This is a genomic window from Photorhabdus aegyptia (assembly GCF_000612035.1).
GTDB classification, from domain to species: Bacteria; Pseudomonadota; Gammaproteobacteria; order Enterobacterales; family Enterobacteriaceae; genus Photorhabdus; species Photorhabdus akhurstii.
Genome location: NZ_JFGV01000001.1, coordinates 1 through 115343, shown reverse-complemented (window position 1 = coordinate 115343; position 115343 = coordinate 1). Strand labels below are relative to the sequence as shown.

Below are 115343 nucleotides of genomic sequence, written 5' to 3'. Positions count from 1 at the left end.
TAATTTCATTTATTTTTTCCTATTTGTTTCTCTCCCTTATCCTAAATTTCGACCTTAACCAATATTGCAATAGCTTTACCATAGCCATAACTAACTAATTATAAAAAGTTTTTATCCAAAAATCCCATTTGCCGAGATTACGGCACTGATTTGAATTTACAAATTTCCCCCAACGCCCTAATCAGGCTACAATACCGTAGCCTAAAATTAGTGAAAATAAAGTTAACATCTTCCCATCTTTAAACGACCATTGCAGTTCATGATCTCTGATACCTTAAAATACGGAAAATACTCAGTACCGTTATCGATAAATCCTCCATTATCAGTACGACATTGTGATGTAATAGCGCAAGTCTCATCTCCTTGCTTCCAAATGAATACATCACAAGACTGGGAAGCACGAGACATATTCCACTGCGCCATACACTCTTGATCAGTTAGTTCAATAGGCTTATCGGCTCCACTGCCTGCGTTTGCGGCAGACGCAATCCCGAGAAGCAATGCTCCTAACATAAATTTCTTCATATTTATATATCCTTTAAGAATCATTCAATTATCGTATAATAGTATTAACTAATTGAAATTAATTTTCATAGCTATTTTAGGTATGTAAATATCTTTCTTAAATAATATTTAATTTCTGAATAAAACAATCAATATTCTTTAGTGAATCGGAGAGCTTCATATATCCACATTAAAAAAGTAGTCCATCTTCCACATTATTACAAGTTAACTGGGATATAATATGAAAAAACCGTATATTGATTTCAAATGGTTATCATTAGAATGATATTATTTACCCTACAAGATTCCAGTGAATTAAATATGGTTTTTTATTCATCAAGCATTAAGTAATTTCAGGTTATTCATCTGTAATGTAATTATCCTAATAACAAAGTAATAATTAACTCCAGCGTTAAACAGTAACCGAATTACAATAAAATATATTTTCAGGCAAACTTAATGACGGAAAGAACATTGATCTATGCACTGTAATTTTCGGCTTTACCATAGCCATAACTAATTAATTATAAAAAATTTCATCCATAATCCCTATTTGCCGAGATTACGGCACTGATTTTAATTTACAATTTTCCCCTAACGCCCTAATCAGGCTACAATCCGTAGCCTGAAATTAATGAAAATAAAATTAACATCCATCAGTCTTTAAATAACCACCGCAGTTCGCGATCTGTGATACCTGAGAATACGGGAAAAACCGAGTACCATTCTCGACAACGGGTCCATGAACAGCACGACATTGTGCTGTAATAGCACAAGTATCATTTCCGAGTTTCCAAATTGATAATATATCACAAGACTGGGAAGCACTAGACATATACCACTGCGCAATACACTCTTGATCAGTTAGTTCAATAGACCTATCGGCTCCATTGCCTGCGTTTGCGGCAGACGCAATCCCGAGAAGCAATACTCCTAACATAAATTTCTTCATATTTATATATCCTTTAAGAATCATTCAATTATCGTATAATGGTATTAACTAATTGAAATTAATTTTCATAGCTATTTTAGGTATGTAAATATCTTTCTTAAATAATATTTAATTTCTGAATAAAATTATATAATCAATATTCTTTAGTGAATCGGAGAGCTTCATATATCCACATTAAAAAAGTAGTCCATCTTTCACATTATTACAAGTCAATTGGAATATAATATGAAAAAACCATATATTGATTTCAAATGGTCATCATTAAAATGATATTATTTACCCTACAAAATTCCAGTGAGTTAAATATTATTTTTTATTCATCAAGCATTAATTAGACAGAGCAACATGAATAAATTCCGGGCAAACAGCACTTAAATTAAAACTGAGACAAATCAATTCACTATAATATTTATATGCTTTAAATAATGCAAATCGCTATGGAAAAATACTGACAAAAAGAAATATTATGACCATACATTATAAGTTATATCTATGATATTACTTTAAAACTGGATAAATATTTCAATTATCCCCACAAGCGTTAGATAATTCCAGGGCTATTCATCTGTAATGTAACCATCCTAATAACAAAGTAATAATTAAAGAGACGCTATAAGAGAAATATGGAATAATGTTAATAATTAATTCCAGTGTTAAACAATAACCGAATTACAATAAAATATATTTTTAGGTAAAATTATTGACATAAAGGGCATTATGCTATGCACTGTAATTGAATTTATTTCTAGCAAGAAAATTTGAGTAAATATACAATAATCTCATTCAATACCTTGAAACTCTCTCACTTTGAACTATATTTATTTTAACTATGTTTAATTATGAAAAAAAATATTCATCCTTATGAGGGGTTAAAAATGAGCACAGTCTTTGAATGGGACCCAAATAATTCTCAGGTATATACCAAAGATTATGGAACTGGATCTATTACTCTTTCATCTACTCAGTCAGATTCATTCGATAAGTTAGGTGGTGCCAATTTCACAATGAACGCTGAAAGTGAAATATTAACACTACAAAATGATTCTGATAATATACCTATCTATTGGCCAAAATTTAATCGTCACAATGATGGAACAATGACTGATAGCGGCAAAGGATTAGATATAAATGTATCTGCTGGAACACTATTAGTAGACTATCGGCTAAATGATCAAAACCATACAGTTGATAGAAGCCATACAGTTGCTTATTTAGGGTGTTCTGAAAGCGCTAATTTTATTCTTAAAAATTCAGGCTCCTTAAGCATCAAAAATCCAGGAACTGTATTTATGTTTATAGATTATGTCGTTTCCAATAAACCGCCAAAACTCATAATGTCAGGGAACAGTGAATTTGAAATAAAACAAACAACAAAAATAGAAGATGATGTTCCGGCTTTTATATTTCTAGCTAGTGAAATTTCTTTAAGTGAATCATCTAAGCTCACTTTTGAAAGTAGTAATCTCTACCTTGGAGATGGAAACTTTAATTACTGCAATATAAGCATACAAGATAAATCGACAGTGACCTTGATTAATAATGGCATAATGCAAAAAAATGACATAGAAAAAAACAAGACATGGTTCAAGCTTAAAGCAGGTTCTCCTTTACTAAACTTAGAATCTTTCGATGGTATCAATTTCCCACTCTACCTTGACAACGTAGAATATCCAGAAGGTCTATTTAATTTCATTACTACAGAAGGCAAGAATGAAGGAAAAATTATGATTGAATTCTCACAACAAAATCCTAATAATATAAAAGACAATATAAATAAGATATTTGACAAAAAACTAATAGCTATCAATAATAAAATAATTACAAAAGAAAAACACGAAGATTATTTTAATATTGGTTATAAACCAGACCAATTAAAAAATGATCATAAATTTATGATTATAACAATATCACTTAAAGATCAATACCAATCATATCAAAAAGTAAATGTTTAGCAGTTCAAAATTAATTTTACTCTTTGTGGTACGATATCAAATAAGGTAATGTACCACTTAACATCGATATAAATCAGCTATTATTTAATCATGGTAAACTATAAAACACATACTTTATAAATGATATCTAATGTGTAAATTTACTCATAAAACCCAGAATTAAACAATTTTATACTTCAACAATATATTTAACATGAATTAACAAAACCGAAAAAGATCGAGTTATCACTTCACAAACAGTCATCACAAATACTCTGTGTTATTATATTCAGTAATTTCTTAAAATGGTAAGAATATCATTCTATGCTCATGAAAATACAAACACAGTAATATTACACATATTTAGCAAGCCACACATTATTTCTCTAAATATCAAACAAAATATACAATACCTTATATTAAAATAAAAAGATAAGGCTACATCGGAGTGTAGCCTTAAATCCAGAATTAAAAACCAGAGAACTCGTCAAGCAATCATGTCTCTTTTCATTTATAACCTTAAAAAAGCTTATTCGAGTTTACAACCAGTTTATAATATATCAAGAACACAATTAATCTGTAAAAACTCTACTTTAAAAACCGAACTATCTTGTGTTAGTACAATATCATTTGAGCAGTATTCAAATCTCCCGGAACCCTACACACAACTTTCAGATTTTTACTTCCCCCACTATTATTATTACCTTGCGCTTCTCTTGAAGCTAAGTAATTAAAATTATCACCTACACAATATTTAATAACACCATTAATAGCTCTTGCTTCCTGGAATAACCAAATCTTTCCAACATTTTCCCAATACTTTGTCATAACATGGAAATCAAGTGGCTTAATAATTTTAATATCCGTATTAGGACCTATAATTGGAACGCTTGCATATATGCCCCACACTGTCTCCATTGGCATAATCGTATATGTTCTCGTCAGACTGCCTCCAGTCAAATGTACATCATTATCGTTACCTACGAAATTACTAACACTATAAATAGATGAAGTTAATTGTGAATCGATAATCTTTTCTAATTCTGCAATACGCTCTGTTTTTTCTATCATTTCATTCACCTATATTATTAGAAAATTATAAAAAACGTCATAGAATCTTGAATAACATTCATCTTCACATTAAAAATTAAATATAAACCCTGACTTAATTAAATTGATGAACTAATCTCTGAGCACCTCCTTAAGCTTGAAATGGATTGTTGACGTAAAACTTGCCCTTCTATTCCAAGAAGGCATTACTATTTTTATTTATCATGTTACGTTGTTAATTAAATATAGCCAAAGTTCTACTCCTTGCCACTAAATTCCAAAATTATTTCATGATATTTTATCCATCTTCATATTGAGATATTGAAAACCACAGAATCATTTATCTAAAAAAATAAAATCAGATAATTACTCCTCTCTAAATACCGACAAACAATATAAAACAGAATAATATCATCTCATGCTTATTATTATTTCACAATAAAATTAGCCATCCTAAAAATCATCACACTTAGATGTATTCGCAATTAATTTTATGATTATTGTAGTATTTACAATGCATTATAGTATTTTTCACATATTTCCCCAACCAGCTCCTCGTCAGAGAATCACTTCATTTAACAATCGACAATAAAGTGTACAGAAATTAGAAATTTTCTTTTTTGAGATTTAAATCACATATAGGCAAACCGATGATTTCAATCCGGCGCCTTAATTTTCTATACGACAAGAAATAAGATAATAACAACCTATTAAAATGCGTTGATAAGCTTACCTAACATCAACTTATCCAGCAAAACAGACACAACAAATAGATTAAATTCCCAACAAAGATATCTGTAAGAAGATAACAAAACAATATAAGTCCTCTATCCCCTACAGTGACAAAAAATTACTTAGATAGAGTAAAATTCTCAGCTTGAAAATAATATCGTCTTCGAATTATACATAATATGTATTGATTACATCAGTGCCCCACCAAACATAACTATCCTGACACAGGATTTTCACCTATCGTTATTTTTTCAATCACAAAGAATTTTTTATAAACTTAAACAACTCTCTTCACCAATTATGCTCAATAAAATTTGCATTTAAACCACATTATTCAGTTAGCAAGTAGTAATAAACTATTCTCCTATAATACCATTCCTTACATAAATAAACCGTTGAAAAAGCTCTATCAAAAACAGGAAAAAGTGCTGATATCAAGCTCCATTGATCAGCAACAAAATCACAATAAAATAGGCTAAAGTATCTTGAAACTTACTTATTTTGAACTATATTTATATTAATCTACATTTAATAATGAAATAATATTAACTCAAAAAAGGGTAAAATTAATGAGCGAAAAATTTATCTGGGTCCCTGATGAAGATCAATTATACGGTCATCAACACGGCAGTCAAACTATTACTCCATCAAGCTCTTTCGATAAAAACATTGGTTTCACCTTCAAAATGGACGCTGGAGAAAATACATTAACACTGAATACGGATAATACAAATAGCATTAAAGCACACGATATTCATTGGCCCAGGCCATCTGAGCTTAAAGAGCAATATGAGATAGAACATAAGGCAGAAAATACAGATAAAACTTTAGGAGAAACAATAAACATCTCCTCAGGCAATCTTATAATATCAGGAAGTAAAGAAAAACCTGTTAATTTCCATCTTAATTCTCAAGTTCAAAATAGATATAGAATAAAATTACAAAACTCAAGTACCCTCGCAATAACAAAGGCAAACACAGTAAGAATTAGCGGTCCTAAAAATAAAACACCGAAACCAGAAGAATCAGCAGTCGCTATATCAGGGTCAAGCCACCTTACTGTAGAGGCTTCGGTAGAAATACAGCAAGAAAATGAAATGATAAAAGGTAATATTTCACTGGAATGTGATTTCTCTATCACTGAATCGTCTAAGGCTATGCTTAAAAGCCATCTGGTCAATATATACAATAGCAATATTATCTTACAAGATAATGCTCAGATGTTAATAAATTCTCAAATATTAAACATAAGAGCTGATTTAGATGAACAAGGTCAACCTTTATTCGACACAAATTTCACTCTAAAAGCCGGAACGACTTTATTAAATCTCAATTCTCTGGATGGTATCCATTTTCCATTAGATATTCACAGAGAAGATTACCCTAAAGGTGTATTCAACTTCATGGCCGAAGGAAAAGAAAACACAGGAAAAGTCGTCATTGATGTTGCACCAAAAGATGCTAATGCCTATGGACTTAACACAATGCTCCGCAAAAATTTCACAGCGATTAATGGAACGGTAGTAGAAACCGGAGACCAAATGAAATATTTTGATTTCAGTTATGGAAAAGATACCCGTAATGGTAATCAGGTCGGAACAATAACTATTTCTCTTAGAAACCCTCACCTAAAATTATCTTAGCAAATAGATTCAAGGTACGGTGTTGAATACAATACCGTACTTCTCAGTACCAATAGCTCATCCCTACGCCATACACCTATAAGACTAAAGTGAACCAAACCCATTAGAAGCCCCTCACACTTACCCATTTTCCCCCTTGCTCCCATTCGGCAACGCTTTCTATACTCCCAATTACCACCTTTCCCCCTATTCTGAACAGCGAGGTTTCTCGGAGGCTAATTGATGAAGCAGGAAGTCAACCAACGATATCGTACCCTATCCGGCAGCTACCATTGGGATCGAATCTTGACTAACAGCCCAAAAATGATGACGTTGTGCTGCGATACAGTGAAAGTTGGAGAAATGCCCCTTACCCTACAGGCCAAACTGTACCGCCTTAACGCTATTCATCTTTCTCCCCTCCGGGGACGTTCTGAAGATATTGCTTTACTGGCATATTCATTGCCTTACGGACATTCGCCTATGTCCAACATATCCTATATAGGGAATCAATATGAAAAATAAACTTATTAGCACACAACAAGCTATGGAGCATTTTTATGACGGCATGACTATTATGGCTGGCGGTTTTATGGGCGTAGGTACACCCCCTCACTTAATCACCGCATTGCTGAACTCCGGCGTCAAAGATTTGACCATCATTGCTAACGATACCGCCGGGATTGACGTTGGTATCGGCCCCCTTGTGGTTAATAACCGAGTGAAAAAAGTCATCACCTCACATATTGGCACTAATCCAGAAACCGGACGCAAAATGCTTGCTGGAGAAATAGAAGTGGAACTGGTTCCTTTGGGTACGTTGATCGAACGTATTCGCTGCGGCGGAGCCGGTCTGGGCGGATTCCTGACCCCAACCGGGGTAGGTACTGTTGTAGAAGAGGGAAAACAAAAAATCACCGTCAATGGAACAGACTATTTGCTGGAGCTCCCGCTACGCGCCGATCTCGCGTTGATTCAAGCTCATCTTGCTGACTATCACGGTAATCTGACCTACCAGTTAAGCGCCCGAAATTTTAACCCAGTGATCGCTCTGGCAGCGGACATCACGCTTGCTGAACCCGATAGGCTGGTTGAAGTCGGCGAGATTACACCAGACTGCGTGATAACACCCGGCGCATTGATCGACTACATCGTTTATCCTGGAGAAAATTAATCATGAATGCTCAACAAGTTATTGCCCACCGTGCAGCTCTCGAACTACAAGACGGCGACGTTGTTAATCTTGGCATCGGCATTCCTACACAAGTCCCGAACTATCTGCCTGATCACATTCATATTACTCTCCAATCAGAAAACGGCATACTGGGCCTTGGACCTATTACAGAAGTACATCCCAATTTGGTCAACGCTGGCGGAAAACCCTGTGGCATCTTGCCCGGTGCTGCTATATTTGACAGCGCCCTCTCCTTTGCCTTAATCCGCGGTGGTCACATAGATACCTGCATTCTGGGAGGTCTGCAAGTTGATCAGCACGCCAATCTAGCCAGTTGGATGATACCGGGGAAAATGGTCCTTGGTATGGGAGGAGCAATGGATCTTGTCACTGGCGCACGTAAAGTCATCATTGCAATGGAACATTGCACCAAAGACGGTTCAGCAAAAATCCTCAAGCAGTGTACTCTGCCACTCACCGCCATCAATAAAGTCAGCATGATTATCACTGAATTAGCGGTCTTCTGCTTTGAACAGGGCCAGTTAATCCTGAAAGAACATTCCCCAAATGTCACATTAGAGACTCTGCGAGAAAAAACGGAAGCAGAATTTAGTATCGCACATGATTTCAAAATCATGCCTATTCCGATACAGGCGAAATGAGCATAATTAGCAGTATCATTAGCTGGTTTTATCAGTACTATCCTACCGTCCCACCAATCTAGACAGTTCAGATGTGAGACAATGGCGGCTGGAGTCTGATCATTATTATCACTGCTCATAATCCCGATAACTCATCATCATTATCAATAATCACATCAAGAAATTTGAAGATATTGGAATTACTGTAATTAAAATAAATAGCCACTCAAATATTAATAAAATGAAGTAATAACCCTTCAAGAACTGTCTCTTTATTCTAGATAAAGCATAGAGTAATTATAATAAATGCTCATTGAATTCTCATAAAATTATATAGTTATTTTTACAAGAAGAATCTTAGTATTCTTATTTAACGAAACAGTTAACATATAACTGTAATCATGCCAGCCTATTTAATATAGGCGTATTCATGCAACCACATAACTTTTATCGTTTTTTGTCAATTGTAGGGCTACAGATAAATCAATTTATTTTTCCATTAATACATCCTACTTAATCTTTAGACTATCTAGCTACAGTGATCATTACCTATTAAAAAAATGATTTTTATCACACCTTAAGATTTAAAAAAATCAAATATAATCATTTTATTTTTGGTGATTAAAATCACACTATCTGTTAATTTTGGTTTTAAAGAAAAATAATATATGTAATATACTCCTACTTTTAGGGTTAACTAACATTATTATTTTTCAAAGAGAATATAAATGGATTACCAAAATATATTTCAATTAACCATGCAAGAAAAACAGGACCTCTTTTTAGCATTAAATAAAATTGATTACGATCATACCGGTAGTGATTTATATATTCATTTAGTTAAATCCGCCATGATGTCTTTTCTACTTATCAGAGTAATATCAGCCCTAAATAAACAACGAACATCTATAAACCCCAAGGAAATATACCCTCTTAGAAAAATCATAAAACATCAATATATACCCTACGGATTTCAAGATGCCTCGCGACGACAAGGGAGAGAATCCCCGGGAGCTTTAAACCAAATAGAACATAGAGTTTTCTCTATCTAAAAGGGCTATCAGATGTTAAATGTTTTCTTTTCAATTTTACCTATATTCTTGCTAATTACTCTTGGCTTCCTATCTAAAATATATATAAAGGACGTTTCTAGTTTCTGGAATTTTTCAGATAAGTTTGTTTACTATCTTTTCTTTCCTTGCTTATTAATATTAGATATTAGTGAGGCTAATTTCTCTGGTTCTGACAACTTCTATCCAATCGTATCAACCATAAGTTCAACAATAATAATCGCTATTATTATTTTCATCGGTAGATTTTTCTTTAACACTACACCAAATCTATTTACATCCATTTTCCAAGGAGGAGTTAGATATAATTCATATGTTTTTATAGCACTTTCACAATCACTATTCGGTAGTGAAGGAGTCGCATTATCCGGATTTTTTGTGGCCTATATGATAATTATTACCAATATTATGAGCGTACTCGTAATGAATCATTATGGTCACGGAAGTAAGAAAAGTCTCGGTGGCGCTATCCTTGCTTTAGCTAAAAACCCGCTAATCATTGGTGCAATTATTGGAGTATTGCTAAACTACTTTAACATTCATATTACCGGCCCAATCAGGCAACTTTTTATTTACTTATCGAACGCAGCTACACCATTAAGCTTAATGTCCGTAGGAGCTGGGTTGATCATCAGCATGCATATAAAAAAGATACTTTCGATTTCCTATGCGACTATACTTAAGTTGGTTTTAATGCCACTTATCACCATATTGATAATAAAATATTTAGGTGTATCAGGCGTTCCCGCAAACATTGCTATTCTATATTCCGCAGTGCCTTGTGCAGGCAATGCTTATATATTAGCTAAACAAATGGGTGGTGATCATGAGGCAATGGCATCTATTATTACATGGACAACGTTATTATCCATTATTACTGTGACTTTAATTCTTGGTAATATGAAGTTATAGAAACAGGCATAAAACAGAGCGTCATGATATAGAAAACATATTATTCAGAACAAATGTAATATGTTTTCTATTACTAAATAACCCCGTCAAATAGTAGATCATTTAATATAACTCAATCCGTTTTGAACAAACTGGTCAATCGCTAAAAACAAAAAATATACCGTACGTCTGACAGACGCCGCAGGAAGAAATATAAATATAAATTTCATATATTAAATACAAATAGCTTTGATATGTTTCTGGTTTCAAAATTTACAGTTATTTATTGCCACCAACCATACAAAAATAATTAATCTTATAAGATATAAGAATATTCCATTATTCTCATTCCTAACTAGACTATGATCAGCGGGAGTTGGCGGGAGTTATTTTTACAATAATTCAATATGTTAATTATAAAATAGTATTATTTAATTTGAGGAAAGTATATGAGTCCCAAGAATGATTTTAAAGCTTTTTCTATTAGTAATAATGCTAACGTAGTAAGCCAAGAAGGATATGAAGCAAGCCCAGCTTTAAAGACTGGATTTCCACCAGAAAATATTACCACTCATTTGCTCAATAAGGTATTACGTCAATCTTCAGCAATATCGTCTACAATAGCTAATTTTATCGCGACACAATATGGTGATGATGTTCTGGATGATGGGGATATAGTCAAACTCACTACTCAGTTAAATAAAGCCTTAGAAAAAAAGATCGCGACAGAAATTCCAAATGCTTCACTAACTCAGAAAGGAATTGTTCAACTCACAGATAAAACAGGCAACAGTAATTCACTTGCAGCCACTCAAAAACTTGTTTCTGATGTAAATGATAATGCTAACAACAGATTAGCAAAAAACCAAAATGGCGCAGACATTCCTGATAAAAACGCATTTGTGAAGAATCTCGGCTTAGCCGAAACCGGCAATTTAGCTAAAAACGCGGTGCCGAATAGTAGAAAAATTAATGGGAAAGCGTTAACCGGGGATATCAACCTGAATGCCGGAGATGTGGGGGCATTTAAGCTCGGATTAACAGGAAACAACACTGTTAGTAATCCAGTCCCCTGGAACGCAAATACAGGGTTATATGATTTACTGAACCCTGGAATAGACTCTTCACATATCGCTCATTTCAATAATGGCACAGGAAGCTGCCCAGCTTTTCAGTTGAAAGTACTGTACAAAAACCGAGGGATTGCTTATCGCTCCGCCCGTGATAACTATGGTTTTGAGGAAGATTGGACTGATATTTATACAACAAAAAATAAACCAACAGCAGCGGATGTTGGGGCATTTAAGCTCGGATTAGCAGGCGGATACTCTGTTAATAATCCAGTCCCCTGGAACGCAAACACCGGGTTATATGACTTGCTGAGACCTGGGATAGATTCTTCGCATATTGCTCATTTCAATAACGGCGCTGGAAGCTGCCCAGCTTTTCAATTGAAAGTGCAGTACAGAAACGGTGGGATTGCTTATCGTTCCGCCCGTGATAATTACGGCTTTGAGGAAGATTGGACTGATATTTATACAACAAAAAATAAACCAACGGCGGCAGATATTGGAGCATATGCAAAATCCGAAGGAGCTGAATTTATCCAGCCAAAGTATATTAATCAAGCGAATATAAGTGATCTTACCGCATGGATAAAATCATTGCCGCAGGGTGGTCATTCATTCAGATTTTCAGGGAATGATAGTGGTATTGGATATCCGTGGTCAGGCGGCTATATAACAAGAATGCATGACATATGGGCAGGATTTATCGCGCATTATGACTATGCCGGTATTAGCTTTATTCACGGAAATGATGGAGGTGGAAATACAAAAGTTAGCCGACTTTGGACAGATAAAAACGCCCGCTCCGACGCTAACGGCATTCTCAGAGTATCCAGCCCAGTTGTAGATATTCATCCAGACGGAGCTTACGAGTTAACCAGCGAAGCTGAGGGAGTGACGGTTAAGCGTATAGATACAGGGAAATATCGTATCAGCGGCTGCAACGGTTTTGCTAAAGATGGTGCCTGGGGAATTCACGGCGGTACTATCATTCCGGCAGACAGTAACGGGTTAAATCTCATTTGGGTTCGTGAATCGGTAGACACAACCAACGGTGATATAACCATCGAATGTTACCATCGTCAAAATAAAGACGCTCCTGAATTTGCTCAAAATAAGCGTGTCAAAAGCGTAACTGCAACAGGAGAAGTCGTTTATTACCATGATGCTGAACCATGCGATATTCCAGACGGAAGAGTAATTAATATTCGTGTGCAACTACCTGAGAAGTCATAATAATGTAATCAGAGCTACTTAGCTCTCCTGCATTATTACAATTCGTTGGAACACAGAAAATCGGTTAACAAACCTCGTTCAAAATAGCGAGGTTTGTTTTTTTCATCTATAAAACATTCTGATATAGGAAAGATAACCGATTAAATACATTTAATAACAAATGATTTAAAGAAATCAATCCAATTTGCATTACGAATGATTATTAACGCAAAAAACTATTGTCATGGGTTTCCATATTAAAATCCCCAAGCAAACCAGACACATCTTGACCCAGGTATCGGCCCAAATTCTTTAACACCTCGGCTTAACATGCCAAGATTTGACGCAGTGAAGCCTGACAACTGAATATTATTTATTTGCCAAACTGCTTTATTAACACCACCTCCATAGTCATGTTCACTAACTACAACAACCTTTTCTGGGAATGGAATTGGGAAATTAACATGTCTATCAGGATTATCATACGCAGTAACATCTGAAATTCCCCATTGAAATATCATCCCAGTATTGCCACATTTCCACCAACCATTTACCGCTTTTAAGGATGTATTTTTATTACCATAACGAGAATCAGATTCAGATTTATCGTAACTTCCCACATCCCCGGCATTCAGATTGATGTCACTCGACAACGCCTTCCCATTCACTTTTCGGGTATTAAGTACTCTACTATTAATATTTTCACGCAATGAATTTATTATTTCCTGGGCAAGCTTTTGCGTTACTGCCAATGAGTCACTATTACCAATCACATCAGTAAGCTGAACAACCCCTTTTTGTGTTAACGAAGCATCTGGTGCTGTTGTAGTGATTTTTTGTTCTAACGCCCTGTTTAATTGAGCAGAGAGCTTGGCAATATTACCGTCATCTAAAACATTATCGCCAGATTGTGTCGCGATAAAATTAGCAACCACGGATGCTATTGTTGACGATTGACGTAATACCTTATTTAATAAGTGAGTGGTAATATTCTCAGGTGGAAATCCAGTACTCAAACTTCGGCTTTCTTCATATCCTTCTTGGCTCACCACGTTTGCATTATTACTAATAGAAAAAGCTTTAAAATCATTTTTTGGGCTCATATATTCTCCTTAGATTAAATAATATCATTTTGCAATTAACATATTAAATTATTGTGTCAATAACTCATTATAATTCACAATAATCACAGTCTGGCTCAAAAACAATAACAATTACATTCACTACCTCATCATTTATTAATTAGATGGTTAATCGTTATTATTTTACAAGTTATAAATTATTCAATAAAAGTAAAAAAACTTTATCAACAATATCATTATTATCAATTAATTACCCAAACGGATATTACTAAAATTATTATTAAAGAAAATAGTCGTTTGAAATATTATGACTATAAATTATTGGGTGTATCCATGCAGAAATTACAATCAATATATTTTTATAGATATCCAGCCCGGAGAAATTAAAAGATTCCAATCTGTTTAAATAGAAATTTTATAAGCCAGAGAATTTTTTTAAATTTATTCAAAAAATCATAAACATTTTTTTCAGACTTGCCTTATCTGTTAATCAGGAGATCTCACCAAGCAACAAATGGAACAATAGAGATTAACCCTCAATCTTAGACTCCCTCAGCAGGGAGCCTAAATGATAAATTAACACCAAAAACACATCGAACTTATTTACGACGCCAGCTTGTTCCTTGCGGCCCATCTTCTAGTTCAATACCCATCTCATTTAATTGATTACGAGCAGAATCTGCCAGCGGCCAATCTTTATTTTTACGGGCATCGTTACGCTGCTTAATCAGCGCTTCAATTTTCGCAGTCTCTTCATCGTCAGCCTGAACACCTCGGTGCAGGAATTGCTCCGGTTCTTGTTGCAATAAACCTAAAATACCCGCCAACTTGCGTAATTCAGCCGCTAAGCCATTCGCTGCGTCCATATCTTCTGATTTCAGGCGGTTGATTTCACGTGTCATATCAAACAGTACCGAATAAGCCTCTGGCGTATTGAAGTCATCATTCATCGCTTCAATGAAACGCGCCTCGAATACTTCACCACCGGCTGGCCGTACAGAAGCATCTGTACCTCGCAGAGCTGTATAAAATCGTTCAAGTGCGGTACGGGCCTGCTTTAGGTTATCTTCTGTATAGTTAAGTTGACTGCGGTAATGGCCTGACAACAAGAAATAACGCACCGTCTCTGCATCGTAATATTCCAATACATCGCGGATAGTAAAGAAATTGTCCAGCGATTTGGACATCTTCTCTTTATCCACCATCACCATCCCTGAATGCATCCAGTAATTCACATACGGACCATCATGAGCGCAGGTAGATTGTGCAATTTCGTTTTCATGATGGGGAAACATCAGATCAGCGCCACCACCATGAATATCAAAATGATTACCTAGCTGTTTACTGTTCATGGCAGAACATTCAATATGCCAACCCGGACGGCCCGCTCCCCACGGCGATTCCCAACTTGGTTCACCGGGTTTGGACATTTTCCACAACACAAAATCCATCGGGTTACGCTTAACATCAGCCACTTCCACTCGCGCCCCCGCTTGTAACTGGCTGAGATCCTGACGGGAAAGTGATCCGTAATCCTGATCACTCTCGACGGAAAACATGACATCGCCATTATCCGCAACATAAGCATGACCACGTTTTATCAACGATTCGGTCAGTGTAATAATCTCCGGGATATGCCGGGTCGCACGTGGTTCCAGATCAGGGCGTAAGATATTCAGCGCGTCAAAATCTTTGTACATTTCTACCAACATACGACCGGTCAGATCATCACAACTCTCGCTGTTTTCTGTCGCCCGTTTGATGATTTTGTCATCAACATCGGTCACATTGCGTACATAAGTTAAATCGTATCCCAGATAGCGCAGATAACGAGCAACCACATCAAAGGAAACAAAGGTTCTGCCGTGACCAATATGACACAGGTCATAAATCGTGATACCACACACGTACATCCCTACTTTCCCTGGATGGATTGGCTTAAATTCTTCTTTCTGACGGCTGAGGGTATTGAAAATTTTTAGCATCGAGATTTTCCGTAAATTCACTGTACGTGTGTTAAAAATAACGAATTGATAATTCTGGATTTATGTCCCTATCTCATCAATAACGGCTCGATATGGCATAGTCCAATAGGATATTGAAACCTGATATCAAGCGCTTTGCAAGGCTAGCGATCAATATAGCTTACTGAAACTAATAGGTACTGACTCATTATGGTATATGTGATATAAAAGCCGCCTGGTCCGAATGCCCTAACTGGGTTAGTCAAAACTATTATTAGGATTTCAATTATGGTGACTTTCCATACCAATTTTGGCGATATCGTAATTAATACTTTCGCCGACAAAGCTCCTGTAACTGTTGAGAATTTCTTGAACTACTGCCGCAATAGCTTCTACGATAATACTATTTTCCACCGTGTTATTAACGGTTTCATGATTCAGGGTGGTGGATTTGAACCTGGTATGAAACAAAAGCCGACAGATGCAGCTATCAAAAACGAAGCCAATAACGGTCTGAAAAACAACCGTGGTACTTTGGCAATGGCCCGCACCAACGATCCACACTCAGCAACTGCGCAGTTCTTCATTAACGTTGTTGATAATGATTTCCTGAACTTCCGTTCTGAGCGCCCTGATGGCTGGGGTTACTGCGTCTTTGCCGAAGTGATCGAAGGTATGGACGTTGTTGATAAGATCAAAGGCGTTTCTACCGGTCGCAGCGGTATGCACCAAGATGTACCACTCGAAGATGTTATCATCGAAAAAGTAACTGTCAGCGAATAACTCACTGAATATGTGCACACTTTTTATCGCAGATTTACATCTCAGCGAACATGAACCGGCAATCACTGCCGGTTTTCTGCGTTTTTTGCATGAGGATGCCATTCAGGCCGATAGCCTCTATATTCTCGGTGATCTGTTCGATTACTGGATCGGCGATGATGATAACAATCCTCTCCACCGTGAAATCGCTAGCGCATTAAAAACTGTGCAACAACAAGGTGTTACCTGTTACTTTATTCACGGCAACCGTGACTTTCTGCTCGGTTCGCGCTTTGCTAAAGAGAGCGGCGTCATATTGCTTCCACAGGAAAAAGTACTGGAACTGTACGGTAAGCGAGTGCTTATTCTGCACGGCGATACCTTGTGTACTGATGACAAAGATTATCAACGATATCGTAAGCGGGTTCATACCCCGTGGGTCCAACGTCTGTTTCTACTGCTACCTCTGTCTATCCGCCAAAAAATTGCCGTAAAAATGCGAGCCAACAGCCAATCGGTCAACAGCAGAAAATCCGAAGCCATTATGGATGTAAACCAGCAAGCTGTTATTGATACTTTTGAGCGGCATCAAGCTGACTGGATGATTCATGGACATACCCACCGCCCTTTGGTACATGAAGTTCCTCTGCATGATAAAACCCTTTACCGCGGTGTACTTGGCTCATGGCATCATCAGGGATCAATGTTCAAAGTAACGGATAAATCAATCGATCTTATCTCTTTCCCATTCTGAATTAATCAGAAACACCCACACATTCAGGTATCACAATGGAAGTATAAAGTAACGCAATCGTTTTCCTTAGCTTGTGAGCATGATATGATCCGCAGCCTCAAAGCGTTATTTTCATTCTGGTGGACGTTAAAACACAGGAGCATTTGATTTATGACTGCCCAGCCTGATTTAGCAGGAACAACTCAACACAATGCCAAAATCGCCATTGTCATGGGTTCTAAAAGCGATTGGACGACTATGCAGCACGCGGCTGATATTCTCACTTCTCTTAATGTACCTTTTCATGTTGAAATTGTTTCTGCTCATCGTACACCCGATAAACTATTCAGTTTTGCCGAGCAAGCTGAACAAAATGGTTTTGATGTCATTATCGCCGGTGCCGGCGGCGCCGCTCATTTACCCGGCATGCTAGCAGCTAAAACGCTAGTGCCAGTTCTTGGCGTCCCCGTACAAAGCGCTACACTGAATGGCGTAGATAGTCTTTACTCTATCGTACAGATGCCAAAAGGGATTCCTGTCGGCACACTTGCGATTGGGAAAGCCGGAGCGGCAAACGCAGCCCTATTGGCCGCACAGATTCTGGCTCGTCATGATAAAGATTTACTGCAACGCCTCAGCCACTGGCGTGAAACACAAACTCAGGATGTACTCGATAATCCCGATCCGCGGGAGGAAGCATGAAGCCAGTTTGTGTATTAGGCAATGGTCAGCTCGGCCGCATGTTGCGTCAAGCTGGTGAGCCTTTAGGTATCACGGTTTATCCTGTTGGCCTGGATGCAGAACCCGAAGCGGTTCCTTATCAGAATAGCGTGATTACCGCTGAAATTGAGCGCTGGCCGGAAACGGCTCTTACTCAGGAACTTGCCCGTCATAAGGCTTTCGCTAATCGAGATATCTTTCCCCGTCTGGCCGATCGTCTGCCGCAAAAACAGTTAATGGATAGCCTTGGGCTGGCAACGGCTCCGTGGCAATTACTCTCTGATGCCAACCAATGGCCGCAATTATTCTCTGAACTCGGTAATTTCATTATCGTTAAGCGCCGTACTGGTGGTTATGATGGCCGAGGGCAATGGCGTATTCGTCCCGGAGATGAAACAGCATTACCCGCTGATATTTATGGTGAATGTATTGCTGAGCAAGCCATTCCTTTCTCTGGCGAAGTTTCACTGGTCGGCGCCCGCAATAAAAATGGCGATTGTGTGTTCTACCCCTTAGCGCACAATTTGCATCAAGATGGTATTCTCCGCGCCAGTATTGTTTCTCCTCAGGAAAATAACCAGTTACAACATTACCATTTACAACAGCAGGCTGAGAGTATGCTGTCAGCGATTATGCACGAGTTGAAATATATCGGCGTGATGGCGATGGAATGTTTTATTGTCGGTGATAATTTATTAATTAACGAACTGGCACCACGTGTTCACAACAGCGGTCATTGGACTCAAAACGGCGCATCTATCAGCCAGTTTGAATTACATCTTCGCGCTATTCTGGATTTGCCCATGCCTCGACCAGAAGTCACTGCGCCGTCAGTTATGATCAATTTGATTGGTACAGATATCAATACCCAATGGTTAAGCTTGCCATTAGTACATTTACATTGGTATGAAAAAGAAGTTCGCCCTGCACGTAAAGTTGGTCATCTTAATCTTTCTCACTTTGATAAAAATGAATTAAAAGATACATTGCAGAAACTTGTTCCTATGCTGCCTCCTGAATATCAGAGTGGCCTTGAATGGGCGCAGGAAAAATTAATTTAACTAAACCTCAGTTCTGTTTAAGAATCATCAGCCCAAAGGTACATAGGTGAACTCTGCTCATACTTTAGCCCCTTCTTGAGCAAAGCTGAAGTTAAGTCTAACACTAACATTGTTTATTTATTGATCTTTCCATCTTGATTTGTGTCCACAATAGTCCTACAGTAAGGATACAAAATAGTAAGATACGTAGAGGCACATATGAATACAGCCATGTTGAAAGTTCGTGTTTCTGAAGAACTGAAAAATGCGGTAGCACAAGCCGCTAGGGATAATAGTTTGGATATGTCTAGCTTTGTCCGTTTGGTATTAACTAGAGCGACAAAAGAACACCATGTTCCTAATGCTACAACGCAGGCAGCAATCCATGAGCTGGAAAGTGGCGGCGGTACAAGCGTAGGTACCATAGATGAATTTTGGGACAAAATTTTCCAATAAAATATGCTCAGAATTCGCTATTCATCCGCGTTTAAAAAGGATTTAAAACCTTATCAATATGATAGAGCAACCCTCTTCGTTATTGATACCGTATTAAAATTGCTCGCTACAGGAAAACCCCTTCCTCCCGAATATAAAGAACATTCATTGAAAGGGAATTATATTGGGTATCTGGAATGTCATGGAAAACCAGATCTCCTATTGATTTATAAGAGAACTGACCAAGAAGTTTTTTTATATCGGGTTGGAAGTCATGCAAAACTATTCAAGATGTAAGACTTATCCTTAATAGCCCAATTTCTGGGCTATTTTTCTCCATAAAGGTATTCAAAACTAACTTGCATCAGCAAATCTAGATGATATGAGACTCCTTGCAATCAATCTGAGGATTTCTACCTCTTTGGTTATCATCAGAAATTCAGATAGTATCTAAGTACTTTAATTCACTATCTCAAGCGAAACTCAAGTTAACTATTTATTATGGAATATATGACAATCGTCCATCAAAATAGTCAAACGTTTGTCATTTAATAGCCTTAGATTAATTGTAGAAGCGGAAGTAAAGTAACTTACCGCTTCGCACTTCAACTCATCCTAGTTTATTTATATTACTTCAATTATCATATTGATCTATTAGCATTCATCGATCTGGATATCGTATCTACAATCGTTCTGGTTGTTTGATCTATTTCATAATTAAGTAAATCGCCAACTTTAATATTACCAAGATTAGTCGCTCTTAACGTTTCTGGAATTAAATTCAACTCTATGGTTTTCTCTTCTTCATTTATACCATTTATTGTTAAGCTACAACCATGCAGCCCAATAAAACCTTTATGGAAAAAGTATCTTATATTATCGCCAGGAATATTAATCACTAATCGATAAGTTTCACCAGTTTTAATAAAATTAACGACTTCTGCTACACCTTCAATATGTCCATATAAGCTATGACCACCATTCTCTTTATTCATTTGATGTGATCTTTCAATATTAACTTCATCCCCCACATTTAAAAACTTTAATGTGGTCACATCAGCCGTAAAATCTGATATATCAAACCAGACGATATCGTTTTTAAATTGAGTGACAGTCAAGCATGTACCATTAATCGCAACACTGGCCCCCACAGAAACATCATCAAAGAAATGGTTATTATTACTAACGGTCAATGAACTAAATCCTTCTCTTTTCTCAAGAGATAATACGCTTTCTTTTCCTTGCACAATTCCAGTATACATAATCACCCTCTTTTATTTATATTAAGTAGAAATGCCCTTGTTACATTAAAATAATTTATGGTTTTCATAAATATATCTAATAAAATTTTATTAACTCTATTGACCACATTTTCCTACCCCATATTTACAAAATATCTTTTATACACTTGATTTAAATCAGAATTTTAATAAAATATTTAAAAGCCAATAAACTACTTTACCCTATAGTTTTTAATTATATCAAGCTTTTTGTGGAATGGATGATTTTTTACCGTTAAATTGATAATTATCAAACATCAACAAAGATAGAATCGAAGATTACTTTTATAACTTATGAAAATGCTTTACCTTGAATATTTATCATTTAATTAAAAGCATATCATAATAGAATTATCAGACAAAGAATTATAATTTACAATATTTCACTTACAATCTGTTTTTATTATAAATAAATCAAATGAATTATCACCTTAAACATTTATTATATTTTTATTTCATTAAAGATAATTACTCAAGATAAATATTAAAAAAAGATATTTTATCTCCATATTTAAAAAACAAAGCAATAATTATTTAAAGTTGAAAATGGTTTTGATTATACCAAAACAGGAACTAATTTATTATTATCATTAAAAACTCTAATTGATCAAGAAAAAATAAATTATATACTTAAGTTAACTAAAATATAATTACAAAAATATTTTCACAAAACCATTAATTAACAATATTTTTCCCAATCCTTAATATCAAGTTGAATAAACAATCTGTCGCTAATTAAATAATCAATATATTACTAACACTGAAAAATCACTAAGATTAAAATAATCTTATATTTCTACTCCCTCCACCTTTCATCAATAAAATTAAATATCCCTTTGACAAAACTGTTTTATTAGATCAATGTTAACAACCACCAACCCGATACTGTATGAGAAAGGGAATCTTCGTGTTACTTGCCACAAAAATCCATAATACGAAAAACTATCCCCCGCTTTTTTTCACCTTAAGTCTCTCTTCTCGATTTTATGGTGCTGCTTATCTGGCAATGGCTTGGCGTTGGATAGGCACTCGATTAAAGAAAAGCGGATTACCCGCAATGCTGTTATTGCTGGCGACAATCAATCAAGCTCAAGCCGGTAACTTTGTCAACTTTCAATCTATTGATACCAGCCTTTATGTGCAATTTGAAAATCGGGTCGATCCCCAAAAAACGATTTCACCGATTTTGGAGGCTTTCGGCGACTACAGTGTCGGCGATATGTACGTCTATAGTATTTGGCAAAACTCACTGCAAAGTGATTACCAAGGTGATAAGAGTACCTACTATTATAAATTTGTCCCCAGAGTGAGCTTGAGTAAAGTCGCTGGTAATGACATCTCTTTTGGGCCGGTAAAAGATATTTTGTTCGCTCAATGGATTGCCAAAACTAAAGGGATAGATTACGACTATTTTCCCGGTATTAGTATTGACTGGCAAGCTAGCTGGGTTAGCTGGTTACGTACAATTTTTTATTTTGAGAATAATGCCAAAGGAAGCTGGAATGATCAGCGAATCCATATCGACTACGGCATTCCCTTCAATAACCGTTTAGGTGATTTCCGGGTTGTCGGCACTTTCGATTATACCTTAGGTTTACATGGGCAATCTGAAACCATCGATTTCAAACCAGAGTTACATTACGATTTAGGAAAACACCTTGGTCATCAACCCGGTCATTTATGGACTGGCATTGTCCTGAACCCCATAAAAAATAAATACAAAATAAGAGATACCCCTTATTATCGAACCGATCAATTTAGCTACGGGATCTTTATTCGATATAGTTTTTTCTGATATCGGAATAAAATATCAGAAATTTTCTGATGGCCTTTATCCTGATGGAGTCAAAATGCCCATTCAACATGACCAGTTCGGACGTACTTATCAGTGGCTCCTACTGATACTTTTGGGTTTGATTTACTTTCTGGTCACCGCAACCACATTTACTTCGCTGGGCGTTGTATTACCTAGCATGATTAAGGAATTACACTGGAGTTGGACCGATGCCGGTTTGGGGTTCACGTTACTTGGCCTGTCATGTGGGCTGTCCAGTTACCTTCCAGCGATGTTTATTCGTCGTACCGGCGTCCGCGCTACCTTAATGATCGGTACGCTCACCTTTATCACCAGTTTTTACATCCTCTATAACACCCACAGTATCGCAGCCTATTTTACCGGTACCACATTATTAGGAATTGGCTTTAGTCTTATGGCGACGGTTCCCGGTACTTATGTCATTAGCCGACTTTTTAAAAAACAGTCATTGGCTTTTGGTATCTATTTCACCATTGGGGGATTAGGGGGCGTGGTCGGTCCGTGGATCTATTTCCTGGCAACAATATTTTGGGAAAACTGGCGTATGCACTGGGCAATTTCCGGGATATCACTCACCCTGATTAGTTTATTAACCATTTTATTTATGCGCGAAGGTAAAAAGGAAAACGCCCACGCTGAAAGAATTAGCAAAAATCAACAAGACCAGCTCCCCACCAGTATCTATCGCACCAAGGAAATATGGAATGTCCGGCAAGCGCTGCACACCTGGCAATTCTATGCCATTGCAGCCGCTTATACCTCTTTTTTACTGTGTGGGATAACCGTTAATAGTTTTGCAGTCGCCCATATTACTGAAAACGGATTCAGTGAATCTGTCGCTGCCTCCTCACTCAGTATTTTGGCTTTTATCAATGCATTCTCACGATTTGCAGGAGGCGCTGTTGGTGAATGGCTCGATCCCAAAAAATTGCTTATCGGTAGTCTGTCGATAATTATCTGCGGCCTTATCGCACTCAGTGTCACCACTTCATGGACATTTTTAATCCTGTTCACATTGTGTATTGGCATCGGTTATGGCATGACTTTTCTAGCATCCAGTATATTGCTGTTCAATTATTTTGGGCGCACGCCTTATTTGGAACTGTTTTCGGTGATGAATCTAATCTCTACTACCGCCTGTATCGCCCCTTTCCTGGTGGGCGCAATTAAGGATTATTCAGGTAGTTTTACACCAGCATTTCTCATTATCGCCATACCAGTGCTAGCTATTCTGATCATCACATTCATGATGCAACCACCGTCACAAATCGTGAAGAAATGTCCTGATGACAACACACTACTTAACTGAATTTAACAATAAAATGAACCTATAAAATATTCCTTACAACAGACAAACAAGGAATTAATCATGGCAAAAAAAGAATTCGGTGTATTTCTACCCATAGCGAAAGGTGGATGGATTATTTCCAAAAATACACCACCACTCGATGCTTCTTATCAGCAAAACCGTGAAGCGGCTATTCTGGCTGATCAAATTGGTTTAGATTTCATCATGTCGATGAGTAAATGGCGCGGCTTTGGCGGTGAAACAGAACATTGGGGCTGTTCGCTGGAATCCGTTACGATGATGGCAGGTATTGCCGAAGTGACTCATCATGCCCGGCTTATCGCAACCATGCATGCCGGGCTGCATAATCCCGCCGTGACAGCCAAAATGATTGCGACACTGGATCAAATTAGTGATGGCCGCGCCGGGCTGAATATTGTCTCTGGTTCATTCAAAGACGAATTTGAACAGATGGGGGAATGGGATAACAATTTAGACCACGATCAACGTTACGCAATGACCGAAGAGTGGACCCAATTGATCAAACGGCTTTGGAGTGAGAAGCAGGTTAATCATCAAGGAGATTACTTTAATTTCCAGAATTGTGTTTCTGAACCTAAACCTGTTTCCGTTCCGCGCCCTTATTTAGTCTGTGCCGGTCAATCAGAATGTGGGCTACGTTTTAGTGTACGTAATACCGATGTATGTTTCATTGGTGGTAAAGATGAAGAAGAAACGCGACAAATTAGTCTGATGGCTAAACGTCTTGCAGCCGAATACGGCACAACCACTAAAACCTTTTGTATGTGTACGATTATTTGCGCTGCAACCGATGAAGAAGCTGAAACGCTGGCTGAGTTCTATCGTGATGGCCTGGATATAGACGCAGTTAAAAGCATGATGCACAGTTTTGGCGTCGATGTTGGCGGAAAAAGCAATGCGATGGTTGAAAGATCCCAAAATGCTTTTATGACCCACACAGCTATCGGCAACCCGGAAACATGTCGCCAACAATTGTCAGATTTATTGCGTGAATGCGAACTGGACGGCGTTATGTTGATCTTCCCCGATTATGTTCAGGGATTGACCACTTTCGGTGAGAAAATCTTGCCACAACTTAGAGCTGAATTTACTTAACAACGATAATAGGCCAATAAGCCAGGGAATGGGTTCATCACATCTCGACGAGCGATCACCCATTCCCCGAATGTCTGCAAATATCGCTCTTTTACCCCTGAACCCGCCGGTGTAATCCCGTACCCCGTAATAACCGAAGCCCCAACCCACTCCCACACAATGAAAGTAATAAGCTGCTGATTATTGGTAGTAACAGCCACATCTGCCATGCTGGTTGCCACGGAAAATCAAATACCTTGGTCTGTAATAACCAGAGCGCAACCTCAGCTCCTAATGCCGCAGTAAAACCCGCCATTAATCCAAGCAAAGCAAATTCATACCAAAGGGTACGACGCAGTAACTGTTTACCGGCTCCCAAGGTGCGGTAAACCACCAGTTCAAGTTGCCGTTGATGCATCCCTACCTGAACCTGCGCCAATAGCAGTAGTGCGCCACAGACCATGACCAACCCAACCATGACTTCCAATGCCTTACTGACCTGCTGCAAAATAGCCTGAATTTGCTTAATCATCGCGCCGGTATCAAGCAGGCTCAAGGTTGGAAATTGACGATTAAGATCCGTCAGAAGTCGGCCATCGCCTTCATAATGGAAACTAGTCAGCCAGGTTTGCTGCTGATTCTCCAATGCTTGTTTCGGAAAAATAAAAAAGAAATTTGGCCGCAAACTTTCCCAATCCACCCGTCGAATACTGCTAACTATGGCGCTAAATTGCTGCGTATCACCACTGAATGTTAGCTTATCGCCAATTTTGATTGCCAAACGCTCTGCAAGACCTTGCTCAATAGAAACTTCATCCGCCTTTGGCGGCCAGTGACCTTCCACCAAGGTATTAAACGGAGGTAATTCCTCTTTCCATGTCAGGTTCAACTCCCGCTGTACCGTGTTGCTATCCGATTCCCTGGCCTCTGCCCATGCGATGGCTGACTGACCATTAATTTCCGTCAAGCGGGCCAATACCACCGGATAGAATGCCGAAGGTTTAACCTGATACTGAGACAACAAATGTTCTACTTGCGGAATTTGCTGTCCAGTCATATTAATCAGAAAATAGTTCGGACTATCCGGTGGTAATTGTTGCTGCCAACGGTCAAGCAAATCTCCCCGAACTACCAGCAACAAAGCAAATAACATAAATGATAAAGAGAAAGCCGCCAATTGAGCTACTGTCTGAAATGGCTGCCGCAGTAGTCGATTAACCGCCAGACGAAAACTGAGTTGACGAAGTTTCAGGTGACGTAATAACCACAATCCACCCCAACCAAACACCGCCAGCAACAGTGCAACCATCACCATGCCAGCCAGTAACGCCCATAACATAGGCTTGGTTCCAACCAACAAGCTCAGCCCGCTAATGACCATCAATGCCGCCAACGGCAGGTAATAGCGCAACGGCCAGATAGGCGCGATAATATCATCACGCAGCACCCTTGATGGTTGAGTTGCCATTAACTGCTTGTACGGACGTATTCCCACCAGCAAGGCAATAATAGATAACGCGCCTAACGCCCATATCCACGGCCAGAATCCAGCTACCGGTAAAGTCTTCGGCAGCATAGGCGCCAAAATCTGCACAAGCAGATATTCAAACATCAATCCCAGCAGTGTTCCCACCAGCGCCGCCGCAATCAATATCACCAACCATTGACCAATCACCCATTTACGCAACGCCCAACGTCCCGCACCAAGTGTTTTAAGCACAGCAATCAAATCATGGCGGCTACGGCAATAGTGGGTCATTGATACCGCTACCGCAGCGACAGCAAGTAATAACGTCAGCAAAGCCGATAACAACAAGAATTGCTGCGCCCTTTCAATGGATTTTGCGAGCGCCCCGCTATCCTGTTTCAAGGTATACCAGCGCTGATCAACTTTAAGTTGGGGATCAATGAACTGCTGATACTGATAAATCGCTTCTTTATCGCCAGAAAACATATAACGATAAGTCAGACGGCTACCCGGTTGAATCGCTCCGGTAGATTGAGCATCATCAAGACTGATTAAAATCCGAGGCGCAATCTGAAAGGGATTGAAACCACTGTCCGGTTCCTGAATTAATTCTCCACTCACCTTAAGCGTGGTATCTCCGACATCCAGATTATCGCCAACTTTGATTTTCAACAGTTCAAGCAAACGAGGCGCAACCAGTGCTGTTCCTTTTTCCGCTTTCAAACCCGGTGGATGGGTTTCCAGTTCACCATATAGCGGGTAACGGCTATCCGCCGCTTTTACATTCGCAAGTTGAGGAATATCCCCGGCATAAGTCATTGTGGTGAAAGAGAGCTGTCGACTCAATTTTAATCCCAGACTTTTCGCCTGTTGTAACCATCCTTCATCTACCGGATAAGCCGCACGCAGGACTAAATCACCCGCCAGAAAATCCCGACTCTGATAATGAACACTTTGATCAATGCGATCACTTATCCTTCCCAGCGCCAGCACACAAGCCACCGCCAACGTAAGCGATAACCAGACAATCAATAAAGAAGGGGTGCGCCACTCGCGCCAAAACCAACGCCAAATCATCTTTCTTCCCTCAATTTGCCATCAACCAATCGCAAACAACGTTGACAACGGGCAGCAAGCTGGCTGTCATGCGTCACCAGAATTAATGTTGTGGCGTAATCACGATTGAGAGAAAACAGTAAATCAGCAATCCGATCACCAGTTTGCCGATCCAGATTACCTGTCGGCTCATCAGCAAACAGAATTTTAGGTTGGCTGCTGAATGCCCGCGCCAATGCCACCCTCTGTTGCTCACCACCAGAAAGTTGGGCCGGCATATGTTTCAAACGTTTTCCCAATCCCAATTGTTCCAGCAATTCAAGCGCTTGTTTCCTGCTACTCTGTTCAGATTCGCCACGCAATAAAGCAGGAAGCTGGACATTTTCCAATGCGTTCAACGTCGGAATTAACATAAATGACTGAAAGACAAAACCGACATTTTCAGCCCGCAGTTGCGCCCGCCGTTCCTCGTTCATCTGACTTAAATTATGCCCTAGCAGCCAAACCTCGCCGTCACTGCCATCATCTAACCCGGCAATAATGCCAAGCAATGTGGATTTACCCGAACCCGATTCTCCCACTAAAGCGATAGTCTGTGCCGACTCGACAACCAACTCGACTCCCTGCAATATAGTGATCTTATTTTCTCCCTGACCAACGTGCTTACTAAGATGCTGAACTTCAAGAATACTCCCCGTTACCATTTACTTTTCCTTTTATTAGTGATGCTATTTGGCGCCAGAGCGACTGCGGCTGATACCCTTCTGATTCTCGGTGATAGCCTTAGTGCCGGTTATCATCTGCCCATTGAGCAGTCATGGCCTGCTTTGATGGAAAAAAAGTGGCAGAAATCCGGTAATAAAATCACGGTCATCAATGGCAGCATCAGCGGTAACACCGCCGCTCAGGGCCTTGAGAGACTACCGGAATTACTTAAACAACATAAACCCCGTTGGGTGCTGATAGAACTGGGCGCCAACGATGGACTCCGCGGTTTTCCTCCACAACAAACAGAACAAGATCTGCAACAGATCATTACTTTAGTGAAACAAGCCAATATTCAGCCTTTATTAATGCAGATCCGTCTGCCGCCAAATTATGGGCGCCGTTATACCGAATCTTTTGCCAAGATTTATCCCAAACTGGCAGAACACAATCAAATCCCCCTGCTTCCGTTTTATATGGAACAAGTCGCTATTAAACCGGAGTGGGTGCAACAAGATGGATTACATCCTAATCTGGCAGCCCAACCATTTATCGCCGACTGGATGTCTGACACACTATCAGCACATCTTAATTATTCTTAAGTAGTAAACTATTAGTTTCAACAAATTGATGTCTATAAGCAGGTAAAGTTATGCAAAAGTCCGTTCTTATCACCGGCTGTTCCAGTGGAATTGGTCTGGTGGCGGCCAAAACACTACATCAGCGGGGCTATAGAGTATTAGCAGCCTGCCGGAAACCCGCAGATTTACAACATATGCGCGAGTTAGGACTGGAACCTATCGAATTGGATCTTGATGACAAAATGAGTGTTGAACGCGCCGCCGCCGAGGTCATCAGGCTCACCAATGGCCGTCTTTACGGGCTGTTTAATAACGGCGGCTTTGGTATTTATGGCCCACTAAATACGATCAGTCGTGAACAACTGGAACGGCAATTCTCTACTAATCTATTTGGTACCCATCAACTTACCTGCTTATTACTTCCAGCAATGCAACTTCATGGTGAAGGCCGTATTATCCAAACTAGTTCAGTTATGGGACTAATTTCAACCCCAGGCCGCGGCGCTTACTCCGCCAGTAAATATGCCTTGGAAGCCTGGTCAGATGCATTAAGAATGGAATTAGCCGGAACCGGAATTAAAGCTTGTCTGATTGTCCCCGGCCCGATAAAAACACGTTTCGCAGAAAACGTGAATCAAACGCAAAGCGATAAACCGGTCAGAAACCCTAGGATCGCCCGCCATTTTACCCTAACCCCCGAAGCCGTTGTGCGCAAACTGATCCATGCTCTGGAAAGTCCGAACCCCAAATTACGTTATCCAGTGACTTGGATAACCCACGCAGTCACGATTATGCGCCGGATTTTACCAGGAAGAGTAATGGATAAAATACTGAGTAAGCAGAGTGGTACAACTTGAAAGTTAAGAAAATAACCTCAATCTATTTAATCATACCCTGCGACAACCAAATTTAAGAGACTAATTATATGTTACCAACTTCTACTGGAATTAATGTTAACGAAAGCAATCTACATCAAACCGTTGAACAGTCTATGACTGTACCTGTTTTATTTTATTTTTGGTCTGAACGTAGCTCTCATTGTCAAGAATTAGGCGTAATATTGGATAAACTGGCCGCAGAATATGCAAATCAATTCATATTGGCAAAAGTGGATTGCGATAAAGAGCAAATGGTCGCGGCACAGTTTGGCTTACGAGCCATTCCTACGGTTTATATTATGCAACAAGGCCAACCGGTAGATGGTTTTCAAGGGCCACAACCTGAAACAGTTATTAGAGAGATGCTTGCCCGCGCATTACCTAAGCCGGAAGAGTTGAAAGCCGCTCAGGCAGAGGAACTTATCGCAGCAGGAAAACATCAGGAAGCGCTACCACTACTGAAAGAAGCCTGGCAATTAGCCCCCAAAAACAGTGAAATCGCACTTATGTTGACCGAAGTGCAAATTATGCTCAATAATATAGCAGAGGCCGAGGAAATTCTGAGTCTTATTCCATTACAGGACCAAGATACTCATTATCACAGTTTACTGGCTCAAATTGAGTTACAAAAGCAAGCGGCGGATACACCAGAGATCCAACAATTGCAGCAAGAATTCGCCATTCAACCAGAAAATGCAGAGCTGGCTGTTAAGCTCTCGCTGAAACTGCATGAAGTTAGTCGTAATGAAGAAGCGCTGGAATTATTACTTAGCTTCCTGAAAAAGGACCTTTCCGCTGCCAATGGCGCAGTACGGAAAACAATGATGGATATTATGTCTGCAATGGGGACCAGTAACACCCTGGCTTCAAAATACCGTCGCCAGGTCTATTCACTGCTTTACTGATTTATTTAATTGTAAGGAATTGCTATGGATTTATTCGCTTTTGGTGCCGTACCCATTCTGATCTTTATTGCGGTGGTTATTGTCTTTACTTGTGTAAAAACAGTGCCACAAGGCTATCAATGGACGGTAGAACGCTTCGGTCGTTATACCCGGACTTTATTACCTGGTTTGCATATTATCGTCCCTTTTATCGATCGCATTGGCCGTAAAATTAATATGATGGAACAAGTGTTGGATATTCCTTCACAAGAGGTGATTTCCCGCGATAACGCCAATGTTACCATTGATGCGGTCTGCTTCATTCAGGTTGTCGATCCTGTTCGGGCTGCTTATGAAGTCAGTAACCTTGAGCTCTCCATCATTAATCTGACGATGACCAACTTCCGTACCGTTTTGGGTTCAATGGAGCTGGATGAAATGCTGTCACAGCGTGATTCTATCAACAGCCGTCTATTGCATATTGTTGATGAAGCCACTAACCCGTGGGGAGTGAAAATTACCCGTATTGAAATCCGTGATGTGCGTCCACCCAAAGAGTTGATCTCCGCCATGAACGCACAGATGAAAGCAGAACGTACAAAACGTGCTGATATTCTGGAAGCGGAAGGTATCCGTCAGGCGGCTATTCTGAAAGCAGAAGGAGAAAAACAGTCTCAAATTCTGAAAGCGGAAGGGGAACGTCAATCGGCATTTCTCCAGGCAGAAGCACGTGAACGTGCCGCCGAAGCGGAAGCTCGCGCAACTAAAATGGTGTCCGATGCGATTGCTGACGGTAACATGCAGGCAATTAACTACTTTGTTGCCCAGAAATATACGGATGCACTGACCAGTATTGGTGCCTCCGATAACAGCAAAGTCATTATGATGCCTCTGGAAGCGAGCAATCTGATGGGTGCGATTGGCGGTATTACTGAACTGATTGGCGAAAGCAAAAAAGGTAAATAACCATGATTGCACAGATTGCGGCTCAAACCCCCTGGCTCTGGTTCTCTTTTGGCGGCTTACTGTTAATTGCAGAGCTTCTGGGAACTGGCGGCTATCTATTATGGACGGGTATAGCCGCTATCGTTGTTGCGTTTGTCACCTGGCTGCTACCAGGAATAGATTGGGAATGGCAAGGCGTTTTGTTTGCCGCTCTGACGCTACTTTCCGCAATGCTATGGCGCTACTGGTTACGTCGCCGCCCATCAAAAGGCAGCGATAACCTGAACCAGAAAGACCACCAGCTCATCGGTATCCGAGCCAAACTGACTACCGATACTGAAAATGGTTACAGCCGGATCAAACTGGCTGATGGAAGCTGGCGGGTTCACTGTAATAGTGAACTACCCGCCCATACCGAAGTAGAGGTAATCGCTATTGATGGCATTACCTTGAAAGTAAAGTCAGTCAGTTCTCAGTGATGAGAGCAACAACCCGATAAATGATCTATGATGGGGCATTCAGCCCCATCATCTCCAGGGCACTCTTCCGCCAAAGCTAACAATTTACTTCTCATTTTCTGCAACTCTTTAATCGCCTTTTCTATTTCAGCCACTTTATGCAATGTTGCCGCTTTTACATCGGCACTGTGACGATTGGGATTGCGAAATAACACTAAAAATTCACGGCATTCATCAAGCGTAAAACCGACCTGTTTCGCCTGACACAACAGCGTTAATTCATCAATATGTTTCTGCTGATAATAACGGTAGCCGTTATCCCCCCTTGCCGGCGGTGTAATCAGATCCTTTTCTTCATAAAACCGAATAGCTTTACTGGTAAGACCGGTTTTTTGGGCAACTTCACTGATGTTCATTTTTTCCCCTTGACCTTACCCTTGCGGGAAGGTTTAACCTTCGCAACAAGTCAGAAACTCACTTGAACTGTGTAGATATCATCAATTATCACACAGGTGTGAAGAATAATTACATCACTATGTGTTAGGAGTTTTTTTATGTCACACACAATCATTTTAACCTTGCAGGGACTCTCCTGTATGCATTGTGTTAACAGTGTGAAAAAGGCACTGGCAAATCGTGCAGATGTGGAACAGGCGGATATTACGATTGATTATGCCAAAATCACCGGCGCAGCCTCTGCTGAATCATTAATCGAAACAATTCAAGCAGCCGGTTACGATGCGATAATCGCCAGCCAACCTGACGTTGAACTGGCGCTCTCCGGCCTGAGTTGCATGCATTGTGCCGGTACGACTCGTAAAGCGCTGGAGGCCGTAGATGGCGTTATCGCCGCAGATGTGAATACTGAAACAGCTAAAATTTACGGTAAAGCCGATGTCGTTACCCTAATTGCCGCCGTTGAGCAGGCGGGTTATCACGCAAAACTCGCTTCTGGTCAAAACTCCCCAAAATCTGAGCCGCTGACATTACCTGCTTCAAACAGACCGGAACCTTTGGCAGCGGCAACCTCTTCTGTTCCGGTCGAAAAAACTGACGTCTCCGTTGTGAGTGATAGCGATGAGAGTATCCAGTTGCTGTTGGACGGCATGACTTGTGCCAGTTGCGTGAGCAAAGTTCAAAAAGCATTACAAGGTGTTGATGGCGTGGAAAATGCCAGAGTGAATCTTGCTGAACGCAGCGCTTTAATTACCGGTAGCGCCTCAGCGGAGGCGCTGATTAAAGCAGTAGAAAAAGCCGGGTATGACGCAGAACTGATTCAGGACGAAGCTGAGCGGCGTGAACGTCAGCAACAAGTTTCTGACGCTAATATGCGCCGTTTTCGTTGGCAATCAGCATTAGCATTGGTCGTCGGTATTCCCGTGATGGTGTGGGGCATGATGGGCGATAATATGATGCTCACACCTGAAAACCGTCATATCTGGCTGACTATCGGCGTTATCACGCTTGCCGTGATGATCTTTGCTGGTGGTCACTTCTATCGCAATGCATGGCAAAGCCTGAAAAACCGTAGTGCCACAATGGACACATTGGTGGCATTAGGAACAGGCGCAGCCTGGCTTTACTCTATCAGTGTCAATCTATGGCCGGATATTTTTCCGCCACAAGCCCGTCATCTCTATTATGAAGCCAGCGCGATGATTATTGGTCTGATAAATCTGGGTCATGCTCTGGAACAACGTGCCCGTCAGCGTTCTTCAAAAGCACTGGAGCGTCTGCTAGACCTGACGCCACCGACTGCCCGTGTGGTGACAGAAGATGGCGAAAAAGAGATGCGATTGGCTGATGTCAAACCCGGCATGACATTACGTTTGGCAACCGGTGATCGTGTTCCCGTTGATGGTGAAATCATTCAAGGTGAGATTTGGATAGATGAAGCAATGCTCACCGGTGAGCCGATTCCACAGCAAAAATCCAAAGGCGATAACATTCATGCCGGTACGACAGTGCAAGACGGTACGGTGCTGTTTACTGCCGCCGCAGTTGGCAGTCAGACAACATTAGCACGAATTATTAAACTGGTCCGTCAGGCACAAAGCAGTAAGCCCGAAATTGGTCAGTTAGCAGATAAAATTTCCTCCGTGTTCGTTCCCGTTGTGGTCACGATTGCCCTGATTGCCGGTGCTATTTGGTATTTCGTGGGTCCAGTGCCACAGATCATGTATTCATTGGTCATTATTACCACCGTGTTGATTATTGCCTGTCCCTGTGCCCTTGGGTTGGCGACTCCGATGTCAATTATCTCTGGTGTCGGCCGGGCAGCAGAATTTGGGGTTCTGGTGCGGGATGCGGATGCGCTGCAACAAGCGAGCACCTTGGATACCCTTGTTTTCGATAAAACCGGTACGCTGACGGAAGGGATGCCTCAAGTGACTGATATCCACACTTTCAATGGGTACAGTGAACAAGAGGTATTGCGTTGGGCTGGCGCACTGGAAAAAGGTTCTAACCATCCATTAGCCAAAGCCATTCTTGCCAAAGCCGAAGGGCTGGCATTGCCGCAAATTGAACAATTCCGTACTCTGGCTGGACTCGGTATCAGTGGTGAAGTGAATGGCACAATCTTGTTGCTAGGTAATCAAGCCTGGCTAGAACAAAATCAAGTTGATACGCAAGAATTAAAACCGCTGATTGCTCAACAGGCAGAAAAAGGCATCACACCGGTTCTCCTGGCAGCAGGAGGTAAAGCGGCGGCAGTGCTATCAATTCGCGATCCACTGCGTGAAGATACCATTACTGCATTACAGCGATTACATCACCAAGGCTACCGTTTAGTGATGCTGACTGGTGATAACCCGGCTACTGCCAATGCGATTGCAAAAGAAGCGGGTATTGATCAAGTGATTGCGGGTGTATTACCTAATGGCAAAGCTGAGGCGATTCAGAAACTGCAAGCAGCAGGTCGCAAGGTTGCTATGGTGGGGGATGGTATTAACGATGCTCCAGCCCTAGCGCAGGCTGATGTGGGTATTGCAATGGGAGGAGGCAGCGATATCGCCATTGAAACCGCGGCGATAACACTGATGCGTCATAGTCTGCATGGTGTGGCTGATGCGGTTGAACTGTCCAAAGGAACGCTGCGCAATATGAAACAGAACCTATTAGGCGCATTTATCTACAACACATTGGGGATTCCCATCGCCGCTGGTGTGCTCTATCCCTTTACTGGAACCCTGTTAGATCCGGTAGTCGCAGGTGCGGCAATGGCGCTCTCTTCAATTACGGTAGTGAGTAATGCTAATCGATTACTGAGGTTTAAGCCTAAATTCTGAATCACTAAAGAAATAAGTCTGCTTTAATGATGTTGGGGTGAATCGTAAAAATGCATATCCATGATCGCATTTTACACTTCTACCCCAGCACTTTTTCATGTAGCAATGTCCCCCATGTTACTGCATCAAATCACCACATCTCCGACAATGTTTTCATTACAAATCTCTAGTTATCATTTTTAAAAAACTAGAAAAGTAAATACAGCGGTCAAGTAAAATCTCCTTGTATACTGAATAGTAGTAAAAAAACATTCAATGGAAATGGATAGAGATACAGTTGTAATATTAACCTGAAAAAATAGTTAGCCTAAAGAATAAATGCTAAACCGGAGCACAAATGGGACGACTGATTAAACACCTTACCAATATATTAGGAATCAATGCCTTCCACCGTTATCCCTATCCCGCTCACGATATTACACTGGCAGGTGATAGACATTTGCATCTGGTGGGCAGTATTCATATGGGTACGAAAAATATGTTCCCACTGTCGGAAATATTGATAGCACAGCTTAATCAATCCGATACATTAATCGTGGAAGCAGATATTGCTCAGTCAGACTCTCCATTTCATGATGAGTTTCAATCATATCACCGTATCGAACAACGTTTATCTTCTGAGATGTATCAGAATTTTCAGGACTGTTGCAATGAGATCCAACAGCAAGAAGAGTTCCTCAATCTGTTGCCCTCATGGCAAATCGCTTTAATTTTACAAGCTGGGCAAGCACAAAACCTTGGATTACATCCCCAATACGGTATCGATTATCAGCTCCTGAATGCGGCCAAAGCTCAAGGAAAAACGATTATTGAACTAGAAGGTACCGAATCACAAATTAATTTACTTAATCAAATTCCCAATAACGGCCTGCCACTACTGGAAGATACATTAACCCATTGGCACGCAAATGCCCGTGCTTTACAAACCATGATCAGTTGGTGGATGGACTATCAACCAGAACAACAAGAACATGCTTTACCAACAACTTTCAGTAAAGAGATATACCAGCTATTGATGACTGAGCGCAATAAACGATGGAATAAGCGTTTACAGGAATTACCTGCCGGTCGATACCTCGTTGCTGTTGGCGTTTTGCATCTGTATGGTGAAGGGAATTTGCCCAAGATGCTGACAGAAAAACAGCATTAAAAAAAGGCCAATATTACATATATCGCTATAATAATATTGGCCAATCATATGAGGTATAATCTGTCATTTTTGTTATTCTTAAGTACGGGATATTACCTGTTTGTATACAAGCAACAGAGCCATAGTCAGATTATCAATTCCATCATTCCATTTCATCCATTATCTTTAATTTACAAAATCATCCTATGTAATGAAATCATGACACCTGCGATCATTTTACTAGAGAAACAGAAAGTTAGCTTTACTCTTCATACCTACGAACACGACGCAAATGAGCATAACTTTGGTGATGAAGCAGTGAGGAAATTAAGACTCAATGCCAGGCAAGTCTTCAAAACTTTGCTGGTTGCACTTAATGGTGAGGCTAAAAATTTGGTAGTAGCGGTCACCCCCGTTTCAAGTGAACTAGATTTAAAAAAGGTCGCCAAAGTTTTTAAAGTCAAAAGAGCCGAGATGGCTGATCCGCAAATCGCCCAGAAAGTGACAGGATATCTCGTCGGCGGGATCAGTCCGCTGGGACAGAAAAAACTCTTGCCAACGGTTATTGATAATCAGGCGCAACAGTTCCCTACTATCTTTGTCTCTGGTGGCAAACGAGGGTTAGATATTGAATTAGCGCCATCTGATCTCTGTAGGTTAGCGAAAGGCACCTTCGCTGATATTGCAAGAGTTTAAATTATTACCCAAAAAGGGCTGCCAAGATTGCAGCCCTTTCGATTTATCATTCTGTCAGGGATTATTGATAAATAATTTCACCCTTTGGCTCATAATCAGCCGCTTTCAATGGTGAATGCTTCTCGATATAGTCTTTCAAAACTTCTGCATCAACAAAACCGGTGTTGACATAGGTTAGATAATTATCAACTCGTGGATAGCCATCACCACCGATAGCATTAAAGTCAAGCATTGCCATGCGGTAAGTTTTATTCGGCTCTAGTGGCTTTCCACCGATTTTTACCTCTTTAACGCCTTTACCATCAGCAATCAGGCTAACATTCACAAACTGTGCGTAAGCACCAGAATCAACTTTCATATTAGCAATCACTGCCAGATATGGTTCAATTTCGCTGCCTTTCATATCAACGTAAACCAATGAGTTGGCAAATGGATGCACTTTCAACACATCTTTATAAGTGATATCACCTGATTCAATCGAATCGCGAATACCACCACCACTCATAATCGCAAAATCAGCATCCGCGCGTTCCATCATGGCAGAAAGAGCAACATGAGCCATATTAGTCTGAACAAAACGAACTTTGCTGCGATCCCCTTCCAATTTACCCTCAATAGAACCCACTTTTACACCAAGCTGTTTATCACCTTTATCCTGATAAGGCATCAACAACTTTAACATATCCTGGTTTTGTGCAATTTCATGAGTGTAGTAAGCACGTTCAGTAGAACCGTCCGCTTTCTGCACTTTCTTTTTGAGGTTAATAGGGATCAACTGATAGTGAGTCAGCGTCAATTCACCATTACGGAATTGAAAATCAGCTCGACCAACATATTTACCCCACTCATGAGCCTGGACAATCCAAGTACCGTTCTGACGATCCGGCGAACATGGCGTTCCTGGCACATAATCGATCTGTTTATAATTTTTATTTTCCGCAGACATACAGACCGGATCTTGTGAATGACCACCGACAATCATATCCAGATAGCCCGCAGGCAAACTACGCGCCATTTCAACATCACCCGGCGCATTAGAACCATGATTACCGTTGTCATAGTGCCCCATATGGGTGGTGGCAATAATCACATCTGGCTTTTCATCTCTCTTAAGTTCTTCAACCACCATTTTGGCTTCTGTCGCAGGAACACGAAATTCAACATCAGGAAAATTAGCCGGGTTACCGATTTTCGCCGTATCATCAGTTGTCAGACCAATAACGGCAATTTTCACACCCTGTTTATCGAAAATGGTATAAGGCTTGAACAAACGTTTGCCGGTGCTTGCTTGGTAAATATTGGCAGCCAGAAATGGAAAATTTGCCCATTTTTCCTGTTGACGTAGTATTGACAAAGGATTATCAAACTCATGGTTCCCCAACGCCATTGCATCATAGCCCACCAAATTCATGCCCTTAAAATCAGGTTCGGCATCTTGCAAATCAGATTCTGGTACACCGGTATTAATATCTCCGCCGGAAAGTAGCAACACACTACCACCTTTTTTCACGACCTCTTGGCGGATTTCATCAACTACCGTTTTTTGAGCGGCTAAACCATACTCGCCATAATCGTTATGCCAAAAATGCCCATGATGGTCATTGGTGTGCAAAATGGTAATGTCATAGGTTTTGTCCTTCTCCCACGCACTTGCGATTGCTGGAAGTAATGCTATAGATACAACCAAAGCGCAAGCTGAGGTCTTGAACGAGAGTTTCATGGTATATCTCCATGTTTTTTTTAGTGAATTGCCATGCAAAAACAGCTTCAAAAGCTAACAAGGCGGGATAAATTGATCATTTCTTGAGATAGGTTATGTATGTTATGCAGTTATTAGAACATGTTTTGCTTCGTCTTCGCGGGAGTACCATAAAACTATACCCAAAATAGTAAAAAATCAACTCTCTACCTAATATGTATTAAAATTCAACAAATAACCAATATACTGATTACTGATTACTGATTAAGACAGGTTGGCAGCGAATATGAGTGAACAGAGCAATACTACTATAGCCCCATCTCCCACAAGAAAAACCAGGAATACCGTTTTCACTATTCTTGGTGCAATCAGTGTTTCACACTTATTGAACGATATGATCCAATCGCTGATTCTAGCGATTTATCCTTTACTACAATTAGAATTCAACTTAAGTTTTGTGCAAATCGGTATGATCACACTGACCTATCAGATTACCGCCTCTTTATTACAGCCACTGGTAGGTCTCTATACTGATAAACATCCACAGCCCTATTCATTACCTGTTGGAATGAGTTTCACTTTATCCGGTCTATTACTGCTGGCCTACGCCAACAATTTCTCGTTAATTCTATTAGCATCTGCATTAATTGGTACAGGCTCTTCGGTATTCCACCCGGAATCGTCGCGCGTAGCACGTATGGCATCCGGTGGTCGACACGGATTAGCTCAATCTCTTTTCCAAGTCGGCGGTAATTTCGGCAGTTCCCTTGGGCCTTTGCTAGCTGCTGTGTTTATTGCTCCCTATGGCAGAGGCAACGTTGGCTGGTTCACTCTGGCAGCATTACTCGGTATCATCGTGCTGCTACAGATCAGTAAATGGTATAAGGCTCAGAATTACATCAAGAAAAATCAAACTAAAGCTGACCTCGCCGTCAAAGTTTTATCAAGAAAAACCGTGATAGGTTCCTTGGTTATTTTGCTAATTTTAATATTTTCCAAATATTTTTATCTCACCAGTATCAGTAGCTATTATACTTTTTACTTAATACACAAATTTGGCATTTCCGTACAAAACGCCCAATTTCATCTGTTTATTTTTTTATTCGCAGTTGCAGCAGGAACCATTATTGGTGGACCAATTGGCGACAGGATCGGCCGAAAGTATGTTATCTGGATATCTATCCTAGGAGTTGCACCTTTTACCTTAGTTCTGCCTTACGCTTCTCTATACTGGACAAGTATTCTATCAGTGATTATTGGTGTGATTCTAGCATCTGCGTTCTCTGCAATCCTGGTATACGCTCAGGAACTTATTCCAGGTAAAACCGGGATGGTATCCGGCCTGTTTTTTGGGCTAGCTTTTGGTATGGGAGGTATTGGCGCAGCGGTACTTGGTGATATTGCAGACAGAACAAGTATTGAACTGGTTTATCAGATTTGTGCTTTTCTGCCATTACTTGGCATATTTACCGCTTTATTACCTAATATAGAAGATAAGAACTAGAAAAATCACCATCCAACCCCACATAAAATTTACTTTTTATGTGGGAATAGTGCTTATTTACCTTATAAATATTCAAATAGAACAACACAAATCCCTGTTACGGGTAATTTAATCCTTTCAATCCATATTTTTTGATGTTTTATTCATTTTTTTAGCGAATTTACCTCGAATTATCTATAAAATACAGTTACACCTACCTCTTCACTATGCTATTTACTAGCCTCAGCACGAAGGAGTCTTAATGGAGCACTCGACACCACTTATCACCACTATCGTTGGCGGGTTCTTTATCGCTTATCTGCTCGGTATGCTGGCACAACGCCTGAAAATCTCACCGCTGGTTGGTTATCTTACTGCGGGAGTACTCGCTGGTCCTTTCACTCCTGGTTTTGTCGCTGATGCATCACTGGCCCCAGAATTGGCAGAAATTGGTGTCATCTTATTGATGTTTGGTGTTGGACTGCATTTTTCACTCAAAGATCTACTCGCTGTAAAATCCATTGCTATCCCCGGAGCGATTGCGCAAATATTGGTCGCGACATTACTCGGAGTAGGATTATCAGCAATACTGGGGTGGGAATTATTTAGCGGTATCGTCTTTGGTCTCTGTCTATCAACCGCCAGTACCGTTGTTCTGTTACGAGCGCTAGAAGAGCGCCAACTGATCGATAGCCAACGAGGTCAAATAGCTATTGGCTGGCTGATTGTCGAAGATCTGGCGATGGTGCTGACTCTGGTATTACTGCCTGCGGCTGCCGGTATTCTTGGTAATAAAGAAGCCGATATTGGGCAGTTAGTTATCGAACTCGCCATGACCGTCGGCAAAGTTATCGCGTTTATCCTGCTGATGATTGTTGTTGGCCGTCGTCTAATTCCGTGGGTACTGGCAAAAACCGCCAGTACTGGCTCCAGGGAACTGTTTACCCTTGCCGTGTTGGTTATCGCCTTGGGTATCGCTTACGGCGCCGTTGCTCTGTTTGATGCTTCATTCGCACTAGGGGCGTTCTTCGCCGGTATGGTATTAAACGAATCAGAACTAAGCCACCGTGCCGCCCAGGATACGCTGCCACTCAGAGATGCTTTCGCCGTATTGTTCTTCGTTTCTGTTGGCATGCTGTTCGATCCAATGGTCCTCATTCAACAGCCACTATCTATATTGGCAACGTTAGCAATCATTATTATTGGTAAGTCCGCTGCTGCAATGTTACTCGTAAAGATGTTCGGCCACTCACGCCGGACTGCGTTGACAATTTCAGTCAGTCTGGCACAAATCGGTGAATTTGCCTTTATTCTGGCTGGTCTTGGGGTCGCACTTGGCTTACTGGATGCAAATGCCCGTAACCTTGTTCTAGCTGGCGCGATTGTTTCTATCATGCTAAACCCAGTTCTATTTAGCCTGTTGGATCGCTATCTGGAAAAAACAGAAACTATTGAGGAACAGTTGCTGGAAGAAACGCTGGAGGAAGAGACGCAAATTCCTGTCGATATCTGCGGTCACACTATCGTTGTCGGCTACGGACGTATCGGCAGCTTGCTATGCCAACGCTTGCAGGAAAAAGAGATCCCTCTGGTTGTTATTGAAAACACCAGAGCCAAATTTGAGGAACTCGGTGAACAAGGTATCAGTGCCGTCATGGGCAACGCCGCCAGCAAAGATATTATGTCACTGGCTCGCTTGGATTGCGCCTGCTCCCTTCTACTGACCATTCCCAATGGCTATGAAGCAGGTGAGATTGTCGCTAGTGCAAGAGAAGCACGCCCAGATATTAATATCATTGTCCGAGCTGACTATGACGATGAAGTTACCTATATCACGGAGCGTGGGGCTAGCCACGTTATTATTGGCGAGCGTGAAATTGCCAAAACAATGGCAAGTGTATTAGCCAATAGTGAGCAAGGCTATCCGACTGAGCCTCCCCCTGCGTCGCCCTTTTCGCCATTAATCTAAGAAGACGCGACTGTTGATGGCATAATTCCCTATTCGTTACCGAGTAGGTTTTTTCTTCTATTCTATAGTGAACCATATGAGCCGTTCTTATCACTTTAAGTACCAGCGATAAGAACGGCTCAGAGGAAACAAAGCTTTCAGTTACAGTATCGATCTACTCAATTCTGTACAGCAAAAATCAATCGGAAAGTCGTAATATCAAATATTTCATTACGTCAAAGATATAAAACACCTTTCATTGACGTGTAAAACATTGAAACAGAGAAAACACATAACACTACAGAAGCAAGACGATAAAACAGATCGGGTTTTAAACTCCCTTTTACCAGCTTTCCTGCATATAGCATTTTCCCAACCCCCACCCAAATTAAAGAAACAGGCAATAACGCGCAAACAAAAACCGCCATACATGGAATGTATTCTGACCACAAAGTAAATGCAGTAAGAGGAAATATATATGTAGCAAACACAAAAGCCTTAGGATTCAGCAATGTGGCAAATAATACCGTGATAAAGTTGATTTTCGCCGCATTCTTGTCTAATGAGAAATGCCAAACTTTAAAAGCCAAATAAGCAATGTATGTCGAAGCACACATCTTTAAGATAACTAATGACCATACGAAAGCATGAGAGACAGTAGATAAAAATAACCCCCACAAACTAATTGCTGTTATATAACCCAGTGCCTCAGCTAATATCAGCCTGAGTGTACTAATAAAACCATGTGAATATCCAGACGATACCAAAAGAGTATTGGTTGGTCCCGGCATAATTAAGACCATACTCACCATACTGGCAATTCTTATATAATCGTAGTAACTATTCATAGTATCCTCAATGGCTGTTATAGATAATAATTAATTACTTGAAATATAATAGGAAATTTTTAATAAAAAATTTCATCACGTTCCTCCATTTCTTTAAATTAGCAATAATAAGTTATAGTCATTAAATACTATGACTTTCATTTAATAGCTATTAGCTGCGTATTTTCTTCAAATGTTAGTAGTCTCAATAACTCCAATTCAATAATAAAAGATACAAAAAATCTGTCCTAATATAGGCCACAAAATCAAATAATTACAGTAAACAAAAAGTATTTCGCTAAATGATCCTTCTAAGTTATCAATCATCGATAAAATTTCGCTATCGGAATTAGCATTAGAAAACACTAACTCACATATCAATACTATACAAAAAAATATGAAACTCCGTATCAGCCTAGGGGCTATTTCTAGAATATAGCAGCACCCATCCATATATAACTAATATCATTTCTATATATGGTCGATATCATTTCAATATATAAAGAATATCATTTCAGTATATTACTAATAAAGGAGTATCCTCTAGCCAATCATCTTGATTATAATTATTAAAATCAACAATTGAAAAATCAGTTCCAATATTTTTAAAAATTGTGATTTTAGTCCAAATTAATCTTCCATCTGTTACCTCATAAAATAAATAGAAAAATTAGAGAAATCATTAAATCAGCACAAGTCTGGTTGATAATTTTAGCGATATATAGCTATATTATAAATGCTCTAACATGCGTAATTATCATATATAAAACAATAGGATAAGTTGAAAGAAAAAAATAAACAGAAAATTTCATTTGCATATTTTTGCTATCTGAATGATATAAATATTCTATTCCAGAATATTTTTACATATTATGTGAATTTATTTAGACATATATATAAATAAGAACAAAATACTTTTTCTTTTATCAATTCAACAAAAAATCATTATTCTTAATAAAATAAACTTTAACTATCATTCATAATCTTAATAAATGATTTTATACCTAAATTTCGGCACCGTATTAATTTATACGGTGCCGAAATTTCAGAATTATCGCTCCCAATAAGACTCTTCCAAACTGTCTTCTTTTTCAGGTAAGCCACGACTTAATCGTGGGGAATGCTGACTCAATACCTGATAGCTAACTCTGTTAGCATATTTACAAACCTGAGCAAGTGATGAATATGTCAGATAAGTACGGAGATGTTTACTGGAATTAGGCACATTCATTCTATGGTGATTATTAGCCGTTATATCATGCAGTAAAGCAGATAAAGCACCATCACCAGCACCATTGGTATTCATGATTCTTTCCGGCCCCCCCATATAAGGTTCAATATGGGAATAAACTTTCATTGGGATTTGGCAATCAGATTTACGCATAGCGCGGCTGAATTCATAACGGTTAAATTCAGCAATAGCCCCCGGTAACAATGGGTGAGTTGTCTGACGCGTGTAATCTTTTTCCGTATAACCTGCCATATATAGTCCAGCCGGACCAGCGGTACACAAAACTAAATCAACCCAATCCAACGCCATATCTGAAGCTAATAGCGGATCACTGCAACCAGTAAGCTCATAAGCCTCATCTTCATTCATTGCCAAAACAGAAATATTCTCAACTAAAAAGTCACGCCACCATTGTGGATCATCAGCAATAACATATTTTGTTCCCAACGTCAGAACGACAGGCACACTATGTTTTTTCGCATATTCAATGGCCTTCATGGTCGCTTCTGGCATTGGTTCTCCCGGTTTACAACGAACCAGGTAAGCGGTTAACACCAATGCAGAAGCTTCAGCAATAATCTTCTCAGGAATACTCTCCGGCTTAAGTTGATTCATTTGCCCAGGACTGATGGCAAAAGTTCGCTCACCATTTTCCGTTACTAGCGTAAAACAGCGCCCAATTGCCCCGTTCACACCTTGTAAGTAGTTCAGATCAGTACGGCTAGATGTGTTACATAAATAGCGGTAAGCATAGCTGCCAATCTGAATATTATTGCACATAGTACCTAGTAAGACAGAACGATCATCGGCAAGAACCGAGTAATTATGTAAGGTATTACCAATAGTGCCGCCAGCAAATTCGTGGCTAATAAGATTATTATCAGTAAGTTCTTTATACAGGGCTTCAGCGACATCATCTTCAATAACTAATGAATGCCCTTGGCTGAGGTTATAGCGCTGGATAAAATCTTCGTCTACTTTCGCTTCAATATCTACTAATGTCTGATCGATGCCAACGATATAAGCTCGGTTATTCTCACCATCCATCATCTCTTTAATTGGCTGGAGTAAAGGATCACGCAGACTAACGGGAAAATAGTGTTTTGATTTACGTTTACCGGGGAATTTCATTTTTGATTGATGCTATGACGCCAAAAGATGCAGCATATTAGCACAACAAAAGACTAACAGGCAGCAAATGTCATTCGACATTTGCTGCCAAAAAAACTACGCCGCTTTCTGACGACTACGTGCCATATGACGAATCAGAACAAACACCACAGCTAGGATCAGCCCAATAAAAGCACTGCCTACCAAAATAAGTAAACGTTTCGGTGAATCTTTCGCCGTTGGCTCATAAGGAGCCTGCATATATTTGAATGGTTGGAAATTAACTGTGTCTATTTTAAGTGCTTTAAGCGCCTTTATATAGAACAAACGGTTACGTAAGTCAGCATCAACTGAGGCGGGATCTTTAATATCCTCCGTAATTTTCAGCTTACGTTGTAATGCATCAGCCCCCAGAGCAATTGAATAATCTGGATCGTCTTTGATCATTGCACCTTCACTGGAAATAGGTTTTTTAATTCCTGCTGAATTAGCAATAGATAATGCATGTTTCAATCGCTCAATATTTGCTTCCTGTACATTATTAACACGATTTAAATCAACGCTATATAAACCTTCAGAGTAAGCAAGCTTTTGCTTCACCATATCACTTAATTCACTCTTCACCTGCTCATGAACAACAGACGACACATAGTCAATATAGCCATTTAACAGGTTATATGCATCCTCAGCAGTTCCAGCACTGAAAATCAATTTAGTTTCACCATTTTCATCATCTTTCTCCGCTTTTGAAGAAGATGAAATATTATCATTTACAATCTTTTCAATAAGTTTTCTTTTTGCAAGCGGTGAATGATCATCTGATTTCGCTATCAGATTTTTAAAATAATCTGTATTGATCAGATATTCTTCACGTAAAACCCGTGAATTAAAATTATTTAAAAAATTATTATACAACGACGACGAAGTTATTGATGGTTGTAAACTTAAAACCTCTAACTTAGTCAGGGTATCTTTAAGTGGTTGTATCTCTTCAAGTTGAGGTTTAACAACAGAAGCCGAACTACTCCACTTTTGTGGCATCAAAGAAGCTGCTGCAAAGCCAATAACAGCAAAAAGAATAGTAACAGCAATAATCAATAACTTTGATTGAAATAAAACAGAGAATAACTCAAACAAATCAATTTCATCATCTTGTTTTGAGTTGTAATAATTAAAATATTCTTCACTGAAATTAGTGCTTTTAATCGGTTTATTACTCATTATTTATATCCAAATTCAAATATGCTGTTACTAATTGATATACAAAAAATCATCCCACTAGCCTATAGGTTAGTTCCCATTTACTCTGAAATAAGTATGGCAGTTCCACTAGGCTGGCATCCTTGTAGCAATATACCTTAAAAAGCCAATGAACCCTAATGATAGATTAATCCTATCACTATTCATTTCTGTTTCTGACAAACCCGTTAACCAACGCTTCAAGGAGTAAAATATGACTAGTATTGTCGTTAAGCGCCGGAATATATTCAAATTTTTCCCCTCCAGCATTAAGAAATATCTCTTTATTTAGCTGTTTTATCTCTTCCAAAGTTTCCAGACAATCAGACGAAAATCCGGGGCAAATCACCTGAATATGCTTTATTCCCTGATTAGGCAGGGATTTCACTGTTTGATCCATGTATGGCGTCAACCATTGTTCACGACCAAAACGCGACTGATAAGCCATTATTACCTGCTCTGCCGGATAATTAATTGCTTGCTTTAGCAATCGTGTTGTTAATTTACACTGCTCAGCATAAATATCACCCGTATCAACAAAACGCTGCGGAATGCCATGATAGGAAAGCAATAATCTGTCTGGTTGACCATGCTTATCGAAACTCTGCTCAATAGTCTCTTTCAGTGCAGAAATATAAGCCGGATGAGCAGCATAATTACGAATAAAGTGAATCCCAGGAATAGTGCGATATTTTTGCAATACCCGACTGATACCATCAAATACCGCCGCAGATGAGGAGCTGGAATATTGGGGATAAAGCGGCAAAACAATCAATTGTTCAACATTCTGCTTAAGTAAGTTATCAATCGCTTGCTCAAGAGATGGAGAACCGTAATTCATTCCCAGTTCAACAGGGATGTCAGCAAGTTTCTCTGCCAGTAATTTCTGTTGCCGACGGCCATATACTAACAGAGGAGAACCTTCATCAGTCCAAATTTTCTGATATAACTTTGCTACACGTGAAGAACGTAAAGGCAAAACAAAACCATATAATATTGGCTTCCAGATAAATCGAGATAAGTCTACGACTCTTTTATCGCTCAGAAACTCGGCTAAATAACGTCTTATAGCCGCAGTTGTTGGCTTATCAGGAGTACCAAGATTAACTAATAAAACACCATATTTACCGTTGTTCATTATGTCGATCCTTAATTGTTTCGCTGGTGAAAACCCTAGCATAATAAAGTACAGATGAAAATCATGTTTATATACGAAAACAATGAGGAAAAACCGACTAATTTACCTGATACAGTAAATAAATAATATAAGATAAGGCGACTTATTAGTCGCCTTCTAAGAATCATTCAGGTTGATTAATCCAAAATTTTAGATAATTCTTCACTAATCTCAGATACCTTACGAGTACCATCAATTCTAAAATATTTGGTATAATCTGCCTCTGCTTCTTTTTGATAGTAGGATACTAAAGGTGCTGTCTGTTGATGATATTCAACTAAACGTTTACGCACGATATCTTCGTTATCGTCTTTACGAACGGTCAACTCTTCACCCGTCACATCATCCTTGTTCTCCACTGCCGGCGGATTAAATTTGATGTGATAAACACGGCCAGATGGCACATGTATACGGCGCCCAATGATACGTTCAATAATCAGTTCATCAGGAACATCGAATTCCAGGACATAATCAACATTAATCCCCGCTTCTTTCATTGCATCAGCTTGGGGAATCGTACGAGGGAACCCATCCAACAAGAAACCATTGCGGCAGTCATCTTGTTTGATACGCTCTTTGACCAAAGCAATAACCAGTTCATCAGTAACCAGCTTACCATGATCCATCAGCGCTTTCGCTTTTAAACCCAATTCTGTGCCAGCCTTAACCGCAGTACGCAACATATCGCCAGTAGAAATTTGAGGGACCCCATATTTCTCCACGATGAATTGCGCCTGAGTCCCTTTACCGGCGCCCGGAGCGCCCAGCAGAATAATACGCATTGCGTAAATCCCCTTGCTAGTTAGTTTTTATATTTTCAGAAAACGAATCACCATACCATTTAGCATGGGGTTCGCTCAAGGAAACAGGTAAACGATTTCGTGATATTTTTCTGTAAAAATAAACCACGCCCCATCTTATTATTAGAGGCGTGGTTTACAATCGTTATCAAGAAATATAGTTAAATCAAGCTTTTTCAGACAATAGCAACTGATTCATACGGCGAATAAACTGATTTGGGTCTTCTAATGTGCCACGTTCGGCAAACAATGCCTGATCAAGCAACAGTTCAATCCAATCCGCAAATTGAGCCTCATCACTGATATCAGCAGCCAGTTTTACCAACTGATGATCAGGATTCAGTTCAAAATTGTACTTAACATCCGGCACTTGTTGACCAGCCGCAGCAAACAATTTCGCCATCTGCGTGCTCATTTCATCCGCATTTGTTGTCACAATTGCTGGAGTATCAGTCAGACGGTGAGTCAATTTAACCTCTTTCACGCGATCACCAAGCAGTGTTTTCACACGCTCAACAAACGGTTCCAGTTGCTTTTCAATTTCTTCCTGCTCGGCTTTGTTTTCATCTGCCAGTTTATCCAGGGACTCATCGGCTTTACTGACTGACTGGAATTTTTTACCATCAAAATCAGTGAGGTATCCCATCATCCATTCATCAATGCGCTCTGACAGCAACAGAACTTCAATACCTTTTTTACGGAACAGCTCCAAATGAGGACTGTTTTTCGCCGCAGCGTAACTGTCTGCGGTGATGTAGTAGATCTTATCCTGACCTTCGGTCAGCCTGCTAACATACTCTTCCAGAGAAACTGTCTGTGCCGAGCTATCATTATGAGTAGAAGCAAAACGCAGCAATTTAGCGATAGTTTCCTTATTGGTACTATCCTCTGCCGGACCTTCTTTCATTACCAGACCAAACTGTTGCCAGAATTGCTGGTACTTTTCTGCATCATCTTTCGCCAGTTTATCCAGCATCTGTAATGCACGTTTGGTCAATGCATTACGTAAATTACGGGTAATAGAATTATCTTGTAAAATTTCACGGGAAACATTCAGCGGCAAGTCGTTGGAGTCAATCAGGCCACGGACAAAGCGTAAATAGTTCGGCATAAACTGTTCCGCATCATCCATAATAAACACTCGCTGGACATACAATTTCAGGCCGTGCTTATGCTCACGGTTCCACATATCCCACGGAGCCTGAGACGGAATATAGAGCATGCTAGTATATTCCTGTTTACCTTCTACGCGGTTATGGCTCCAGATCAGCGGATCAGAAAAATCATGAGAAATATGTTTGTAGAACTCTTTGTACTCTTCATCTGTAATTTCAGATTTACCACGAGTCCACAAAGCTTGAGCTTTATTAATCTTTTCCCAAGTTACTGTATCCTCTTCACCCTCTTCTTCGCTCTTGTTTTTGGTTTCAATTTCAACCGGCAAAGCAATATGGTCAGAGTATTTACTAATAACAGAACGCAAACGCCAGTCATTCAGGAATTCATCTTCTCCTTCACGTAAATGAAGGGTGATCTCTGTACCGCGCGTCTCTTTTTCAATATCAGCAACCGTGTAATCGCCTTCTCCGGCAGACTCCCAAAATACGCCCTGATCAATTGAAGCGCCAGCCGCACGAGTACGTACAGTGACTTTATCAGACACAATAAATGCAGAGTAAAACCCAACACCAAACTGACCAATTAACTGGCTGTCTTTAGCCTGATCTGAACCAATAGATTCCAGAAAAGCTTTTGTTCCTGATTTAGCGATTGTTCCAAGGTTATCGATAACTTCATCACGAGTCATTCCAATGCCATTATCACTGATCGTGATGCTTCTCTTTTCTTTATCAAAAGAAAGACGAACGCGTAGTTCACCATCATTTTCATAAAGTTCTGGAACAGATAATGCGCGGAAACGTAATTTGTCAGCAGCATCGGAAGCGTTTGAGATTAGCTCACGAAGGAAAATCTCTTTATTGGAATAGAGTGAATGGATCATTAATTGCAGAAGTTGTTTTACTTCAGACTGAAATCCACGGGTTTCCTGACCTTTCATACTCATTTATTACCTCAATCTAAATCCAGTTCAGACAGACAAAATCAGACGATGATATGCAGATGGGGATAAATAAGTTGAATTTCAAGTTTGATTATCCAAAAGAATTATGAAGTAACTTTTGATCATAGCAATAATGAACTAAAAGGCATGCGCCACATAAATGTAGCGCCTCAAAACCTTTACGATTTGCTCTAATCTGGTTACAACACTATTCGGTCAAAACCGTAAGGCACTAACAGAAAATCAATAAGTAATCTTCTGCCGCCCGGCAATTGAATGAGACAATGTTGTACCATCTACCATCTCAAGTTCACCACCAACTGGTACGCCATGAGCAATACGACTTGCTGTTACACCGTATTGAACGCATATCTCTGCGATATAATTGGCAGTGGCCTCTCCCTCTACTGTCGGATTAGTCGCCAGAATCACCTCTGAAATCTCTTCAGTGGCGAGCCGATCCTCAAGACGATCTAAACCAATATCCATTGGGCCAATACCATCTAATGGGGATAAATGCCCCATCAATACAAAGTAACGCCCGGCAAACTGCCCAGTTTGTTCAATAGCATGAATATCCGCAGGGCTTTCAACCACACAGATTTGACCATTTTGTTGACGGCGTGGATTAGCACAAATCGTGCACTGTTCCTGCTCGGTAAAAGTCCGGCAATATTTGCAGTGTCCAATTTCTGACATCGCTCTGGTCAATGCCTGAGCCAAACGCATTCCACCACTGCGATCGCGCTGTAGCAGATGAAAAGCCATCCGCTGCCCAGATTTAGGGCCAACCCCTGGTAAACAGCGTAATGCTTCCATCAAGGATTCAAGGAGAGGACTGGTTTGCATCAGAATGGCATCTTAAAGCCTGGCGGCAGTTGCATCCCACTGGAAACACTTGCCATTTTCTCTTTCTGAGTCTCTTCAATACGACGAGCTGCGTCGTTGAATGCAGCAGCAATCAGGTCCTCCAGCATCTCTTTGTCATCTTCCATCAGGCTTGGATCGATCTCAACACGACGGCAATTATGGGCACCATTGATAGTCACTTTAACCAGACCTGCACCCGATTCACCCGTCACTTCCAGATTGGCGATCTCTTCTTGCATTTTCTGCATTTTGTCCTGCATTTGCTGGGCCTGTTTCATCAAATTGCCCAAACCACCTTTACCAAACATAGATTTCTCTCTTCGCTATGGCTACATCGTACAACAAGGTACAGATTGCAGCATGGTTAAACCGGTCGGATACTCTCTTCATCCAATTCAGCATCAAATACCTGCCGCAATGTTTGAATAGTTTTATCCGCAATAATTGATTGGCGAGCTTGTGCCAATTTCTCTTCATAAATGGCTTGTCGCCACTCCAGTGGAGTTTTCTCCGCAGGATTATCATCTTCAATAATGCTGAATTCAACCGTTGCGCCATACAACTCGCTCAAAGCCCCCGCTAATGATTTTTGTGCGAAAGCGGAATTAAGGTGACGCTGGCTCGAACGTAGGTGTAAACGGATATTATTTGCACTAATCTGCTCTTTGAACGCATTTAATGCCAATTGTTGCACCAGTTTAGGAATTTTAAGTTTACCAACTTCTGCGGCCCATTCATCTCTCTGTTTAGATTCTTCCGCTAATTTCTCTGCCAGCTCCGGTGTTTTCTCATGTTCCAAAGCTGTTCTTAAAGCCTTTGGTGTAGCCACATGAGTTTCTGTTTTCTCCTCAATATTCTTGGCACGCCAACGGTAAGCTTCTTTTTTCTCAGGTTTGTTTTCCTGTTTTTTATCTATTGATGACTGAGGTCGCTGCCCTGACACTACGGCAAGCCGTTCCAGTGTTGAAGTTGCTGACTTCATCTTAACCGACGTAGCCGATTCAGGCTTTTTTGCTGGCGCTTGCTCTTGTTGTCGGGATAACACACTCCTTGCTTTCAGCAACTGCGCGGTTGGGCTTGATGAAAGCGCCTGAGGTATCTGAGGTTGCGACGGAGAAGTTCTATCCAATTGTGCCGGTTCATTAATATCATTAGCAGGTGGCACATCCCCCTGATCACTCTGTTTATGTTTCGGCTGTGCTGTAACTGGTGTTGTAACTGATGGTATAACCGCAGGATTTACCACCGGCGCAGCAACCTCTTCAATAACTTTTTTGGGATGAAATGCCAAAGCTCTGAACAGAGCCATTTCAACCCCCATCCTGCGCTCCGGTGCATACGGCAAGTCCCTACGACCAATCAGCAAAGTTTGATAATAAAGTTGCAAATCTTCCGGTGAAATAGCTTTTGCCAATATGCGCAAACGACCTTCAATCGATGAAGAAACGATCTCTGGTTGGGAAGGTAATAGTTGGAGCATTGCAATCCGATGTAGCAATGAAAGGATCTCTACCAACAAATCTTCCCAGTCAGCACCACGTGAAGCAACTTGTTCCACCAATGCCATAACCTGCTGACCATCAGCTCGAATCAATGCTTCAATAATTGATAACGGTTGCTCATCATCTAATGTTCCTAGCATCAAGCTAACTATTTCGGCTGTTACCTGGCCCTGCCCGATAGCAATAGCCTGATCTGTTAGACTCAACGCATCACGCATGCTGCCATCAGCAGCGCGAGCCAATAGCTGACGAGCACGGCTGTCACTCTCTATATGTTCAGCTTTAAGAATACGTTCAAGCTGATCGCTTATTTGACCAATATCCAGCGATTTGAGATGGAACTGCAAGCAACGGGAAAGAATGGTCACTGGCAATTTTTGCGGATCAGTCGTTGCCAGTAGAAATTTCACATGCTCAGGCGGCTCTTCCAACGTTTTCAATAACGCATTGAAGCTGTGGCGGGAAAGCATATGCACTTCATCAATCAGGTAGACTTTAAAACGCCCACGAGCCGGAGCATATTGCACGTTATCTAGCAATTCACGCGTGTCTTCGACTTTGGTACGGGAAGCCGCATCAATTTCAATTAAATCGACAAATCGCCCCTGTTCAATTTCAAGGCAATTAACACATTTACCACAAGGCTCATCAGTAATACCCGTTTCACAATTTAGCCCTTTGGCAAACAAACGGGCGATCGTTGTTTTCCCGACACCTCTCGTGCCAGAAAATAAGTAGGCGTGATGAAGCCGACCGTGGGCAAGACCATTAGCCAACGCAGTCAGGATATATTCCTGACCAATGACATCAGAAAATATTTGTGGGCGCCACTTACGGGCAAGTACCTGATAGCTCATTGATACCGGGAAAATCGAATACAGTTGGGTACCATGCTAACACAGCCTCACTACAGACAGCGAGGCCGATATGTTAGTAATACGAAAATAAGTAGATTAATGATCTGGGAATTCAAGTAGAGTAAAACTACTTACACCTTGTTTTTGCAGACGCTCAGCACCGCCTAAACCAAGCAAACCAATAATAAAGGCCGCTTCAAAAACTTCACCGCCTAAGCGACGGATTAAACGAACAGTGGCTTCAACCGTTCCCCCCGTTGCCAGCAAATCATCAATAACCAACACCTTATCGTTTTCTTTTACGCTATCTTTATGCATTTCCAACTTATCAGCGCCATACTCTAGATCGTACGTTTCACTCAATGTTTCCCGAGGTAGTTTGCCCGCTTTACGAACAGGAACAAAACCAACACCAAGACGTAACGCAACCGGAGCGCCAAACAGAAAACCGCGAGCTTCTGTGCCAACAACTTTTGTAATGCCTTTGTCCTGATATCGCGCTACCAGAAGATCAATTGTCATTTGGTAGGCAAGAGGGTTATCCAATAAAGTAGTAATATCACGAAAAAGAATCCCTGGTTTCGGGTAATCAGGAATCGTTTCAATGCTGTCTTTAATAAATTGCAGTTGCTGCGCGTTTGCGGTCATAATCGGGCCAATGATGAGTAGAACACGGAGGTTCTAAAATCTATGTAAACTGATAGAAAAAAGCAACTGATGAACACGCATCAGCCTACTTTTTGTCGTCCCAGATTAATTCTGCTTCGCAAGACATAACTATTTTAGGGTATAAATGAATACACAGCCGTTATTAAATTTACTCGAAAAACAGGTCGATATACTGGCGGAAGAGATAGCGCCATTAGCTGACACGCCATTCTCTTCTGCCCGGTTTGATCAGGCTTTATTTAACCGACATAGCGATAAACTCCGGGGCTATCTACAAGAAGTCAGGCACAACATGGAACAACTCAAAGAGTGTGTTCAGGATCACCGAACCGAACAGGTCGCATTTCTAACTGAACGCCTAGTTGCCCAAATAGAGGCATTAAAGCGCGAGTTGTCCACCCAGTCATTGAGAAAAAAAGAGAGCCGATTTGAACATAAACAACAAGCTACTGACCTGTATCACAAACTGGCTGAACATCAGGATTATGAACGCCGTCTACTCGCAATGATCAATGATAGAGAGCTAAAATTGAATCAACAAACTACACTTAGTCATCAACAAAAAATACAGAAAGAGATCGCGGCATTAGCCGGAAGGCTAGCACGTTGCCGTCAATCTCTGACGCGAATTGAAAAATCAATCGAATACAAAGAGAACATGGACTAACGATTCAGATGAGGAATGTTTTATGTCCGTCGAACATGCACCACCCGAAGTTCAACTTGCTGTTGATCTGATCTATTTACTGGAATGCAATGAAATCACTCCTGAAATCGCCCTCGCCGCACTGGAAATAGTCAAACACGACTATCAAGCAAAATTAGCGAAGCAATCACCGTCGACAAAGGAGTATTGAGCCATTTACTTCAACACCTTAATAGATACCCTGATCGATACTATAAGAGATTCACATTTGTCTTAAGTATGTGGTCATACATTCATATCAATATCAGCCTTTGCAAAATTTCAAACGGCTTTATATCCTCACTCGCTTTTTCCACTATTTCGTTTAAGAAACGTTGAAGAATAATCATCCGCAGCAATTCGAGTGCAAAGCGGTTCCCATTCACAACCTACACAAGCGGCTCTTATAATCCCGCGATTAAAAGCCCATCGAGCCCGTTCTAAATAGGTTTCATCAAGCCTCAACGTATAACCTACCTCAACTGATCGGCCCATAAGAGAACCAATGGCTTCCAAAGCTCGACCATCCCGGACAATAACACTCTCGCCAAAACAATGAGGTTTGTCTTCTCCAAGCAAAGGGATACATATGTCATCCGGCCCTGCCACAATCAGAATATCTTCATCCCGAATTCGAGGAATAATCCTATTATAATTTTCAACAAAATCAGGGGAATATCCGTTGCCTGCGTAGGTAAGAATACACAAAAGGTGATGACCTCTCAGAGATATTGTCATTATTGCGCTCCCGAATGTGATCAGATGTTGCATTTTTATACAATCAATGCTATATGATTAATACTGACCATCAATAGATCAGTTTTTCTAATATAAAGAAAATCGGCTAGGAATCGACTACTATGTCGTCACGGTGGGTATCAAACGAGCTTGTCAAATTATCATCAGAAAGCTTGCAGGCAATCATAGATAACAAGATTCCAGCAGCGATGATAGATAATTTTGCAACTAAAGAAGAAGCAGAACAGCTTTCGTCTGCAATACTGAGCATGAAGGCAAAGCCATATGAGTTTGGAAGGCCGGGGTCTTATTTAGGAAATCCACTCGCTCATTACCGTAATCGACCAAAAGAGCAATATTTCGCTCAAGTTAGCGTAGCTGAACAAGATCTCACCCAAATTATCAATCAAGCTTTTGATCCAGTTGCTCGGTTCATACGATATATCAATCACGATACAAATTTCAGCATTTCGGTCGCTGAAGAACCGGGATTTGGCCCCTATTTTGCCGGTATCGTCCGGATTATCTCCGGTGGTTCGGATCTACATGTGGACTACGCACCTACTTTTGCGAAAGGAAATTTAGTCGTCGGAGATATATCGACTCAACTTGCCTGGAACCTCTATATTTTATCTCCCTCTCAGGGAGGAGAAACCGTGATCTATAACCAACCATTCAAGAGTACTGTCGTTGATAAAACGTACAAACCGTATGATCGTGCTTTATTGGTTGATTGTGAGTCTTTCACTTTCCGACCTCAAGTTGGCTCTGTCGTCATTTTCAACACCAGTAACCCTCATATTATCCTGCCTGCAAGCAGCAATCGCATTGCAACAGGCTCCTTCATCGGTGTATTAAATGAGAAAAAGTTGATTTTATGGTCGTAATAGTATTTCAGTAAGATATCTGGAAGTTGAACATTAAGAGCACTTTTTCCTACCCTACCGCTATTTTATATGTTGTAACAATTATCACGAGGGAAATGTCGTGATATGCAGAAAAACTACAATTAACTGACATTATATCTTTAAGTTACCGCTGAAGGTTATCGTCCAGTCGTCTGGTCCATAATAAACACAATGATGACACTTAAGAACGCGGTTCAAGAGTAGGGTAAGCCCGACGGACCGTCTTCGCAATCAAAATAACCAGTACGATTTTGATAATATCTCCCGGTATGAACCCAATTGAACCTACGGCTGCTTGCCGAATGCTGATATTAGCAAATAAGGCAATCCACGGGATACCGATGACATAAACAACCATAATGCCGCCAAAGACAAGAAATACAGCTTCTTTAAAGGTATTCAGTTTTGCAAGATTCTTCTCATACAAATAGCCGATGACAAAAGCGGCAATCGGCCATGACAAAATAAAACCACCACTTGGACTGAGAAATACACTCAATCCTCCCCTCCCTCCAGACATTACCGGTAATCCAACGGAAACAAACACACAAAAGAGCAACAGTGCTAATCCACCCCGTTTCGCACCAATGATGGCACCAGCAAGCATTGCTCCCATTGACTGCGCTGTTATCGGAACGCCCACAACGGGAAGTGTCAGTGGCGGAAATAAACCCAGTGCTACGGTTAGAGAGGCAAATAGTGCTATATAAACAATATCTTTGGTAGACATTTAATCCCCCTTTCTTTTCGATAAAGCCACAACCCCTGCTTTACTTGCTGCTTGATTTATTTCTGTCAAATCCTGGATCATAGGACCGAGCTTCAATAGCAGCAGAAATATCGTCTGCCATTTTGAGCATTCGCACAATAACAGGAACTGCAATTGCAATGACACTCTTATCGAGACCTCTTGCTTTCTGCGCCTCCCGTACTTCTTCTGTAATTGACGCCAGAACAGGGATAAACCGTAAAGCAAGCGATAGAGCCAAACTCACTTTTCCAGGATTGATGCCAAGATAGTACAACCACCTAAGGCCCTTTTCCAAAGCGTCGATCATATCAGAAGAGCGAGTAGTAAGAGTGACAAGTGAGGCCAGCAATAAAAGTGAGACAAGACGAACTACCACAAGTACACCTGCGGTCCAGTGGTGTAGAAGCAATTGGACTATAAAAATAAGTACTAAGATCCATAGCGCTGGCCGTAATTGCATCCAAGCAGTTTTTAATGAGATTCTGGCTAATAAGTATAAAAGTACTATGCACGCCAACGCTGCAACAGAGAGATCGATACGTGGAATAACGAAAAGTAATGTTCCCAGAATGACCAAAGCAATAATTTTAAGCCCCGGGCTAATTCTATGTACAAATGATGAACCAGGGTCATACCCAGACAGGCTCATAACATCATCCTTACGTATTCAGGAATAGCAATAGAGGGTATGTCATCAACAACAACGCGACCATCATCAAAAACCAGAACACGATCAAATCCCGCCAAAAAATCAAGGTCATGAGAAACTACAATCACAGTTTGAGATAAGTTATCGATTGCTTCAGCAACACGGCGCTTGTTTCGTAAATCCAACAAGGTTGTAGGCTCATCGAAAATAATGTAATCGGGCTCCATCACAAGGACACCAGAAATCGCAAGGAGTTGTTTCTGACCACCACTTAAAAGATGGGCAGGATGCTCCCTAAATTGAAGTAAATCATACCGAGAAAGAGCTTCCTGCGTTCTTTGCCGAATCTTGTCCTTGGTAAAACCGAGATTTTTCATTCCAAAGGCCAAATCCTCCTCAACGACTGGAAAAACGATCTGATTGTCAGGATTCTGGAATACGAAACCAACCTTACGTCGGATCGCCTTACCCTCTGTTCTGGTGTTCAAACCATCCACCAAAACATCACCACTTTTCGGTACCAATAATCCATTAAGAAAACGTGCAAATGTACTTTTGCCACAACCGTTACTACCTATGATGGCAATCCGTTTTTCCTTAAGCTGCAAATTTAACTCTTTCAATATTACTCGCTCGCCATAGGCATGCGTCACATTTCGTATTTCCAACATAGATGGTTATCTCTTAACATTGCAGCCAGCAACTTAACACTACTCCTACTTAGCACTGTGTCTGTCTACAGAATCCGTAGGGAAAATTCAATCAATATACTGATTTCAGGCGTTATCAACCAGTTCCAACTTGCTGATATCACAAGCTCCTGTTTCACCCTTCTAAATTTAATCAGTACATTTTATACAGTCAGAATCTTAAAAATTTACCTTAAGTTATAGCTTTTCTTTGACCTCTTCCCTAACAAAACCGGCAACAGCATCTGATATTAGAAATATTTTCAACTTAGTTTCTCTGTCTCATCTCTTATATAGCAGCAGATAAACAAAGAGCATAAGATAATGATTTTTTGCCATTAGCCACATTGTTAGCAATTACCAAAATAGAATTCACCTCTATTATTCTGGTTCTTCATTTTTCAGCAACTTTCATATGCTCACTATATTTAAGCATATCGATAAAACTATCTACTAACGACTCCGCTTCTTTCTGAATATCAAAACTATCTGGCGCAAATAACCAGTTTTCCAGCAAGCCCGTTATCAATCCTCTTAACATGATAGCCGCTCGCCGCAGATGAAGATTATAAGGAAGCTGGCCTGATGCAATACAACTAGAAAGAGACTCTTCAATACGAACATAGTCTGCAACACACAGCTCCTGACGGACTTCCACCAAGGCAGACATTTCACCAACAAACTCACATTTGTGGAAAAAAATCTCCATTAATAGCCGGTTTTTCGGATCGTCAATGACCGACGTCAGGATATGGATGATTAAAGTTCTTAAAATCAGGAGTGGATTATTAGGATATTTTGCTTGATACTCTTTTTCTAATTCGTCAATCTTAGAATCTGTTATTCTACAGGCTTCGGAAAACAGGTCTACTTTATTTTTAAAGTGCCAGTAAATTGCCCCTCGGGTTACGCCGGCCGTTGTGGCAATATCTGTCAGTGAAGTAGCAGAGACACCGCGCTCAGAAAACTCTTTTATAGCTGCGTCTATAATCTGTTGCCGGGTCTCCTCAGCCTGTTGTTTAGTTTTTCGTGCCATACACTCTAATTTTAACCTAAAATGGATTTACATACATTCACGTATGTTTGTATTATAGCATGCTGTTATTAATGGAGTAATGGTTTTACGGATTGAAGGGTCAACATCTAAAAATATTGAGGTTTACTTATGCGAATAAACAGGGGAGTTTTGCCTCTGGCTACAATACTGGTATTCTCAGGCAGCTTAGCTCTTTCAGGATGTAACGACAAAGACTCTCAGCAAGCTGCTGGGAATCAACAGGCTCCTGAAGTCGGTATCGTGACGCTGAAAAATGAACCTCTGATGGTCACGACAGAACTTCCAGGCCGAACGTCAGCCTTCCGCATTGCAGAAGTTCGTCCACAAGTAAGTGGTATAATTCTGAAACGAAATTATAAAGAAGGTAGCGATGTAAAAGCAGGCACATCTTTATATCAGATAGATCCAGCAACTTACCAGGCTACCTATGACAGTGCTAAAGCTGATTTGGCAAAAGCTCAAGCTAATGCAGAGATCACACGCTTGACAGTGAACCGATATAAGTCGCTGTTAGGTACAAACTATGTTAGTCAACAGGAATTTGATAAAGCCAGCGCTGACTATGCTCAAGCGAACGCTATAGTACAGGCAGCAAAAGCGGCTGTAGAGACTGCCCGTATCAATTTGGCATATACCAAAGTTACAGCGCCGATTAGTGGTCGTTCCGGCAAATCGACTATAACTGAAGGCGCTCTTGTTTCTGTTGGTCAACCAACAGCACTGACAACTGTTCAACAACTAGATCCAATTTATGTGGATGTCACTCAGTCAAGTGATGATTATCTGCGCCTTAAAAGTGAAATCGCCAAAGGTGTTGTGCAGAAAGGGGACAGTAAGGCTAAAGTTCACCTGATCATGGAGAATGGTAAAAATTACAGTGAAACAGGCTATTTGGAATTCTCTGATATCGCTGTAGATGAAACAACAGGCTCTATCACTATCCGTGCAATATTCCCTAATCCAAATGAAGAGTTACTGCCAGGCATGTTTGTTCGAGCAAAACTGGAAGAGGGTATTCGCCGGGATTCAATACTCGTTCCTCAACAAGGAGTTACCCGTACACCTCGTGGTGAAGCTACTGTCATGGTGGTTGGTGCAGACGAAAAAGTCGAACCACGCGTTATCACCGCTAACCAAGCTATTGGTGATAAATGGCTAGTAACTTCCGGTCTGAAAGCAGGTGATCGGGTCATTGTTACTGGTTTGCAAAAAATTAAACCCGGCATCCCGGTTAAAGCAGCAGAAGTAGACTTAAATGCAAAATCTGCTGCGAACCAAACTGAACCTGCGAAAAAGTCTTAATTTAGGAGTCGGTGATTCATGCCTAAGTTTTTTATAGATCGGCCAATCTTTGCATGGGTAATCGCAATTATCACCATGCTGGCTGGGCTGCTGGCAATTATGAAATTACCCGTGGCGCAATACCCTACTATCGCACCACCGGCGATTTCTATCGCTGCAACTTATCCCGGCGCAGATGCCACCACTGTACAAAACACAGTTACTCAGGTTATCGAACAGAACATGAATGGTATCGACAACCTGGTTTATATGTCTTCCGACAGTGATTCTGCTGGAAACATGAATATCACACTAACCTTTGAAGCAGGTACTAACCCCGACATTGCACAGGTACAGGTGCAAAACAAGCTGCAACTCGCTATGCCTCTGTTACCACAAGAAGTACAACAGCAAGGGATACGTGTAGATAAGTCCACAACCTCTTTCCTAATGGTTGCCGGATTCATCTCTGAAGATGGTTCCATGTCACAGGACGATATCTCTGATTATGTTGGTGCAACTGTCAAGGACCCTTTAAGTCGCGTAACCGGTGTAGGTGACACAATGCTTTTCGGTAACCAGTATGCCATGCGTATCTGGTTAAATCCTGACAAGCTCGTTAACTACAAAATGACGACTTTAGATGTAATAAATGCAATCAAAGCGCAAAATAACCAAATAGCCGCCGGTCAATTAGGGGGAACTCCTCCCGTTCCAGGTCAACGCCTGAATGCTTCGATCATTGCTCAAACACGTCTAACCTCACCAGAAGAGTTCAGTAATATTCTCCTGCGCGTCAATACTGACGGTTCTCAAGTCCGTCTGAAAGATGTAGCAAACGTGGAACTAGGTGCAGAAAGCTACAACATCATTGCCCGCTATAACGGTAAACCTGCTGCGGGTATCGGTGTCAAACTAGCGACAGGCGCTAACGCTTTGGATACATCCAAAGCAGTAAAAGAAGCACTAAAAAATATGGAACCTTTCTTCCCTCACGGGCTGAAAATTGTCTATCCATATGACACCACACCATTCGTTAAAATCTCTATTAACGAAGTGGTAAAAACACTGGTTGAAGCAATTATGCTAGTGTTCGTGGTAATGTACCTATTTCTCCAAAATTTCCGCGCAACACTCATTCCAACCATTGCGGTTCCAGTCGTACTCTTAGGAACATTTGCGATACTCGCTACATTTGGCTATTCAATAAATACATTAACCATGTTTGCTATGGTTCTTGCCATTGGCTTACTGGTAGATGATGCCATTGTTGTTGTAGAAAACGTTGAACGTGTTATGCAGGAAGAAGGTCTATCGCCAAAAGAAGCAACCAGGAAATCAATGGGACAAATCCAAAGCGCCTTGGTTGGTATTGCAATGGTGCTGTCTGCTGTATTTATCCCAATGGCCTTCTTCGGCGGTTCAACCGGTGCAATTTATCGTCAATTCTCGATTACTATCGTATCTGCAATGGTACTCTCTGTGCTGGTAGCCTTAATCCTGACACCAGCTCTATGTGCCACTATGTTGAAACCCATTGCCAAAGGTAGCCACGGTAAGCAGACCGGCGTCTTTGGCTGGTTCAACCGCATATTTGACAAAAGTACCCACCACTATACTGACAGTGTTGGTCGTATTCTACGCAATACAGGCCGTTATCTGGTAATTTATGTATTCCTGGTGGCTGGTATGGCTGTCATGTTCACGCGTTTACCATCTTCCTTTCTTCCTGAAGAAGATCAGGGAGTATTGCTGACAATGGTTCAATTACCTGCGGGGGCGACACAGGAACAAACAGAGAAAGTTCTGGATAAAATAAGCGATTACTTCAATACAGAAGAAAAAGATCGTGTGGTTTCTGTATTTACCGTCAGCGGCTTTGGTTTTAGTGGTCAAGGGCAAAACACTGGGTTAGGCTTTATAAGCCTGAAAGACTGGAGTGAACGTCCTGGCGTTGAAAACAAAGTACCTGCTATTGTTGCCAGGGCTAGCGCTCACTTCCAGAAAATCAAAGAAGGTATGGTTTTTGCGTTTAACATCCCGGCAATTGTAGAGTTAGGTTCAGCAACCGGCTTTGATTTTGAATTAATTGATAAAGCAAACCTTGGACATGACAAACTGACAGAAGCTCGTAACCAATTACTTGGCATGATACAACAGCATCCAGATATGTTAGTAGGTGTTCGTCCTAATGGTCAGGAAGATACACCTCAATATCGGCTCAGAATTGATCAGGAAAAAGCTGAAGCTCTCGGTGTTTCCATTGCTGATATTAACTCAACACTCAGCACGATGTTTGGTAGTAACTATGTGAACGACTTTATTGATCGCGGTCGCGTCAAAAAAGTTTACGTTCAGTCGGAAGCACCTTATCGTATGTTGCCAAGTGATATCTACAAGCTGTATGTCCGTAACAAACAAGGTGAAATGGTTCCATTTTCTGCCTTTATAGATACATCCAAAGAACCCTGGACCTACGGCTCACCACGTCTGGAACGTTACAACGGTTTACCATCAATGGAAATTCTGGGTGAAGCAGCTCCAGGTAAAAGTACCGGCGATGCAATGGCCCTGATGGAAGAGCTGGCATCCAAGCTACCGAATGGGATCGGTTTCGATTGGACAGGTATGTCCTATCAAGAACGCCTATCCGGTAATCAGGCTCCAGCTCTGTATGCATTATCGTTGATAGTGGTATTCCTCTGTCTGGCAGCACTATATGAAAGCTGGTCAATTCCATTCTCAGTTATGTTAGTAGTACCATTGGGTATTGTTGGGGCCTTGTTGGCAACAACATTCCGCGGTTTGGATAACGATGTTTATTTTAAAGTTGGCTTATTAACCACTATCGGGTTGTCGGCGAAGAACGCGATACTCATCGTTGAATTCGCTAAGGATCTGATGGAAAAAGAAGGCAAAGGGTTGATAGAAGCTACGCTAGATGCGGTAAGAATGCGTCTTCGCCCAATCCTAATGACATCACTAGCATTTATGTTAGGTGTTATTCCCCTAGTACTGAGTAATGGTGCAGGTTCTGGCTCTCAAAACGCGGTGGGTACTGGGGTATTAGGCGGAATGATTGCAGCAACCTCGCTAGCAATCTTTTTCGTGCCAGTATTCTTCGTGGTTATAAGGCGACGTTTCAGTAAGAAAGCGGAGGAGATTGAACCCGCATCAGAATCTCATTAAATGCTACCAACAATAACCAGAAGGCCGTCAAATCGGCCTTCTTAATATAATAGTTGCTTCCATCTGGCAAGATTCTGATCATTAACCTATCCGCTTAATCTTTAAGTAATTTTGTTTAAATTTAATTATGATCACCACTTATGAGTATAAAATAGCTTTAAAAATCCAAGCATTAGTGACTTTAATAAAATTAATATGAAAGTTGTCGGACAAAAATTACTTTATCTTTTTTTACACTAAATGACAAAAAACAATACCAGCACATAGTGACTTATGTAATAATGATGTTATATTCATTGATTATTGTAGCCATCAGGCTATAATCTGCCGTTACTGGTATCTGAGGGTAATACTGTTTTATATAAACCTACATATTAACTCACACATACTAGCCGATATTTATAGTTTATTGAGTTAAGGTATGAGTTTTTGTTAAGAGCTGATCCTGATTTACCAGAAGAAAATCAGAGCTATCTGTAAAAAAGATAAATAATCCCAAAGAACGATTATAGATACATAATAATAATCTCTCGAAAAAAATTTTATAATACGTGTATATGCTTAGTGTTTAACTCAAAAAATTAAGTAATGGCATATACAGGAAGAGCGACATAGCATGGATGAATATTCACTCAAGATGACATAATATTGATGAATTAAAATGCTTATGTGAGAATCTAAGGCAAGAGGTACGTCTAGTGCAAAGTACACAGAGATGAGACTGGTTGTGAAAATAATTTTTACATCTCAGAATAATTTAGAGCTAAACAAATAGAACGAATACATATCAACTTTCGTTTAGTACTTTAAAATAAAATATTCTGATGATTTCAACCTTCTCTCTTGAATTGATAAATGTATTGATAATACATATACTTACAAATATCTTGGAAACAAATTAAGATTAGCGTTTCCAGACTTGTGGAATGGTAAAAACTAATGAACGCTCAATCAGCGTCCTGTTACAGGATTTAAGTTGTTCCTTGAGCAAAATTTGACTGAATATTTCCCTCAATAATTTTTTATATATGTTAAATAAGAAAGGCGATTATGACTAAAACTGATTATCTGATGCGTTTAAGAAAATGCACCACGATTGATACACTAGAACGTGTGATTGAAAAGAACAAATATGAACTTTCAGGAGATGAACTTGAACTATTCTACTCTGCTGCGGATCACCGCCTAGCTGAGCTGACCATGAATAAACTGTATGATAGAATTCCACCTTCAGTATGGAAATACGTTCGCTAAACTAAAATAGTCTTTATCAGATAGAAAGTGATCCGAGCCGGTAAAGTGCTATCGGCTTATTTAGATCATCTATGTATTTAGGTTATCAATGAAAATTGGCGAGGGCTCTGCCAGCGACATCCCGGCACACACATCCCCTGCTATGGCTGCTTCCTTCCGGACCTGACCAAGTTAACAAGTTAGCGTTGCGGGAGAACCAACAGAGCCCCCATTGTGACGTGTTGCTTTAACTTCAAAGCGGCGCCATTATCATTCATACCTACTCAAATAGCAAGACAAGCAGGCCCGAATGCTGATTTATTGCACATCACAAGTGAATACAATTAAGGAAATGTATTATCTAACAGCTTTCAACGTAATTTCGATATTTTTAGTCTTCCCATTATTAATCACTTCATACGCTGTATCTGTAACAAACATCAATCGACTATGCAGCGAAACAGAAGCACTGACAACAATGCGTGCACCCGGCTTAATTTTGTCTGATTGATAAGGCAAAACAAAATGGAAAGGCGATTGTTTCCCTCCTAAACGCTCAACCTTCTGAGACAGAGTAACTGAAGGTGCATCAAGCAAAGATACATCAGATAAAGCCACTGTCAGAACAGCATCTGCTGGCAATGCTATACGCTGTAGTATATTAATATTGCCTTCAACAAAAGAGCGTTTCATTGGATTTTCAATCTTTTCCACCTGAGTATCTACTACCTCAGCACCTTGAGCATTACACCCAACCAAAGCAACCGCTAGTAGTACACCAACGGGGAGTTGCCATAACTTCATATACATTCCTCCATTATTAACTAACCTCTACCCGTTATCTTTCAAGTTGCCTCTTTGTTGGCTGCGTTCACTCACCCCGGCCACATAGTTACCTATGCTCCTAGGGATTCGCTCCCTTGCCGTCGCGGTGCATCTTGAAATCCATAGGGTATATATTAAACATTAAAATAAATTGAAATATCAAATCATTAAATCTAAACCATCTGGATTATAGATTAAAAAATTGAATATCAGACACCAACAAATCTCATATTCTTTATTGCACTACTGTCAGGACTTAAAACATTTACAATTTAGTTATTTATTAATCATATATTAATGAGACAATAATCATCCCTTGTACTCTCGATAACCTAATAGAAAACAAAGGCGTATTATGAGCAAGTCATTACAGAATCTGATAAATTTGATGAAATTGGAAAAAATTGAGGAAGGTATTTACCGAGGGCAAAGTAAAGATCTCGGTTTTCCTCAGGTTTTCGGGGGGCAAGTGATTGGTCAGGCACTGTATGCAGCCAAACAAACCGTTGTCGATGACCGGATGGGAAACTCTTTCCATAGCTATTTCTTACGCCCCGGAGACAGTCACAAACCTATCGTCTATGATGTTGAAATTCTACGTGATGGGGGAAGTTTTAGTGCCCGGAGAGTCAGTGCCATTCAAAATGGCAAACCTATCTTTTATATGACTGCCTCATTTCAAAGTCACGAAGAAGGTTTTGAACATCAGAATATGATGCCGGATGTACCATATCCAGAAGAACTTATCCCTCAGAACGAAATCGTGAAAAAGATGTCGCATCTACTGCCACAGAAGATGCAGAATATTCTTCTCTTTCCCTGCCCGCTAGAAATGAGGCCCGTAAAATATCACAGTCCATTTAATTGCCCACCAGAAGAACCTATACGCTATGTTTGGTTCCGCAGTAATGGCAATATGCCTGATGACCCTTTTATTCATCAATATCTACTTGGCTATGCCTCCGACTTTAACTTTCTGCCAACAGCATTACAGCCACATGGTGTCGGGTTCCTTGAGAAAAATATTCAGATAGCAACAATTGACCATTCTATGTGGTTTCACCGCCCGTTTAAACTAGACGACTGGCTACTATATGCTATAGATAGTCCATCAGCTTCCGGTGCCCGTGGTTTTGTTCGGGGACAAATTTATAATCGTGAAGGGGTACTTGTTGCTTCCACTGTACAGGAAGGTCTGATTAGGAAACGCAACAGATAAATGAATAAGGCAGCAAATTAAGAAACCAGCATTGTATTTTATGGTCTTATTGCTGCCTTTTAATATTACAACTTAATTATAAGCACTCTCTCCATGAGAATTAATATCCAGCCCTTCCCTTTCAACTTCAACTGTAACCCGTAGCCCTACCAACAGCTCTGCCATTTTAAAAGCAACAAAGGCAACAATGACTGACCAAACCACACAAACCAGTATACTAAAAGCCTGAATACCAACTTGCTCCAACATGGTTATACCCTCTGCATGACCGGTTCCTCCCAAAGATTTAGCCGTAAAAACCCCAGTCAGGAGGCAACCTACGATCCCACATACGCCGTGTATACCAAATACATCACATACATCGTCAACGCGTAACCATCGTTTTAACGCCACCACCCCCCAAAGTCCGGTAAAACCAGCGATCAGACCAATGACTAATGCACCACCAACACCCACCATTCCGGCAGCAGGTGTAATACCAACCAGTCCAGCAATACAGCCTGAACATGCCCCTAGAAGAGACGGCTTATTACGGAAAAACCATTCTGCAAAAACCCATGACAGAATGGCGGCAGCAGTCGCCACAATGGTATTTAAAAATGCCAGAGCAGCTATCTCATTAGCAGCATTAGCAGAACCCGCATTAAAACCGAACCAACCAATATAGAGCACAGCAGTACCAGTGAAAACCATCGGTAAATTATGTGGTTTAAATGCTTCTTTCCCAAAACCAGTGCGTTTTCCCAGCAAGTAGGCACCAACTAATCCAGCTACAGCAGCGTTAACATGAACAACTGTACCACCCGCAAAATCCAATGCTCCATCCTGTGAAAGTACACCACCGCCCCAAACCATATGCGCCATAGGCAGGTAAGAAAATGTCAACCACAGCACACTAAAAATTAACAAGGCCGAAAAGCGAATACGCTCCCCTAATGCACCAACAATCAAAGCAACAGTGATACAAGCGAAAGAACCCTGAAATGCCACATGAATTAGCTGATAAAAATTGCCACTTAAGTCAGTGAATGCCAAATTCTTTAGCATCATTTGACTAAAACCACCGAAAAAACCATTCCCTGGTTCAAAAGCCAAGCTGTAACCGTAAATCACCCACAACACACCTACTAAAGCAAAGCTCACCATAACCTGAGCCATGAGCGATAAAACGTTTTTACTCCGTAGCAAGCCACCATAAAACAGAGCAATTCCCGGAATGGTCATAAACAGAACAAGGACTGTACAAATCATCATAAAAGCATTATCAGCTTTATCAGCAACGCCTTCCGCAGCCTGAGATAATGATGGTACACAACTGACCATAATACCGGCAGCCACTGAGAATCGTTTTTTCACATCTATCTTCTCTATCAGTAAGTTACAGTGCCGCATCATTAGTCTCTCCTGTTCTAATACGAATAGCCTGTTGTAATTCAACGACAAAAATTTTACCGTCACCAACTTTTCCAGTGAAAGCTGATTGCTGAATAGCATGAATTACTTCCTCAACTAATTCATCTGCTACAGCAATATCTATCTTTATTTTAGGTAAAAAGTTGACATTATATTCAGCTCCACGGTAAAGCTCCGCATGCCCTTTCTGACGCCCAAATCCTTTTACCTCTGTTATGGTCAACCCCTGAACACCAAGATTAGAGAGAACTTCCCGAATATCCTCTAATTTGAATGGTTTTATAATTGTCGTAATGAGCTTCATATATCCCCTTTCCATCCGGCTATTATGTTTGCAATAAGGAAATAGCAAAGGGTGTGCCAGAAACTAAAAGAATATAAAAATCAAATAATAATAAAGAAAATAAAAATTCTGGAGAATAAGAAGGAGGGAGAGTAGCGGATATACTCTCCCAGAGTGCACCTAATCAGTGCAAGCCTGATTAAATTAGTACCTCTTTTTCAGAGATTGTGCCACATTCATTTAGTGTCTCACCGACTTGTTGCAATTGATACATCTGATAATAACGTCCACACCTCGCCAATAATTGCTGATGGCATCCCTGTTCAACAACTGCACCACGATGTAGCACCAGAATGGTATCAGCTTCCACAATAGTAGACAGGCGGTGAGCAATCACGATCAACGTTGTTTGCTGACGAATCAACCTCAAAGCCTGTTGTACCATCTGTTCTGTACTAGAATCAATGTTTGCAGTCGCTTCATCAAGGATCAAAATTTGTGGCGTTTGCACTAACACTCTCGCCATAGCAAGCAACTGTTTTTGACCAGCCGACAACGTATTACCCTGCTCTCCCAAAATAGTATGAAGTCCATTAGGTAATGTACGTACTAACTCAGCTAATTGCACGGTTTCCAATACCTGCCAAACTTTCTCTTCTGAGATATTCCGGCCAAGCGTAATATTATCAAAAAAAGAATCAGCAAGAACGACCGGTTCCTGCTGAACCATCGCTATACCATTGCGTAGTACCGAATGAGACAGGGATGATACAGGCCGACCATCGAGGTAAATTTCCCCTTTCTGCCACGGATAATATCCCATCAGTAAATTTGCCAACGTACTTTTACCACTACCGGTATGACCAACCAAAGCAACAAAACCATGAGCCGGAACCTGTAAATTGATGTCTTGTAAAACTACTTTGTCATCCCGATAAGAAAAGCTAACATTTTCTATATCAATTCGACCGCTAGACAGTGGCTGATTATCCATGCCATAGCCTTGTTGAGGACTATCCATTAATTCAAATATTCTCTCACCAGCAACCACAGCCTGCTGCAAGATAGATTGCTGGGAGGTCAACTCAATGAGTGGTTCATTCAATCGTGCCAAGTAATCGATAAAGGCATACAACACCCCAACACTAATTACGCCGATTCCATTAAAACCAAATAGCATGATAAGGCCACACAGTACCATAGCTGACACAAAATTCAGTAATGGTCGTAATAAAAGCCCGTCTAACCGTAGTGCCTGCATTCTTGCTTGATAATGAGCAAGATTAGTTGCCAGCATTCGTTCACCAAAACGGGCCTGCTGCCGGAATTGTTGGATGACACTCATTCCATTGATAATCTCGTTAAAATTATCATTAACGTCAGCTAAATAACTACGTACCTGTCGGACAATTGGTGTACTTAGATACTGATATATCGCCATAACAATTAATACGATAGGAAAAATAAGAATTGCAATCAATGCCATACGCCATTCCAGTACAAACATGGCAATCAACATAGCGCTAATTAATGCTATACCACGGAATATCGTAGGGACCACATTGACATAAAGATCTAGAACAGCCTCTGTATCATTCGTTACACGAGAAATTAATTGCCCTACTGGTTGATTATCAAAAGCACTCAAAGGCTGACGCAATGCCGCATTCATCACATCAGTACGAAGTTGACGAACAACATCAACTGATATTTGATTGAACAATAAAGCCTGGAAATAGTGTAATACAGCGGTGATCAGTTGCAGAGCAATAAAGGCTACAGCCAAGCCAATAACCAATCCAATGGGCATATTACCTGTTGCAACCATATTATCGATGAAATAACAAATTAGAACTGGACCACTTACCTCCGCAATTGCAGCCATCCACAACATAAGTACCGCCAGCACCAGCAGCTTACGATAATCTTTCCCATAAACCAGCAAACGTTTCAGAGACGGCCACAATTGACGAACCTTAGTCATCTCTATCTCCTTCATACGATTCCATCCTCACTATCCAGTGCTGCTTCAATCTGCTGATAATGATACATATCACGATACCATCCTGGTTGCTCCACCAGCTGCTGATGCTGTCCCTGCTGTATAATCGAACCTTGCTGCATCACCAAAATATTATCAGCATCAGTTAATGCCGACAGACGATGGGCACTAATAATGACAGTACGTTGTTGTCTCCATTGCCTTAAGTTTTGCAAAATACTGTATTCAGTTTGCCCATCAACCGCAGATAAGGCATCATCCAAAATCAAAATCTCTGTATCTAAGAGTAATGCTCTCGCAATAGAGATACGCTGCTTCTGCCCACCAGAAAGCATCACACCACGCTCCCCCACCTCCGTTTGATACCCTTCCGGTAAACGAAGAATATCTTCATGAACACAGGCAAAACGAGCAACTTCTTCAATTTGCTCCTGTGTAGCATCCGGACGTCCCAAAGCAATATTACTGGCAACGGTATCTGAAAACAGAAAAGGTGTTTGATTGACAACGGCAAAACGAGCCCGCCATTCATCCAACTGGATATCCGCAATTTTTATCGACTGGAAAAGAATTTCTCCCTCAGTTACATCAAACTGTCTCTGCATCAGAGCAAGCAGGGTACTCTTACCTGAACCTGTTAGACCACAGATCCCTAGTAACTGCCCAGGAGATAACCTGAAATTAATTTGATTCAGAACACTTTTATTACTTTGAGGATAATTAAAAGATTTAATATCCACATTCAGGATACTACGCTCAGGTGATAAATGACGGAAACCATTTTTAATGACAGGAGGTTCTTGTAATAAACTACGGATACGGCTATATGCAGCACCTCCCCGTTCAACAATATTAAACATCCATGCTAGCGCCAACATTGGCCAAATCATCAAACCAAGGTACATTACGAAGCTAGTAAGTTCACCCAGTGTTAATCCCCCATTCAACACCATCCAACTACCGCCCCCGACAGCCAACAAATCTGATATACCGATTGCAATAACAATTGTCGGATCAAACCGGGCATCTACTCTGGCAACATACATATTCTTACGGCTAGCCTCTACTGCAACTTGCTCAAACTGATTTGCTTGTAGATCTTCAAGACCAAATGCCTTGATCATACGAATACTAGTCAAACTTTCTTGAGCTTGATTATTCAGAGCAGAAAATGCACCTTGTGCCGATTTAAAACGATGATGTAGTTGATCACCATATCGTTTAATAATAATTGCCATAATAGGCATAGGTAACATAGCCAATAACGTTAACTGCCAACTAATTTGGACACTCATTACAATCAACACCGCGCAGCCCATAACTAGCGAATCAACCAACGTTAACACACCTTCCCCCGCGGCAAACACCACCCGTTCCACATCATTAGTAGCACGAGCCATCAAATCGCCGGTACGGTGACGCAGATAAAATTCCGGATTTTGGCGACTGAATTGCTGATAAAAATTATTCCGTAATTTAACCGCTAATTGATATGACGCCCCAAACAACCATAATCGCCATATATATCGTAGAATATAGACAAACAACGCTACGACCAACATAACACCAATCCATATCATCAATTGGTAAGATGACATAGATCGAGTACTAATGCCGTCAACAATGATACCCACCAAATATGGGGGAATCAGTAGCAGAACAGAAATGATAATAAGCAGGGTTACTGCTCCAAGGTAGCGACGCCATTCGCGACGGAAGTACCAACTTAATTGAGAAAATAATATCACAAATGTATATCCCGAAATATAAATTTATATTTAAATATAAACTTAAATATAAATTTAAATAAATAATAAGAACATTGAACCAAACTCAAAATAATTGAATTAATTCTCTGAATAATAATGGACTAATCTGGTATCGGCAATACTGTAGTATACTTAATTTTTTCCATTGCAAAGTTGGATGTAACATCAATCAACCCCGGGATACCGTTCACCATACGCTTGTAGAAAAGATCATAACTTTTCATATCTACAACTTCAACATGCATCAGATAATCACACTCACCAGCCATACGATAAAAAGCCAAGACTTCTGGCATTTGTTTTATAAATGCGACAAATTGCTCATACCAAGCACTATTATGCTGCTGAGTTCTGATCATCACAATTACTGTCAGCCCTAGTCCTAACTTTTCACTATCAAGCAAAGCAACCTTACCGATAATATAACCTTCATCTTCAAGTCGTTTTAGCCGCTTCCAACAAGGAGTAGAGGTAAGATTAACAGCTTCCGCCAATGCATTCAGAGACAGACTGCAATCTTTCTGTAGTAACTTTAGCAATTTGCGGTCTGTTTTATCCAACATAACTACCTCTCATAGAAAATTTTTCCATAAAGAAACCACACATTAAGAAAAATAACAATCTCTTTCTCCCTGTATCAAGTTAATCTACCCGCCACCAATTATTTTTAAATTACAGAGTTAATAATTAATGTCACATAGTTGGACCACCAAGGCAATCAGAGAGATTCAAGCAGACCATCAACGCAGTTCTGACACTCATCTTATCCGCCTTAATTTACCGGTTTTCCCAGGTATCCATTTATATCTAAAAGATGAAAGCACCCACCCAACCGGTAGTCTGAAACACAGGCTTGCTCGTTCTTTATTCCTTTACGCACTTAGTAACGGCTGGATAAAGGAAGGTACCCCGGTTATTGAATCCTCATCGGGTAGTACCGCTGTATCCGAAGCCTATTTTGCCCGCCTGCTTGGGTTACCTTTTATTGCTGTTATGCCCTCATATACCGCTAAACGTAAGATTCAGGAAATTGAATTTTATGGTGGTAAATGCCATTTTGTTAACCATTCAGCACAAATTTATGACGAGTCAGAACGACTGGCGAAAGAACTAAATGGACATTATATGGATCAATTTACTTACGCCGAAAGAGCAACAGACTGGCGAGGTAACAACAATATTGCTGAAAGTATTTTTCGCCAGATGCAAATGGAACCATTTCCTGAACCAGATTATATCGTTATGAGCGCTGGTACTGGGGGAACTTCTGCAACGTTAGGACGCTATATCCGTTACCAAGGGCATAACACGAAACTAATTGTTGTCGATCCAGAAAACTCTATATTCTATGACTATTACCGTCAAAATTGCTGTGATATTCATGGCAATTATAGCAGTAAGATTGAGGGTATTGGCCGCCCTCGGGCTGAGCCTTCTTTTATTCCTTCGGTTATTGATGACATGATACAAATACCCGATTGCGCCAGCATTGCAACAATTTACTGGCTGGAAAAATTGTTAGGCAGAAAAGTTGGCGCATCTACGGGGACCAATGTCTGGGGAGCTCTCCTGCTTGCTAACCAAATGCATGAGCGTGGAGAACAAGGTGCGATAGTAACTTTATTGTGCGACAGTGGTGAACGTTATCTCGATACCTATTACAATCCAGATTGGGTAAAAAATAACATCGGCGATATTTCACCTTATCTCAAACAACTATCCAATTTCCGTAGTTATAAGTAACATAACCATTTTATTCCAATGAGGATGTTACAATGAGACGAGCAGTTGTTGTATTCAGTGGTGGACAAGATTCCACTACCTGCCTGATCAAGGCAATTAATCAATATGACGAAGTACATTGTGTCACTTTTGATTATGGTCAGCGCCATCGTGCCGAAATTGATGTTGCACGTAATGTCAGCCATTCTCTTGGTGTTGTTGCACATAAAGTACTGGATGTCACATTACTTAATGAACTGGCCCTCAGCAGTCTGACTCGTGATAACATCCCTGTTCCCGACTATAGTGAAAGTGAAAAGAGTGCCATACCCAGTACATTTGTCCCTGGCCGCAATATTTTGTTCCTGACACTGGCTGCTATATATGCTTACCAAGTTGAAGCGGAAGCGGTTATTACTGGCGTATGTGAAACTGATTTCTCCGGTTACCCTGATTGCCGTGATGAATTCGTCAAAGCGCTGAATAAAGCTGTAAGCCTTGGCATTGCCCGTGATATCCGTTTTGAAACGCCATTAATGTGGCTCAACAAAGCTGAAACTTGGGCATTGTCCGACTACTACCAGCATTTAGACTTTGTTCGTAGTCAGACATTAACTTGCTACAACGGCATTCAAGGTAATGGATGTGGTACATGTGCCGCTTGTCATCTCAGAGCTAACGGATTAGAACAATATTTGAATGCTCCGGATAAAATAATGGCTGAAATGAAAGCAAAAACACATTTAGTTTAATCCAAATGGCAATGAGAGCCGTCCCCTCTCATTGCTCTGTTTTCACCAAAGCTCCCATTATTTCACGTAATTCACCTTCAATAGATAATGCTCTTTGCGTTTTTCTATCAATCCAAACAAATGTAGTCTTAGCATCTGCGATGAGTTGATTGTTCCTTCTGCGTATGATTTCCTGAGAAAATACACCACTTCTGTTTCTCAGCTCCGTCAATCGGCAATCCACCTCCAATTCATCGCCAAGAACTGCTGAACTGCGATAATTAATATTAATGTTGACCACTGCAAATCCAACATTGTTTTTCTGTATCCATTCCACTACAGAATGCTTATGCAACCATTCCCACCGAGCACTTTCCAAAAATTCCAAATAGCGAGCATTGTTCACATGCTGAAACAAATCTATATGATAACCATGAACTTTTATAATTGAACTCATAATATTGCCTTTATGTTAAAGTCACTCATCTGACCAGGTTGATTTCACAATAGCAAAACAAAAAATTCACACTAATTAAAGTAATTTATTTGCAACCTTGATCACAACATCCTCATTCATAAAAAAATCATGAATGAGGATGATAGATAATATACTAGTAACTCAACTTACTTCTATTTCGCTCAATGAAAACTGGCCCTATTCCCTGAACCTCCTGTAACTGTTCCACCGTAGTAAACGCACCATGTTTTTCTCGATATTCAACAATTCCTTGTGCTTTTTTTACCCCAATACCATTTAGTGCTTTTGCTAACTCTTCCGCACTTGCAGTATTAATATTCACCTTTCCCTTTTCTTCTACTTTCAAAGCATCCTGCTGCTGTAATTGCTTTTCTGATGAAGAATGACCGGTAGTACTGGCTGCTTTAGCTACTTTATCTTTTACTTGCTCAGCGGCAATCGCAAATTGCCCTCCACACGCATAAAGCAAGCCAGCGAGCAAAATAGATAAAATTCCCGATTTTTTCATATCAATTCCTCCATGTTTTATGAGCAGAAAAAAGATTGCCACAGATAAATTTGAGCACAATGGATGAAGATCAGATATGCGAAAGGCCGCGAAAGCGGCCTTTATTGACAAGGTAATTACAAAGATATTTGCGATACTCTCCGCAAATTTTTATTCGATATGACCTAACTTAATTTTGGCTTTTTCACGCAAACTAACCAGTAAAGAATCCAGCATAGCGTTACCCATTTCACTCTGATAGCTATCAGTCATGCTCTTAATTTGTTCTTCGGATACAACACCTGGAGTAACTTTATCCAGTTGGAGCAGCACAACATCATCCAAACTATTTTTCGTCAAACCATATTCTGCCTTACCTTCTTTTGGCCGAGGTAACGCAAATACTGCACCAACTAACACATTATCCTGAGATGTACGCTGAATAACCTGAGGTTCGCCAAATTGAATACCTGCATCTTTCAAGGCTTGCTCACCTTTACCTTCTTTTAAAGCAGCCAGTAATTTCTCACTTTCGACTTGAAGTTGTTTTTCAGCTTTCTGACGTTTAACCAGTTCAGTAACTTGCTCTTTAACTTTCTCGAAAGGCTGTACTGTTTCCGGCTTATAATTATCTACACGCAAAACAAATGCACGATCGCCTTCAACGGAGATAACATCAGAGTTAGTCCCTGTCGGCCCCTGCCCATCAACAAGATTACCTTCAAAAATAGCATGAATGACAGCGCCGAAATTAATCTCTGCCGGCACACTATTGCGATCAAACCAATCAGTCGTCACAACCTTAATACCTGCAACTTCCTCAGCCGCAGCTAGAGATTCATTATCGCTGGTAGCAGCATCACTGACCTTCTGTTGCAGAGCATAGAAAGCATCTACTGCTTTTTCCTGCTTAACCGTTTTCTCAATTTCAGTGCGAACTTCAGATAAAGGCTTAATTATTTGAGGCTTAACATCATCTAAATGGAAAATAGCGAAACCATCAGCAACCTTAATTACAGAAGAAATTTGACCTTTATCTTTCAAATTAGCTTGCTTCAACTCTTCAGGAAGAGCATCCTCTTCTATCCAACCGATCTCACCACGATTTTTTGCTGAAAACTTATCCGTTGATTTTTCAGTCGCTAATTTACCAAAATCAGCACCCTTATTTAGCTCATTAAACACAGTCTTGGCTTCAGCTTCAGTTGCAAGCTGAATCAGACTATATTTTTTCTGCTCTGGTTGAGTATAACGTTTCAAATTATGCTCATAGTAAGCATCAACATCAGCGGATGTAGCTGAAACTTTATTCATTTCATCTACAGCATCCATCTTGATATAACTGACTTTCACTTCTTCTGGAGCAATAAAGCTGTTCTTATTTAGATTATAGTAATCTTGCAAATCTTTATCTGTTACTTCCTGCTGCGCCTGAATTTTCTTCAGCTCCAGTGTAGCCATACGCACAGCTCTCTGTTGCAGAAGCAATTCAGCATTAGGTTTCACCTCACTAGGCAATGCTATTTCACTACCAGAAAAAGCCATAATTAATTGTTGATTAACTAAATTCTGGCGTGTTTGCTCAGCAAAAAGATCTGGACTCATCTTGGAACGGTCGAGCAACTCCAGATACTTGTTGTTATCAAATTTACCGTTTGTCTGAAAGTAAGAAGTATTTCGGATAGAATCCTTAACTTGCTCATCGCTGGCGGATAAACCCAATTCACGGGAATACTGCTCAATCAGTACACTATTAATTAGACGCTCCAAAGCCTGATTACGAATCTGCTTCATGCTTTGTTCGTCACTTGCCAACACTGAGAATTTATCTCCCAATTGCTCTTGCAATGCGTTTCTCTCTTGCTGAAACGCCCGCTCCAATTGAGCACGATTGATAGTCTGGCCATTCACTTCGGCAGCATAACTACCAGCTCCACTTGTCAGATAGCCCCCAACCCCCGTCAAAACAAAAGACAGGATAATGAGAGCCAGCACGATTTTAAGCACAGGACTGTTTGCCGCCGTGCGTAGGTTGTCCATCATAAAGAGGCAAAACTCCGCTTTGGTGAAATTGAAAACGCCATATTACGCTAATTCAAGCGTTAAGAGAAAAAAAGCGCACCAATCAATTGATGCGCTTCTATTTTAGCTTACCAAATCTGTCTCGTCAGTCTATGTTTGCCAATATAACAAGGACTGATAAGCAATATTCGGTTTATGTCACTCATTAACAGAGTCTTTCAAACCTTTACCTGGACGGAAAGCAGGTACTTTAGCCGCAGCAATTTTGAGCTCTTTTCCTGTTTGAGGGTTACGGCCTGTACGTGCAGAACGTTCACGAACAGCAAAAGTACCGAATCCCACCAGAGCAACATCATCGCCATCCTTCAATGCACCCGTTACAGAAGAAATAAATGCATCTACTACACGCCCTGCGGCTGCTTTAGAAATATTAGAGTCAGCAGCAATCTTGTCGATCAGTTGTGATTTATTCACTCTTATCATCCCCATATAGTTTTTACTATCGCATCAGAATCCTAACGGATAACCCGATAGCAGTGCCGTTATATCAATCCTTTCCGATATTGGCAAGAAATCATAAGACAACAAAATATTTATTAGACAGTTCATCCAAGTTAGCAATATAAAAAGGCTGGCAAGCCTGAATTCGCTTACCAGCCTATATTTCATCCATAATTATTAAGATAGTTCACTATTTTTGCACTATTGAACTGACACTAATTCTGCGCCAAACACAGGATCCTGCAATGTAATAGCCAAAACATCTTCAATACGTTTTACTGGATGGATCTGTAGATCTGCAATAATATTTTGGGGAATTTCTTCCAAATCACGTTTATTCTCTTCCGGAATTAAGACTGTTTTAATTCCGCCTCGATGAGCAGCCAGTAGCTTCTCTTTCAAGCCACCGATTGGCAGAACTAAACCACGCAATGTGATTTCACCGGTCATAGCAACATCAGCTCGAACTGGATTACCGGTCAGACAGGAGACCAATGCTGTACACATAGCGATACCCGCACTTGGGCCATCTTTCGGCGTCGCACCTTCCGGAACGTGGACGTGAATATCCCGTTTCTCATAAAAATCAGCGTTGATACCCAACTTATCAGCACGAGCACGAACAACGGTTAATGCTGCTTGAATGGATTCCTGCATAACCTCACCGAGTGAGCCAGTATAGGTTAGTTTACCTTTCCCTGGAACACACGCGGTTTCAATGGTTAGTAAATCACCACCAACTTCAGTCCATGCAAGTCCTGTGACCTGACCAATACGGTTTTCCGTATCTGCACGGCCATAATCCACACGTTGGACACCCAGATACTCTTTTAAGTTATCTGAATTGATTTCAATATGTTTTAAATTTTTATCCATTAACAATGCTTTTACCGTCTTACGGCACAGCTTAGAAATTTCTCGCTCTAAACTACGCACTCCTGCTTCACGAGTGTAATAACGGATAATCCCAATAATAGCACTGTCATCAACAGTTAATTCGCTTTTTTTCAGGGCATTACGTTCAATCTGCTTAGGCAGCAAATGACGTTTGGCAATATTCAATTTTTCATCTTCGGTATAACCGGAAAGACGAATAATCTCCATACGATCCAACAATGGTGCCGGAATATTCATAGAGTTGGATGTTGCAACAAACATGACATCTGACAGATCATAATCGACCTCCAGATAATGGTCGTTAAATGCCACGTTCTGTTCCGGGTCCAAAACTTCCAGCAAGGCAGAAGCTGGATCACCACGCATATCGGATGACATCTTATCAATCTCATCCAGCAGAAACAGAGGGTTCTTCACTCCAACTTTGGACATTTTTTGGATCAATTTGCCCGGCATAGAGCCAATATAGGTTCGGCGATGACCACGGATTTCAGCCTCATCACGAACCCCACCCAGTGCCATACGCACATATTTCCGCCCGGTCGCTCGCGCAATGGACTGACCTAAAGAGGTTTTACCCACCCCAGGAGGCCCAACCAAACATAAAATCGGCCCTTTAATTTTACTAATTCGGCTTTGTACTGCCAGGTACTCAAGGATACGCTCTTTCACACGCTCCAAACCATAATGGTCGGTATCCAAAGTTTCCTGAGCTTTAACCAAATCTTTTTTGACTTTACTTCGAGCAACCCACGGAACCTGCACCATCCAATCGATGTAACTACGGACAACCGTCGCTTCCGCCGACATAGGAGACATCATCTTCAGTTTTTGCAATTCAGCTTCGGCTTTTTCACGAGCCTCTTTGGGCATTTTTGCTGCTTCAATTTTACGCTTTAGGGTTTCATACTCATCAGGCGCATCATCCATTTCACCCAATTCTTTCTGAATCGCTTTCATCTGTTCATTCAGGTAGTACTCGCGCTGGCTTTTTTCCATTTGTTTCTTCACGCGGTTACGAATGCGTTTTTCTACCTGTAACAAATCAATTTCTGACTCCATCATTGCCATCAGATATTCAAGACGCTCAACGACATCAGACATTTCCAAAACAGTCTGTTTATCACTAAGCTTCAATGGCATATGCGCAGCAATTGTATCAGCTAATTTAGCGGCATCTTCGACACTGTGTAACGAGGTCAGAACCTCTGGCGGAATTTTCTTATTTAATTTAATGTAGCCTTCAAACTGATTAATAGCAGTCCTGATCATAACTTCTTGCTCACGCTCATCAACGAGCGGCGAGTCAAGATACTCAGCATGAGCAGAAAAATGTTCGCCATTATCAGCCAGAGTCGTAATGCGGGCACGTTTCAACCCTTCGACAAGCACTTTTACCGTGCCGTCAGGCAGTTTTAACATCTGTAAAATAGAAGCTACGGTACCAACGGAGAAAAGGTCATTAACCCCTGGCTCATCAGTTGAAGCTTCTTTTTGCGCAACCAACATGATCTGTTTGTCATGATCCATTGCTGCTTCCAGGCAGTGAATAGACTTCTCACGCCCTACAAACAATGGGATCACCATATGCGGGTAAACCACCACATCGCGCAGAGGCAATACAGGGATTTCTATGCGTTCGGAACGCTCAAGATTCATAGAGCTCTCTCTTCGTTTAGCTTTCGCCAGTTTTTAGGAATCTCGTGAAACACGGTTCTCACGAGTTTCACTCCATAGAATATAAAATATATGGGGACAGGAATTTGACATTCAATGGCATGGCACTTTAATAAAAACAAAATGAGGGTAATCCCCTCATTTTATTCAATAATATCTCGTTTAGTGAATTCTCTGCCCTAGACTCAATTATTCACCAGAAACCTGGGCATCCGGTTTGCTGTAAATCAGCAAAGGCGCAGATTGACCATTGATAACAGATTCATCTACAACAACTTTTCCAACGTTTTCCATTGATGGTAGATCATACATAGTGTCCAACAATGCGCCTTCAACAATAGAGCGTAGGCCGCGGGCCCCCGTTTTACGAACCATTGCTCTCTTAGCAATAGCAGTCAAGGCTTCACTTCTGAATTCCAAATCAACGCCTTCAAGGTTAAACAGTGCTTGATACTGCTTGGTCAACGCATTTTTAGGCTCTTTCAAAATCTGAATCAACGCTTCCTCACTCAATTCACTGAGCGTGGCAACAACAGGTAACCGCCCAATAAATTCAGGGATAAGCCCAAACTTAATGAGATCTTCCGGCTCAGCCTGTGCAAGCAATTCGCCTTCAGTCGCTTTTTCTGACTCACCTTTGACTTTCGCACCAAATCCAATACCCGTACTGGTATTTAAACGCTGGCCAATGACTTTATCCAGACCTGCAAACGCACCACCACAAATAAATAGGATTTTGGAGGTATCTACCTGTAAAAACTCCTGTTGTGGATGTTTACGCCCCCCCTGAGGAGGAACTGCCGCAATTGTACCTTCAATCAGTTTCAGCAACGCTTGCTGTACACCTTCACCTGAAACATCCCGAGTAATTGACGGGTTATCAGATTTACGTGAAATTTTGTCAATTTCATCAATGTAAACAATACCGCGTTGAGCTTTTTGTACATCGTAGTCACATTTTTGCAGTAATTTCTGAATAATGTTTTCTACGTCTTCTCCCACATATCCCGCTTCAGTCAGCGTAGTCGCATCGGCCATGGTAAAAGGAACGTCAAGATAACGAGCCAATGTTTCAGCCAATAGCGTTTTACCACTCCCTGTCGGCCCAATAAGCAGAATATTACTTTTACCTAATTCAACACCGTTACTGATATCGCCATTACGTAACCGTTTGTAATGGTTATAAACAGCAACCGCCAACACTTTTTTCGCCGTTTCCTGGCCGATAACATAATCATCCAAATGCTGACGGATTTCATGAGGCGTTGGTAATGCACTACGCTCACGATGTGGTACAAGCTCTTTAATTTCTTCGCGAATAATGTCGTTACATAAATCCACACACTCATCGCAAATATATACTGACGGGCCAGCAATCAATTTTCGCACTTCATGTTGGCTTTTCCCGCAGAAAGAGCAATACAGCAGCTTTCCTGAACCGTCTTTGCGCTTATCTGTCATCAGTCACAACCTCACTTTATCAACTGCTCCCCCAGATTCATCTGGCAAAGCAGGAAACTTCTGCTATTACCCCGAATGTCATAGCCTTACCAAGCGGTAAGCCGAATGTTTATATTATAGCTTCCGGGAATAATAAATTAATCGCGATGGGTGAAAATCTTATCAACCAATCCATACTCTACGGCTTCATCTGCCGACAAGAAACGATCACGTTCTGTATCTTTCGCGATCTCCTCAATAGGTCTTCCCGTATGTTTTGCCATTAACTCATTCATACGCGATTTTACTTTCAGTATTTCCTGAGCGTGAATTTCAATATCTGTAGCTTGTCCCTGGAAACCGCCTAATGGCTGATGGATCATAACCCGGGAATTTGGCAAACAGATACGTTTTCCCTTTGCACCAGCAGTCAACAAGAATGCTCCCATTGAACATGCCTGCCCCATACAAATAGTACTGACGTCCGGTTTAATAAACTGCATCGTATCATAGATAGACATTCCCGCCGTAATCACACCACCTGGCGAATTGATATATAAAAAAATATCTTTTTCTGGATTCTCCGCCTCAAGAAACAGCATCTGAGCTACAACCAGGTTTGCCATATGATCTTCAACCTGACCGGTCAGAAAAATAATACGTTCTTTTAATAAGCGCGAATAGATATCGTACGAACGTTCCCCACGCGCAGTCTGTTCAACTACCATCGGCACCAAAGCCATGTGAGGCGCATATTGATCCCGCTTGTCGCTATATGACATTTTCGTCTCCTAATAGAATTCATGTTGGTGCCATTCATAACCAATTCTACTTGAGATAAGCGATGATGACCATGATTCAAAGTTAACCAATCAAGGGGGAATTACCCCTGAAAAATTTTGTAATCATATACATAATATTAAAAAGGATCTGGGGTTAAACCCACTTTTTTCAAGAAAAATCTTGCCTCTTACTTATAAAAAAACCCGCAGATAAATCTGCGGGTTCATTTTAATAAGACAGCAAATTCATTATCTCATGACAAAACTAAAACTTATGCCATTTGATTCTGATTCATTAACTCATTGAAAGTGGTTTCTTTTTCAGAAACTTTTGCTTTACCCAGAAGAACTTCAACAGCTTGTTCTTCCAAAGCAATATTACGAACATTGTTCATCAATTCTTGGTTTTTACCATAGAATTCGATCACTTCTTGAGGATCTTCATAGGCAGAAGCCATTTCCTCAATTAATGTTTTAACACGCTCTTCATCAGCTTTCAGTTCATTGCTGCTGATAACTTCACCTAATAGCAGACCAACAACAACGCGACGTTTAGCTTGTTCTTCAAACAGTTCACGAGGCAGTTCCAGAGCTTGTTTTTCATTGCCGCCAAAACGCTGAGCCGACTGACGGCGCAGAACATCAATTTCGCTATCAACAACAGCGGCTGGAACGTCGATTTCGTTAGCCTTAACCAAACCTTCGATAACCTGAGATTTAATACGGTTACGGACTGCATTTTTCAGTTCACGTTCCATATTTTTACGTACTTCTGCACGCAGGCCATCAACGGTGCTATCAGCAATACCGAAACGTTTGATGAATTCTTCATTCAACTCTGGCAGTTCACGCTGTTCCACTTTTTTCAATGTGATAGCAAACTTAGCCGCTTTACCTTTCAGATTTTCAGCGTGATAATCTTCTGGGAAATTAACATCAATGGTAAATTCTTCCCCAGCTTTGTGACCAACAATGCCCTCTTCAAAACCTGGAATCATGCGGCCTTGCCCCATAGCCAGCACAAAATCAGATGCTTTACCACCTTCAAACTCTTCACCATCAACAGAGCCATTGAAGTCAACAGTGACACGATCTTCTGCGCCAACAACTTCTTCGGTTTCTTTCCAATTAGCCTGCTGCTTACGCAATGTTTCCAGCATTGCATCAACATCTTCGTCTTTTACTTCAACAACAGGTTTTTCAACTTCAATGGCTTCCAGATCTTTCAATTCAACTTCTGGATAAACTTCAAACTCTACAGAGTAAGTGAAATCTTCACCATTTTTGAATTGTTCTGGTGCATAACTTGGCGCACCTGCTGGATTAATTTTTTGCTCGATGATTGCATTAATAAAGTTACGTTGCATCAGATCACTCAGAACGTCCTGAATGACAGAAGCACCGTAACGTTGTTTAACAATGTTCATAGGCACTTTGCCTTTACGGAAACCATCGATACGAACTTTTTTTGCTACATTGACCAACTCACTACTAACTGCTTTCTCAACATCGGCAGCAGGAACGGTGATTGTCACACGACGCCCAAGGCCTTGAGTGGTTTCAACAGAAACTTGCATCTTTTTACCTCAAAAAAATCATAGTGCTCGGTCAACTCCAGAGACCATACAACCAGCACATATTTGTATGTACCAATCGCAACACTCTCTAAGAACCGGGGCGGTCGCATTTAAAAACCGAGAATCCCTGATGTCAGAAGCGTCCCGAAACCATTCTAAAAATTAGACGCGACATTATAGCGATGCAGACGGTGTGAGTCGAGAATTGCTGAAAAAAGGCCGAACTATTCATCAACTTCACAGGATAACGATTATTCAGCGGCTAAATTTACATCCAAAACGGATGCATATATAAAACATAAAAACGGCCCGAAGACCGTTTGCTAAATTTATTCTATTGTGTAAGAAAATGCCCAAAACTAAGTATCAATCAGCGGATTTCAGGCAACAATATTACCCCCGCGACATGCCGGTGACGCTAAAACAGTATCCTGTAATTCATTCCACTCTTTTTCTGTATAGGTATGCAACGCCAAAGCATGAACACCTGCGGACAATTCTGCCGATAATACGCTGTAAACAGAACGATGGCGGTTTAGCATACGTTCACCAGCAAATTTATTACTGATGATTACGACCTTAAAATGGCTTTCAGAACCTACGGGTACATTGTGACGATAACTTTCATCAATGACCTCAAGATATGAGGGATTAAATGCAGCCTGTAATTTCTCTTCTATATCCTGATACACCATATCATTCTCCTTAACCACACAGCAGTCGTACTGCCAACCATACTAATAATTTTAGTCTATTCTCCATGAGTTATAGCCCCAACGCATTAAAATATCTTTTAATCGAATCCCACATCATAAGGTTTTTATATGCGTTTACCCCATCAGGGATATGCCATGATCAAAAGGCGGTGCTATTATTGACGCAATTTATGCTATTGATAAGTATTACTGGATATCCTTATCACCGATGAGAAAATTAACATGTTGAAAAGAATCTTATTCCCACTTATTGCGCTTTTTCTTCTTGCTGGTTGTGCTGCTCCCAGCAATACCTTGACCATTGAACCTAAAATTACATTGCCAACAGCAGATCCAACAATGAGCGCGATTACCATCAGTATCAGCGGTGCCGACAATCGTCAGTCTCAGACACTTGCTCAAGTTAACCGCAATGCAAAGCTGGAAATACTGAAACCCTCCCGTGATCTGCGCTTTCTACTCCAGGAAATCCTGGAAAAACAGATGACCGCCCGTGGTTATATGATTGGCTCTCCAGCCAATGCCAATCTGCAAATTATTGTGAACAATCTATATGCAGACGTTAAAGAAGGTAGCCTGCGCCATAATATTTCAACAAAAGCCGATATTTCCATCATTAGTACAGCGCAAAACGGCAGTAAACAAGTTAAGAATTACCGCACTAGTTACAATGTACAAGGCCCTTTAGGCGCAACTAACGAAAAAATTGCTGATGCGGTCAATACTGTCTTATCAGAAGTCATAGCCGATATGGCTCAAGATCCCTCCGTCAGCAATTTCATCAAACAAAATGCTCGCTAATTAAAGGATTAATTGTTTATTAAAGGACTAATTATTTACTCTGCCCGCCAAGGGCAGGGTTTTGGGAGGCACATGTCTTATCGTTATCTCACCGTTTTTACCCAACATAACTCACGAATCCTGCTTTTACTCGGCTTTGTTTCTGGTTTACCGCTCGCATTGACTGCCAGCACCCTGCAAGCATGGATGACTGTCGAAGACATTGATCTTAAAACAATTGGCTTCTTTTCTCTTGTCGGCCAAGCATATGTTTTCAAATTTCTTTGGTCCCCTTTTATGGACCGATTTACCCTCCCTTTTCTTGGACGGCGCCGTGGTTGGCTACTTGTTACACAGTTATTACTCATAGCCAGTATCGCTGCAATGGGTTTTCTCCAACCATCTCAACATTTATGGTGGCTGGCCATACTAGCGGTAACTGTTGCTTTCTGCTCCGCATCACAGGATATCGTCTTTGATGCTTATAAAGCCGATTTATTGAGTAGCGAAGAGCGGGGTGTAGGCGCTGCCGTTTCAGTACTTGGTTATCGGTTAGCCATGTTGGTTTCAGGCGGGTTAGCACTATGGATCGCAGACCGCTATCTTGGCTGGCAACACACCTACTGGTTGATGGCTGGATTGATGTTAATTGGCATCTATGCGACGTTAAAAGCTAAAGAACCTGACATTGACGCTCCGCCACCAAAAACACTCCAGCAAGCCGCAATAGAACCATTAGCCGATTTTTTTAATCGCAATAATGCATGGCTGATACTACTGTTAATTGTCATGTACAAAATGGGAGATGCCTTTGCCGCCAGCCTAAGTACCCCATTTCTGATCCGTGGTATTGGCTTTGATGCTGGTGAAGTCGGAATGATCAACAAAACGCTAGGATTAATAGCAACTATCATTGGTGCATTATATGGTGGTTATTTAATGCAACGATGGAGTTTATTCCGCTCACTCATGATCTTTGGCATCCTTCAAGCGATTTCCAATATCGGATACTGGCTGTTATCTATTACTGACAAAAATATCTACACTATGGGTAGCGCCGTTTTTCTGGAAAATATCTGTGGCGGAATGGGAACCGCTGCATTTGTTGCCCTAATTATGGCGTTATGTCATAAATCGTTCTCTGCAACACAATTTGCTTTATTATCTGCCTTATCTGCTGTTGGACGAGTCTATGTCGGCCCAATTGCGGGTTGGTTCGTTGAATTACATGGCTGGCCAAACTTCTATCTATTCTCTATAGCGGCCTCTGTTCCAGGCTTATTACTGTTATTTGTCTGCCGCCAGACTCTGGTTTATACCCAGCGAACTAATGATTTTATGCCACGTACTGAGTTCAAAAATTTCTATCGTCTAGCGCTTGGCTTACTATCATTAGCAAGCATCTTGCTCACATTTTGGTTACTTATCATCATCACCAATGCTCTTAACTGGACTCATATACCTGATCTGGCCGAAACATTACTATCATGGGGAGTACAAATTGGTATCACAAGCATCATTCTCGGTAGCTTTCTAGATTATCTTGCATTAAGTAAGGTGCAAATTGATTTAAAAAGGTAAAAATATTTAGTTAATTTATCAAAGGTTGATCACTGTCAGCCTTTGATATTCATGCCCTCTTTCTTAAATATTTAAGTGATAGCGATCACACTTCAAATAGTCATTTGCCAAAAGTGCTATTTTCGAGTGATTATTTGATTGTTCAATATTCATATCTGCGTAGAATCAGACTACCATTTTAAGGGTTATTTAATATAGCTTTAAAACCCAAAACCTCTTTTCATGGATGCGTTAGAGAAATTTATGAGAACAACCATTCTGGCTACTGCTTTACTCACCACCGTCTCAGTTCCCGCTTATGCTGAATATCAAGGGGGCTTTGCTAATATCAGCATGAACTACCTCGACTGGACTAGCCATACCACACACAAGTCAGGGCAAACCTCTCATAAAGACGACTTTGCCTATTTGGAACTGGAAGGCGGAGCCGGCTTTGACTGGGGTGAATTATACGGGTTCTTTGATCTGGAAAATGCTTTCAACAGTCAGCATGCTGAACCAGGGGATAACCAAAGATACACTTTTAAAACAACCGGTCGCTTTTATCTGGCTGATACTGGTTTCAATCTCTATGGTCATGTTTACGGTACTTACTCTCTCCCAGGTACAGCGCACGGCGGGAACTTTCATGAGGTAAATACCCTTTATGGTATTGGCTACAACACTGATTTCGCCGGTGTCTGGTTCAAACCGTTTGTTGCGCTGCACTATGTTGACCAAACTTTCTACTCCGGTAATAACGGCTATGTTGTTGGCTGGGTTGCGGGTTACGATTTTCAGCTCTGGGAAGAAAAATTCAGCATAACTAACTGGAATGAAATAGAACTTAACCGGAATGAACGCTACGGCAACGGTGGTCGGAACGGTACCAATGGTGCAATCGCGTTATGGTGGACACCTCACCAATCCTTCACAACCGGCATTCAATATCGATATGCCGATCATAAATTAGGTGAAGACTTCTGGCAGGATGCGATTGTCTACTCCATTAAATATAATTTCTAATTATTGATTTTAATTGTGAGCTGCCAAAAGTGGCTCACAATTAATTTAATTCCTAAATAAAATGACTACGGTGGAAATTTTTAAAGCAAATTTTTTTATTTTTTTCCTTTCACCTAAAAAATATAAAATGATTCAGTACAAATTCATATTTCCGCACTATTTCGTTACAATTAAATAACCTTTTCAAGCTAACTTCTGATTAATCTTACAGTTGCATGTGATCCCAGTAACATAAAGGGTTAACAACCCCTCAACTAACTATTACAAATGTTTACACTCCAGTAGCCTTACCGTAGAATGCCCGCACTGATGAAACGACAATAGAGCTTTTGTTATTTGGGGTCGTTAGATGAGACTTATGAAATACAATAAAAGTATTGGGATATTGTCAATACTAGCGGCTACTCTTATGCTGAGTGGCTGCGATATGGTATTGATGAATCCTAAAGGCGCTATCGGCGCTGAACAAAAAACGCTGATACTTACGGCTATTGGCCTGATGCTAATCATCGTTATTCCGGTGATCATCATGGCATTCACTTTTGCCCTGCGTTACCGCGAAGCCAACAAAAGTGCTACCTATCACCCTAACTGGGCACACTCAAATAAAATTGAGCTGGTAGTATGGACCGTTCCTATCATTATCATTATTATTTTAGCAACCATTACCTGGAAAACAACCCACGAGCTTGATCCATATAAACCACTGGTCAGTGATGAAAAACCCGTGACTATTGAAGTTATCTCTCTTGATTGGAAATGGCTATTCGTTTACCCGGAGCAAGGTATCGCTACAGTTAACGAAATTGCTTTCCCTACTGGAGTTCCTATTAACTTCAAAATCACCTCTGATTCTGTGATGAACTCATTCTTCATCCCACAGTTAGGTGGTCAAATCTATGCAATGGCTGGCATGCAGACTAAACTTCACTTAATTGCCGATGAACCTGGCACTTATAAAGGTTTATCCAGTAGCTATAGTGGCCACGGCTTCTCCGGCATGAAATTTACTGCTACCGCTACCGCAGATCGTGAAGGTTTTGAACAATGGGTTCAAAAAGTGAAAGCCTCTCCCAAAACCTTGGATACCATGCAGGCATTTAACGAGTTAGCTAAACAGAGCCAGAACCATCCGGTTGAATACTTCTCAAGCGTTAAGCCTAACCTGTATCAAGACATTATTGCCAAATTTATGGGCAACATGAATATGCATGGCGGCCACGGTGCAACGACAGGTCATAACATGAATATGAGCGAAACTGCTCATGCCGGAGTTGAGGAATAAAGTAATGTTGGGAAAATTAACACTTGATGCAATCCCATTGCATGAGCCCATTGTCATGGTCACTCTTGCTGGGATTCTCTTCGCAGGGCTCGCGATTGTCGGAGCCCTGACCTATTTCCGTAAATGGAAATGGCTGTGGAGCGAGTGGTTAACCAGCGTTGACCACAAGAAAATCGGTATTATGTACATTATCGTGGCGCTGGTCATGATGCTCCGTGGCTTCGCCGATGCCATCATGATGCGTGGTCAGCAGGCTGTCGCCTCTGCGGGTGCAGAAGGTTTCCTGCCGCCGCACCACTATGACCAGATCTTTACCGCCCACGGCGTCATCATGATTTTCTTCATGGCGACACCTTTTGTTGTCGGCCTGATGAACATCGTGGTTCCACTACAGATCGGCGCTCGTGACGTAGCATTCCCATTCCTGAACTCACTGAGTTTCTGGTTCTTCGTCGTTGGCGTTGCGCTGATTAACATCTCTCTGGGTGTGGGTGAATTCGCTCAGACCGGCTGGTTAGCTTATCCTCCGCTCTCAGGTATAGAATATAGTCCGGGCGTTGGGGTCGATTATTGGATATGGAGTCTTCAAATATCCGGTATCGGTACCTTGCTGACCGGCGTTAACTTCTTTGCGACGATCCTGCGTATGCGTGCCCCTGGCATGTCCATGATGAAAATGCCTGTATTCTCTTGGGCAGCACTCTGTACTAACGTACTTATCATCGCCGCATTCCCGATTCTGACAGTTACCATTGCCCTGCTAACTTTTGACCGTTACATGGGTACCCATTTCTTCACCAATGATATGGGCGGTAACATGATGATGTATATCAACCTGATATGGGCTTGGGGTCACCCTGAAGTTTATATTCTGGTGCTGCCGGTCTTTGGTGTTTTCTCTGAAGTGACTGCGACGTTCTCGAAAAAACGACTGTTCGGCTACACTTCTCTGGTGTGGGCGACCATTGCCATCACCGTATTGTCATTTATCGTATGGCTGCACCACTTCTTTACGATGGGTTCTGGCGCGAACGTTAACGCCTTCTTCGGCATAGCCACCATGATTATCTCGATTCCGACAGGCGTTAAGATTTTCAACTGGCTGTTCACGATGTATCGAGGCCGTATTGAGTATAAAACACCGATGTTGTGGACCGTTGGCTTCATCGTCACCTTCTCTATCGGTGGTATGACCGGCGTTCTGCTAGCAGTTCCAGGCGCAAACTTCGTTCTGCATAACAGCTTGTTCCTGATTGCACACTTCCATAACGTGATCATCGGTGGTGTTGTCTTCGGTTGTTTCGCCGGTACTGCTTACTGGTTCCCGAAAGCTTTTGGTTTCACACTGAATGAAAAATGGGGTGTCCGCGCATTCTGGTTCTGGATCATCGGCTTCTTTATCGCCTTTATGCCAGTTTACGCGCTCGGCTTTATGGGAATGACCCGTCGTATTAGCCAAGATATCAACCCTGAATTCCATACTCTGCTGGTCGTCTCCGCGATTGGTGTCGCACTGATTGCCGTTGGTATCCTGTGTCAGGTCATTCAATTCTACGTGAGCATCCGTGACCGTGACCAAAACCGTGACCTGACTGGTGACCCTTGGGGCGGACGTACTTTGGAGTGGGCAACATCTTCTCCACCGCCGTTCTACAACTTCGCTGACGTTCCACATGTGCAAACCCGTGACGCATGGTGGGATATGAAAGAAAAAGGCACTGCTTATAAGCGTCCTGCACAATATGAAGAAATTCATATGCCTAAAAATGCCGGGGCGGGTGTAATCATTGCTGGCTTTAGCTTGCTGTTTGGTTTCGCCATGATTTGGCATATCTGGTGGCTGGTTATCGCAAGCTTTGCAGGCATGATTATCACTTGGATTGCAAAAAGCTTTGATGAAGATGTTGATTACTACGTACCCGTTGCTGAAGTTGAGCAAATTGAGAATCAACACCATGAACAAATTAGCAAGGCAGGTCTGAACCATGTCAACTGAAACTATGACTAACCACAATCATGCCCATGAGCATCATGGGCACCACGATGCGGGAGCCACTAAAGTATTCGGTTTCTGGGTCTACTTGATGAGTGACTGTATTCTGTTCGCATGTCTGTTTGCGACTTATGCAGTACTCGTTAACGGAACCGCGGACGGTCCATCTGGCAAAGAGATTTTCGGCCTCTCTTTTGTATTGGTTGAAACTTTCCTACTGCTATTCAGTAGTATCACTTATGGCTTTGCCATGTTGGGAATGAACAAAGGAAAAATCGGCCAGGTTAACGCCTGGCTTGGTATGACTTTCCTGTTCGGCCTTGGCTTCGTGGCGATGGAATTGTACGAATTCCATCATCTGATTGTTGAAGGCTACGGCCCTAACCGCAGTGCATTCTTGTCTGGATTCTTCGCACTGGTTGCTACTCACGGTATCCACGTTACCTGTGGTCTGGTCTGGATTATCATTATGATAATCCAAGTCACCCGCCGCGGTTTAACTGATGTCAATAAAACCCGTCTGAACTGCCTGAGCTTGTTCTGGCACTTCCTGGATGTGGTATGGATCTGTGTATTTACCGTTGTTTATCTGTTAGGAGCTATGTAATGAGTCATTCTAATACTGCTCATACTGGAGCTAGCCACGGTAGCCTGAAATCTTATCTGATCGGCTTTGTTCTTTCAGTCATCCTGACTGTGATTCCGTTCTGGATGGTAATGGATGGTTCTGCCTCCCATACGACTATCCTGACAACGGTAGTCGCTCTGGCTGTGGTGCAGATTATTGTTCATTTTATCTACTTCCTGCACATGAACACGTCGTCAGAAGAGCGCTGGAACTTAGTAGCATTGCTGTTCACCATTTTAATTATCGGTATTGTTGTTGTTGGCTCGCTATGGATTATGTACAACCTCAACATTAATATGATGGTTGATTAAAGAGCTGCATATATGATTAAGCAATACCTGCAAGTAACTAAACCAGGAATTATTTTCGGCAATTTAATTTCTGTGATCGGTGGTTTTCTACTCGCCTCGAAAGGGGTGATAGATTACCCTTTGTTCATCTCGACTCTGTTCGGCGTTTCATTAGTCGTGGCTTCTGGCTGTGTATTTAACAACTACATTGACCGTGACATCGATCGGATCATGGAAAGAACAAAAAACCGCGTCCTTGTAAAAGGACTTATTGATCCGAAAATCAGCCTGATTTATGCATCAATACTGGGTATTGCTGGCATAGTGCTGCTCTATGCAGCAGCCAATGCTTTAGCAATGCAATTAGCGATTATCGGTTTTGTCGTCTATGTAGGGGTTTATAGCCTCTATATGAAAAGGAAATCTGTTTATGGCACGTTGATCGGCAGTTTGTCCGGTGCGGCACCTCCGGTTATCGGTTATTGTGCAGTAACTGGTCAGTTTGATACGGGCGCGTTGATCCTGTTACTGATTTTCAGCCTGTGGCAAATGCCGCACTCCTATGCCATTGCTATTTTTCGTTTCAAAGATTACCAGGCAGCCAATATTCCTGTACTGCCCGTGATCAAAGGCATATCTGTGGCGAAAAACCACATTATCCTTTATATCCTGGCATTTATGATTGCAACCCTTATGTTAGCCATCAGCGGTTACGCTGGTTACAAATATTTGGTTGTTGCAGCAGCAGTGAGCGTCTGGTGGCTAGGAATGGCGTTATCCGGTTACAAAACTGATAATGACCGCATTTGGGCTCGTAAATTATTTATATTTTCCATTGTGGCAATCACTTCCCTGAGTGTCATGATGTCTATTGACCCACATGTACCCTCAGAAGCCTTCCTAACTTACGTCCGGTAATTTTCCCTGATGGCAGTGGTCCCCCCTGCCATCAGTTTCCTTCCAGCCTGTTATCTCCTCTCCTTAATACTTCAATATTATTAATTCAATTAACTATTTACCCCTTATTGAAAACCTATCTACAATGACACATCAAAATATTTCGAGGTAATCATGAACGATAATAAAATGACGCCACTTGAGCTTCGGGCGACATGGGGCCTAGGTTCAGTTTTTTCTCTGCGAATGCTAGGCTTGTTCATGGTGATTCCTGTATTAACAACCTATGGCCTGCATCTAGAAGATGCCACTAAAACACTTATTGGCATCGCCATTGGCATTTATGGTTTAACCCAAGCAATTTTACAGATCCCTGTTGGACTGCTTTCTGACAAAATTGGCGCTAAGCCCTTAATTGTTGGTGGGTTACTACTATTCGTCCTCGGCAGTATCATTGCTGCTCTCAGTGACTCTATCTGGGGCATAATAATTGGACGAGCGCTACAAGGCGCTGGAGCCATATCTGCTGCAATTATGGCGCTACTTTCTGATTTAACCCGTGAACAAAATCGAACTAAAGCGATGGCTTTTATTGGCATTAGTTTCGGAATAACTTTCGCCGCAGCCATTGTACTTGGCCCAATCCTGGCTCACGCTATTGGGTTAAACGGTCTGTTTTGGGTAATTACCATTCTGGCTGGTTGTGGCATTCTGATAACACTATTTGCTGTTCCTTCCACAGATAAACACATCCTCAACCGCGAATCAGGCATTGTTCGTCACAGTTTCAGTAAGGTTCTGGCTGATAGCCAATTGCTGAAACTCAACTTTGGCATACTCAGTTTGCACACTTTGCTAATGGCAAGTTTTGTCGCCTTTCCTTTAGTGATGCAACAAGCAGGATTCCCTAACCAACGGCTTTGGCAGGTTTACCTGATCACTATGCTAGTTTCATTTTTATCTGTTTTACCTTTCATTATTTACGCAGAAAAAAAGCGCCGCATGAAACAAGTGTTTTTACTGTGTATCACGATGCTGCTGATTGCTGAAATTGTATTGTGGGCGGCGGGGCATCACTTATGGGTAATTTTCATCGGCATACAAATTTTCTTTATTGCTTTCAATGTAATGGAAGCTATCCTGCCATCACTTATCAGTAAAGAAGCACCGGCGGGTTATAAAGGTACAGCAATGGGCATTTACTCCACCAGTCAATTTTTAGGTGTCGCTTTAGGGGGTGGACTTGGTGGTTGGTTATCTGAATTAAAAGGGGCACCGCTGGTATTTATGGCAGGTATCGTTCTGACAACCATTTGGTTGATTATCAGTACAACAATGAAGCAACCTCCTTATGTCAGCAGCATCAGAATTTCTCTGCCAGAAAATATAGTCAATAAGGCATTGTTGGAACAAAAAATTCTTGTTCAGCCCGGCGTTTGCGATGTCGTTATTATTCCGGAAGAGCATAGTGCTTACATAAAAGTAGATACAAAGCTGACAAACAGAGCACAACTTGAACAATTGATAGCTAACAATAATGACACGATAGGTTAAGTATCAAACCAGATAACTCCACTCACTCCGATTTGATATTAAGGGAAACTGGGAGCGGGGTATTCTGGTCAGGAATACCCCACTCCACATTAGGCTAGATATCTCAATCCACTAGGCAGAAAATCAATCCCGGAAATTAGTAAACTGGAATGGCTGTCCCAGCTCTGCGCCACGAACTAATGCCATTACACTTTGCAAATCATCACGAGCTTTACCCGTCACTCGCACCTGCTCACCCTGAATCTGTGCTTGCACTTTCAGTTTACTATCCTTAATCAGCTTCACGATCTTTTTCGCCGTAGGGGTATCAATCCCCTGCTTCAAAGTCGCTTCAACGCTGTAAGTCTTACCACTGTGCAACATATCATCAGGGATATTCAATGCAGCGCCATCGATACCACGTTTAGCCAACTTTTCACGTATGATATCAACCAACTGACTTACCTGAAAATCTGACTCACTAGCGATCTTGATAGATTCACTTTTTTCATTTAATTCGAAACTGGCGCTGACATTACGGAAATCCCAACGGCTAGCAAGCTCGCGCTGCGCATTTTCTACCGCGTTGCGAACTTCATGCATATCAATTTCTGAAACAATATCGAAAGATGGCATTATCCATGACCTCCTGATAATCAATAAGTTGGCATGATAACCGCTTTCCACTGTCAGCAAAAGCGCTATACTTGGATTAGCGGGATCTTATTATTTCCATCCAATATTATGGCAGCGTCTTTCAAAAGGTGTATATGAAGATAACCGTTCTTGGCTGTGGCGCTATAGGAAAACTGTGGCTAGCTGCATTATCACAACAAAAACATCAAGTACAGGGCTGGTTGAAAACCACACGATCTCATTTATCTGTTCATATTGACGAAATGAATGGGGAAGTATTCAACCAATCAATCCCAACTAATAACAGCGGCCATCTTGCTAACAGCGAATTACTGATTGTCTGCCTGAAAGCATGGCAAGTCGCTGATGCAGTCAATAATTTACTGCCCAAGCTTTCACCTAATTGCCCAATTTTATTAATACACAACGGCATGGGTACCCAAGAAGAACTACTATCAGCACCTAATCCAATACTTCTTGGCGTCACAACACATGGTGCATATCAGGATGACCAACGGGTTTATCATACCGCATCCGGGATAACCCATATTGGTTCAACAACGTCAAATGCAACTGGGTTTAGCTCTCTGGCTAATGTATTACACCGATCTTTGCCAGATGTTGCATGGCATAATGACATTCTCTCTATTAGTTGGCTGAAACTTGCCGCTAACTGTGTCGTAAATCCGCTGACTGCACTTTATGAATGCAAAAATGGAGATTTGCTTCGCTACCCGGAACAATTGAATATTTTGTGCGAAGAAATTATTCAGGTTATGCAACGAGAGAACATACATACCACCATCGACAACCTGATTGCCTATGTCTACGATGTGATAAAACTTACAGCAAAAAACTACTCTTCCATGTTGCAGGATGTCCGCGCAAAACGTCGCACTGAAATTGACTATATCACCGGTTATTTATTACGCCGGGCCCGTACACATGGTCTGGCAGCCCCTGAAAATACCCGTATCTATAACCTAGTTAAACATAAGGAAAGATGATTATGACCCCTTCAGCACTCATCTGCCTGACTCACGGTAGTGAAGAAACAGAAGCCGTTACAACTATTGATTTACTGGTACGCGCTGGTATCAGTGTCACGATCGCCAGCACCGCCAACGATGGAGAACTGATTTTAACTTGCTCCAGAGGTGTGAAACTGGTTGCTGATGTCCCTCTGGAAAAAGTTATTGATGAATCTTTCGATGCCATCATCTTACCCGGCGGTATGCAAGGTGCCGAATGTTTCCGTGATAATCCACTCGTTATCGAAAAAATCCGCAAGGCACATTATCAAGGGAAAATTATCGCGGCAATTTGTGCCGTGCCCGCTATCGTGCTTGAACACCACAACTTATTCCCTACTGGCAAAATGACCGGTTATCCCGGTTTGCAAGACAAAATTTCGTCCGATAAATGGATTGATTGCCGAGTCTGTTTTGATGATCGAGTCAATCTGTTGACCAGCCAAGGGCCAGCGACAGCTTTCGATTTTGCATTAAAACTCATTGAATTATTAAAAGGACGAGAAACAGCAGCAGAAGTGGCGACTCAACTCATATTGCCACTAGGTGTATATTCTTATCAAGATTGAAAAAATAGACAAAAGCATCTTACTTTATACGATTCGGGGTTCACGTAATAAGAACCCCGAAATGTATAACTAAAACAATTAAGGCCGATAAACTTTCACGTTATCAAAACCCTGCTCAGATAAATAGAGTGCTTGCAAACGACTCATAACTCCACGTTCACAATAGAGTAGATAAGTCTTATCTTTTGGCAAATCACCAAACTGGCTGCTCAACTTATAGAATGGCAATGATTTGATTTCCACACCATTTAACTGCAATGGCCGATCATCTTGTTCATCAGGCGAACGAATATCCAATAACACATCCGTTGGAGCGAACGCTGTCACCGTTTCAATTTCAACCACTTGCTCACTGCTTTGTTCTGCGATCTGGCGAATATCAATATTCTGAGCCTCACTGACCACTTTTTCCAGAATATTAAAATCGAAATGCACTTCTTCTGCTTCAATTTTAGCTTTAACAGCTTTTACTGTTGGGCTTTTTGAAATAACACCACAGAATTCAGGCATCATACGGGCAAAATCCTCAGTGCCAATCTCACGCGCTAACCTGATAATGTGCTCCTTATCATGAGAAATCAGCGGCCGCAGAATCAATGTATCCGACGCATTATCAATCAAACGCAAATTAGTGAGTGTCTGGCTGGAAACTTGTCCCAAAGCTTCACCGGTAACAATCGCTTGCACGCCATAACGCTCTGCAACTTTAGATGCCGCTCTTACCATCATCCGTTTAAGCACCACCCCCATTTGGCCATCATCAATTTTTTCCAAAATTTCAGCGACAACAGGTTCAAAATCCACAGCAACGAAACGGACTTTATGGGAACTACCAAAACGATTCCAAAGATAATGAGCAACCTGCTTCACACCAATTTCATGAGCGGAGCCGCCAAGATTGAAGAAGCAATAGTGAACACGGCAGCCACGGCGCATTAGCATATAGCTGGAAACACCAGAATCAAAACCCCCAGAAATCAGAGACAATACATCTTCCTGCGTTCCGATAGGAAAACCACCAATCCCTTCATAACGGGCTTTTACCAAAATCAGCACATCCTGATCAATTTCCAAATTGACGGTAACATCAGGATGATTGAGTTTTACTTTCGCAGATTCAATATGCTGGTTTAAACCACCACCGACATAACGTTCTACTTCATTAGAAGTAAATTGATGTTTACCGCGGCGTTTTACCCGCACGCAAAATGTCTTATTGTGGAGAGATTCGCCATAAGCCTCATAAGCCTGTTCAAAGATATGATGCATGTCACGAAACTCACGCTCCTCTACTTGCAAAATATGGTGAATACCGGGGATACGTGTCAACACATCACAAATTTGAGCGCCAAGGTTTTCATCTTTAGTACGAACTTCGATATTATCCCAATGGCGAACCACTGCAATATTATCTCCTAACGTTTTCAGCACATTGCGAATATTACTAGCGAGAATTTTAATAAAGCGCAAACGAACAGTTTGGCTCTTGATCGTGATTTCCGGGAATAATTTAATAATAAACTTCATAGTGAGTTATAGTAGTAGTTAGGCATTTTGATAAAAAAAACTGATGGTACGTTTTGGTTGTCAAATCAGGCCGCGGAGTATAACACTATCTCGTGGTATAGCGCGGAAAAAACACAAAATCAGTTAAGGATTTGTTTGCACCAGCATAATAAGATAGTCTGCAACCCTCAGGCGAACTCTGTAAATAGTAAAAAATTATGCCAAAGAAAAACGCAATATCAGAAAGTACAAACAGTACGCCAGAACCTGCCCCGGCAATGACATTTGAAAGCTCATTAAAAGAGCTGGAACAGATCGTCGCACGGCTGGAATCAGGTGAACTGGCACTGGAAGAAGCCCTAAGCGAGTTTGAGCGTGGTATTCAATTAGCCCGTCAAGGGCAACAGACTTTGCAACAAGCAGAACAGCGAGTTCAGATTCTGCTTAACGACGACACCCAATCTCCACTGAGTCATTTCTCCCCGGATACTGAATAAGCCTATGTCTGAACAAAATTCAACCCAATTTAAAGAACAGCTTAAAATCTGTCAACAACGAGTCAATAACGTTCTGATAAGCACACTATCTTCACTGGCATTTGCAGACAACCCGCTCGTTCACGCAATGCAACATGGTACTTTGCTCGGTGGTAAACGCCTGCGCCCATTTTTAGTTTATGCCGTTGGTGAAATGTTTGGGTTATCCGCAAATAATCTGGATGCTCCAGCAGCAGCCGTTGAATGTATCCACGCCTTTTCATTAATCCATGACGACTTACCGGCGATGGATAACGATGATTTACGCCGTGGACAACCGACCTGCCACATAAAATTTGGCGAAGCTCACGCAATTCTGGCGGGAGATGCATTACAAGCGCTGGCATTTGAAATCCTATCTAAAAGAGAAATGCCGGATGTTACAACAGCAGATCGCCTCGAAATGCTTGCTGAATTGGCAACCGCCAGTGGCGTAGCCGGTATGTGTGGCGGCCAAGCCCTAGATCTGGCAGCAGAAGGCAAACACATCGATCTCCATATGCTAGAAAAAATTCATCGCCACAAAACGGGCGCACTTATCCGTTCCGCAGTCAGAATAGGCGCATATGGTGCAGGTCAACGTGGGCATGACGTCTTGCCTGAATTGGATCAATATGCCCAAGCCATCGGGCTCGCATTCCAAGTTCAGGACGACATTCTTGATGTCATTGGCGATACCGAAATGATAGGAAAACGCCAAGGCAGTGACCAACAGCTAGGAAAAAGCACTTACCCCGCATTACTAGGGTTAGAACAAGCACAGAAAAAAGCATACGAACTGTATCAAGAAGCATTACAAGCTTTGAATAAACTGGAAGATAAATCTTATAACACAACCATGCTGCGCGCACTTGCCAGCTTTATCATTGAACGTAACAACTAAGGTCTGCCGGTAAATTTACCCACTGGCAGCGCTATTAATAAACACTTCTTAACGAGTATCAAATGAGCATTGATATAGCCAAATACCCAACATTGGCATTAGCGGAAAATCCTGAAGAACTTCGTATGTTACCAAAAGAGAGCCTGCCGAAGTTATGTGATGAACTTCGGCAATTCCTGCTAAACAGTGTCAGTCGCTCTAGTGGTCACTTTGCCTCCGGTCTTGGCACCATTGAGCTGACTGTAGCGTTACATTATGTCTATAAAACGCCTTTCGACAAATTGGTATGGGACGTCGGCCATCAGGCTTATCCTCACAAAATCTTGACAGGACGCCGAGATCGTATTGATACGATTCGTCAAAAGAATGGGCTTCACCCTTTCCCGTGGCGGGATGAAAGTGAATACGACACCTTATGTGTCGGCCACTCATCGACCTCTATCAGTGCTGGATTAGGAATGGCAATTGCCGCTCAACGCGAAGGCAAAGGTCGTCGTACAGTTTGTGTTATCGGTGATGGCGCAATAACAGCAGGTATGGCTTTCGAAGCGATGAACCATGCCGGGGATATCGACCCGGATATGTTAGTTATTCTTAATGACAACGAAATGTCTATCTCAGAGAACGTTGGTGCGTTAAATAACCATCTAGCTCAACTTCTATCCGGTAAACTCTACACCACATTGCGGGAAGGTGGGAAAAAAGTCTTTTCCAATCTACCTCCGATTAAAGAACTCCTGAAAAAAACCGAAGAACATATCAAAGGCATGGTTGTTCCTGGCACTCTGTTTGAAGAATTGGGTTTTAATTACATTGGCCCCATCGACGGACATGATGTACTGACATTGACCCAAACGCTGAAAAATATGCGTGAGTTGAAAGGGCCACAGCTACTGCACATCATGACTAAAAAGGGTCGGGGCTATGCACCCGCCGAAAAAGATCCTATCAGTTGGCATGCGGTACCTAAATTTGATCCGACTACTGGCGCATTACCTAAAAGCTCAGACAACCGCCCTACTTTCTCCAAAATCTTTGGAGACTGGTTATGCGAAGAGGCCGCTAACGACAAAAAACTGATGGCGATCACACCCGCCATGCGTGAAGGCTCTGGTATGGTGCGTTTCTCCCGTGAATATCCTGATCAATACTTCGATGTCGCCATTGCAGAACAACATGCCGTGACTTTTGCCGCTGGTTTGGCAATTGGTGGTTACAGGCCGATTGTTGCTATCTATTCGACATTCCTCCAACGTGCTTATGACCAAGTTATCCATGATGTCTCCATTCAGAATCTACCTGTTCTATTTGCAATAGATCGCGGAGGTATCGTAGGTGCTGATGGTCAGACACATCAAGGCGCCTTTGATCTTTCATTCCTTCGTTGCATCCCCAACATGGTCATTATGGCACCCAGTGATGAGAACGAATGCCGACAAATGCTGCATACCGGCTATCATTATCAGCAAGGTCCCGTAGCCGTGCGCTATCCACGAGGAACCGGGACGGGGGCAGAACGCCAACCATTCGAACAATTACCAATTGGTAAAGGCGTTATTCGTCGTCAGGGTAAGAAGGTAGCGATCCTGAACTTTGGTACTCTGTTACCCGATGCAATAACAGCAGCAGAGTCACTGGATGCGACTGTTGTTGATATGCGTTTTGTCAAACCACTGGATAAAGAATTGATATTAGAAATGGCTGATAACCATGATTTATTGGTCACGCTGGAAGAAAATGCCATTATGGGCGGTGCCGGAAGTGGCGTTAATGAACTGCTAATGCAGGAAGGTCGTCTGGTGCAAATTCTGAATATTGGCTTGCCTGACCAATTTGTGCCACAAGGTAGCCAGGAAGAAATCAGAGCGGATTTAGGGCTTGATGCCGTAGGTATTCAGAATAGCATCAATAAAAGGCTATTTTCCTGAGTGTATAGGGATAATAGGATATTTATTCTATTATCCTCAGTTTAGGATTATAGTAGGAAGTGCCTCAAGTTAGATGATATGTATTTTCCGCATTCTTCTCTATAAAAAGGCACTATTTTCAGAATCAAGTAACGATACCTACCAAAGGCTCTACACAAACCCAGTAATCCAGTGCAGTCGTCTTCTGAAAATAACAAAATCGATAGAGGTCACTGCCGTGCCAAAAACGTTCGTATTTGATACGGTACGCGTACGCTTTCATTGTGTACATTTTGCTAATAGGCACACCTTAGTGTACAATTTCAATGCGTATAAATAGGAGGACATAACAATGCCTCAGATCCCAGTAGAAACTAATGACCGAATGTCGCTACGTATTGCCTCAGAAGAAAAGTCGCTGTTGATGCGTGCAGCCGCTTTACAACATACCAACTTGACTGAGTTCGTGCTCCGCAATGTGATGTCAGCAGCACGGAAGATTATCGACGAGAACGAACGACTGGAGCTGACCGAAAGAGATAGTTTGCATGTTCTGGATCTTTTGGATAACCCACCGGCACCGAATGATAAATTGTTGGCCGCAGCATTTGCCTTGCCGAAACAATCATGATGCTACCAATCTGGCACGAAGAGCCTATAGGCAAACATCATTATCGCGGTGCTTTTGACTGTGGTGATGAGGCGTTGAATCAGTTTTTACATCGCCATGCAAGGCAGAGCCATGAGAAAGGTGGGGCAAAAACCTACCTTGCGGTTAGCGAGAGCAATCGGACGGTATTGGGTTACTACAGTCTAAGCCCCGCTTCTATTGCTTATGAACGTGCACCGGAAGTGATTAAACGTGGTCTGGCTCGACATGAAGTGCCAGTATTTCGGCTTGGCCGTCTGGCTGTAGATCTTTCAGTACAGAGTCAAGGACTCGGTGGCCAGTTGTTGCTAGCTGCTGGTCGGCGCTGTTTATTGGTGGCCACGCAGGCTGGCGGGGTTGCATTGCTAATTGATGCCAAGAATGAGCGTGTTGCCGAGTGGTACACCAGCTATGGTGCTATTCCGCTATTAGATGCCCATCTATCTTTGCTGTTACCATTAAAAACAATACATGCGGCACTAGTCACTGCGGGAAAGCTTTAAATGAACGAAGCCAACCAATCACAATAAATTACAACTACTACCAGATATCTCTGCTAAACGACAGGGAAACGCCTACGTCATATTTAAAAATGGGCATTAAGAAATCGGCGGAGTAGTTGTTCACGGTACTCGGTTGGGTGATACCCAACTTCAACCTAAGATATTTCCTTGTACCAAGTGCAACCAGATCATTGCCAGACTGGTGTTCTCTTGGGATTCTGCATCCGTTGAAGAAATGGAAACTGTCGGCAAAAAACTTGAGCTGGAAGCCTTCGTTTCTGACTATCCGGTATGGGTACTTGGCGCACCTGACTGCGACGATGATAACATCGCGAAGCATTTACATGCCCAAGAAAGGGGAGGTGTATTGGGAGCATCCAGATAACATGAACAAGCGGTTGATTGAACTCAACGAGAATCTCTGTTGGGGCACTTTTACGCAGAAACTTACGGTTTTGTCCTCACACAACTATCCCAAACCGGAATTTTCTGTAGAAAAATCACCTACCACAGAAGTTAGCGGTTATCGCAGCTACCCGATCACTACTCCAAGTATGAAGCAAAAAATGAGTCCCCCTTTCAGAGGTAGCCAATACACCACACCTCAAAAAGTCAAAATCTGATAAAACGCCAATAACCAAACAATCACGAAAGAAAATACACCCGCAATAATATCATCCAACATGATGCCTAATCCTCCATGAACATAGCGATCAAACCAGCGAATTGGCCACGGTTTCCACATATCGAGAATACGGAACACCATAAAACCGGTCAAAACCCACTGCCAGTTAATCACAGGGATTGCCATCAATGTGATCCACATACCGATAAATTCATCCCAGACAATACTGCCGTGGTCATGAACCCTCATATCATCAGAAGTACGCTGACAAATCATTATGCCGAAAAGCACCCCGACAATAATAACCAACCAGCAAATCCATTCCGGAAACTGGACCAGTAATAACCAGAACGGAATAGCCGCTGCCGATCCCATTGTCCCCGGCACGACCGGCGACAGCCCACTACCAAAACCTGTTGCTAATAGATGCCAGGGATTGCTCATCCGTAAGCGACGCTTTGCCTTATCCATGTGCTTCCTCGGTAATAAAATGATCGAACCCTTTTAGATCTAATTTAATCTCTTTATTATTGCTGTAGTAACGAATACCTTCCGATTCCGCCATGATCTGTCCAACACAGCTAAAACCAGCACCGGTATGCGCTAACGCAATTTCCAACGCACCACGATTCCGCTCCGGGACGGTAAAACATAATTCATAGTCCTCACCACCACTCAAAGCCCACATCAAAGCTTGCTGCGGTTCAACATATTGTTTCATCGCATCAGAGTAAGGAATCGCATCCAGGTTTATTCTGGCTCCACATCGGCTGGCTTTCAGGATGTGACCCAAATCAGAAATCAAACCATCAGACAAATCAATAGCTGATGTTGCCAGGCCACGTAGCGCTTGCCCTTGTAAAATACGAGGCTGCGGCCTGAGATGACGCTGAACTAACCAGTTGTGGGATATCGGATCAGAAATTTGCAAACGATTTTGTAACAGAGCCAAACCCGCCGCACTATCACCCAACGATCCACTCACATAAATCCAATCGCCATTTTTTGCGCCAGCACGCCGTAACGCTCTGCTTGCGGGAACTAAGCCATGAATCGTCAACGTCAGACTCATTGGGCCGCGGGTAGTGTCGCCGCCAATAAGCTGCATACCGTAATAACGCAATTGTTCAAACAAACTGTCACTGAAACTACTCAGCCAGCATTCATCCACTTCCGGTAATGTTAAAGCCAATGAAAGCCAAGCAGGATCAGCGCCGACTGCGGCCAGATCACTAAGATTCACAGCGAGAGATTTGTAAGCTAAATCTTCAGGGGAGATATCAGGTAAAAAATGAACGCCTGAAACTAAGGTATCCGTACTAACCGCCAATTGTTGTTTATCGGCCAGTGTCATCAGTGCGCAGTCATCACCAATACCTAAATTTACATCACGCCGGTTAGTCTCCTGGCGATCAAAATAACGTGCAATGAGGTCAAATTCGCCACATGCCATAATAAAATCCCAAAAAATTACTGATGATCATGAACATAAGGCCGGTATCCCGGCCTTACAAATCATCGTCTACGGTGGGAAAAACCCGACAAGCAGTAGCTTATCTTTTTCTGCGTACTGCTGGACCAGATTTATCCAGTACTCCGTTCACGAATTTGTGACTATCTTCAGCACCGAAGACTTTTGCCAATTCGATAGCTTCGTTAATAGCCACTTTATAAGGGACATCATCACGATAACTTAGTTCAAACATAGCAACACGCAAAATGGCTTTTTCTACCTGACCTAACTCTTCGAGCTGACGGGAAAGATAAGGAGCCATCAAAGCATCCAGCTTAACTGCATTCACAGCTACTCCTGACAGCAATTCACGAAAATAGGTTACGTCAACACCAGTGACGTCCTGCTCCGACAGAAACTGTAATTCAACATCAGCAACGCTATTGCCAGATAATTGCCATGAATATATAGCCTGAACAGCGCACTCACGAGCACGACGACGAGCAGCAGGTTTCACAAGATTCCCCTTAATTAAAACTAAAATCAGCCTTTAATGGCATTAATTACATTGACCATTTCCAACGCGGTTAATGCAGCTTCTGCACCTTTATTACCCGCTTTGGTTCCAGCGCGCTCAATCGCCTGTTCAATGCTTTCTGTAGTCAGAACACCAAATGCCACTGGAATTTCACTGGACATCGCCACATTGGACAGACCAGAACTGCATTCACCAGCAACGTATTCAAAATGAGCGGTACCACCGCGGATAACTGTACCTAGCGCGACAACGGCATCATATTTTCGGGTTTCGACCAATGTCTTCACTGTCAATGGTAACTCGTAAGCACCAGGAACCCAGACAACAGTGATATTATCTGAGGCAACCTGACCGATACGCTCAAGCGCATCTACCGCGCCTCCTAACAGACTGTCATTAATGAAGTTGTTGAAACGTGCAATGGCAATCGCCACACGAGCTTGTGGAGCTGCAACAACACCTTTGATTACGTTCATAGCCTTCCTTCTATCTGTTCATATCCGCAGGGGGGCGGATTCTATCATATTCTTTCGTTAGCCGCGCCTGCCGATTTAGCAACGGAGCATAAAAACAGGCAAATTAATCCACACTCACATATTCAGTCAGTATACAGGCCGTAAACGCAGACGAAGATCAGGCCCAACTTGCTGTATATCAAAAATGTCAAATTCCGGCGCCACTGCCAGATTTTTGAGTTCAGGAATAGTAAACAAACCACAAGCCGTATCACCTAGCACTTTTGGCGCAACGTAAAGAACCAGTTCATCCACCAATCCTAACGTTAGCAATGCCCCCGCCAACAATGCCCCGCACTCAGTCCAGACCGTATTGATCTGGCGCCTCCCCAACTGCATCATCAATGACACTAAATCTACCCCAACACCATGAGCCGGTAACAGTATCTGTTCTACATTTTCAGATAAGTCATGTTCATCTGCTTTAGTGCGAGCCAGCCAACAATAACCGGGCTGTTGTATCACCTGATGCTGAGGACCAACACGATTCTGACTGTCAACAATAACACGTACTGGTTGACAAAGATTTTCCTCGGGATAAATCGCCTGAGTTTCTGCATCCAATTCACTCCAACGAACCGTCAAGTGAGGATCATCAGCTAGAACAGTGCTACTGGAACTCAGAATCGCGCTACATTGAGCACGGAATTTTTGTACATCATAGCGAGCTTGAGGTGATGTAATCCATTTACTTTCGCCAGAAATCAACGCCGTTCGCCCGTCAAGAGAAGAAGCCATTTTCAACTGAACATACGGAAATCCGGTACGCATTCGCTTCAAAAATCCCCGGTTGAGAGATTCAGCTTCCTCCATCATCAGCCCATGCTCTACTGCAATACCAGCCTGTTGCAGCTTATAAAGCCCCCTTCCTGCCACCTGTGGATTAGGGTCCTGCATCGCCGCAACCACACGGCTAACGCCAGCCGCAATCAGCGCATCAGCACAAGGCGGTGTCTTACCGTGATGACTGCACGGCTCAAGCGTGACATAAACAGTTGCGCCTTTAGCTTTATCCCCGGCCATCCGTAAGGCATGAACCTCCGCATGTGGCTCGCCAGAACGTAAATGAAAACCTTCCCCAATAATCTGCCCATCACGCACAATCACACAACCTACGTTGGGATTAGGTGACGTGGTAAAGCGCCCTTGACGCGCTAATTCCAAAGCGCGCGCCATATATTTTTTATCGTTATCCACTGGCTCAACCTTGTAATTTAGCAATCTCTTCGCCAAATTCACGAATATCTTCAAAGCTGCGATAAACAGAAGCAAAACGGATATAAGCAACTTTATCCAATTTCTTCAATTCATCCATGACCAGATTACCAATCATTTTGGATGGAACTTCCCGTTCACCGGTAGCACGTAACTGAGATTTAATATAGCTAATCGCCATCTCTACATCATCAGAACTAACCGGGCGCTTCTCCAGTGCTTTTTGCATACCGCGGCGCAATTTTTCTTCATCGAACGGCTCTCGGATATCGTCACTTTTTATTACTCTAGGCATAACCAACTCAGCCATTTCAAAAGTGGTGAATCGCTCATGACACTCAAGACACTGGCGCCGTCGGCGCACCTGCGAGCCATCCCCGACTAAACGAGAGTCAATCACTTTGGTATCAACAGCAGCACAAAATGGGCAATGCATATCGTTTCCTGATGGTTAATCCAAACTAAATTTACAGTTTATCCTTAATCTGAATAAAAAACACCCTGCCAGCCGGATACTCACAGGGTGTTTGAACAGCATCAAGGCAGAATAATTAAGGTAACAAAGATGGCTGATCAGCCCCTTCTTTTTCAACTTTTTGCTGGATCATGTGTTCACGCTTCATACCCAGTTTCAACGCCAAAGCGGAAGCAACATAGATAGAAGATACCGTACCGATAGAAACACCGATTAACATCGCTAGTGAGAAACCCTTCAACATCGCGCCACCGAAAATATACAACATCAGCACCACCAGTAAGGTAGTCGCGGACGTCATGATTGTACGGCTCAATGTTTGCGTCAGAGAGACGTTCATAATTTCATACGACGTACCACGACGGATCTTACGGAAATTCTCACGGATACGGTCAGAAACCACGATACTGTCATTCAATGAGTAACCGATAACCGACATCAGCGATGCCACAATGGTCAGGTCAATCTCGATATGAAACAGTGATAGAACCCCTAATGTGATGATGACGTCATGGGCAAGGGCAAGAACCGCACCCAATGCTAAACGCCATTCAAAACGGAACCCAACATAAATCAAGATACAGACAAGCGCCGCCAGTAACGCCATTGCACCATCTTGGGCGAGCTCAGCACCGACACTCGGACCAACAATTTCAATACGATTGACACTCGCATCTTTATCAATGGTGTCATTAACGACCTTAATAACCTTTTTACCCAGTTCCTCATTAGCCGCTCCCGTAACCGGTGGCATACGCACCATGACATCACGGCTACTACCGAAATTTTGCAACAGCGGATCTTCAAAACCCGCTTTTGCCAGGCTATCACGCATCTTATCCAGATCAGCAGATTGACTGAGTTTGATTTCGATTACCGTACCACCGGTAAAATCGAGTCCCCAGTTAAATCCGCGGGTTGCCATCACAAAAACAGAAGCTACCAACAGCAGCAACGAAATTCCGAAAGCAACGTTGTCCCAGCGCATAAAGTCATAGACTCTGCGACCATAGTTCAATTGTTCAACAGTATAATCCTGTGCCACAACGTGCTCCTTAAATTGACAGCTTCTTAATACGCTTACCGCCGTATAGCAGGTTGACGATCCCTCGAGTACCTACAATAGCGGTGAACATAGAAGTCGCGACACCAATTGACGTTGTTATCGCAAAGCCTTTAATTGACCCGGTACCAACAGCATAAAGAATGACCGCAGTAATCAACGTAGTCAGGTTAGCATCAATAATACTGGAGAAAGCCCCTTTATAACCTTCATGTATCGCTTGTTGCACTGTCCGGCCATTACGCAATTCTTCTTTGATACGCTCGTTAATCAGCACGTTAGCATCAACCGCCACCGCCAGCGTTAACACAATACCCGCGATCCCCGGCATGGTTAACGTCGCCCCTGGCAACAGAGACATGATACCGACAATCAGCACCAAGTTAGCCAACAACGCACTGCTCGCAATCACACCAAATTTACGATAGTAAATCACCATAAACAGAATGGATGCCATTAAGCCCCACAGACAAGCCTCTAAACCTTGTTCAATGTTTTGCAAACCAAGGGTTGGCCCAATAGTACGCTCTTCCACAATCTGAATCGGCGCAATCAAAGCCCCCGCACGCAACAGTAAGGATAACTGACGCGCTTCGGTTGCGTTGGAAAGGCCCGTGATACGGAAATTGTTCCCCAGACGAGTCTGAATATTAGCAATGTTAATCACTTCTTCATGTTTAACTAACACCGCCCGACCGTTAGCATCTTTCTTACCGCTGTCTTTATATTCCACAAACAGTGTTGCCATTGGCTTACCAACATTGTCTTTGGTGAAATTAGACATCGCTGTGCCACCGGCACTGTCCAGTGAAATACTCACCTGTGGATTACCATATTCATCGGCATCCGAGATTGAATCTGTAATGTGATCACCGGTCAGAATAACACGCTTATATAGCACAACCGGATTACCGTCACGGGTGTTTTTCACCTCAGAATCACCAGGCACACGACCTGATGCAGCCGCGGTAGAATCAATACCGGTATTAACCAGACGGAATTCCAACGTTGCTGTCGCGCCAAGAATCTCTTTTGCACGAGCGGTATCCTGAATACCCGGTAATTCAACCACAATACGGTCAGCGCCCTGACGCTGAACCAATGGTTCAGCCACCCCCAGTTGATTAACACGGTTACGTAGAATAGTAATGTTCTGTTGTACCGCATAAGAACGGGCTTCGCGCTGACGTTCATCACTCATCACCGCTTTCAGGGTATTATTAGTTCCGATACTGAAAACTAAATCACGGTGACGACCTGTCAGATAGTTTTCCGCCTCAGCACGCGCTTTTTCATCACGGAAGCGGATTTCTACGCCGTAATTATCAATTTTACGAACAGTGGAATAAGGAATACCCTTTTCACGCAAATCAGTGCGCAGACCATCAATATTCTGCTCTTGCAGTTTGCCTAATGCGGTTTCCATATCCACTTCCATCAGGAAGTGCACCCCACCTCGCAGATCAAGGCCCAACTTCATTGGTTCGGCGCCAACCTTACTTAACCAGGTTGGTGTTGCTGGCGCTAGGTTCAATGCCACCACGTATTGATCGCCTAATGTGGACATCAATACTTCACGGGCACGAAGCTGAATATCGGAATTATTGAAACGAGCAAGAATTGCGCCATTTTCCAGCGTAATAGATTTACTCGCGATTTGATTCTTTTCTAAAACATTATGGACTTGGACCAGCGTTTGCTCACTGGCGGCGACACCTCGCGCGCCAGTGATTTGTACAGCCGGATCCTCACCATAAAGGTTGGGAAGTGCATAAAGCAAACCGATGAGGATCGCAGCGATCAGCATCAGATACTTCCACAAAGGATAACGGTTTAGCACGGCAGTTCCCTTCGGGAAAATCAGAAATTATAGAGCTTTCATCGTACCTTTCGGTAAAACGGCAGCGACGAAATCACGTTTAATGGTCACTTCAGTAGTCTCATTCAGTGCTACAACGATATAACCCGTGTCAGAAACTTTAGTGACGCGACCAATCAAACCACCATTGGTCATCACCTCATCACCTTTGGAAATAGAATCCATCAGCTTTCTATGTTCTTTAGTACGTTTCTGTTGTGGACGCAGGATCATGAAGTAGAAGATCAAGCCAAAAACGACCAGCATGATGATCAAAGAATATGGGCTTCCCTGAGCCGGTGCGCCAGCAGATGCTGCTGCTTCAGAAATAATACTCATTAAACTTCCCTCATTGTTATCAAATTCAATAGTAATCAAAAACCAGCCGCAATATGCTATACACACCGAAACCAGTCAATCACCACTTAAGTCAAATACTTAATGCCGGAACGGGTTTACCAATCCGTTGATAAAAATCTTCAACAAACTGTTCAAGATTACCCTCTTCGATAGCTTGACGAATCTTAGCCATCAGGCGCTGATAATACCGCAAATTATGGATAGTATTCAGCCTTGCACCGAGAATTTCGTTACAACGGTCGAGATGATGCAAATATGCCCGACTATAATTCCGACAAGTATAACAGTCACACTGCTCATCCAACGGAGAAGTATCCTCTTTATGTTTGGCATTACGGATCTTAATCACACCATTGGTCACAAAAAGATGACCATTACGGGCATTTCGGGTCGGCATCACACAATCAAACATATCAATGCCGCGACGAACCCCTTCCACCAAATCTTCTGGCTTCCCCACGCCCATCAGGTAGCGCGGTTTATCTTGCGGGATTTGCGGACAGACATGCTCAAGAATACGGTGCATATCCTCTTTAGGCTCGCCTACCGCCAGACCACCTACAGCGTATCCATCAAAACCAATCTCTACCAGACCTTTTACTGAGATGTCACGTAAATCTTCGTAAATACTTCCCTGAATAATACCAAACAACGCGTTTTTATTCTGTAATTCATCAAAACGCTTACGACTACGCGCCGCCCAACGTAAGGACATCTCCATCGAACGTTTCGCATAATCCCAATCAGCAGGATATGGCGTACATTCATCAAAAATCATGACAATATCAGATCCCAAATCATACTGAATTTCCATCGATTTTTCTGGGCTAAGGAAAACTGGGGTACCATTGATTGGGTTACGGAAATGTACACCTTCCTCTTTGATTTTACGCATTGCGCCAAGGCTGAATACCTGAAAACCGCCTGAATCCGTCAAGATTGGACCATGCCATTGCATAAACCCATGCAGATCACCATGAAGTTTCATGATTTCCTGCCCTGGACGTAGCCACAGATGGAAAGTATTGCCAAGCAGGATCTGCGCACCAGTTTTCTTTACCTCTTCCGGTGTCATCCCTTTTACCGTGCCATAAGTCCCAACTGGCATAAATGCCGGCGTTTCTACCACGCCACGCTCAAAAATCAGACGACCACGACGGGCTTGACCATCGGTAGTTTGTAATTCAAATTTCACTTAACCTCCAGGCATCAGATAAACAGTCCGATGCTGTTGTTTAAAACCAGACAAAGTTGAAATTTACCGTTGAACTGAGATATTCACATAATCCTATTTTCAACAACTTCAACAATATATTCCAGTCAATGCCATAATTATTACATTAAATTAAGAAATCTTTTCCTTGCAAGCGAAGGGATTACGACGAATAAACATCGCATCACCGTAACTAAAGAAACGATATTTTTCTGCAACTGCCTCTTTATAAGCATTCATCGTATTTTTATAACCCGCAAACGCAGAAACCAACATGATAAGTGTCGATTCCGGCAAATGGAAATTAGTAATCAACGCGTCCACAACTTGATATTCAAAACCCGGATAGATAAAAATTTGCGTGTCATTAAAAAATGGCGCAATTAACCCATCCTGGCAGGCTTTTGCTGCACTTTCCAGCGATCGCACTGAGGTTGTGCCAACAGCAACAACTTTGTTACCTCGCGCCTTACATGCCAGCACAGCATCAACCACATCCTGTGGCACTTCTGCATATTCGGCATGCATAATATGGTCTTCAATAGTCTCTACCCGCACTGGTTGGAAAGTACCGGCACCAACATGCAATGTCACAAAAACCATCTCCACGCCCTTTTTACGCAGCGCTTCCAACAATGGCTCATCAAAATGCAGACCGGCGGTTGGCGCAGCTACCGCCCCGGGCCGCTCACTGTATACAGTTTGATACAACTCACGGTCTGCCTCTTCATCAGGACGATTAATATAAGGCGGCAAAGGCATATGACCGATGTCATCCAAAATGGACAACACATCGCGCTCATCATCAAAACGTATTTCGAACAGGCTATCATGGCGGGCCAACATGGTTGCTTTAAGACTTTCATTGTCCCCCAACAACAGTTCAGTCCCCTCTTTTGGCGCTTTGGAAGCACGCACATGTGCAAGTACCCGCTTATCATCCAACACCCGTTCAACCAGCACTTCCAGCTTACCGCCGGTAGCTTTTCGGCCGAAAATACGCGCAGGTATGACACGAGTATTATTGAAAACCAGTAAATCTCCGGCATTCAGCTTATCGAGAACATCCGTAAAAACACCATGCGTTAATGCCCCCGTTTCACCATCAAGCGAGAGCAAACGACAGCCACTGCGTTGTGGTTGAGGGTAATGAGCAATCATTTCGTCAGGAAGTTCAAAAGTAAAATCGGAGACACGCATTATATTTAATCATTCAGAAAAACAGGCGGACTAGTCTAGTGCCGCAGCTCTGAGGGTGCAACAAATAAGCACATAACTTCGCGGATTTATATTACAATCACCGAATGAATTTTCTCGCTCACCTTCACTTAGCTACTCTGGCTGACAGTTCCCTGTTAGGGAATCTGATGGCAGATTTTGTGCGCGGTAATCCAGAGGGACAATACAGCGCTGATGTGGTTGCAGGTATTCGCATGCATCGGCGGG

At 41.6% G+C, this 115343-nt stretch carries 108 protein-coding genes and 1 other RNA gene; 55 read left to right on the top strand and 54 right to left on the bottom strand.

Annotated elements, in window-relative coordinates; translation table 11 throughout:
• Positions 1–222: 222 nt before the first annotated feature.
• The gene (locus tag BA1DRAFT_RS00525) at positions 223–525 is read right to left on the bottom strand and encodes a hypothetical protein (protein ID WP_036775251.1); all 303 of its coding nucleotides are present in this window, start codon (positions 523–525) and stop codon (positions 223–225) included.
• A 1806-nt stretch (positions 526–2331) separates the two neighbouring features.
• On the opposite strand from BA1DRAFT_RS00525, the gene BA1DRAFT_RS00515 reads away from it, so the two are divergent.
• Positions 2332–3408, top strand: coding sequence for a hypothetical protein (locus BA1DRAFT_RS00515; protein WP_051560607.1), 1077 nt, complete (start codon positions 2332–2334; stop codon positions 3406–3408).
• Between the two features lie 594 nt (positions 3409–4002).
• Here the strand turns inward: BA1DRAFT_RS00515 and BA1DRAFT_RS00510 are convergent.
• Positions 4003–4458: a hypothetical protein gene (locus tag BA1DRAFT_RS00510; protein ID WP_036775245.1), complete on the bottom strand. Its 456-nt coding sequence runs from the start codon at positions 4456–4458 to the stop codon at positions 4003–4005.
• A 1280-nt stretch (positions 4459–5738) separates the two neighbouring features.
• Here BA1DRAFT_RS00510 and BA1DRAFT_RS00505 point away from each other — a divergent pair.
• The 7 genes from BA1DRAFT_RS00505 (at position 5739) to BA1DRAFT_RS00475 (ending at position 12870) form a co-directional block, all read left to right on the top strand.
• Entirely contained in the window at positions 5739–6812 is a 1074-nt protein-coding gene (locus BA1DRAFT_RS00505; protein ID WP_036775241.1) for a hypothetical protein, read from the top strand.
• A gap of 222 nt (positions 6813–7034) precedes the next feature.
• On the top strand, positions 7035–7316 hold the full coding sequence (locus tag BA1DRAFT_RS00500; RefSeq protein ID WP_036775239.1) for a hypothetical protein: 282 nt from the start codon (positions 7035–7037) through the stop codon (positions 7314–7316).
• Complete coding sequence (atoD, locus tag BA1DRAFT_RS00495; RefSeq protein WP_036775238.1) at positions 7306–7965, top strand: acetate CoA-transferase subunit alpha; 660 nt, start codon at positions 7306–7308, stop codon at positions 7963–7965. Before BA1DRAFT_RS00500 ends, atoD begins: the two co-directional genes overlap by 11 nt.
• Before the next feature lie 2 nt (positions 7966–7967).
• Positions 7968–8627 (top strand): CoA transferase subunit B, encoded by a 660-nt coding sequence (locus BA1DRAFT_RS00490; protein ID WP_036775236.1) that lies wholly within the window; start codon positions 7968–7970, stop codon positions 8625–8627.
• 707 nt (positions 8628–9334) lie between these two features.
• Entirely contained in the window at positions 9335–9658 is a 324-nt protein-coding gene (locus BA1DRAFT_RS23685) for a hypothetical protein (protein ID WP_036775234.1), read from the top strand.
• Positions 9659–9670: 12 nt separating this feature from the next.
• Positions 9671–10588: an AEC family transporter gene (locus BA1DRAFT_RS00480; RefSeq protein WP_036775232.1), complete on the top strand. Its 918-nt coding sequence runs from the start codon at positions 9671–9673 to the stop codon at positions 10586–10588.
• A 428-nt stretch (positions 10589–11016) separates the two neighbouring features.
• Positions 11017–12870 (top strand): phage tail protein, encoded by a 1854-nt coding sequence (locus BA1DRAFT_RS00475; protein WP_036775229.1) that lies wholly within the window; start codon positions 11017–11019, stop codon positions 12868–12870.
• 236 nt (positions 12871–13106) lie between these two features.
• On the opposite strand, the gene BA1DRAFT_RS23845 is transcribed toward BA1DRAFT_RS00475, so the two are convergent.
• Together BA1DRAFT_RS23845 and cysS are read right to left on the bottom strand one after the other, a co-directional pair.
• Positions 13107–13952, bottom strand: a complete 846-nt coding sequence (locus BA1DRAFT_RS23845; RefSeq protein WP_235200933.1) for a gp53-like domain-containing protein — start codon at positions 13950–13952, stop codon at positions 13107–13109.
• 578 nt (positions 13953–14530) lie between these two features.
• Positions 14531–15916 (bottom strand): cysteine--tRNA ligase, encoded by a 1386-nt coding sequence (gene cysS / locus BA1DRAFT_RS00465; RefSeq protein ID WP_036775227.1) that lies wholly within the window; start codon positions 15914–15916, stop codon positions 14531–14533.
• 267 nt (positions 15917–16183) lie between these two features.
• On the opposite strand from cysS, the gene ppiB reads away from it, so the two are divergent.
• The 6 genes from ppiB to BA1DRAFT_RS00435 all read left to right on the top strand — a co-directional run bounded on the left by ppiB (position 16184) and on the right by BA1DRAFT_RS00435 (position 19882).
• Positions 16184–16678, top strand: coding sequence for a peptidylprolyl isomerase B (gene ppiB / locus BA1DRAFT_RS00460; protein WP_011147946.1), 495 nt, complete (start codon positions 16184–16186; stop codon positions 16676–16678).
• 10 nt (positions 16679–16688) lie between these two features.
• On the top strand, positions 16689–17411 hold the full coding sequence (gene lpxH / locus BA1DRAFT_RS00455) for a UDP-2,3-diacylglucosamine diphosphatase (protein WP_036775225.1): 723 nt from the start codon (positions 16689–16691) through the stop codon (positions 17409–17411).
• 150 nt (positions 17412–17561) lie between these two features.
• Entirely contained in the window at positions 17562–18092 is a 531-nt protein-coding gene (gene purE, locus BA1DRAFT_RS00450; RefSeq protein ID WP_036775223.1) for a 5-(carboxyamino)imidazole ribonucleotide mutase, read from the top strand.
• The gene (gene purK, locus BA1DRAFT_RS00445; RefSeq protein ID WP_036775221.1) at positions 18089–19171 is read left to right on the top strand and encodes a 5-(carboxyamino)imidazole ribonucleotide synthase; all 1083 of its coding nucleotides are present in this window, start codon (positions 18089–18091) and stop codon (positions 19169–19171) included. The genes purE and purK overlap by 4 nt, the downstream gene beginning before the upstream one ends.
• A 198-nt stretch (positions 19172–19369) precedes the next feature.
• Entirely contained in the window at positions 19370–19606 is a 237-nt protein-coding gene (locus BA1DRAFT_RS00440) for a type II toxin-antitoxin system RelB/DinJ family antitoxin (RefSeq protein ID WP_036775220.1), read from the top strand.
• A gap of 3 nt (positions 19607–19609) precedes the next feature.
• Entirely contained in the window at positions 19610–19882 is a 273-nt protein-coding gene (locus BA1DRAFT_RS00435; protein ID WP_036775218.1) for a type II toxin-antitoxin system YafQ family toxin, read from the top strand.
• Positions 19883–20226: 344 nt separating this feature from the next.
• On the opposite strand, the gene BA1DRAFT_RS00430 is transcribed toward BA1DRAFT_RS00435, so the two are convergent.
• On the bottom strand, positions 20227–20847 hold the full coding sequence (locus BA1DRAFT_RS00430) for a riboflavin synthase (RefSeq protein WP_036775216.1): 621 nt from the start codon (positions 20845–20847) through the stop codon (positions 20227–20229).
• A 925-nt stretch (positions 20848–21772) separates the two neighbouring features.
• On the opposite strand from BA1DRAFT_RS00430, the gene BA1DRAFT_RS00425 reads away from it, so the two are divergent.
• From BA1DRAFT_RS00425 to BA1DRAFT_RS00415, 3 genes are read left to right on the top strand one after another with little or no spacing between them, the layout of a single operon-like run.
• Positions 21773–22660 carry an outer membrane protein OmpK gene (locus tag BA1DRAFT_RS00425; protein ID WP_235200932.1) on the top strand — a complete coding sequence of 296 codons (888 nt, stop codon included), beginning with the start codon at positions 21773–21775 and terminating at the stop codon, positions 22658–22660.
• A 55-nt stretch (positions 22661–22715) separates the two neighbouring features.
• Positions 22716–23990 (top strand): MFS transporter, encoded by a 1275-nt coding sequence (locus BA1DRAFT_RS00420; RefSeq protein ID WP_036775214.1) that lies wholly within the window; start codon positions 22716–22718, stop codon positions 23988–23990.
• Between the two features lie 60 nt (positions 23991–24050).
• Positions 24051–25106, top strand: coding sequence for an LLM class flavin-dependent oxidoreductase (locus BA1DRAFT_RS00415; protein WP_036775212.1), 1056 nt, complete (start codon positions 24051–24053; stop codon positions 25104–25106).
• 91 nt (positions 25107–25197) lie between these two features.
• On the opposite strand, the gene ybbP is transcribed toward BA1DRAFT_RS00415, so the two are convergent.
• Both ybbP and ybbA read right to left on the bottom strand, forming a co-directional pair.
• Positions 25198–27630, bottom strand: coding sequence for a putative ABC transporter permease subunit YbbP (gene ybbP / locus BA1DRAFT_RS00410; RefSeq protein WP_036775210.1), 2433 nt, complete (start codon positions 27628–27630; stop codon positions 25198–25200).
• The gene (gene ybbA / locus BA1DRAFT_RS00405; RefSeq protein WP_036775208.1) at positions 27627–28313 is read right to left on the bottom strand and encodes a putative ABC transporter ATP-binding protein YbbA; all 687 of its coding nucleotides are present in this window, start codon (positions 28311–28313) and stop codon (positions 27627–27629) included. The genes ybbP and ybbA overlap by 4 nt, the downstream gene beginning before the upstream one ends.
• Between ybbA and tesA the strand changes: the two genes are divergently transcribed.
• The 5 genes from tesA (at position 28284) to BA1DRAFT_RS00380 (ending at position 32081) form a co-directional block, all read left to right on the top strand.
• Positions 28284–28916, top strand: coding sequence for a multifunctional acyl-CoA thioesterase I/protease I/lysophospholipase L1 (tesA, locus tag BA1DRAFT_RS00400; protein WP_200868749.1), 633 nt, complete (start codon positions 28284–28286; stop codon positions 28914–28916). The two genes, ybbA and tesA, sit on opposite strands and share 30 nt — an antisense overlap.
• A 50-nt stretch (positions 28917–28966) precedes the next feature.
• Positions 28967–29752 (top strand): SDR family oxidoreductase, encoded by a 786-nt coding sequence (locus tag BA1DRAFT_RS00395; protein ID WP_036775204.1) that lies wholly within the window; start codon positions 28967–28969, stop codon positions 29750–29752.
• Positions 29753–29820: 68 nt separating this feature from the next.
• Positions 29821–30678: a co-chaperone YbbN gene (locus tag BA1DRAFT_RS00390; RefSeq protein WP_036775202.1), complete on the top strand. Its 858-nt coding sequence runs from the start codon at positions 29821–29823 to the stop codon at positions 30676–30678.
• Positions 30679–30702: 24 nt separating this feature from the next.
• Positions 30703–31623, top strand: coding sequence for an SPFH domain-containing protein (locus BA1DRAFT_RS00385; protein ID WP_036775200.1), 921 nt, complete (start codon positions 30703–30705; stop codon positions 31621–31623).
• Positions 31624–31625: 2 nt separating this feature from the next.
• Entirely contained in the window at positions 31626–32081 is a 456-nt protein-coding gene (locus BA1DRAFT_RS00380) for an NfeD family protein (protein ID WP_036775198.1), read from the top strand.
• Here the strand turns inward: BA1DRAFT_RS00380 and cueR are convergent.
• Complete coding sequence (cueR, locus tag BA1DRAFT_RS00375) at positions 32075–32476, bottom strand: Cu(I)-responsive transcriptional regulator (protein ID WP_036775196.1); 402 nt, start codon at positions 32474–32476, stop codon at positions 32075–32077. The genes BA1DRAFT_RS00380 and cueR overlap by 7 nt on opposite strands.
• Before the next feature lie 138 nt (positions 32477–32614).
• Between cueR and copA the strand changes: the two genes are divergently transcribed.
• The 3 genes from copA (at position 32615) to ybaK (ending at position 37175) form a co-directional block, all read left to right on the top strand.
• Positions 32615–35350, top strand: coding sequence for a copper-exporting P-type ATPase CopA (gene copA, locus BA1DRAFT_RS00370; protein WP_036775193.1), 2736 nt, complete (start codon positions 32615–32617; stop codon positions 35348–35350).
• Between the two features lie 337 nt (positions 35351–35687).
• The gene (locus tag BA1DRAFT_RS00365; RefSeq protein WP_036775191.1) at positions 35688–36500 is read left to right on the top strand and encodes a TraB/GumN family protein; all 813 of its coding nucleotides are present in this window, start codon (positions 35688–35690) and stop codon (positions 36498–36500) included.
• Between the two features lie 198 nt (positions 36501–36698).
• Positions 36699–37175, top strand: coding sequence for a Cys-tRNA(Pro)/Cys-tRNA(Cys) deacylase YbaK (gene ybaK / locus BA1DRAFT_RS00360; protein ID WP_036775189.1), 477 nt, complete (start codon positions 36699–36701; stop codon positions 37173–37175).
• A 61-nt stretch (positions 37176–37236) separates the two neighbouring features.
• Here the strand turns inward: ybaK and ushA are convergent, their stop codons facing one another.
• Positions 37237–38895: a bifunctional UDP-sugar hydrolase/5'-nucleotidase UshA gene (ushA, locus tag BA1DRAFT_RS00355; protein WP_036775187.1), complete on the bottom strand. Its 1659-nt coding sequence runs from the start codon at positions 38893–38895 to the stop codon at positions 37237–37239.
• Positions 38896–39160: 265 nt separating this feature from the next.
• On the opposite strand from ushA, the gene BA1DRAFT_RS00350 reads away from it, so the two are divergent.
• Positions 39161–40378, top strand: a complete 1218-nt coding sequence (locus BA1DRAFT_RS00350; protein ID WP_036775186.1) for an MFS transporter — start codon at positions 39161–39163, stop codon at positions 40376–40378.
• Positions 40379–40619: 241 nt separating this feature from the next.
• Positions 40620–42326: a YbaL family putative K(+) efflux transporter gene (gene ybaL, locus BA1DRAFT_RS00345; protein ID WP_036775184.1), complete on the top strand. Its 1707-nt coding sequence runs from the start codon at positions 40620–40622 to the stop codon at positions 42324–42326.
• Positions 42327–42541: 215 nt separating this feature from the next.
• On the opposite strand, the gene BA1DRAFT_RS00340 is transcribed toward ybaL, so the two are convergent.
• The 10 genes from BA1DRAFT_RS00340 to apt all read right to left on the bottom strand — a co-directional run bounded on the left by BA1DRAFT_RS00340 (position 42542) and on the right by apt (position 54628).
• Positions 42542–43153: a LysE family translocator gene (locus BA1DRAFT_RS00340; protein WP_036775182.1), complete on the bottom strand. Its 612-nt coding sequence runs from the start codon at positions 43151–43153 to the stop codon at positions 42542–42544.
• Between the two features lie 1030 nt (positions 43154–44183).
• The gene (locus tag BA1DRAFT_RS00335) at positions 44184–45494 is read right to left on the bottom strand and encodes an inosine/guanosine kinase (protein ID WP_036775180.1); all 1311 of its coding nucleotides are present in this window, start codon (positions 45492–45494) and stop codon (positions 44184–44186) included.
• Positions 45495–45590: 96 nt separating this feature from the next.
• Positions 45591–46694 carry an LPS O-antigen length regulator Wzz(fepE) gene (wzz(fepE), locus tag BA1DRAFT_RS00330; RefSeq protein ID WP_036775178.1) on the bottom strand — a complete coding sequence of 368 codons (1104 nt, stop codon included), beginning with the start codon at positions 46692–46694 and terminating at the stop codon, positions 45591–45593.
• A gap of 178 nt (positions 46695–46872) precedes the next feature.
• The gene (gene hemH / locus BA1DRAFT_RS00325) at positions 46873–47850 is read right to left on the bottom strand and encodes a ferrochelatase (RefSeq protein WP_036775176.1); all 978 of its coding nucleotides are present in this window, start codon (positions 47848–47850) and stop codon (positions 46873–46875) included.
• Positions 47851–48026: 176 nt separating this feature from the next.
• On the bottom strand, positions 48027–48671 hold the full coding sequence (gene adk, locus BA1DRAFT_RS00320; protein WP_036775173.1) for an adenylate kinase: 645 nt from the start codon (positions 48669–48671) through the stop codon (positions 48027–48029).
• 184 nt (positions 48672–48855) lie between these two features.
• Positions 48856–50748 (bottom strand): molecular chaperone HtpG, encoded by a 1893-nt coding sequence (htpG, locus tag BA1DRAFT_RS00315; RefSeq protein WP_181147765.1) that lies wholly within the window; start codon positions 50746–50748, stop codon positions 48856–48858.
• Between the two features lie 246 nt (positions 50749–50994).
• Complete coding sequence (recR, locus tag BA1DRAFT_RS00310) at positions 50995–51600, bottom strand: recombination mediator RecR (RefSeq protein WP_036775169.1); 606 nt, start codon at positions 51598–51600, stop codon at positions 50995–50997.
• Positions 51600–51929 carry a YbaB/EbfC family nucleoid-associated protein gene (locus tag BA1DRAFT_RS00305; protein ID WP_021323842.1) on the bottom strand — a complete coding sequence of 110 codons (330 nt, stop codon included), beginning with the start codon at positions 51927–51929 and terminating at the stop codon, positions 51600–51602. Before BA1DRAFT_RS00305 ends, recR begins: the two co-directional genes overlap by 1 nt.
• A 56-nt stretch (positions 51930–51985) precedes the next feature.
• Positions 51986–53980, bottom strand: coding sequence for a DNA polymerase III subunit gamma/tau (gene dnaX, locus BA1DRAFT_RS00300; protein ID WP_036775167.1), 1995 nt, complete (start codon positions 53978–53980; stop codon positions 51986–51988).
• 96 nt (positions 53981–54076) lie between these two features.
• Complete coding sequence (gene apt, locus BA1DRAFT_RS00295) at positions 54077–54628, bottom strand: adenine phosphoribosyltransferase (RefSeq protein ID WP_036775164.1); 552 nt, start codon at positions 54626–54628, stop codon at positions 54077–54079.
• 145 nt (positions 54629–54773) lie between these two features.
• On the opposite strand from apt, the gene priC reads away from it, so the two are divergent.
• Both priC and rsmS read left to right on the top strand, forming a co-directional pair.
• Positions 54774–55316, top strand: a complete 543-nt coding sequence (gene priC, locus BA1DRAFT_RS00290; protein ID WP_036775161.1) for a primosomal replication protein PriC — start codon at positions 54774–54776, stop codon at positions 55314–55316.
• A gap of 22 nt (positions 55317–55338) precedes the next feature.
• Positions 55339–55506 carry a pleiotropic regulatory protein RsmS gene (gene rsmS, locus BA1DRAFT_RS21545; RefSeq protein WP_065389291.1) on the top strand — a complete coding sequence of 56 codons (168 nt, stop codon included), beginning with the start codon at positions 55339–55341 and terminating at the stop codon, positions 55504–55506.
• A 128-nt stretch (positions 55507–55634) separates the two neighbouring features.
• Here the strand turns inward: rsmS and BA1DRAFT_RS00285 are convergent, their stop codons facing one another.
• Positions 55635–56072 carry a DUF1284 domain-containing protein gene (locus BA1DRAFT_RS00285; RefSeq protein ID WP_036775159.1) on the bottom strand — a complete coding sequence of 146 codons (438 nt, stop codon included), beginning with the start codon at positions 56070–56072 and terminating at the stop codon, positions 55635–55637.
• Between the two features lie 122 nt (positions 56073–56194).
• Between BA1DRAFT_RS00285 and BA1DRAFT_RS00280 the strand changes: the two genes are divergently transcribed.
• A complete protein-coding gene (locus BA1DRAFT_RS00280; protein WP_036775158.1) occupies positions 56195–56959 on the top strand; it encodes a 2OG-Fe(II)-dependent halogenase WelO5 family protein in 765 nt (254 codons plus the stop codon).
• A gap of 202 nt (positions 56960–57161) precedes the next feature.
• Here the strand turns inward: BA1DRAFT_RS00280 and BA1DRAFT_RS00275 are convergent, their stop codons facing one another.
• The 4 genes from BA1DRAFT_RS00275 to acrR all read right to left on the bottom strand — a co-directional run bounded on the left by BA1DRAFT_RS00275 (position 57162) and on the right by acrR (position 60105).
• Positions 57162–57710 carry a biotin transporter BioY gene (locus BA1DRAFT_RS00275; RefSeq protein ID WP_036775155.1) on the bottom strand — a complete coding sequence of 183 codons (549 nt, stop codon included), beginning with the start codon at positions 57708–57710 and terminating at the stop codon, positions 57162–57164.
• A gap of 40 nt (positions 57711–57750) precedes the next feature.
• Positions 57751–58380 carry an energy-coupling factor transporter transmembrane component T family protein gene (locus tag BA1DRAFT_RS00270; RefSeq protein WP_036775154.1) on the bottom strand — a complete coding sequence of 210 codons (630 nt, stop codon included), beginning with the start codon at positions 58378–58380 and terminating at the stop codon, positions 57751–57753.
• Complete coding sequence (locus BA1DRAFT_RS00265; RefSeq protein WP_036775152.1) at positions 58377–59051, bottom strand: energy-coupling factor ABC transporter ATP-binding protein; 675 nt, start codon at positions 59049–59051, stop codon at positions 58377–58379. The genes BA1DRAFT_RS00270 and BA1DRAFT_RS00265 overlap by 4 nt, the downstream gene beginning before the upstream one ends.
• A 412-nt stretch (positions 59052–59463) precedes the next feature.
• Positions 59464–60105, bottom strand: coding sequence for a multidrug efflux transporter transcriptional repressor AcrR (gene acrR / locus BA1DRAFT_RS00260; protein ID WP_036775150.1), 642 nt, complete (start codon positions 60103–60105; stop codon positions 59464–59466).
• Positions 60106–60234: 129 nt separating this feature from the next.
• Here acrR and BA1DRAFT_RS00255 point away from each other — a divergent pair, with 129 nt between their 5' ends.
• The 3 genes from BA1DRAFT_RS00255 (at position 60235) to BA1DRAFT_RS00245 (ending at position 65850) form a co-directional block, all read left to right on the top strand.
• Positions 60235–61428 (top strand): efflux RND transporter periplasmic adaptor subunit, encoded by a 1194-nt coding sequence (locus tag BA1DRAFT_RS00255; RefSeq protein ID WP_036775148.1) that lies wholly within the window; start codon positions 60235–60237, stop codon positions 61426–61428.
• Between the two features lie 18 nt (positions 61429–61446).
• Positions 61447–64596: an efflux RND transporter permease subunit gene (locus tag BA1DRAFT_RS00250; RefSeq protein WP_036775147.1), complete on the top strand. Its 3150-nt coding sequence runs from the start codon at positions 61447–61449 to the stop codon at positions 64594–64596.
• Between the two features lie 1050 nt (positions 64597–65646).
• Positions 65647–65850 (top strand): HHA domain-containing protein, encoded by a 204-nt coding sequence (locus BA1DRAFT_RS00245; RefSeq protein ID WP_011147992.1) that lies wholly within the window; start codon positions 65647–65649, stop codon positions 65848–65850.
• 105 nt (positions 65851–65955) lie between these two features.
• Here BA1DRAFT_RS00245 and ffs read toward each other — a convergent pair.
• Together ffs and BA1DRAFT_RS00240 are read right to left on the bottom strand one after the other, a co-directional pair.
• Positions 65956–66052, bottom strand: an RNA gene (gene ffs / locus BA1DRAFT_RS21540) — signal recognition particle sRNA small type.
• 134 nt (positions 66053–66186) lie between these two features.
• On the bottom strand, positions 66187–66633 hold the full coding sequence (locus BA1DRAFT_RS00240) for a YbaY family lipoprotein (RefSeq protein ID WP_036775144.1): 447 nt from the start codon (positions 66631–66633) through the stop codon (positions 66187–66189).
• A 376-nt stretch (positions 66634–67009) separates the two neighbouring features.
• On the opposite strand from BA1DRAFT_RS00240, the gene tesB reads away from it, so the two are divergent.
• The gene (tesB, locus tag BA1DRAFT_RS00235) at positions 67010–67873 is read left to right on the top strand and encodes an acyl-CoA thioesterase II (RefSeq protein ID WP_036775142.1); all 864 of its coding nucleotides are present in this window, start codon (positions 67010–67012) and stop codon (positions 67871–67873) included.
• Between the two features lie 72 nt (positions 67874–67945).
• Here the strand turns inward: tesB and amtB are convergent, their stop codons facing one another.
• The 5 genes from amtB to BA1DRAFT_RS00210 all read right to left on the bottom strand — a co-directional run bounded on the left by amtB (position 67946) and on the right by BA1DRAFT_RS00210 (position 73903).
• Positions 67946–69229 carry an ammonium transporter AmtB gene (gene amtB, locus BA1DRAFT_RS00230; RefSeq protein ID WP_036775364.1) on the bottom strand — a complete coding sequence of 428 codons (1284 nt, stop codon included), beginning with the start codon at positions 69227–69229 and terminating at the stop codon, positions 67946–67948.
• A gap of 22 nt (positions 69230–69251) precedes the next feature.
• Entirely contained in the window at positions 69252–69590 is a 339-nt protein-coding gene (gene glnK, locus BA1DRAFT_RS00225; RefSeq protein ID WP_036775141.1) for a P-II family nitrogen regulator, read from the bottom strand.
• A gap of 178 nt (positions 69591–69768) precedes the next feature.
• Positions 69769–71553: a SmdB family multidrug efflux ABC transporter permease/ATP-binding protein gene (locus BA1DRAFT_RS00220; protein WP_036775140.1), complete on the bottom strand. Its 1785-nt coding sequence runs from the start codon at positions 71551–71553 to the stop codon at positions 69769–69771.
• Positions 71554–71564: 11 nt separating this feature from the next.
• Positions 71565–73319: a SmdA family multidrug ABC transporter permease/ATP-binding protein gene (locus BA1DRAFT_RS00215; RefSeq protein WP_036775137.1), complete on the bottom strand. Its 1755-nt coding sequence runs from the start codon at positions 73317–73319 to the stop codon at positions 71565–71567.
• 122 nt (positions 73320–73441) lie between these two features.
• Positions 73442–73903 carry an Lrp/AsnC family transcriptional regulator gene (locus BA1DRAFT_RS00210; protein ID WP_036775135.1) on the bottom strand — a complete coding sequence of 154 codons (462 nt, stop codon included), beginning with the start codon at positions 73901–73903 and terminating at the stop codon, positions 73442–73444.
• A gap of 127 nt (positions 73904–74030) precedes the next feature.
• Between BA1DRAFT_RS00210 and BA1DRAFT_RS00205 the strand changes: the two genes are divergently transcribed.
• Together BA1DRAFT_RS00205 and queC are read left to right on the top strand one after the other, a co-directional pair.
• Positions 74031–75083 (top strand): PLP-dependent cysteine synthase family protein, encoded by a 1053-nt coding sequence (locus tag BA1DRAFT_RS00205; RefSeq protein ID WP_036775132.1) that lies wholly within the window; start codon positions 74031–74033, stop codon positions 75081–75083.
• Positions 75084–75115: 32 nt separating this feature from the next.
• Positions 75116–75814 (top strand): 7-cyano-7-deazaguanine synthase QueC, encoded by a 699-nt coding sequence (gene queC, locus BA1DRAFT_RS00200; RefSeq protein ID WP_036775131.1) that lies wholly within the window; start codon positions 75116–75118, stop codon positions 75812–75814.
• Positions 75815–75842: 28 nt separating this feature from the next.
• Here the strand turns inward: queC and BA1DRAFT_RS00195 are convergent, their stop codons facing one another.
• The 9 genes from BA1DRAFT_RS00195 to bolA form a co-directional block, all read right to left on the bottom strand.
• Positions 75843–76250 (bottom strand): acyl-CoA thioesterase, encoded by a 408-nt coding sequence (locus tag BA1DRAFT_RS00195; protein WP_036775130.1) that lies wholly within the window; start codon positions 76248–76250, stop codon positions 75843–75845.
• Positions 76251–76404: 154 nt separating this feature from the next.
• Entirely contained in the window at positions 76405–76779 is a 375-nt protein-coding gene (locus BA1DRAFT_RS00190; protein WP_036775128.1) for a ComEA family DNA-binding protein, read from the bottom strand.
• A 150-nt stretch (positions 76780–76929) separates the two neighbouring features.
• A complete protein-coding gene (gene ppiD, locus BA1DRAFT_RS00185; RefSeq protein WP_036775125.1) occupies positions 76930–78801 on the bottom strand; it encodes a peptidylprolyl isomerase in 1872 nt (623 codons plus the stop codon).
• Positions 78802–78978: 177 nt separating this feature from the next.
• Positions 78979–79254: a nucleoid-associated protein HU-beta gene (hupB, locus tag BA1DRAFT_RS00180; protein ID WP_082303605.1), complete on the bottom strand. Its 276-nt coding sequence runs from the start codon at positions 79252–79254 to the stop codon at positions 78979–78981.
• 228 nt (positions 79255–79482) lie between these two features.
• Positions 79483–81837, bottom strand: a complete 2355-nt coding sequence (gene lon, locus BA1DRAFT_RS00175) for an endopeptidase La (RefSeq protein WP_036775120.1) — start codon at positions 81835–81837, stop codon at positions 79483–79485.
• A gap of 207 nt (positions 81838–82044) precedes the next feature.
• On the bottom strand, positions 82045–83316 hold the full coding sequence (gene clpX / locus BA1DRAFT_RS00170) for an ATP-dependent protease ATP-binding subunit ClpX (protein ID WP_036775117.1): 1272 nt from the start codon (positions 83314–83316) through the stop codon (positions 82045–82047).
• Positions 83317–83453: 137 nt separating this feature from the next.
• Complete coding sequence (gene clpP, locus BA1DRAFT_RS00165) at positions 83454–84077, bottom strand: ATP-dependent Clp endopeptidase proteolytic subunit ClpP (RefSeq protein WP_036775116.1); 624 nt, start codon at positions 84075–84077, stop codon at positions 83454–83456.
• A gap of 272 nt (positions 84078–84349) precedes the next feature.
• Positions 84350–85654 carry a trigger factor gene (gene tig, locus BA1DRAFT_RS00160; RefSeq protein WP_036775114.1) on the bottom strand — a complete coding sequence of 435 codons (1305 nt, stop codon included), beginning with the start codon at positions 85652–85654 and terminating at the stop codon, positions 84350–84352.
• Positions 85655–86034: 380 nt separating this feature from the next.
• Positions 86035–86349 (bottom strand): transcriptional regulator BolA, encoded by a 315-nt coding sequence (gene bolA, locus BA1DRAFT_RS00155; protein WP_036775112.1) that lies wholly within the window; start codon positions 86347–86349, stop codon positions 86035–86037.
• A gap of 243 nt (positions 86350–86592) precedes the next feature.
• Here bolA and BA1DRAFT_RS00150 point away from each other — a divergent pair, with 243 nt between their 5' ends.
• The 9 genes from BA1DRAFT_RS00150 to BA1DRAFT_RS00110 all read left to right on the top strand — a co-directional run bounded on the left by BA1DRAFT_RS00150 (position 86593) and on the right by BA1DRAFT_RS00110 (position 96383).
• Positions 86593–87171: a lipoprotein gene (locus tag BA1DRAFT_RS00150; RefSeq protein WP_036775110.1), complete on the top strand. Its 579-nt coding sequence runs from the start codon at positions 86593–86595 to the stop codon at positions 87169–87171.
• Positions 87172–87243: 72 nt separating this feature from the next.
• A complete protein-coding gene (ampG, locus tag BA1DRAFT_RS00145; RefSeq protein ID WP_036775108.1) occupies positions 87244–88731 on the top strand; it encodes a muropeptide MFS transporter AmpG in 1488 nt (495 codons plus the stop codon).
• A 243-nt stretch (positions 88732–88974) separates the two neighbouring features.
• Complete coding sequence (locus BA1DRAFT_RS00140) at positions 88975–89736, top strand: nucleoside-specific channel-forming Tsx family protein (RefSeq protein ID WP_036775106.1); 762 nt, start codon at positions 88975–88977, stop codon at positions 89734–89736.
• A 349-nt stretch (positions 89737–90085) separates the two neighbouring features.
• Entirely contained in the window at positions 90086–91021 is a 936-nt protein-coding gene (cyoA, locus tag BA1DRAFT_RS00135; RefSeq protein ID WP_036775103.1) for a cytochrome o ubiquinol oxidase subunit II, read from the top strand.
• A gap of 4 nt (positions 91022–91025) precedes the next feature.
• A complete protein-coding gene (gene cyoB / locus BA1DRAFT_RS00130) occupies positions 91026–93017 on the top strand; it encodes a cytochrome o ubiquinol oxidase subunit I (protein WP_036775101.1) in 1992 nt (663 codons plus the stop codon).
• Positions 93007–93621 carry a cytochrome o ubiquinol oxidase subunit III gene (locus BA1DRAFT_RS00125; RefSeq protein WP_036775100.1) on the top strand — a complete coding sequence of 205 codons (615 nt, stop codon included), beginning with the start codon at positions 93007–93009 and terminating at the stop codon, positions 93619–93621. The genes cyoB and BA1DRAFT_RS00125 overlap by 11 nt, the downstream gene beginning before the upstream one ends.
• Positions 93621–93953 carry a cytochrome o ubiquinol oxidase subunit IV gene (locus BA1DRAFT_RS00120; RefSeq protein WP_036775099.1) on the top strand — a complete coding sequence of 111 codons (333 nt, stop codon included), beginning with the start codon at positions 93621–93623 and terminating at the stop codon, positions 93951–93953. Before BA1DRAFT_RS00125 ends, BA1DRAFT_RS00120 begins: the two co-directional genes overlap by 1 nt.
• A gap of 12 nt (positions 93954–93965) precedes the next feature.
• Positions 93966–94850 carry a heme o synthase gene (gene cyoE, locus BA1DRAFT_RS00115; RefSeq protein ID WP_036775096.1) on the top strand — a complete coding sequence of 295 codons (885 nt, stop codon included), beginning with the start codon at positions 93966–93968 and terminating at the stop codon, positions 94848–94850.
• A 153-nt stretch (positions 94851–95003) separates the two neighbouring features.
• Positions 95004–96383 carry an MFS transporter gene (locus tag BA1DRAFT_RS00110; RefSeq protein ID WP_036775095.1) on the top strand — a complete coding sequence of 460 codons (1380 nt, stop codon included), beginning with the start codon at positions 95004–95006 and terminating at the stop codon, positions 96381–96383.
• 123 nt (positions 96384–96506) lie between these two features.
• Here BA1DRAFT_RS00110 and BA1DRAFT_RS00105 read toward each other — a convergent pair whose 3' ends face one another.
• On the bottom strand, positions 96507–96998 hold the full coding sequence (locus BA1DRAFT_RS00105; protein WP_036775093.1) for a YajQ family cyclic di-GMP-binding protein: 492 nt from the start codon (positions 96996–96998) through the stop codon (positions 96507–96509).
• A gap of 134 nt (positions 96999–97132) precedes the next feature.
• Here BA1DRAFT_RS00105 and panE point away from each other — a divergent pair, with 134 nt between their 5' ends.
• A complete protein-coding gene (panE, locus tag BA1DRAFT_RS00100) occupies positions 97133–98005 on the top strand; it encodes a 2-dehydropantoate 2-reductase (protein ID WP_051560606.1) in 873 nt (290 codons plus the stop codon).
• 2 nt (positions 98006–98007) lie between these two features.
• Positions 98008–98598, top strand: coding sequence for a protein deglycase YajL (yajL, locus tag BA1DRAFT_RS00095; RefSeq protein WP_036775091.1), 591 nt, complete (start codon positions 98008–98010; stop codon positions 98596–98598).
• Between the two features lie 78 nt (positions 98599–98676).
• Here yajL and thiI read toward each other — a convergent pair whose 3' ends face one another.
• On the bottom strand, positions 98677–100125 hold the full coding sequence (thiI, locus tag BA1DRAFT_RS00090) for a tRNA uracil 4-sulfurtransferase ThiI (RefSeq protein WP_036775088.1): 1449 nt from the start codon (positions 100123–100125) through the stop codon (positions 98677–98679).
• 197 nt (positions 100126–100322) lie between these two features.
• Here thiI and xseB point away from each other — a divergent pair, with 197 nt between their 5' ends.
• The 3 genes from xseB (at position 100323) to dxs (ending at position 103451) form a co-directional block, all read left to right on the top strand.
• A complete protein-coding gene (gene xseB, locus BA1DRAFT_RS00085) occupies positions 100323–100601 on the top strand; it encodes an exodeoxyribonuclease VII small subunit (protein WP_036775087.1) in 279 nt (92 codons plus the stop codon).
• 4 nt (positions 100602–100605) lie between these two features.
• The gene (gene ispA / locus BA1DRAFT_RS00080; RefSeq protein WP_036775086.1) at positions 100606–101523 is read left to right on the top strand and encodes a (2E,6E)-farnesyl diphosphate synthase; all 918 of its coding nucleotides are present in this window, start codon (positions 100606–100608) and stop codon (positions 101521–101523) included.
• Between the two features lie 62 nt (positions 101524–101585).
• Complete coding sequence (dxs, locus tag BA1DRAFT_RS00075; protein ID WP_036775085.1) at positions 101586–103451, top strand: 1-deoxy-D-xylulose-5-phosphate synthase; 1866 nt, start codon at positions 101586–101588, stop codon at positions 103449–103451.
• A 124-nt stretch (positions 103452–103575) separates the two neighbouring features.
• On the opposite strand, the gene BA1DRAFT_RS23380 is transcribed toward dxs, so the two are convergent.
• A complete protein-coding gene (locus BA1DRAFT_RS23380; protein ID WP_160169972.1) occupies positions 103576–103713 on the bottom strand; it encodes a hypothetical protein in 138 nt (45 codons plus the stop codon).
• A gap of 69 nt (positions 103714–103782) precedes the next feature.
• Here BA1DRAFT_RS23380 and BA1DRAFT_RS00070 point away from each other — a divergent pair, with 69 nt between their 5' ends.
• The 4 genes from BA1DRAFT_RS00070 to BA1DRAFT_RS23675 all read left to right on the top strand — a co-directional run bounded on the left by BA1DRAFT_RS00070 (position 103783) and on the right by BA1DRAFT_RS23675 (position 105205).
• Positions 103783–104061, top strand: a complete 279-nt coding sequence (locus BA1DRAFT_RS00070; protein WP_036775083.1) for a type II toxin-antitoxin system TacA family antitoxin — start codon at positions 103783–103785, stop codon at positions 104059–104061.
• Positions 104058–104582 carry a GNAT family protein gene (locus BA1DRAFT_RS00065; protein WP_036775081.1) on the top strand — a complete coding sequence of 175 codons (525 nt, stop codon included), beginning with the start codon at positions 104058–104060 and terminating at the stop codon, positions 104580–104582. The genes BA1DRAFT_RS00070 and BA1DRAFT_RS00065 overlap by 4 nt, the downstream gene beginning before the upstream one ends.
• A 202-nt stretch (positions 104583–104784) precedes the next feature.
• Positions 104785–104967 carry a hypothetical protein gene (locus BA1DRAFT_RS23680; RefSeq protein ID WP_181148282.1) on the top strand — a complete coding sequence of 61 codons (183 nt, stop codon included), beginning with the start codon at positions 104785–104787 and terminating at the stop codon, positions 104965–104967.
• A 1-nt stretch (position 104968) separates the two neighbouring features.
• Complete coding sequence (locus BA1DRAFT_RS23675; RefSeq protein ID WP_051560604.1) at positions 104969–105205, top strand: hypothetical protein; 237 nt, start codon at positions 104969–104971, stop codon at positions 105203–105205.
• Here the strand turns inward: BA1DRAFT_RS23675 and pgpA are convergent.
• From pgpA to queA, 11 genes are all read right to left on the bottom strand, one after another.
• Positions 105187–105678: a phosphatidylglycerophosphatase A gene (gene pgpA, locus BA1DRAFT_RS00055; RefSeq protein ID WP_036775079.1), complete on the bottom strand. Its 492-nt coding sequence runs from the start codon at positions 105676–105678 to the stop codon at positions 105187–105189. The genes BA1DRAFT_RS23675 and pgpA overlap by 19 nt on opposite strands.
• Positions 105671–106660 carry a thiamine-phosphate kinase gene (thiL, locus tag BA1DRAFT_RS00050; protein WP_036775077.1) on the bottom strand — a complete coding sequence of 330 codons (990 nt, stop codon included), beginning with the start codon at positions 106658–106660 and terminating at the stop codon, positions 105671–105673. The genes pgpA and thiL overlap by 8 nt, the downstream gene beginning before the upstream one ends.
• Before the next feature lie 100 nt (positions 106661–106760).
• Positions 106761–107177, bottom strand: a complete 417-nt coding sequence (gene nusB / locus BA1DRAFT_RS00045) for a transcription antitermination factor NusB (RefSeq protein WP_036775075.1) — start codon at positions 107175–107177, stop codon at positions 106761–106763.
• Between the two features lie 26 nt (positions 107178–107203).
• A complete protein-coding gene (gene ribH / locus BA1DRAFT_RS00040) occupies positions 107204–107674 on the bottom strand; it encodes a 6,7-dimethyl-8-ribityllumazine synthase (RefSeq protein ID WP_036775074.1) in 471 nt (156 codons plus the stop codon).
• A 126-nt stretch (positions 107675–107800) separates the two neighbouring features.
• Complete coding sequence (gene ribD, locus BA1DRAFT_RS00035) at positions 107801–108910, bottom strand: bifunctional diaminohydroxyphosphoribosylaminopyrimidine deaminase/5-amino-6-(5-phosphoribosylamino)uracil reductase RibD (protein ID WP_200868746.1); 1110 nt, start codon at positions 108908–108910, stop codon at positions 107801–107803.
• A gap of 4 nt (positions 108911–108914) precedes the next feature.
• Entirely contained in the window at positions 108915–109364 is a 450-nt protein-coding gene (nrdR, locus tag BA1DRAFT_RS00030; protein ID WP_036775072.1) for a transcriptional regulator NrdR, read from the bottom strand.
• Between the two features lie 115 nt (positions 109365–109479).
• Entirely contained in the window at positions 109480–110448 is a 969-nt protein-coding gene (secF, locus tag BA1DRAFT_RS00025; protein ID WP_036775069.1) for a protein translocase subunit SecF, read from the bottom strand.
• Between the two features lie 10 nt (positions 110449–110458).
• Positions 110459–112306: a protein translocase subunit SecD gene (gene secD / locus BA1DRAFT_RS00020; protein WP_072164744.1), complete on the bottom strand. Its 1848-nt coding sequence runs from the start codon at positions 112304–112306 to the stop codon at positions 110459–110461.
• 27 nt (positions 112307–112333) lie between these two features.
• Positions 112334–112663, bottom strand: a complete 330-nt coding sequence (gene yajC / locus BA1DRAFT_RS00015) for a preprotein translocase subunit YajC (RefSeq protein WP_036775066.1) — start codon at positions 112661–112663, stop codon at positions 112334–112336.
• Between the two features lie 91 nt (positions 112664–112754).
• Positions 112755–113879, bottom strand: coding sequence for a tRNA guanosine(34) transglycosylase Tgt (gene tgt / locus BA1DRAFT_RS00010; RefSeq protein ID WP_036775065.1), 1125 nt, complete (start codon positions 113877–113879; stop codon positions 112755–112757).
• Positions 113880–114029: 150 nt separating this feature from the next.
• Positions 114030–115097, bottom strand: a complete 1068-nt coding sequence (queA, locus tag BA1DRAFT_RS00005; RefSeq protein WP_036775064.1) for a tRNA preQ1(34) S-adenosylmethionine ribosyltransferase-isomerase QueA — start codon at positions 115095–115097, stop codon at positions 114030–114032.
• A gap of 104 nt (positions 115098–115201) precedes the next feature.
• Between queA and BA1DRAFT_RS21535 the strand changes: the two genes are divergently transcribed.
• Positions 115202–115343, top strand: a 142-nt coding sequence (locus tag BA1DRAFT_RS21535) for an ACP phosphodiesterase (RefSeq protein ID WP_420865113.1), incomplete at its 3' end; no start/stop codon positions are given.

Coding starts and splice junctions, on each gene's coding strand:
- BA1DRAFT_RS00420 (WP_036775214.1), top strand. CDS start 22,716: ATGCCCATTCAACATGACCAGTTCGGACGTACTTATCAGTGGCTCCTA.
- clpX (WP_036775117.1), bottom strand. CDS start 83,316: ATGACAGATAAGCGCAAAGACGGTTCAGGAAAGCTGCTGTATTGCTCT.
- purE (WP_036775223.1), top strand. CDS start 17,562: ATGACTGCCCAGCCTGATTTAGCAGGAACAACTCAACACAATGCCAAA.
- BA1DRAFT_RS00140 (WP_036775106.1), top strand. CDS start 88,975: ATGAGAACAACCATTCTGGCTACTGCTTTACTCACCACCGTCTCAGTT.
- BA1DRAFT_RS00245 (WP_011147992.1), top strand. CDS start 65,647: ATGACTAAAACTGATTATCTGATGCGTTTAAGAAAATGCACCACGATT.
- BA1DRAFT_RS00335 (WP_036775180.1), bottom strand. CDS start 45,494: ATGAAATTCCCCGGTAAACGTAAATCAAAACACTATTTTCCCGTTAGT.
- copA (WP_036775193.1), top strand. CDS start 32,615: ATGTCACACACAATCATTTTAACCTTGCAGGGACTCTCCTGTATGCAT.
- thiI (WP_036775088.1), bottom strand. CDS start 100,125: ATGAAGTTTATTATTAAATTATTCCCGGAAATCACGATCAAGAGCCAA.
- atoD (WP_036775238.1), top strand. CDS start 7,306: ATGAAAAATAAACTTATTAGCACACAACAAGCTATGGAGCATTTTTAT.
- BA1DRAFT_RS00150 (WP_036775110.1), top strand. CDS start 86,593: ATGTTGAAAAGAATCTTATTCCCACTTATTGCGCTTTTTCTTCTTGCT.
- BA1DRAFT_RS00220 (WP_036775140.1), bottom strand. CDS start 71,553: ATGACTAAGGTTCGTCAATTGTGGCCGTCTCTGAAACGTTTGCTGGTT.
- queA (WP_036775064.1), bottom strand. CDS start 115,097: ATGCGTGTCTCCGATTTTACTTTTGAACTTCCTGACGAAATGATTGCT.
- BA1DRAFT_RS00250 (WP_036775147.1), top strand. CDS start 61,447: ATGCCTAAGTTTTTTATAGATCGGCCAATCTTTGCATGGGTAATCGCA.
- BA1DRAFT_RS00120 (WP_036775099.1), top strand. CDS start 93,621: ATGAGTCATTCTAATACTGCTCATACTGGAGCTAGCCACGGTAGCCTG.
- BA1DRAFT_RS00435 (WP_036775218.1), top strand. CDS start 19,610: ATGCTCAGAATTCGCTATTCATCCGCGTTTAAAAAGGATTTAAAACCT.
- thiL (WP_036775077.1), bottom strand. CDS start 106,660: ATGGCATGTGGCGAATTTGACCTCATTGCACGTTATTTTGATCGCCAG.
- dnaX (WP_036775167.1), bottom strand. CDS start 53,980: ATGAGCTATCAGGTACTTGCCCGTAAGTGGCGCCCACAAATATTTTCT.
- queC (WP_036775131.1), top strand. CDS start 75,116: ATGAGACGAGCAGTTGTTGTATTCAGTGGTGGACAAGATTCCACTACC.
- BA1DRAFT_RS00380 (WP_036775198.1), top strand. CDS start 31,626: ATGATTGCACAGATTGCGGCTCAAACCCCCTGGCTCTGGTTCTCTTTT.
- BA1DRAFT_RS00070 (WP_036775083.1), top strand. CDS start 103,783: ATGCCTCAGATCCCAGTAGAAACTAATGACCGAATGTCGCTACGTATT.
- BA1DRAFT_RS00475 (WP_036775229.1), top strand. CDS start 11,017: ATGAGTCCCAAGAATGATTTTAAAGCTTTTTCTATTAGTAATAATGCT.
- ampG (WP_036775108.1), top strand. CDS start 87,244: ATGTCTTATCGTTATCTCACCGTTTTTACCCAACATAACTCACGAATC.
- pgpA (WP_036775079.1), bottom strand. CDS start 105,678: ATGGATAAGGCAAAGCGTCGCTTACGGATGAGCAATCCCTGGCATCTA.
- BA1DRAFT_RS00490 (WP_036775236.1), top strand. CDS start 7,968: ATGAATGCTCAACAAGTTATTGCCCACCGTGCAGCTCTCGAACTACAA.
- BA1DRAFT_RS00280 (WP_036775158.1), top strand. CDS start 56,195: ATGTCGTCACGGTGGGTATCAAACGAGCTTGTCAAATTATCATCAGAA.
- ispA (WP_036775086.1), top strand. CDS start 100,606: ATGTCTGAACAAAATTCAACCCAATTTAAAGAACAGCTTAAAATCTGT.
- BA1DRAFT_RS00350 (WP_036775186.1), top strand. CDS start 39,161: ATGAGTGAACAGAGCAATACTACTATAGCCCCATCTCCCACAAGAAAA.
- BA1DRAFT_RS00255 (WP_036775148.1), top strand. CDS start 60,235: ATGCGAATAAACAGGGGAGTTTTGCCTCTGGCTACAATACTGGTATTC.
- priC (WP_036775161.1), top strand. CDS start 54,774: ATGAATACACAGCCGTTATTAAATTTACTCGAAAAACAGGTCGATATA.
- recR (WP_036775169.1), bottom strand. CDS start 51,600: ATGCAAACCAGTCCTCTCCTTGAATCCTTGATGGAAGCATTACGCTGT.
- BA1DRAFT_RS00305 (WP_021323842.1), bottom strand. CDS start 51,929: ATGTTTGGTAAAGGTGGTTTGGGCAATTTGATGAAACAGGCCCAGCAA.
- BA1DRAFT_RS00240 (WP_036775144.1), bottom strand. CDS start 66,633: ATGAAGTTATGGCAACTCCCCGTTGGTGTACTACTAGCGGTTGCTTTG.
- BA1DRAFT_RS00205 (WP_036775132.1), top strand. CDS start 74,031: ATGTCACATAGTTGGACCACCAAGGCAATCAGAGAGATTCAAGCAGAC.
- hemH (WP_036775176.1), bottom strand. CDS start 47,850: ATGAACAACGGTAAATATGGTGTTTTATTAGTTAATCTTGGTACTCCT.
- BA1DRAFT_RS00285 (WP_036775159.1), bottom strand. CDS start 56,072: ATGACAATATCTCTGAGAGGTCATCACCTTTTGTGTATTCTTACCTAC.
- BA1DRAFT_RS00390 (WP_036775202.1), top strand. CDS start 29,821: ATGTTACCAACTTCTACTGGAATTAATGTTAACGAAAGCAATCTACAT.
- purK (WP_036775221.1), top strand. CDS start 18,089: ATGAAGCCAGTTTGTGTATTAGGCAATGGTCAGCTCGGCCGCATGTTG.
- BA1DRAFT_RS00415 (WP_036775212.1), top strand. CDS start 24,051: ATGGCAAAAAAAGAATTCGGTGTATTTCTACCCATAGCGAAAGGTGGA.
- cysS (WP_036775227.1), bottom strand. CDS start 15,916: ATGCTAAAAATTTTCAATACCCTCAGCCGTCAGAAAGAAGAATTTAAG.
- BA1DRAFT_RS00395 (WP_036775204.1), top strand. CDS start 28,967: ATGCAAAAGTCCGTTCTTATCACCGGCTGTTCCAGTGGAATTGGTCTG.
- ybbA (WP_036775208.1), bottom strand. CDS start 28,313: ATGGTAACGGGGAGTATTCTTGAAGTTCAGCATCTTAGTAAGCACGTT.
- yajC (WP_036775066.1), bottom strand. CDS start 112,663: ATGAGTATTATTTCTGAAGCAGCAGCATCTGCTGGCGCACCGGCTCAG.
- tig (WP_036775114.1), bottom strand. CDS start 85,654: ATGCAAGTTTCTGTTGAAACCACTCAAGGCCTTGGGCGTCGTGTGACA.
- glnK (WP_036775141.1), bottom strand. CDS start 69,590: ATGAAGCTCATTACGACAATTATAAAACCATTCAAATTAGAGGATATT.
- htpG (WP_181147765.1), bottom strand. CDS start 50,748: ATGAAAGGTCAGGAAACCCGTGGATTTCAGTCTGAAGTAAAACAACTT.
- BA1DRAFT_RS00510 (WP_036775245.1), bottom strand. CDS start 4,458: ATGATAGAAAAAACAGAGCGTATTGCAGAATTAGAAAAGATTATCGAT.
- BA1DRAFT_RS00275 (WP_036775155.1), bottom strand. CDS start 57,710: ATGTCTACCAAAGATATTGTTTATATAGCACTATTTGCCTCTCTAACC.
- BA1DRAFT_RS00385 (WP_036775200.1), top strand. CDS start 30,703: ATGGATTTATTCGCTTTTGGTGCCGTACCCATTCTGATCTTTATTGCG.
- ushA (WP_036775187.1), bottom strand. CDS start 38,895: ATGAAACTCTCGTTCAAGACCTCAGCTTGCGCTTTGGTTGTATCTATA.
- BA1DRAFT_RS00480 (WP_036775232.1), top strand. CDS start 9,671: ATGTTAAATGTTTTCTTTTCAATTTTACCTATATTCTTGCTAATTACT.
- BA1DRAFT_RS00065 (WP_036775081.1), top strand. CDS start 104,058: ATGATGCTACCAATCTGGCACGAAGAGCCTATAGGCAAACATCATTAT.
- ybaK (WP_036775189.1), top strand. CDS start 36,699: ATGACACCTGCGATCATTTTACTAGAGAAACAGAAAGTTAGCTTTACT.
- BA1DRAFT_RS00210 (WP_036775135.1), bottom strand. CDS start 73,903: ATGTTGGATAAAACAGACCGCAAATTGCTAAAGTTACTACAGAAAGAT.
- BA1DRAFT_RS00440 (WP_036775220.1), top strand. CDS start 19,370: ATGAATACAGCCATGTTGAAAGTTCGTGTTTCTGAAGAACTGAAAAAT.
- tesB (WP_036775142.1), top strand. CDS start 67,010: ATGAGCAAGTCATTACAGAATCTGATAAATTTGATGAAATTGGAAAAA.
- bolA (WP_036775112.1), bottom strand. CDS start 86,349: ATGGTGTATCAGGATATAGAAGAGAAATTACAGGCTGCATTTAATCCC.
- BA1DRAFT_RS23380 (WP_160169972.1), bottom strand. CDS start 103,713: ATGAAAGCGTACGCGTACCGTATCAAATACGAACGTTTTTGGCACGGC.
- ybbP (WP_036775210.1), bottom strand. CDS start 27,630: ATGATTTGGCGTTGGTTTTGGCGCGAGTGGCGCACCCCTTCTTTATTG.
- nrdR (WP_036775072.1), bottom strand. CDS start 109,364: ATGCATTGCCCATTTTGTGCTGCTGTTGATACCAAAGTGATTGACTCT.
- BA1DRAFT_RS00190 (WP_036775128.1), bottom strand. CDS start 76,779: ATGAAAAAATCGGGAATTTTATCTATTTTGCTCGCTGGCTTGCTTTAT.
- BA1DRAFT_RS00430 (WP_036775216.1), bottom strand. CDS start 20,847: ATGTATACTGGAATTGTGCAAGGAAAAGAAAGCGTATTATCTCTTGAG.
- BA1DRAFT_RS00505 (WP_036775241.1), top strand. CDS start 5,739: ATGAGCGAAAAATTTATCTGGGTCCCTGATGAAGATCAATTATACGGT.
- BA1DRAFT_RS00125 (WP_036775100.1), top strand. CDS start 93,007: ATGTCAACTGAAACTATGACTAACCACAATCATGCCCATGAGCATCAT.
- BA1DRAFT_RS00365 (WP_036775191.1), top strand. CDS start 35,688: ATGGGACGACTGATTAAACACCTTACCAATATATTAGGAATCAATGCC.
- BA1DRAFT_RS00105 (WP_036775093.1), bottom strand. CDS start 96,998: ATGCCATCTTTCGATATTGTTTCAGAAATTGATATGCATGAAGTTCGC.
- BA1DRAFT_RS23845 (WP_235200933.1), bottom strand. CDS start 13,952: ATGAGCCCAAAAAATGATTTTAAAGCTTTTTCTATTAGTAATAATGCA.
- BA1DRAFT_RS00525 (WP_036775251.1), bottom strand. CDS start 525: ATGAAGAAATTTATGTTAGGAGCATTGCTTCTCGGGATTGCGTCTGCC.
- rsmS (WP_065389291.1), top strand. CDS start 55,339: ATGTCCGTCGAACATGCACCACCCGAAGTTCAACTTGCTGTTGATCTG.
- BA1DRAFT_RS00195 (WP_036775130.1), bottom strand. CDS start 76,250: ATGAGTTCAATTATAAAAGTTCATGGTTATCATATAGATTTGTTTCAG.
- ppiB (WP_011147946.1), top strand. CDS start 16,184: ATGGTGACTTTCCATACCAATTTTGGCGATATCGTAATTAATACTTTC.
- BA1DRAFT_RS00265 (WP_036775152.1), bottom strand. CDS start 59,051: ATGTTGGAAATACGAAATGTGACGCATGCCTATGGCGAGCGAGTAATA.
- lpxH (WP_036775225.1), top strand. CDS start 16,689: ATGTGCACACTTTTTATCGCAGATTTACATCTCAGCGAACATGAACCG.
- BA1DRAFT_RS23675 (WP_051560604.1), top strand. CDS start 104,969: ATGAACAAGCGGTTGATTGAACTCAACGAGAATCTCTGTTGGGGCACT.
- BA1DRAFT_RS23685 (WP_036775234.1), top strand. CDS start 9,335: ATGGATTACCAAAATATATTTCAATTAACCATGCAAGAAAAACAGGAC.
- ybaL (WP_036775184.1), top strand. CDS start 40,620: ATGGAGCACTCGACACCACTTATCACCACTATCGTTGGCGGGTTCTTT.
- ribH (WP_036775074.1), bottom strand. CDS start 107,674: ATGAACGTAATCAAAGGTGTTGTTGCAGCTCCACAAGCTCGTGTGGCG.
- xseB (WP_036775087.1), top strand. CDS start 100,323: ATGCCAAAGAAAAACGCAATATCAGAAAGTACAAACAGTACGCCAGAA.
- apt (WP_036775164.1), bottom strand. CDS start 54,628: ATGACCGCAAACGCGCAGCAACTGCAATTTATTAAAGACAGCATTGAA.
- clpP (WP_036775116.1), bottom strand. CDS start 84,077: ATGTCATATAGCGACAAGCGGGATCAATATGCGCCTCACATGGCTTTG.
- BA1DRAFT_RS00500 (WP_036775239.1), top strand. CDS start 7,035: ATGAAGCAGGAAGTCAACCAACGATATCGTACCCTATCCGGCAGCTAC.
- cyoA (WP_036775103.1), top strand. CDS start 90,086: ATGAGACTTATGAAATACAATAAAAGTATTGGGATATTGTCAATACTA.
- BA1DRAFT_RS00110 (WP_036775095.1), top strand. CDS start 95,004: ATGAACGATAATAAAATGACGCCACTTGAGCTTCGGGCGACATGGGGC.
- cyoE (WP_036775096.1), top strand. CDS start 93,966: ATGATTAAGCAATACCTGCAAGTAACTAAACCAGGAATTATTTTCGGC.
- ppiD (WP_036775125.1), bottom strand. CDS start 78,801: ATGATGGACAACCTACGCACGGCGGCAAACAGTCCTGTGCTTAAAATC.
- dxs (WP_036775085.1), top strand. CDS start 101,586: ATGAGCATTGATATAGCCAAATACCCAACATTGGCATTAGCGGAAAAT.
- yajL (WP_036775091.1), top strand. CDS start 98,008: ATGACCCCTTCAGCACTCATCTGCCTGACTCACGGTAGTGAAGAAACA.
- acrR (WP_036775150.1), bottom strand. CDS start 60,105: ATGGCACGAAAAACTAAACAACAGGCTGAGGAGACCCGGCAACAGATT.
- panE (WP_051560606.1), top strand. CDS start 97,133: ATGAAGATAACCGTTCTTGGCTGTGGCGCTATAGGAAAACTGTGGCTA.
- BA1DRAFT_RS00340 (WP_036775182.1), bottom strand. CDS start 43,153: ATGAATAGTTACTACGATTATATAAGAATTGCCAGTATGGTGAGTATG.
- lon (WP_036775120.1), bottom strand. CDS start 81,837: ATGAATCTTGAGCGTTCCGAACGCATAGAAATCCCTGTATTGCCTCTG.
- cueR (WP_036775196.1), bottom strand. CDS start 32,476: ATGAACATCAGTGAAGTTGCCCAAAAAACCGGTCTTACCAGTAAAGCT.
- adk (WP_036775173.1), bottom strand. CDS start 48,671: ATGCGTATTATTCTGCTGGGCGCTCCGGGCGCCGGTAAAGGGACTCAG.
- cyoB (WP_036775101.1), top strand. CDS start 91,026: ATGTTGGGAAAATTAACACTTGATGCAATCCCATTGCATGAGCCCATT.
- BA1DRAFT_RS00270 (WP_036775154.1), bottom strand. CDS start 58,380: ATGAGCCTGTCTGGGTATGACCCTGGTTCATCATTTGTACATAGAATT.
- BA1DRAFT_RS00515 (WP_051560607.1), top strand. CDS start 2,332: ATGAGCACAGTCTTTGAATGGGACCCAAATAATTCTCAGGTATATACC.